Genomic DNA, 115,343 nt, shown 5'->3' with positions numbered 1-115,343 from the left:
AAGAATTTGGCAACCAACGTTTCACAACAACGAGGACCTTTCCACTCTTCCGTACTTCCGTAGTTATTCATATCTTTCTTGTGCGTACCGGCAATAAGGAAGTGAGAAACACCCCAGCTGCGGGTTTTTCCACCATCCTGCAAGATAGGAAGAATAACTTCATTAGGAGCCAAGTTATTAGGATTGCCGTCTACCGCTCCACCGTTGTCTGCCATAAATAAATGCTTATAAGGCTTACAAAGCGAGTATTGAGACTTCATCACTTTCTCTGCATAAGTTGCAGCTTCCGTCCACTTGGCAGTACCGGTATAAACTTCTGCATTCAAATACATACGCGCAAGGAGCAGCCATGCAGCCGCCTTATCCACGCGTCCGTAGGTGTTTGTCTTAGGCTCTTTCAAGTTAGGTTCAGCCTTTTTAATCAATTCATCTTCAATATAGGCAAACAACTCGGCGCGCTTCATCTGTTGAGGATAAACATCATATTCAACCGTTTCACTAAAAGGAACGTTGCCAAACAAGTCCATCAGATAGAAATAGTTGAGCGCACGCATAAAACGTACTTCCGCACGCATCACCTTTTCTTCATCGCTTGCCTCATCGGAAGTATTTTCCAAGAACCAGTTACAAAGAGTTATGTCAAAATTCAGTCTATAATAAGCTCCGGTAGTGATTTCATTGGAAGCTCCCCATGTGTAACTAATCAGAGAAGGCAGACCGGGGTCATTCCATCCGGCTACGATAGCCTCATCAGTCACCAATTCGTTGGCACACCAAGTCATGCGGTAAAATGCAGATGTACCTTCATCAATATCATCCACGTCACCATCACCATCGGCTCCCTTTTGTCCAGTCAGCCCCAAAGTGGCATAAACTTTATTAAAGACCGCATCTCTGTCAAAATCCATTTTCGTACTCGGGTCAATGGGAGTTACATCCAAATCATTGATACACGAGTGAAGTCCCAACGTCAATGCTAACGCAGCAACAGGTACTAATGATTTTAAATATTTGAAGTTCATAATTATCAGTTTTAAAGATTAAAAGTTAAGGCTTAAACCCAAGAGGGAAACTAAAGGACGAGGATAGATACTATTGTCTATACCACCATTAATTTCCGGATCCAGTCCTTTATAGTCTGTAATGGTAAATACGTTCTGTACGGTAGCGTATACACGTCCGGATATGTTTTTACCGAACAATTTGTCAAAGCTGTAGCCCAATGTAATGTTATCACACTTCAGGAAAGAAGCATTCTGTACATAGTAGTCGGACATATAATAATTACCGACACCCTGGAAATTGTTTGCCAACACCATTTTGGGACGATTGCTCAAGGCATCAAACGAGTATATCACAGTCGATTTACAATTGGAGTTGCCTGCTTCCACATCATTATAAACATAGTTATTGAAACTTGCACGTAGAGAAAAGTTAAAGTCCCAATTCTTATAAATCAGTTTGGAAGTCAATCCCATAAGCACATCTGCCGTCGGTTTCTTATAGAAGTAACGGTCTTTATCATTGATGATACCGTCACCATTACGGTCAACATATTCATTTTCCAACGGTTTTCCATCCTCGCCATACACCTGCTGGTATACGTAGAATGAGGAAGCCGCATGTCCCACAGCATGAGCTTGGATTGTATTACCCGTACCGGAAGAGATACCGCCGGTAGGAACATAATAACCTTCACTGTCACCGGAAGTCAGTTTGGTGATTTCATTCTTATTATAAGTGATGTTGTATCCCAATTCCCAACGCCAATCTCTTTCCTGAATCACTTTGGCATTTACGGAAAACTCAACACCACTGTTTTCCAAAGAACCGATATTAGAGAGCACTTTGTTCTTGAAGTTTGTACCTGCTGCCACATATACGCTGTTTATCAAGTCATCAGTCTTGCGGAAGTAGTAATCAACAGACCCGGTGAAACGTCCATTGAGGAAACCGAAGTCCACCCCTGCATTATAAGTAGTAGTCTCTTCCCATTTCAGGTCGGGATTGTAAGCGCCCGGACGGTAAGTGATACCGTTACCCACGATAGGATAATAAGCGTAGTCCTTATTCTGGATATAAGTAGCCAATGTAGGATAGTCGCTACCGATATTCTGCTGACCGGTAATACCATATCCCAAGCGGAGCTTCAAATCAGACAGCCACTCTACATCCTTCAAGAAGCCTTCTTCCTTCAGTTTCCAACCGAAAGCGAATGACGGGAACAAAGACCAACGGTTATCCTTGCTGAAACGTGAAGAGCCGTCGTAACGCACAGTAGCAGTAAACAAGTATTTATCCAGTAAAGTATAGTTGGCGCGACCAAAGAAAGAAACCAAGAAATTTTCCGTAGCCCACTCATTTACTGTAGGCGAGTAAGCCTTCCCTGCCATGCTTTCTCCTGTAGCTTTATCTACCACGGTAGTGGTGGAAGGATACAAGCCGGCATAATAACTATTGCCTTTGCGGTGGAAGTGCTGCCATTCATAACCGCCCATTACATCAAAATGATGCTTTTCATTAAAGTCTTTTGAATACTGAGCATACATATTCAAAGAAAGATTGTACTTATCCGTCTCATCAAAACCTGTATTACCATAGTAGTTGTTTTGAGCGGAATACGGACTCCAGCTCGTTTCTTGTTTACCGGTAGACAAATCCATACCTCCACTTACATGCAGACGCAGATCTTCCAGTCCGTGCACTTTGTAGTCCAATTCCAAATTACCGACCAACGCCTTAGATGTAGCACGGTCGTCCTTCTGGTTCAATGAAGCTACCGGATTGTAGGCAGCTTGCGAGTTCTTATAATAGTTCCACTCGCTGTCACCCAAAGTGTTTTTACCTTTATCATCAAATGCTGAAATATACCATTGAGAATAACCGCCGAAATACTTCTGGTGGATTTCATTGTCAGAATAAATAGGCTGGGTGGGGTCATAGGAAGCCGCAGTGCCGATTACACTTCCGTCAGCATAACGATTCTTGGCATACATACCTTTCAAGTTTGCATTCACCTTTAAATGGTCTTGCAAAAAAGAAGGAGCAATATTGACAGATGCCGTATAGCGCTCGAAGTTTGAAGTCTTGACAACACCATTCTGGTTGGTATAGCCGAAAGATACACGATAAGGCATATTCTTTAAACCACCCGAAATTGTAAGATTATGATCCGTACTTACTGCCATACGGTAGATTTCATCCTGCCAGTCCGTATTGGCGGTACCCAGCTTGCGGTAAGCATCATTGTCCTTACCTTCCCAGATTTCCTCTACAAAAGCACGAAATTCGTCACCGTCCATTACGTCAAGTGTCTTCTTTACGTTACTGAAAGAGACATTACCGTCATAAGAGACACGCGGTTTGGAACCTGCCTGACCTTTCTTAGTAGTAATGATAATAACACCGTTGGATGCGCGAGAACCGTAAATTGCCGTAGCAGAAGCATCTTTCAGTACCGTAAAACTCTCGATGTCGTTAGGATTCACCATAGACAAAGGGTTGGACAAACCTTTCACACCATTGTTATCCATAGCCAAACCGTCAATTACAATCAACGGATCATTTTCGGCAGAAAGAGAAGAACCGCCACGTACACGAATCGTAGCACTACCACCCGGAGTTCCACCATCGGATATGACGCTTACACCGGCAATCTTACCGGTCATCATATCTTGTGCATTCGTAGTCAAACCCTTGTTCAACTTATCCGGTTTAATGGCTGTTACAGAACCGGTAGCATCATTCTTTTTCACTGTACCGTAACCAATGACCACGACCTCGTTCAGCAGTTCCGCATCATCCTGCAGCGTTACTACCACCGATGAGGTTGCCGGAACTTCCTGCGTCTTATAGCCAATAAAAGACACGATCAATGTAGCTCCTCTAGGGACAGACAACGTGAAGTTACCATCCAAGTCTGTGATTGTACCGTTTGCGGTATTTCCTTTTTCTACGACATTAGCACCAATCACACCACCTAAGGCATCTTTCACATGCCCTCTCACTGTGATGTTCTGTGCATAAACGCCAACTGACAAGAATAACCCTAACAATAAGGGAAGAATCGTTCGATAGATTCTAAGATTAACTTGCTTCATGCATTTAAAAATTAAAGTTAACAATATTAATTATCTATATGTATATTCAAATAACGTTTCAGTATATTAACCTTATTACAGAACGTACTTCAAATACTTTATTATGATACAACAAATGTATGCCATATTATCGAGTAAAAAATAAAGATGTGATAAAAAGTGCAGCAAGAAGAGTGCAAACGATTGCATCACATTTTCGGTCTCCGACTGTGGGATTAGCGAACAAAAACAAAACGGCAACTGTTACAGGGAGCTGATGGAAAAACCAACAGCATAGTAGGAAAAGTTAGTATACACCATAGAAAATGCTACTCGGAACGATATAAAACTTCGTTTTCCAATTGGGGGCTCTACGGTTGCCAATTGCGGGCTGTCAGGCACACAGTTGGCAACCGTAGAGCCCCCAATTGGAAAACGAAGTTTTGCATGAGGCAAAAGCACAAAACAGATAAGAGAAAGAGACAAAAAGCACAAAGGACAGCTTGTTTATGCACAAGGCATAGAGCCCAATCAGTGCTTTGTGCCGGCAGATAATACGATTCTTCCTGTCCGCAAACCCTTTGCCTTCGCTTCAAAAACAATCTCACCTGATTGCTCACCGCTTTGCACAATCGCCGTCAGCTGTCCGCTGAAGGCAGGCATTTCAGGCAGATGGAAAAGGTCGAGACTGGTGGCATCGCCATTGGCAGCGGCGCGATAACGCCCCGCCCCTTTTACAGAGAAAGATACAAGACGATTGTCCGAAGGGCAAAGATTGCCATCCTTATCCACAATGCGGACGGTGATGTATGCCAAATCCTTACCGTTTGCAGCAAGCCGGGTACGGTCTGCCACCACTTCCAAATGATGAGGTTTGCCGGCAGTACGGATTACTTTTTCCTCTACCGACTTACCGGAAGCGTCATAGGCCACAACTTTCAGTTCTCCCGGTTCATAAGGAACGTCCATCCACATCAAGCGATAGCGACGTTGCAAAGCAAGCGAATCTTTACCCTGCAAGGCTTCACTCTCCTGTGCCGTCAATTTGCGTTGCTTTCCGTAACTCTTGCCATTAACAAACAGCTCGGCAGCAGGATAGCTGGTGTAGACAAAAACAGGCGTATTCTCTCCTTCCCTTCCCGGCCATGTCCAATGCGGAAGGATGTGCAACGTGTTTACCTTCTTGTTCCAAATGCTGCGATACAGGTAGTAACGGTCTTTTGGTATACTCGCCAAATCTATAATGCCGAATACGGAACTATGGCTGGGCCATGCATCCGTATCGTATGGAGAAGGCTCACCCAAATAGTCAAAGCCTGTCCAAACAAATTGTCCGATAGTCCAATTGTAGTCATCCGCCAAGGCAAAGTCCATATCGGGAACATTGGACCAGCTGCAGCACTCTACATCATAACCCGAACATTGATGGTCGTCATACTGCGCACCGGCACGCTTCTCCACCGGGAACTTATACACACCGCGTGAGCTGACAGTAGATGCCGTTTCCGAACCGAGAATGACGTTCTGCGGGAGTGCATTGTAAGCCTCTATATAACGATGAGCACGGTAATTAAGCCCGGGTACGTCTATCATAGCAGCAAAACCGTTTTCCAAAACACAGGATACCTGATCCATCCCGCACGTAACAAGACGTGTAGGGTCTTCCCGATGACAGATGTCCTGCAAGAAAGAAGCCACTTTATATCCTTCGGGACTGCATTGCGTAGGCACTTCATTGCCAATGCTCCACATTACCACACTTGCATTATTACGGTAATGACGCAACATATTCACCATATCCCGTTCCGCCCATTCATTGAAGTAGCGGTGGTAACCGTTTTCGCATTTGGCAATGTCCCATTCGTCAAAAGGCTCTATCATCATCATAAAGCCCATTTCATCACAAAGTTCCACTAACTCGGGAGCGGGCATATTGTGCGAAGTACGGACAGCGTCGCAACCCATATCTTTCAATAGCGTAAGTTGGTGGCGAAGGGCAGCCACATTAACGGCAGCACCCAGCGGACCTAAGTCATGATGATTGCAAACGCCCTGAAACTTCCGGTGTCTGCCATTCAGGAAGAAACCTTTATCCGCCACAATCTCTATGCTACGGATACCGAAACGGGTGGTATATTCATCCACTTGCTTACCGTCCGCATATATTTTAGAAAATGCCTTATATAAATAAGGTGTCTCCGGCGACCATAAGGCGGGAGTATCTATCAGGAAATTCTGTTCAAAGGGTTGGCCGTGGTTTATCTTACGGGTATTGTCTTTTACGGCAACCACCTTGCCGTCCGGCGAAATAATCTCCGTCACAATACGAATATTATCTTCTCCCGCATTGGCAACTTCGGTGCGCAGGTACACGGAAGCATATTCGGAAGATACATGCGGAGTGGTGAGTTGCGTTCCCCACACCGGAACATGTATACGTTCTGTTGTCACCACATGAACATTACGATACAGCCCCGCACCGGGATACCAACGGGAGGATTGCGGCTTATTCTCCAGACGGACAGCCAACACATTATTCTTACCGTCCGCATTAAGCAGTTCCGTAACGTCGCAGTGAAAAGAGTTGTAACCAAACGGCCAGAAACAGGCTTCTTTTCCATTGACATAGACGCGGGCTTCACTCATTGCCCCGTCAAACACCAAAGCTGTCTGTTTACCGGCAGGGACATCAAACTTTGTGCGATACCAGCCAATACCCACATAAGGAAGTCCTCCGGTACGCCCCGTCTTAACGGATGCCTTTTCCTCAAAATTCTGTGCAACGGCAACATTCTGCAAATCATGGTTGCGGTCGAAAGGTCCGAAAATGGCCCAATCATGCGGCACGGTAACCGTCTCCCACTTACTGTCGTCAAACTTCGGTTCTACAGCGTTCACTATATCCCCTTTAGTAAATCTCCAGTTCTTTTCAAGCAAATATTCCGAACGCTGAGCTACTGCCGGCAAAGAGAGAAGCAGACTCAGTAAAACAAGACTTATTAGTTTCTTCATGGAATCAGTATTTTAATATTTCTCACTCTTTGAAAGCATCCATTATTATTGTTGGTTTTCCGTCGTCCGTAAAAGCTCCCAGACGATATTGTCCGGGCTTACATTCCGGTTCCCAGTAAAAGACGCCTTTACAACGACCGTCAGTATTGTTGCGGCACTCTTCTATAATACGACTTAATTGTTCCTTACCTTCCTTTAGTACAGAGTCATTTGCCAAGTTACCCTGATCGTCGGCACATTCCATACCGGTTTCCACTACCATTACGTCACAATCATATCTCTTACTTACACTCTTGATATTAGCAATGCAGTCCGTTATGGTTTTGGCGGCTGTATATTCAGGATGCTCCATCCGGGTCCAATACGGATAAAGTGACATACCTATCATATCCCACTTACCGCCATTCTTTTTCAACTCGTCAAAAAACCAAGTATACAATTCATTATCGTAACCGTTATCCAAATGAACTATAACGATGGCATCTTCAAATACCTCCTTTACCGCATCATAACCGACATTGATGAATGCTGCCAGATTGGATGTATTCTTGTAATATTTGATTGCCGTAGAAGTGCTTCCGGAATCTTTCACATCACACTCCCTAATGTTATAGGAAGCACCGCTCAAAGCGGCATCCTCATCCCACAACATACCCGGACGTATCTCATTACCTACTTGTACCCATTTAGGGGTAATCCCCTTCAACTTCAACGCACTAAGTACATCACGAGTATGCTCGCCAACTGCCTTCTTCAAGTCTGTCAAATTCATGTTTTTCCAAGCTGCCGGCTTATGCTGTTGTCCGGGATCTGCCCACCAATCGCTATAATGGAAATCTATCATCACATCCATGCCAAGCTCTTTGGCACGTTGAGCTTTTATCAACATATCGGCTTTATTGCACCAATTATCGTGTTTCTGAGGGTTCACCCATACACGCAAACGCACGGCATTCAGTCCCAGTTCTTTCATCAGAGCGGTACATTCACGCTGCTCTCCGGACGCATTATAAAACTTATGCCCTTTAACTTCCAATTCCGTTATCCAACTGATATCCGCACCTTTAGCAAACACCTCGGAAGGTGAAGGCTCCGGAGTAGAGCCTGAAGATGACTTTGTTTCTCCTCCGCCACAGGCAAGGCAAAAAAAAGTAAATACTATTAAAGACACAAATGCACTTATGTTTCTCATAATTCAACTGATTAGATTATTTATCGCTGACAAATATAAAAAAATAGAACACAAAGCAAGAGCTGCAGGTTTACTTTAACTTTGTCAAATCGTATGCAATCGTTTGCACTGTTTCATAATCCAATAACATTCAACCTGTAAGAATGTATCGTATCAATCCATTATTTTTGCATACAAAATTGTTAAAGCCTGCTTGTTTTTCTTGTCAGGCATTTCTATTTCTGTTACCTTTGGCTGAAAAAGAAACAATACTAATGAATAAACCGCAGATAACCATCAAGGACATTGCCCGTGCCTTGAATGTCTCTCCTTCCACCGTGTCGAGAGCGCTCAAGGATAATCCGGACATCAGCCGGGAGACTCGTGACCTTATCCATGCTTACGCACGCGAACATAACTACAAGCCCAATGTGCTTGCCGTCAACCTTCGTTCGAGTCGCAGCAATACGATTGGTGTGATTGTGCCGCAGCTGGTACATCATTTCTTTTCATGTGTATTGAGCGGTATTGAGACTGCGGCAGCCGAAGCCGGTTACAATATAATCGTGGCGCAAAGCAACGAATCATACGGACAGGAAGTAAAGATAGTTCATTCTTTCCTTGCTGCCCGCGTCTGTGGTGTTATCGCCTCTCTTGCCAAGAATACGGAACAATACGATCATTATCAGGAATTATTAAATAACAATATTCCAATTGTCTTCTACGACCGTATCTGTACAGGGCTGAAAACGGAACGGGTGGTTGTCGACGACTACGCCGGTTCATTTGCCGCCGTAGAGTACATGATTCAGACCGGATGCAAGCGTATCTTCTTCTACGGAGCCGACCCTCATCTTGAAATCACCAAGAACCGGCGTAACGGTTATCTGGATGCCATGAAGAAGTACAAGATTCCCGTAGACGACAGCATGATTAAGCTATGTGACAATCGCGAACGGGCCATTGCCATAACACCTGATTTGTTGGAAAGCGACAACCGTCCCGACGGTTTCTTTGCAATCAATGATGAAACGGCATCAGGTATATTGTATGCCTGTAAGCTGGTCGGATTAAAAGTTCCGGACGAGGTTTCCATCTGCGGTTTTACAGACGGAGCCATCGCCCAAAGCACCGACCCGAAATTGACGACAGTGGAGCAACACGGAGAAGAGGTCGGCAAGAGCGCCTTCAGTATCCTTACCGACAAGTTGGAAGGAAATGAAGAGAAAAGCACCAACAAGATTGTACGAACCAATCTGGTAGTCAGAGGAACAACAAAATGAAATCACAATCAACCGAATTTATCTATAAACTAATATCATAAAAAACAAAAAGCAATGAAAGTAAAACCCGATTTAAGTTTCTGGAAACTGTGGAACATCAGCTTCGGTTTTTTTGGTGTACAGATTGCGTATGCCCTGCAAAGCGCGAACATAAGCCGTATATTCTCCACTTTAGGAGCTGACCCGCACAGTTTGAGTTATTTCTGGATATTACCACCGTTGGCAGGTATCATAGTGCAACCCATCGTTGGGGCTGCCAGCGACAAGACTTGGACACGATTCGGACGTCGTATCCCCTATTTATTCATAGGTTCGCTGATTGCAGTGCTCGTAATGTGCCTTCTGCCCAATGCGGGCAGCTTCGGTATGGCGGTAAGTACGGCCATGATTTTCGGCTTGGTATCACTGATGTTTTTGGATACCTCTATCAATATGGCTATGCAACCGTTCAAGATGATGGTGGGTGACATGGTGAATGAGAAACAGAAAGGACTCGCTTACTCCATCCAGAGTTTCCTATGTAATGCCGGCAGCTTGGTGGGGTATTTGTTCCCGTTTATATTTGCATGGATAGGTATCAGCAATACGGCACCGCAAGGAGTAATTCCCGATTCTGTAATCTATTCGTTCTACATCGGAGCGGCTATTTTGATATTCTGCGTTATTTATACGACAGTCAAAGTCAAGGAAATGCCGCCTGCCGAATATGCCGAATATCATGGCATCACGGAAGAGCAGGAACATGAGAAAATCAATATGCTGAAGTTGCTGGTTAAAGCGCCGAAAGCCTTTTGGACGGTAGGACTGGTACAGTTCTTCTGTTGGTTTGCTTTTATGTTTATGTGGACATACACCAACGGCAGTATAGCTGCAAATGTTTTTGACGCTCCCACTGTGGAACACACTGTAAACGGCATCAGCAAAATAGTTCTTGACACCAAAAGTCTGCAATATCAGGAAGCCGCCAACTGGGTAGGTGTATTGTTTGCCGTACAAGCCATCGGTTCAGTGCTTTGGGCAGTCTGCATTCCCATATTCAAAGACCGCCGCTTCATCTATGCACTAAGCCTTGTATTGGGTGGTATCGGCTTCATATCCACCTATTTTGTACATAGCCAATATGTACTGTTCATATCTTTCCTGCTGATAGGTTGTGCATGGGCTGCCATGTTGGCATTACCCTTCACCATTCTGACCAACGCTCTGTCCGGCGGGCATATGGGTACCTATCTCGGACTGTTTAACGGAACAATCTGTATCCCGCAAATCGTGGCCGCAGCATTAGGAGGAAGTATCTTGGCGCTGTTTACACCGGAAGGAATGCTCCCTCCGGAAATCAATATGCTGGTAATGGCAGGTGTGATGCTCATCATCGGAGCTGTTTGTGTATATCTGATAAAAGAAACTAAGGGAGAAAAAGCATAAAGACAACAAAAAAAGACTGCCATGAAGAAATACCTTAAAACTGACGAATGGAATATTATAGAAGATAGTTTTCAAGCCGACCATATGCGATGGTCCGAAAGCATATTCAGCCTTGGAAACGGCCGTTTCGGGCAACGGGGATATTTTGAAGAACCATACAGTAGCGACAGCTATCGGGGCGCATTCGTGGCAGGTATCACATTTCTGGATAAAACCCGTGTAGGCTGGTGGAAGAACGGGTTCCCGCGATTTTACACACGTATCCCCAATGCTCCGGACTGGAGCCGCATCAGCCTGCGCCTTATTGACGAAGAGCTGGACTTGGCCCAATGGGAGGTAGACAGTTTCAACAGACGCCTTGATATGAAGGCGGGTATCTCCTACCGGGATGTGGAAGTAACTTCTCCGCGAGGCCACCAGCTCCGCCTGCACGTGGAGCATATCACAGATATGGCACATCCCAATCTCTGCCTTATAAAGTACAGCGCTACATCTATCAACTATGCCGGTAAAATATCTCTTGTACCGACCTTTAACGGTGACATCGTGAACCAAGCCGACCATTCTGATGAAAAGATATGGAATATACTTCGTTCCGGCGCCACCAGTGATTGTGCCTATCTATGGACACAAACCAGACGGGAAGATGCGCAAATATGTTACGCCATGACCTATCAGTTCTTCAAGAACAACAAAGAGACATTCGCCAACCCGATACGGATAGAGAAAGAAAAGCAAACCGGTTTCAGCGTAGGCATAGAAGTGAAACCGGGAGATACCGTAACACTCATTAAATACACAGCTATTGCATCGTCTCTTTACTATGAACGGCAGGACTTGATAGAGGAATCCGTATCCGAGGCCCGTAAAGCCAAAAGTACGGGTTGGGATGTTTTGGTACAGGAGCACCGGGAAGCCTGGCAAGAGATATGGGATGAGGCTGATGTTACGATTGAAGGAGACCCTGAAGCCCAGCAAGGCATACGCTATAATATCTTCCAACTCTACCAGACCTACCGGGGAGATGACCCACGCCTGAATATCGGTCCTAAAGGCTTCACCGGAGAAAAGTATGGCGGAAATACTTACTGGAATACCGAATTGTGCTGTGTGCCTTTCTTCCTGCTTTCTACCCCGAAAAAGATTGCCGAGAACCTGCTGATGTACCGCTATAAGCAACTGCCCAAAGCCATTGAAAATGCACGTAAGTTAGGATTCGATAATGGCGCCGCCCTATTTCCGCAAGTCACCGGCAACGGAGAAGAATGCCATAGCGAATGGGAAATCACCTTTGAAGAGATTCATCGGAACAATATGATTGTCTATGCCATCCTGCAACATTCCACTCTTACCGGTACACTGGATTATATCGCTCATTACGGATTGGAAGTAATGATAGCCGTCAGCCGCTTCTGGAGCCAGCGGGTATCTTTCTCACAACCCAAACAAAAATATGTTATCTTGGGAGTTACCGGACCCAATGAATATGAAAACAACGTGGACAACAACTGGTATACCAACTACTCTTGTATGCGTTGCCTCAGAACCACTCTCAGCTTCCTCGAAATCATCGCACGACAATATCCTGACGAATATGCCCGCATACGCCGCATCACCCAACTGAATTATGCAGAAGAGAGTGAACGTTGGCGGGATATTATCGAACGGATATATCTGCCGGAAGACCCGGAACGCGGCATTTTCATCCAAAACGACGGCTATATGGATAAGGTTCTGCAAAGCACCGATGCCATTCCCGATGGCGAGCGCCCCATCAACCAGTACTGGTCGTGGGATCGTATCTTACGTTCCTGCTACATCAAACAGAGCGATGTTCTCCTTGGTCTATACCTCTATTATTTCAACTTTGACACGGAAACCATCCGCCGCAACTTCGAATTCTACGAACCAATGACGGTGCATGAGTCTTCCCTCTCTCCGCATATCCATTCTATTCTTGCCGCACGCATCGGAAAAGTAGAGAAAGCGTATCAGCTATTCTTACACGCCACCCGCCTCGACTTGGACGACTACAACAACGAAGGAGACGAGGGACTGCATATCACCAGTATGCCGGGTAGCTGGCTGGCCATTGTACGAGGGTTTGCAGGATTGCAGATTCAGAATGACACACTTAAGATAGCACCCGTCATACCGGAGAAATGGAATAGTTATTCGTTTAAAGTGAATTACTTAGGCAATACACTGCATATACAGATAAGCAAAGAGATAAAAATCAGCCTGACCGCCGGAAGCCAACTGAACATACAGGTATATCAAAACGTTTATGAATTAAGACAAGGGTTGGATTTGACCGTCAACCTCAAAGACTTGTCTTAATCGGAATAAATGAAGAAAATGTATCTGTTCGCCTTGGCGGTGACGTTCATCATTACGTCCTGCGGGCAAAAAGAGAGGGAAGAAACCACCCTCGTTCGACCTGTGAAAACCGCTACCGTACGTTCACAGTCAGTAATTCTCAAGGATTTCTCCGGCATGGTAGAAGCGGTGGAATATGTGAAACTGGCATTTCGTGTCAGCGGACAAATCATCAATCTTCCGGTAGTGGAAGGACAAAGAGTAAGGAAAGGACAATTGATTGCCGCCATCGACCCTCGGGATATTTCCCTGCAGTATGCCGCCGACAAGGCTGCCTACGAAACCGCTGCCGCACAGGTTGAGCGCAACAAGCGGCTACTGAGCCGCCAAGCCATATCCCTGCAGGAGTACGAAATCAGTGCAGCCAATTATCAGAAAGCTAAATCCGCCTACGAGTTATCCACCAACAATATGCGAGATACGAAACTGCTCGCCCCTTTCGACGGCTCTATCGAAAAACGTCTGGTAGAGAACTATCAGCGTGTAAATTCGGGAGAAGGGATTGTACGGCTGGTAAATACACAGAAACTCCGCATAAAATTCACCGTACCCGATGATTACCTGTACCTGCTTCGTGCCAAAGACGCCACGTTCAAGGTGGAGTTCGATACTTATAAGGGTACGATATTCAATGCCAAACTGGAAGAATATCTCGATATTTCAACAGACGGTACGGGCATCCCGGTTACCATCACCATCGAAGACCCTGCTTTTGACCGTGCCGTATATGATGTGAAGCCCGGATTTACCTGTAACATCCGTCTCGCCTCGGACATCGCTCCTTTTATAGAGGAAAAGCTGATGAATGTACCGCTAAGCGCCGTATTCGGTGACAGCGAGAACAAGAACACCTACGTATGGATAGTGAAAGATAACAGAGTAAGCCGCCGCGAAGTAACCGTATATTCACCGACCGGTGAAGCCAATATTCTCATCTCCAAAGGGCTAAAACCGGATGAAACTGTTGTTATCGCCGGAGTATACCAACTCGTAGAGGGGCAGAGAGTAAAAGAGGTAGAGTAACAGCCTGTCCCCTATCACTTTATAACTTTATCACTTTTTAGATATGAACTTAGCCAAATATTCATTAGACAATACAAAGATTGTCTATTTCTTCCTTGCTGTGTTGCTCATCGGCGGCATATTCTCATTCGGTCGTTTGGGAAAGAAAGAAGACGCCCCCTTTGTCATCAAGACGGCGGTCATTATGACACGCTATCCCGGAGCCGAACCCGCTGAAGTGGAACGACTCATTACCGAACCCATCTCCCGCGAAATACAGAGTATGAGCGGAGTATACAAGATAAAGTCGGAGTCCATGTACGGACTTTCCAAGATTACGTTCGAGCTGCAGCCTTCGCTCTCCGCAGCATCTATCCCGCAAAAATGGGATGAACTGCGTCGTAAGGTTCTCAACATACAACCCCAACTGCCCGCCGGAGCTTCCGTGCCAACGGTATCGGACGACTTCGGCGATGTATTCGGCATTTATTACGGACTGGTCGGAGACGACGGTTTCTCTTATGAAGAAATGCGCAACTGGGCGGAACGTATCAAAACTCAGGTCATCACTGCCGAAGGAGTTATGAAAGTAGCCCTGTTCGGCACACAAACGGAAGTAATCAATATCTTTATCTCCGTAAACAAGTTGGCAGGGATGGGTATCGACCCCAAACAACTGGCAAGCCTGCTGCAATCGCAGAACCAGATTATCAATACGGGTGAAATCGACGCGGGCGAACAACAGCTACGCATTGTCGCCAACGGCACTTATACCACCGTCAACGACATCTGTAACCAGCTAATCACCACTCCCGGCGGTCAGGTCAAGCTGGGTGACATAGCCATTGTCGAGAAGGGCTACATGGATCCGCCCGGCACTATCATGCACGTCAACGGAAAACGGGCTATCGGCATCGGTGTCTCCACCGACCCGCAGAAGGATGTGGTAAAAACCGGCGAACTGGTAGACAAGAAACTCGCCGAACTGCTGCCTCTCATTCCCGTGGGGCTGGAATTGGAAAGCCTTTATCCCGAAAACATCATAGCCAAAGAAGCAAACAATGGTTTCATTATCAACCTGATAGAATCCATTCTGATTGTAATTGTCATCATCATGCTGGTAATGGGGATGCGTGCCGGCGTGCTCATCGGTTCTTCACTGATATTCTCCATCGGCGGTACGCTGCTTATCATGTCATTTTTGGGAGTCGGATTAAACCGTACCTCGCTGGCAGGCTTCATCATCGCCATGGGAATGCTGGTGGACAACGCCATCGTAGTGACCGACAACGCGCAAATCGCCATAGCCCGCGGTGTAAACAGACGGAAAGCGCTGATAGACGGCGCCACCAAACCGCAATGGGGACTGCTTGGAGCAACGTTTATAGCCATCTGCTCCTTCCTGCCGCTTTATCTTGCACCGTCTTCCGTTGCCGAGATTGTGAAGCCGTTATTTATCGTCTTGGCTATCTCGTTAGGATTAAGCTGGGTACTGGCATTGACGCAAACCACCACTTTCGGTAACTTCATACTGAAAGCCCGAACCGGCAACTGCAACAAAGATCCTTACGACAAGCCTTTCTACCATAAGTTCGCATCTGTCCTCAGCCTGCTGATACGCAAAAAATCGTTGACGTTGGGAAGCATGGTCGTATTGTTCATCCTCTCCCTCGTTATCATGGGACTGATGCCGCAAAACTTCTTTCCCTCACTGGACAAGCCTTATTTCCGTGCCGACGTATTCTATCCCGACGGATACGGTATCCGCGATGTAGAGAAGGAAATGAAGAAAGTGGAAGCCCATCTGCTGGAACAGCCGGAAGTGAAACGGGTTTCCGTCACCTTCGGCAGTACCCCTCTACGCTACTATCTGGCATCCACTTCCGTCGGTCCGAAACCTAACTTCGCCAACCTTCTGGTAGAAGTGACAGACAGCAAATATACCAAGGAATATGAGGAGAATCTGGACAGCTATATGAAGGAGAATTACCCCAATGCCATCACCCGCACCACACTCTTCAAACTCTCGCCTGCCGTAGATGCCGCTATCGAGATAGGCTTTATCGGCAATAACACAGATACTTTAGTGGCACTAACCAACCGAGTTCTGGAGATGATGCACCGCGACAAAGACCTTATCAATATACGCAATTCATGGGGCAACAAGATTCCCATATGGAAACCCGTATACAGCCAGGAGCGTGCGCAACCGTTAGGCGTGTCCCGCCAAAGCATGGCGCAAAGCATACAAATCGGCACCAATGGAATGACATTGGGAGAATACCGGCAAGGCGACCAAGTACTCCCTATCCTGCTGAAAGATAATACAACCGACTCATTCCGCATTAACGACCTGCGTACACTGCCCGTATTCGGGACTACGCGTGAAACCACCACACTGGAACAAGTGGTCAGTGAGTTCGACTATCAGTATAAGTTCTCCAATGTAAAGGACTACAACCGCCAAATGGTTATGATGGCACAAGCCGACCCCCGCCGGGGAGTGAACGCCATTGCCGCCTTTAACCGTGTATGGGAACAGGTGCAGAACGAAATAGACGTCCCCGAAGGATATACCATGAAGTACTTCGGCGAACAGGAAAGCCAAACCGAATCCAATGCCGCACTGGCAGCCAATATGCCGCTGACGTTTTTCCTGATGTTCGTCACCCTGCTGTTCCTGTTCAAAACCTACCGCAAACCCATTGTCATATTGCTGATGTTGCCGCTCATCTTTATCGGCATCGTATTGGGACTACTGCTATTGGGCAAGACGTTCGACTTTTTCGCCATCTTGGGCTTACTGGGACTTATCGGAATGAATATCAAGAACGCCATTGTCCTCGTAGACCAGATTGATGCGGAAACGGCTGCCGGAAAAGCGCCACGCGAAGCGGTCATCAGCGCAACGACCACCCGAATCGTTCCCGTAGCCATGGCATCGGGCACCACCATTCTGGGTATGCTGCCGTTATTATTCGACGCCATGTTCGGCGGTATGGCAGCCACTATCATGGGCGGTCTGCTGGTAGCTTCGATACTCACCCTGTTTGTGTTGCCTGTGGCCTACTGTGCGATACAGGGGATAAAAGGATGAAAGAATTTACGATTTGACTATTTACGATTTACTATTTGAATGATGAGAAAAATTATACTTATATTATCAGTAATCGGTCTCGGCATAAGTGCCGTGGCACAGGAAACGCATCTCAGCCGCGAGGCTTATCGGGACAAGGTAGAAGCATACAGCCAATTACTGAAGCAGCAACGTCTGAAAGCCGCCGCAAGCACCGAAGCCCGCAAAATAGTACAGACAGGCTTCCTGCCCAAGATAGACATTACCGCCGAAGGAACTGCCAATTTAAGTCATCTGGATGATTGGAACAGTCCTGCGGGACAATACCGTCCCTATACCTACCAGGCATTGGCTACATTAGGGCAGCCCCTTTATACAGGCGGTTCACTCATTGCCCAAAAGAGAATAGCCAAAGCCGATGAGGAACTGGATAAACTTGACATAGAACTGACCCTTGACCAAATACACTACCAGAGCGATGCTGTTTATTGGAATGCCTCGGCCGCATTGGCGACACTCGAAGCTGCCGCTCGTTTTGTAGAGATTGTCAACCGACAATACAGCATCATTCAAGACAGGTTTAACGACGGCGCTATCAGTCGTACGGACTTATTAATGATTTCCACCCGCAAGAAAGAGGCCGAGTTGCAGTTCATCAAATCCCGTCAGAACTATACCCTTGCCTTACAGCAACTCAATATTCTGATGGGAGTAAAACCGGACGCCGCAGTAGACAGCCTTTGCGAAATCAGTGCCTACTGTCCACCCGTTGATTTACTGAGTCTCAACGAAGTATTAGGACGCCGTGCGGACTATGCCGGAACCAGTGTCAGTATTGCCAAGAGCGAAGCGCAACGCAAGGCCGCCCTCAGCCAGTACAATCCCCAACTCAGTATGTTTTTAGCTACCGGATGGGATACCGGTATCGCCTATATGGGACAAGACGTACCTCATACTCCCATTGCGGGGCTCAATCTCAACATCCCCATTTTCCGATGGGGTGCACGCTTCAAGGCCAACCGCCAACAAAAAGCATATATAGGTATTCAGAAATTACAGCAAAGCTATGTAGCCGATAATATTTTGGAAGAGTTGTCTGCCGCTACCACCAAACTGACGGAAACAGAACAGCAGGTAAAGACAGCCCAAGAGAATATGGCGCTTGCCGAAGAGAATCTCGACTTGGTTACATTCTCATACAATGAAGGCAGGGCAAGCATGGTCGATGTACTTTCCGCGCAACTTTCGTGGACGCAAGCGCAAACCAACCTTATCAACGCACACCTTGCCGCGAAAATGGCAGTAGTTGAATATAGAAAGGCTATCAGTGAATAAAGGCAAGCGTAAAAAAATAATGTGTTAAAACTTTGATTGGCAGAATGAGAAATCAATCAAAGTTTTAACACATTATTTTATATCATCAATCCCTTATCCGAGGAACGAAATCAGTACGCCCGCCGCCACCGCAGAGCCGATAACACCGGAAATATTACTGGACATACAGTAATTCAGCACATGATTCTTGGGATCATACTTAGTAGCAATTTCATTACATACACGACTTGCCATGGGCACAGCGCTCAACCCTGTTGCACCAATCAGCGGATTAATCTTCTTCTTGGAGAACAGATTGAATAGTTTCACAAAGAAGATACCGCCCGTAATAGACAAGGCAAATGCAAGGAAACCGCCGATAACGATACCGATAGTAGTCCAGTTAAGGAACGCCTCGCTCGTCATGGTAGCACCCACGCTCAATCCCAGGAAGATGGTTGCCGCATTCATAATGCTGTTGGCCGCTGCATCGAACAGGCGGCTGGTGTCGGAGCCTATTTCCTTAATCAGGTTACCGAACATCAACATACCAATCAAAGGCACCGCCGTAGGTACGAAAAGGGCTACAATGGTAGTAACGGCAATCGGGAAAATAATCTTCAATACACGCAGGTTCTTTATCTCGGTCTTTGAAGGATAGAGCTTCTCCTGCTCTTTCATGTTAATCATCAGTTCCTTCTTGCTGCAGAAGAGTTTCACGACCAATGGAATAATAACCGGAACCAACGCCATATACGAGTAGGCCGCAATAGCGATAGGGCCCAGCAAGTGCGGAGCAAGTTTAATGGTAGTAAAGATAGCCGTAGGACCGTCTGCACCACCGATAATGCCCAATGCACCGGCTTCCTGCGGTGTAAAACCTATCATAACCGCGCACAGCAGCACTGTAAAGATACCAAGCTGTGCAGCCGCACCGAATATGGAAAGGCGCAGATTGCGGAGCATAGGTCCGAAGTCCGTCAGCGCACCCACACCCATAAAGATAATAGGCGGCAGGAATCCGGTCTTTATCAGCATATAGTAGATGAAGTTCATCAGTCCGAGGTCGTGCGCAATCTCATGCAACGGCATCTCCCAAATGTTCTTCAGCACTCCGTTCACCATTACCATACCGTTTTCATCCGCCTGAATCACGCCCATCTCTCCGCCGGGGAAGTTGGCTATGAGCACACCGAAAGCGATGGGAACCAGCAACAGCGGTTCGTAATGCTTCTTGATGCCCAGATACAGCAAAATGAAGGCAATGGCATACATTACAAGGAACGACGGATCGGCAATGATATTGCTGAACGCCGTCATATCATAAAGTTTTGCAAATATATCTTCCATTATCCAATCTTCATTAATACATCATCTTCAGAAACAGAATCACCCGGGTTGACACAGATAGCGGTAACTGTTCCGCCAAAGTCGGCACGGATAGCATTATAAGTCTTCATCGCTTCGATGTAGCAAAGCAGGTCGCCTTCCTTCACCTTGTCTCCTACCTTGAGCGGAGTTTCCTGCGCATTCTTGGTCAGGAAGAACTTGCCTTCGAGCGGAGCCGCCACTTCCTGTCCTTCACCTACGGGGGCAGTGACTTTCTCGGTAGCGGAAGCCGGAAGATCTATGTCGCCATAGGCCACCGTCACGCGATAAGCCTGTCCGTCCACCTGTACGGTAAGCGTTTTGGGTTTGGCGTCATCCAAAGGAGATTTATCACGTTCGGCACGGCGTTTTTCCACGTCTTCCAAGAAATCCTCTTTAGCCTTGCCGCTCTTGTAAGCCTCGTATTGCGCCGGATGCATGGCATACTCAAAGAGTTCCTCATCATCCTCTCCAAGTTCCCACTTGTTTTCTTTCATCAGCTTGCGGTACTTATCAAGCGCATCGGGATAATTGTCCTGCGGGTTGCCGTTGAAGAATTTACGTCCCTCACGTTCCGCCTTTTCCACAATTTCGGGTGCAAGCTCACCCGGCAGCTTACCGGCTTTACCCAACAGCATATCCCAAATATCGTCGGCTATCATGCCCCAACGTTCCTTGCCTTTCTCCATAGCCATCACGTTCATCATGGAGAGGTTCTTTACATATTGGCTGAACGGCGTTACCAACGGCGGGTAACCTACACGCGGCCATACGTAAGCCACTTCGTTGAAGAGTTTAATCAGCAGTTCGTCTTGCTTCATAAACGGCAGGTTACGTTTAGCCTTATACTTGTTGATAGATTCCAGATTGGATTCCAAGTCCGCCATCAAGCTGCCCATCATGCCGCCCGGAAGTCCCGGACCAATCAGCAACGAGTTCATCAGACGGTTCTTCGGGCTGATGTACAGGCCGAGGAAATCATCCATAAATTCTTGTATCAGGGCGCGAACCTTCATATAGGCTTCCATATTGACCTCAGGCACTTGGAAACCGGCGTCTTTCAGCATGGCTTGCACACTAAGCAGGTCAGCATGTCCGGTACCCCATGACAACGGCTCCATACCTACGTCGATGTAGTCGCAGCCGGCTTCACATACTTCGAGAATGCTCGCCATATTGAAACCGGGACCTGCATGGCTGTGATATTGAATGGGAATTTCCGGATGGGCGGCTTTGATATTGGCCACAATCTTACCCAGAGATACCGGACGACCGATACCTGCCATATCCTTTATACAGATTTCGTCCGCACCCAGTTTGATAAGCTTCAATGCCATATCCGTATAATATTCCACTGTATGGATAGGTGAATGGGTGATGCAGAGAGAGCACTGCGAAATCATTCCCGCCTCGTGTGCATAAGTGATGGAAGGAGCGATGTTACGTATATCGTTCAGTCCGCAGAAAGTACGCGTAATGTCCGTACCCTGCGCTTTCTTTACTTTATAAAACAACTTGCGCACATCAGCAGGCACAGGGCTCATGCGCAAACCATTCAGCGCACGGTCCAACATATGTGTCTGGATGCCGGCTTCGTGGAAAGGCTTCGTCCACTCGCGCACAGCTTTATTGGGATTTTCACCAAACAAAAGATTTACCTGTTCAAAACCACCGCCATTCGTTTCTACACGGGCAAAACATCCCATCTCGATAATGGCAGGAGCTACCTTTACCAGTTGGTCTACACGGGGAACATATTTTCCGGCGCTTTGCCACATATCCCTGAATACCAAACTGAACTTAATTTCTTTTTTCATACTAAATTATTCCTGTGTGTGTTTATATAAGATTAGTTATTTCAAATTTTCTCTACTTTCGCTACCTTACCCTTGCCTTGTGTCACTACTGTAACAGCCGCACTGATAGCCGCCATGATATTGCCGGGAATAGCCGCAGGAGCATTTGCCGCCTGTTTGGCAGGAGCAACCTCTTCGGGAGCATATTTATTCACAAGAGCAATGAGACCCTTTCCTAAGTAGATAACAATCAATAGGATAGCAAACACTGTTGCCATACCTACCACCATTAGCAGAAGCGCTATGTTTAAGTTTTCCATATTATAATTTATTAGTTATTCTGTCCGATTTATAAAAAATCGTACGAAATTAGCGATAATTCATTAAAGGATAGTGCAATATAATTATAAATAATGCTAAAACAAAAGTTCCCATATTGCCCGGAAGGACAATATGGGAACTCATTTATCAATACTGTAACATTGGTACGGAATGCCGCCCGGATGTTATTAAAGATTATCCTAACGGATTTTCCGCTTCACCGCTCTCAATGTCATCACCGTTACCGCCATTGCCGGAAGCTGAAGTTTTGCCCCACTCTTCCCAGCAAATATTACTGTTTACCATACTACGAGTAACAATCTTATTATTAATGTCTCGTTCTACTTCGGGAATAAAACGGACGCGTACACCCACTATTTGAGAAGCGCTGACCTCCTTAGACGTTTTTACTCCGTTCTTATTGGCGGCAGCTGTATAATAAAAGGTACCGACTCCGTCTATTTTTACCGTACGTCCTTGTGCCATATAAAGAGAAAGTACATTTCCCAAATTCTTGATAATAGCATATGCGTCACCACGAGTTATGGTAGAAAGTAACGCCAATTGATCCGCCACCTGATTACTTGTAACGGCCTTACCCCATGTGATAGATTTTGGATACCACAAACCATTGATTTTTTGCTGAGTTCTTTTATAAAACATAACTGATAATATATTAAGTACATATATAAAATAATTGCAGGTGAACCGGTCATCACCGCTTTGACCGATCAGATTAAAGGCCGATCGAAGCCACATCTTTTTCAAGAAGTAATAAGAAAAAACTCTATCGCGAGGCCTCAACAATTAAGTATTTCGTTTTTCTCAAATTCGATGTTGCAAAGTTAAAGAGCACAAGAAAGAAAAACAAGAAAATCGACTCTACAGCAAATCTTACAAAACAACTAAAAATCAACCAATTGCAAATGACACATCTCTACAATACAACAAAACACAAACACCGGATATACTATCTTAATAATGACAGGCTTTGTCGTTATGCAAGGTCACCTCTGTCGTTATACAAGGCTGCCTCTGTCGGCATATGAGAGTACCACAGTCGTTATCTTTAATTCCTCCGACAAGAAGCATTTTTGACGGGACTTTTTTGCAATCTAACTAAATTTATTACAGTTCCGAGTATCTCGTCCGGATTACAACAAAACTTTACACATAGAGAAACAATAAAGCTGTAGAGAATTCTTGAGTAATTGTATAATAGAGTATTTTTAACAGTAAAAAAGAGACTACACGCATCAACACCCGCACACCACCGCATCCACCGTCTCCCCGTTTTTGAACAAAGATTCATCCGACTGTATCAACCGCTTTTTCAAGCGGAACTTCTGCTGGGAGACAGAAGCGGGAGAGACAGCCGTAAGCGTTGCTATCTGCGCATTCGTGAAGCGCAGACGCATCAGCAAGCAAAGCTGAAGGTCGGCAGGTGTAAGTTGAGAAAAACGGAAAGTGAGGCGGTCGGAAACGCCCATATACACTTTATCTGTCAGTTGTCGTAAATGTTCCCACTGAACTTCCGTAAGAAACTTGGGATGGCTGCGCAACCGCTCCACCACCTCATCACTATCTATCAAGGTGGCAGTGAGCGCTTGTACCTGCCCGTCCAATTCGCGGACGCGTTCACCCTCTTTCTCCAACAGCTCCAGCTCGCGAGGAACAGGATGGTCTTCATACTCCTTGAGGCGGGAGCGCAGAGCATTGTTCTCTTCGTGCAGTTGGCTGCCATGGGCCATAAGATTTACCAGCGAGTGCTGCACCTCCTCACGTTCGTCATCTTCCAGTGACATTTCCCGAAGACATTCTTCCAGTTCGGCACGCTCACGCTCATTGTTGAACAGGCGGTGTTCGTTCTCACTCAAGTCTACAAGATAACGCCGGTGCTTGCGATCATTCGTAAACTTTATATCCCGTATGGAGAGCCAAACGTTCAGACTCAACATCAATGTGGCGAATACTCCCCAAAGGGTGTGCTTCCACCCCGTAGCAGGCATCAGGCGCAGGGGTCTCCCTCCGGATTGCTCTTTCACCTGAGCGTATTCGCGATGCAGTTCGGAAAGCAAACGAACGGTACGGGCACTGTCGGCAGCACCGGACTGTACCAGAGAGTCGGCATGAACAAGAGTTTGTTCGTACTCCAGCATGTCTTTATTGGCAGGGGAAGAACAGGCTGCCACTCCCCACAGGAGAAATAACAGCAGAATAAAATTGAAAAAAGACTTCATGTGCAATCAGAACTCGCTCGTAAAGTGGAACTTTATATTCTTAAAGTCCATCTGCGCCATTTGCAAGACGTAACCGCTGTCTGCCAGGAATACATCCCTGCCTTCACGGTCTTTCGCCATATACTGGTACTTACGTTTCTTGAAAGATTCCAGTTCGGCGGGGTCGTCACTCTCAATCCAGCAAGCCTTGTAGAGGCTCAACGGCTCCCAACGGCACTTGGCGCTGTATTCATTTTCCAGACGGTATTGAATGACCTCAAACTGTAATTGTCCTACCGTACCGATAATCTTGCGTCCGTTGAACTGGTTGACAAACAACTGCGCCACACCTTCGTCCATCAATTGGTCGATACCCTTGGCAAGTTGTTTCTGCTTCATAGGGTCGGCATTTTCAATGTACTTGAACATCTCCGGCGAGAAACTCGGCAATCCTCTGAAGTGGAGCATCTCACCCTCGGTCAGCGTATCGCCAATCTTGAACGTGCCGTTATCCGGCAGGCCGATAATGTCTCCCGCCCATGCTTCGTCGATGGTAGTCTTACGTTGTGCCATAAACTGTGTGGGCGAAGAGAAGCGCATTGTTTTGCCATGACGCACATGCAGGTAAGGCGTATTACGGGTGAACTTACCGGAACATATCTTACAAAATGCGATACATGAACGGTGATTCGGGTCGATATTAGCGGTAATTTTGAAAACAAAGCCTGTGAATTTCGGCTCATCCGGTTCCACTTCACGTTCTTCCGCTTTTACAGGACGGGGGCTGGGAGCTATCTCTACAAAGCAGTCCAACAACTCCTGTACACCGAAATTATTCAAGGCAGAGCCAAAGAATACGGGAGCCAGTTCACCTTTCAGATATTCTTCTACTTGGAAATCGGGGTATACTCCGTCTATCAGTTCCAGTTCGCTACGCAGCTTGTCTGCCAGCGACGAACCAATCTGGTTATCCAGTTCTTCCGTATTTACATCTACTTCCACCTTCTCTGTCACCACTTGTTTGGAAGGTTGGTAAAGGTTCAGGTTATGTTCATAGATGTTATAAACCCCTTTGAAGCGGGCGCCACTCTCAATAGGCCATGTCAAAGGGCGGACATGGATAGAAAGCTCCTCTTCCAGCTCATCCAGCAAGTCGAACGGGTCTTTTGCCTCACGGTCCATCTTATTGATGAAGATAATCACCGGAGTGTTGCGCATACGGCAGACTTCCATCAGCTTGCGTGTCTGGGTTTCCACACCTTTCGCACCGTCCACCACAATGATAACGCTGTCTACCGCCGTCAATGTACGATAAGTATCTTCGGCAAAGTCCTGGTGACCCGGGGTATCGAGAATGTTGATTTTATAATCACGATAATCAAACTCCATTACAGAGGTGGTCACGGATATACCACGCTGTTTCTCAATATCCATCCAGTCCGACGTTGCCGTCTTCTTTATCTTGTTGCTTTTTACTGCACCCGCCACTTGAATCTGACCGCCAAAAAGTAGTAGTTTTTCAGTCAGCGATGTCTTACCGGCATCCGGATGCGCGATAATCGCAAAGGTTCGTCTTCTCTGTATTTCTTGATTTGCCATAACTAATTATTTTTCAGGCACGGATTACACGGATTTCACAGTTTTTTTAATGTGTCAGTATCTTACGCTTTATTTCTGCGCTTAAGCCAAAATTCAGCAATAAACCTACCTGCAAATTTGTACCTTTCAGATAGTTCACCAACTGCCATTCATGTTCCGGTCTTAGCGTAGAAACAGCTTTCAATTCTAAGATAATAGCGTCCTCAACTATCATATCCGTTCTATACGTACCTACTATTCTATTTTTATAATATACATTTAAATCTTTCTGACATTCACATTTCAGTCCTCTTTCTTTCAGCTCAAGGTAAAGTGCATTTTGATACACTTGTTCCAAAAATCCGAATCCCAACGTCTTATGAACCTCGCAAAATGCCGCAATAATCTTCGACGTCAGTTCTTCACACAACATTATTATTCCTCTCTGCGAAATCCGTGTAATCCGTGCCTAAAAATCCAGTCTCTCAATACAAATCTGTAAGCTCTCTTCCCAATGGGGAATCTCTATACCGAAAGTCTTTTTTATCTTCGTCTTATCCAATACCGAGTACTGAGGGCGCGGAGCTTTGGCAGGATACTCATTCGTATGTAACGGGCTGACTTTACATGAAGTGATACCCGCAATGCGGTGAATGGCTACCGTAAAATCATACCATGAACAAACACCTTCGTCACTGAAATGATAAATACCGGAAACAATGCCTTGATTGATTGCCTCAAAGATGGCACGAGCCAAGTCATTGGCGTAAGTCGGCGTACCAATCTGGTCGAAGACAACTCCCAACTTTTCACGTTCTTTGCCCAAGCGAATCATTGTCTTTACAAAATTATTGCCGTAAATAGAATATAACCATGCCGTGCGGATAACCATTGCACGACTACACTTCTCCATAACAGCTTGTTCGCCCGCCAGTTTTGTAGAACCATAAACGGAATTGGGACAAGGAGTCATTTCTTCTATATAAGGTATATGGGCGGTTCCATCGAACACATAGTCTGTGGAAACCTGTATCATGGCAGCACCACAAGCCTCAGCCGCAGCAGCCAGATAGCCGGGAGCTATATGGTTCAGTTTATCGCAAAGTTCCGGATTATCTTCCGCCTTGTCTACCGCCGTGTAGGCAGCACAGTTCACAATAACATCCACCTGATTGCCGGACACAAATGCGCGTATGGCTTGCTCATCGCATATATCCAATTCCTGCACATCCGTAAAGAAATAAGTGTGTTGCTGATTTTCAGCGGAGAGCACCCGCATCTCGTTGCCAAGCTGTCCGTTGGCACCGGTTACTAATATATTCATCTTGCTATCTACAATTTATTATCTACTACATATCACTCATATCTCATGCAAATATCCCGTCAGTCATTTTCCAGCTTCAACTCGCCTTTCTTGTCTTTGTCGTAATAGTTGGCAAGTAAGGAAAGGAAACTGCTGATAGCTTCTACCGCCTTGGCAGTACCCTGACTGATTTCCTTTTTCTGCAAACGCAACAACAATATGCCGTAAAGCGCTTCGAAACAAGTTTCCAATTCGGGTTCTTCTTCCTGTCCGCCCTTCTGTCGCAACTCTACAATAAAAGGAAGTGCCTTGAAATACGCTGCATTATAAAAAGGATACTTTGTGGAAGCCAGCAAATCGGCGTGCAGGTCCGTCAAGTTACGAATAACATTACGGTTAATCTGTAAATGCCCTTTCTCCGTCACACCCTCCGCACGCATCATATCTGCAAGATTTCCATACCATTCTTCCAAAGGCACATGCTCTTTCGCCGGATAGCGGGAAATGATATTACTACGGATAAGGTCGATATCGCACTTGTTCGCACGAATCAAATCTTCCACTTGCCACATATATATAAGGTATTCGGCAATATTCTTTTCTTTCAGTTGCTGTGAAATCTTCACGTTGAGATTTATGATTTATAATTAATACAGTGACTCACCCATCAGCGTAAACACCAGTCCAAGTGCAGATACCACCATGACAATACCGCCGATAATACGATTCAATATCCAAATACCGCGCAAGTTGAATTGCGTACGAACCTTATTGACGAAAAAGGTGATTCCAAACCACCAAGCCAACGCCCCCAAAGCAATGGCAAGATACCCCGTAACGGCCTCAAAGACCAACACGCCCTCGCTCACAAAAGCAAAACGTGCAAAAAGACCTACAAAAAGAAATATGATAAGCGGATTGGAAAGAGTGACAGCGAACGCTGTGATGAAGTTGTGAAAATAAGACCCCTTACTGGTAGATACCGGACGAATGGATTGTACCGGATTGCTGCGAAACGTATAAATACCGAATATCAACAGAAGGATGCTTCCAAACAATTGCAGATAGAATATATTCTTGTTGACATAATCAAATACGAAACTCATTCCGTAGCCTGTCAGCAAAGCATAGGCAATATCGCTCAGTGAAGCCCCTATGCCTGTTACAAAACCATACCAGCGTCCTTTATTTAGAGTACGCTGAATACACAATACCCCTACAGGGCCCAATGGTGCAGACACTATAACACCAATTATGAACCCTTTCCACAATATGTCAAATATGGTCTCTATCTGAATCATGCCTGCAAATATCGGACTTTTTTATGAGACAAGCGAATAGAGTTAACGTTTTTTCGACTGAAAAGGATTATATAAACATAATCTGCCATTATAAACCACGTTCGCTATAGAAAACTTGTATATTTTGCATCGGATTACACAAAAGACTTAAAAAACGTCCTACATACACACATATCAATCTATTATACAATAATTTACGCAAGATATATATTAAGCTATATCTTATAGATAAAAACAAAATATTCAAATACAAGATTAAATAAATCAACTTTTGATTGCATATACATATTATAATTATTACTTTTGTACCGATTAATAAACAGAACATCAAACAATAAAAACAAAAATGAAGAAACGCCACTTATTACCGGTATTCGCACTATGTGCAACCGCAATGTTTTCTTCTTGTGAGAAAGAAGTTTTCAACTCTCAGAAAGCCGAAAGTACAAAGGACTTGAATGTTCCCGCCGACTTTGACTGGAAAACTACCCAAAGCAAGACTTATACTGTCACTTCACCCGTAAATACGGCTGTAAGTTTCTACACCGATGAAAGCTGTACCGATGAGAAATTATTGGTCAAGAACTTTCCGCTGACTGCCAATGAGACAAAAGAAGTTTCATTGGATATTCCCACTTATCTGACTGATATCTATGTACAATATCCTACGGCAAATGGAATGAATACATTAAAAATCAGTACGGATGAGACAACGACACGGGGACACCGAGATATTGTTCTGCCCGAAGGAACGGAAGTATATACCGACGAACAGGCAATAACCCATCATTACTACCCCAGCGGAACCCGTATGGGAACCATCCTTTTCGAAGACCTCTATCCTGCAACAGGAGATTATGACTTCAACGATTTCGTCATCGGCTATAACATTGACGCATTCTACACAGTAGGTAAAAAAGGTTCTTATAATGACGGATTTATCATGAAGTTCCAGATACGCTCCATAGGAGGTGCATTATCCTATCGTCCTGCCATTCGCTTAAAAGGCTTCCCGATGAAGAACCTTAAGGGCGCGGATATAGATTATAGCGGAACAACCCACGAAGGCATTACTTTGGAACTATTAGAAAATCGCAGTGATGACCAAGATGTGATTTTTGTAATCAACGGTACAGAGAAACTTCGTCAAGGTGGTTTCTACAACACTAATCCCGATAAGATAAACAAGGATATGCCGGTAGTAAGCTGTAAAGTAGAGAAGAATAACTTTAAAGAGTCCAATATAGCCATGAGCTATATGTGGCTGGCAGTGGCTCTTCCTCAGTATTTCGACTTCTTCATTCAAAATCCCGACAACAACGAGATACACTTCAGAGGTTTCAATCCTACCGATATGAGTCCGCAGGATTCCAATACAGAGTTTAATTCTAAAAAGAATCTGGTTTGGGGCTTCGCCATTCCTGAACTAATGGCACATCCGGCTGAAGGCATTGATATTATTGACGCATACCCAAGCTTTAAAGGTTGGGTTAAAGGTGGAGGAAATGGTAACAAAGACTGGTACACCAAGAAACCGCATGACAAAGTAATTGATTTGAATTAACCGGACTTATTCATCCGATTTATCCAAAATCCTCATATATAAACATCAGCCGATTGAGTTTCCTTAATCGGCTGATGTTTTTTTATTTCCATTTCTTTCTCCCCACCAACGATTTTGTATATCTTTGCAACCAAATCGTAAACTCTTAAATAAAAGTATGATTCTTTTTTTCAGAACACCATCCAAGAGCGTGATTGCCGTAGAATGTGACCACGAACTTACCCAGGCAGACAGCGACAAACTCTGCTGGCTTTTTGGAGAAGCCACCCCCGAAAGTGAAGACAATCTGAAAGGACATTTCGTTGGCCCGCGCCGCGAAATGATTACTCCTTGGAGTACCAATGCCGTGGAAATCACCCAGAACATGGGACTGAGCGGAATTATCCGTATCGAAGAATATTTCCCGGTAAAGGATGAAAATGCAGAGCGTGACCCGATGCTGCAACGTATGTATAAAGGCTTGGACCAAAACGTATTTACGACCAACCGTCAACCGGAACCGATTATCCATATAGATGATTTGGAAGCATACAACGAAAAAGAAGGTCTGGCACTCTCCAAAGAAGAAATGGACTACCTTAAGAAAGTAGAGAAAGACTTGGGACGTCCGTTGACAGACTCCGAAGTATTCGGCTTTGCACAAATCAATTCCGAACACTGCCGTCACAAAATCTTCGGCGGTACATTTATCATCGACGGAGTAGAACAGGAGTCTTCCCTCTTCCAGATGATTAAGAAAACCACTCAGGAAAATCCGAACAAGATTATATCAGCTTATAAAGATAATGTTGCCTTTGCCGAGGGGCCGGTTATCGAACAGTTTGCTCCGGCAGACCACTCCAAACCCGACTTCTTCCAGATAAAGGACATCAAGAGTGTTATCTCCCTAAAAGCTGAAACCCACAACTTCCCCACTACCGTAGAACCTTTCAACGGCGCTTCCACCGGCACAGGCGGTGAAATCCGCGACCGTATGGGTGGTGGTAAAGGCTCATGGCCCATTGCCGGAACAGCCGTATATATGACTTCTTATCCCCGTACAGACGAGGACCGTTCTTGGGAGGAAATACTTCCGGTACGCGAGTGGTTGTACCAGACTCCCGAACAAATCCTGATTAAAGCATCCAACGGCGCCAGCGACTTCGGAAACAAGTTCGGTCAACCACTGATTTGCGGTTCCGTACTCACCTTTGAGCACAAAGAAAAAGATGAAGTTTACGGTTACGATAAAGTTATCATGCTTGCCGGCGGTGTAGGATATGGTACTCAACGCGACTGTCTGAAAGGCGCTCCCGAAGCCGGCAACAAGGTTGTCGTTATCGGTGGAGACAACTACCGCATCGGCTTAGGCGGCGGCTCCGTATCATCCGTAGATACGGGACGTTACAGCAGCGGCATCGAACTGAATGCCGTACAGCGTGCCAATGCAGAGATGCAAAAGCGCGCCTACAACGTAGTACGCGCACTTTGTGAAGAAGACACCAATCCCGTGGTTTCTATTCACGACCACGGTTCTGCCGGACACGTAAACTGTCTGTCCGAGTTAGTAGAAGAGTGCGGTGGAGTTATTGACATGAGCAAGCTGCCTATCGGTGACAAGACTTTGTCTGCCAAAGAAATCATAGCCAACGAGAGTCAGGAACGCATGGGATTGTTGATTCAGGAAGAGGCTATCGAGCATGTACGCAAAGTAGCCGAACGCGAGCGCGCCCCGATGTACGTAGTCGGTGAAACAACCGGTGACCACCGCTTCGCATTCCAGCAGGCTGACGGTATACGCCCGTTTGACCTTGCCGTAGAACAAATGTTCGGCTCTTCACCCAAAACCTATATGGTAGACAAAACCGTAGAACGTCATTATGAGATGCCGAAATACGAATTGTCACAACTGCATGAATATCTCATCAACGTACTCCAGCTGGAAGCCGTTGCCTGCAAAGACTGGTTGACAAACAAGGTAGACCGTTCCGTAACAGGCAAGATTGCCCGCCAACAATGTCAGGGCGAACTCCAGTTGCCGTTGAGCGACTGCGGTGTCGTAGCTTTGGATTATCGTGGTGAAAAAGGTATTGCAACTTCTTTGGGACACGCTCCGCAGGCTGCGCTTGCCGACCCGGCAGCCGGTTCCATTCTCTCCGTCAGCGAAGCATTGACCAACCTGATTTGGGCTCCGCTTGCCGAAGGTTTGGACAGCATATCTCTGTCTGCCAACTGGATGTGGCCGTGCCGTTCACAAGAAGGTGAAGACGCACGTCTCTATACAGCTGTCAAAGCATTGAGCGACTTCTGCTGCGCCCTGCAAATCAATGTTCCTACGGGTAAAGACTCTTTATCCATGACACAGAAATATCCCGACGGCAGTAAAGTTATCGCTCCGGGTACGGTTATCGTATCTGCCGGCGGTGAGGTTTCCGATGTGAAGAAAGTAGTATCTCCCGTACTCGTCAATGATGACAAGACTACCCTTTACCATATCGACTTCAGCTTCGACCAACTGAAACTGGGCGGTTCCGCTTTTGCGCAATCATTAGGCAAAATAGGTGACGAAGTGCCTTGTGTACAAGACGCCGAATACTTCCGTGATGCTTTCTTGGCTGTACAAGAATTAATCAACAAAGGACTGATTCTTGCCGGACACGATATTTCAGCCGGCGGTCTTATCACTACGCTGCTCGAAATGTGCTTTGCCAATGTAGAGGGCGGTATGGAAATCAATCTCGACAAGATGAAGGAGCAAGACCTCATCAAAATATTGTTCGCCGAGAATCCGGGTATTGTTATCCAGATTAGCAACAAGCACAAGGAAGAAGTCAAGAAGATATTGGAAGATGCCGGTGTTGGCTATATCAAAATCGGTAAGCCGACTGATGAACGCCACATCCTCGTAAGCAAGAACGATGCCACTTACCAATTCGGTGTAGATTATATGCGCGATGTCTGGTATTCTTCATCTTATCTGCTCGACCGCAAGCAGTCCATGAACGGATGCGCCAAGAAACGTTTCGAGAACTACAAGATGCAGCCGCTGGATTTGGTATTCCAACCCGAATTCAAGGGTAAACTTTCACAATACGGTCTTGACCCGGACCGCCGTACTTCTACCGGCGTTCGTGCAGCTATCATCCGTGAGAAAGGAACCAATGGCGAACGTGAAATGGCATACTCACTCTACCTTGCCGGCTTCGATGTGAAAGACGTAACCATGACCGACCTTATCAGCGGACGTGAAACACTGGAAGATGTAAATATGGTAGTTTATTGCGGCGGCTTCTCCAACTCCGACGTATTAGGTTCCGCCAAAGGTTGGGCAGGCGCTTTCCTCTTCAACCCGAAAGCAAAAGAAGCGCTTGACAAGTTCTATGCACGCGAAGACACGCTGTCTCTCGGCGTATGCAACGGCTGCCAGCTGATGATGGAATTGGGCCTCATCACTCCCGATCATGAAAAGAAGGGAAAGATGCTGCATAATGATTCTCACAAGTTCGAATCAACCTTCATTGGCCTGACCATCCCTACCAACCGCAGCGTAATGTTCGGCTCCTTGAGCGGCAGCAAGCTCGGCATCTGGGTGGCACACGGAGAAGGCAAGTTCTCATTGCCTTATGATGAGGACAAGTACAATGTAGTGGCAAAATACACCTATGACGAATATCCGGGCAACCCGAACGGTTCCGACTATTCCATCGCAGCCATAGCCAGCGCCAACGGACGCCATTTGGCTATCATGCCTCACTTGGAACGCTCCATCTTCCCGTGGCAGAACGGCTACTATCCCCAGGACCGTGTTCATAGCGACCAGGTTACTCCATGGATAGAAGCATTTGTCAACGCACGCAAGTGGGTGGAAGAAAAGACAAAAAATGACAAAGCGTAAAGCTATAATCCAATAATATGGTAGTGTGCCAAAGCTTCTGCATCAGCAAGAACTTTGGCACATTTCATTTGTTTTCCGATCATTTCCCCGTTCTCCCGCCACCCTCCCACTCCATTTCTCTTTTTTTTGCATATCTCAAACAAATTCACTACTTTTGTGTTAATATTAAGTCCCCCCAAACGTTTATCAAACTCCAAAATTGGCTAATATGAAAAAGCATTTCTTTTTCTTTATTTTCCTGTTATCATCTTTTTTGACCGTTGCTCAAACGTATAAGTACATCGGCGTAGAAGATGGTTTGAGCAACAGGCGGGTGTATGCTATTCAAAAAGGGCCTAAAGGCTATATGTGGTTCCTCACACATGACGGTATCGACCGTTATAATGGGAAAGAGTTCAAACAGTATAAGCTTATGGACGGCGAAGAGGAAATAAACTCCATGATGAGTCTTAGCTGGTTATATACCGATTCCAAAGGCAGATTATGGGAAATCGGCAAACAGGGACGTGTGTTTCGCTACGAAAACAAACACGACCGCTTTCAATTAGTATATAAGCTTCCTAAAAGTGAGACAAAAGGATTACATACTCCCGTCAGCTACGGATTCGTAGATAATAACAGTACAATATGGCTCTGTAACCAAAAGAATATCTATCTGTACAATAGTGAAACGGAAAAATGTACCACTATTAAAAATGAAATCAACGAAAGCATAACAGATATTGAACAAATAGATACCAACCATTATTTCATAGGTACAGATGTCGGCATACATTACGCCAAACTGAAAAACAATATACTTGCACTCAGTCCCTGCGAGAAACTGGATACATTAAAGCTGCAGATAAATGAACTTTTCTACCACAAGAAGAGCCGGAAAATCTTTATCGGTACTTTCCAAAGAGGTATATATGTATACGACCTTAACCTTCATAAAGCATTTCCTGTAAAATCCAGTCTGATAGATGTCAGCATCAACCGTATCCGCGCTTTTGGTGACAACGAGATATTAATTGCGACAGACGGCGCAGGTGTTCATAAGATGAACGTGGACACCCATTCTACCGAACCGTATATCGTAGCCGACTTCAATCGGTATAACGCCATGAACGGCAATACGATTTACGACATATACATCGACGAAGATGAACGTATATGGATGGCAAACTACCCTATCGGCATTACTGTGCGTAACAACCGATATAGCGATTATGAATGGATAAAACATTCAATAGGCAACAAACAATCCCTCATCAACGACCAAGTAAACGCTGTCATAGAAGACAGAGAAGGCGATTTATGGTTTGCCACCAACAATGGTATCAGTCTATACGAGCATCGCACCAAACAATGGCATTCATTCCTTAGCGTATTCGACAAAGAGCACACAAATCAAAGCCATACTTTTATTTCCTTGTGCGAAATCAGCCCCGGGGTTATTTGGGCAGGCGGCTACAGTTCAGGTATCTACCAAATAAACAAAAAGAGCTATTCGGTTGATTTCTTTACCCCCGCACTATTTGGCGGAACAGATATTCGTCCGGACAAATATATTCGTTCTATCACCAAAGACAGTGAAGGCTACATATGGTCCGGTGGATACTACAATCTCAAAAGAATAGACTTAAAAAATAAAAAGGTGAATTTCATCCCCGGACTGGATGCCATAACAGAGATAAAAGAGAAAGACAAAAAATATATGTGGATAGGTACAGCCAACGGGTTATATTTATTGGACAAGGAAACCGATAAACACCAGTACATCCCGATGCCGGTAGAATCTTCCTATATATACTCCTTATATCAGGATCCCACAGGGCTGCTATATATTGGTACCAACAACTCCGGTTTGCTTATTTATGACCCTGTCAACAAAAGCTTCCAGCACTATCACAAAGATAACTGCGCACTTATCTCCAATAACATCTACACAATCCTCTCAGAAGATAAGAATGACGTATTGCTCAGTACCGAATATGGTTTGAGTGCTTTTTATCCTAAGGAGAAGGTATTCCATAACTGGACTAAAGAACAGGGACTACAGTCCGATCACTTTAATGCCAACTCAGGAACATTGCGTAAGAATGGCAATGTCATTTTCGGAAGTACTGATGGTGCCATAGAGTTTCCTAAGAACATGGTATTACCACGCGAGTATAAAACACAAATGATATTCAGTGATTTGCGTGTATTCTACCAGACTGTATACCCAAAGGATGAGGGTTCTCCCCTTATTTTGGATATTGATGAAACAAAAACCTTGCAACTGAAATATAACCAAAACATATTCTCACTTCAGGTTTCCTCTATCAACTATGACTATCCTTCCCTTATCCTGTACTCTTGGAAGTTAGAAGGATTCTATGACGGTTGGAGCCGTCCGGGAGAAGAGAATATTATTCGTTTCACCAACTTGAGCCCCGGGCACTACATCCTGCGCGTTCGTGCCATATCCAACGAGGACCGACGCATCGTACTGGAAGAACGCTGCATGGATATTATTATCGAGCAACCCTTCTGGCTCAGTATATGGGCTTTATTATTTTATGCGTTCGTTCTCATCGCCCTTACAAGTATTACATTACGTATCATCGTGTTACGCAAGCAAAGAAAGATATCCGATGACAAGATTCGTTTCTTTGTCAATACGGCGCATGATATCCGCACCCCGCTAACACTTATCAAAGCTCCGCTGGAAGAACTTGCCGAACGCGAGACGTTGACTAAAGAGGGAGTTGACAATCTCGGTACGGCACTTCGTAATGTCAATGCGTTGTTACGTCTCACAACTAACCTCATCAACTTTGAACGGGCAGACACTTATTCAAACAGCTTCTACGTATCCGAATACGAACTGGGTGTCTACATGAATGAAACAGTCAATGTATTCCGTCCATATGCTTCCATCAAACATATCAACTTGACTTACGAAAGTAATTTCCGCTATCTGAACGTTTGGCTGGACAAGGATAAAATGGATTCTATTTTGAAAAACATCATATCCAACGCCTTAAAATATACTCCGGACGGTGGAAGTGTACATATCTATGCTTACGAGACAGAAGATACTTGGAATGTGGAGGTTAGCGATACAGGTATCGGTATTCCATTGGACGAGCAAAAGAAACTGTTTAAAATGCACTTCCGCGGCAGCAATGCTATCAACTCTAAAGTTACCGGAAGCGGAATAGGTCTGCTGTTGGTATGGAAACTCGTACATATACACAAAGGAAAGCTCAGTTTTAGCAGTACCGAAGGCAAAGGGTCTTGTATCAAAGTATCTTTTCCTAAAAGTAAAAAACGTTACCATAAAGCGATACAACATTCCTCTCCGGCAAAAGATGAAAAAGAACAAAACCAGCCGAAGGATAACGACATGGAACAGGTTGTTCCTTCAATAGAGAATACGCTGAATGTTCCTGCCGAAACCACAGCCACTCCTATAGAAGGTTACGAAGATGCCCAACAGCAAACCCTTAGTACAGACCAGCAGCAAAAGATATTGGTAGTAGAGGATAATGATGAACTGAGAGAATACCTGCGCCGTACTTTGGCCGAGAAGTATCAAGTACAGGTATGTTCCAACGGCAAATCGGCACTTTATATCATAAAAGAGTATTTCCCAGACTTGATTATATCGGACATTATGATGCCCGAAATGCGGGGTGACGAATTATGTCAAGTTGTAAAAAACGATATTGCCACTTCGCACATTCCCGTAATCCTGCTTACAGCTCTTAATACAGATAAAAACATCATAGACGGACTGCAAACCGGAGCGGACGAATACGTGGTAAAGCCTTTCAATATCGGAATTTTGCGCGCCACCATTGCCAATCTGCTGGCCAACCGCGCTTTACTACGCCACAGATATGCCAATCTGGAGTTAAATGACGACACCCACAATACGGAATGCCTCAACTGCTCTACGGATTTAGACTGGAAATTCATAGCCAGCATCAAGAAGCACGTAGAAGATAATATGGATAGCCCAACTTTCAATATTGATGTTCTTTGTAACTTACTCAATATGAGCCGTACCAGCTTCTACAATAAATTAAAGGCGCTGACCGACCAATCTCCGGGAGATTATGTCCGGCTAATTCGTCTGAAACATGCCATGAAGCTGTTGAAAGAGCAGAGGTATACAATCACCGAGGTGGCCGAAATGACCGGATTCAGTGATGCCAAATATTTCCGTGAAGTCTTTAAAAAGCACTTTAATGTAAGCCCGAGCCAATATGCAAAAGAGGAAGGAAACATTAATGAACCAAAACAATAAACTGATTACAGTATTACACATGATATGACAAATATATATATCGAAGCTTTTTCCATATTCTTCAAAATCGGGGCATTCACCATTGGCGGCGGCTATGCCATGGTCCCGTTAATAGAAGATGAAATTGTTACAAAGCGCCGGTGGATAGCCAAAGAAGATTTCATAGACCTGCTTGCCATATCCCAATCCGCACCGGGCATTCTTGCAGTCAACATATCCATTTTCATAGGCTACCGTTTACGAGGGATACGGGGAAGTATCATCACAGCTTTAGGGACGATACTGCCTTCGTTTCTTATTATCCTTGCCATAGCTTTATTTTTTCATAACTTTAAAGACAATGTTTACGTAGAACGTATTTTTAAAGGCATCCGTCCGGCTGTTGTGGCACTAATAGCCGCTCCAACTTTCAGTATGGCGAAATCTGCCAAAATCAACCGCTATACCATCTGGATTCCTGTTGTATCAGCACTGCTTATTTGGCTACTGGGCTTCTCCCCCATCTGGATTATCATAGCTGCCGGTGTGGGCGGATACGCATTTGGGAAGTGGCGGCAATTAACCTCTAATCATTAACCCCTAATCACAACATCTATGCTTTTTCTTCAATTATTCTATACTTTCTTTAAAATCGGCCTGTTTGGTTTTGGTGGTGGATACGCCATGCTTTCCATGATACAAGGTGAAGTAGTCACCCGTTATGGCTGGTTGACACCGCAGGAATTTACGGACATCGTAGCTATCAGCCAGATGACGCCCGGACCTATCGGTATCAATTCTGCAACCTATGTAGGCTATACCACGATAGCCGAGCACTATGGTACAAGCATGGGAATATTGGGCTCTTGCATTGCCACCTTTGCCGTAGTACTGCCTTCATTCATTTTGATGCTCACTATCAGCAAATTCTTTCTGAAATATCAGAAGCATCCTTCGGTAGAGGCTGTATTCAGTGGCCTTCGCCCGGCAGTAGTCGGACTTTTGGCATCGGCAGCACTGGTATTAATGAATGCGGAAAACTTTAGTTCCCCAAAAGAGGATAGCTACTCTTTCGTAATCAGTATCATCATTTTCTTGGTAGCTTTCATTGGAACAAGAAAGTACAAGGCCAATCCTATATTGATGATTATAGCGTGCGGAATAGCCGGACTGATACTCTATTAACAAAAGAAGGAATTCTAAACAACGGCTCAGTTTGAAAACTTGGGGGATTAACATTTTCTAATTCCCCTATATGCATACACATTACTCGCCAACGATAAGCGATGCGAAGATTCTGAACAGCCACACATACATACTTTGATGTACATCATAATTCATTTTGATATACGTCAAAACGGATTATGATATACATCAAAACAGGGAATATTCTTGGATTTCAGTTTGCACCTGTACCCCTTCCACCCTTCCGAACCTTCCTGTTTATACGGGGTAGCGGGTGAAACCCGCTTTTTACTCCCCTAATGACACATCTCAGCTCCCGTAACCACGGGCATTTGTCCTGCAAACCACAGGCATTTGAGGAGCTGAGGTGTGTGGTTTAAAGAGCTGAGATGCGTCATTGGAATTGTCGGAATGTGCAGCCTGTGATATGGGGTTCCACCCGCTACCCCGTATAAACAGGAGGTTTCGGAAGGGTGGAAGGTATTGGAACACAACTGCAAAAGGAAGCATATCTTATGTAAAATTGCTGTATCTTCTATAACTTTACCTTTTTGCCTACTGACTTAGACTCGTTATGCAAGCGGTCGAGTGCGGTTACCACATAACGGTATTTTGTCTTACCGTCCTCATAGGGCAGCTTATAGAAAGTATTACGTGTGACAGCCACAATATGCGAGGGATCGTCAATATCTACCTTTTCCTTCGACCCGAAACGATACACCACATACTGTACCGGACGGTTCATTTCGTCTTTAAACTTCGGCGCAGTCCAGAAAAGTATATAGCCGTCAGCTGTCCATACCGGTTTCACTTTGCGTACTTTGTCCGGTGCTTCATTATCCATAAAGTCAAATACAGGCGGCAGAGCAGGATATTTATGATACTCGGCAACCAACGCATCCCGATACTTGCCGGCATTTTCCACTACGGCACTGGCGGGCCATTGGCAGCTGCCGCCAATTGTCTGATAAGCCCGTTGCAAGGCCATCTTGCGGGGAAGCTGATTGATAGATGGATTCTTCGGGTCGGCATTCTGCACCGTATTCATTACAGACTGTCCGATAAACAAAGGACGGTTTTCCGTATGCTTTGCCCACCATTTCACTAAAGTTTCATAATCGGCTGCCGGATGTCCTATCTGCCAGTATATCTGCGGTATATTATAATCAACCCAACCTTTGCGCGCCCACAGAAGTACATCAGCATATAAATCATCATAATTCTGCAAACCATTCGTATTGCTACCCAGCGGATCGCTACTTTGGTTACGATAGATACCGAAAGGGCTCACTCCGAACTTCACCCAGGGTTTAAGCCCACGAATCGTTTCGTGTATCTTCTGAATCAGAATATTCACGTTACTGCGACGCCAGTCTGCCTTATTGCTGAAACCGCCGCCATAACGTGCAAAACTTGCATCATCCGGAAAGTCTTTTCCTTTGATAGGGTAAGGATAGAAATAATCGTCCATGTGGATAGCATCCACATCATAGCGCGACACGATATCGGTTATCACCTTACAGATATGGTTACGGCTTTCGGGCAATGCCGGGTCAAAATACAACTGATCGCCATAGGTTACAAACCATTCGGGATGCGAATTATAAACATGAATAGGAGAAAGTTCATTTTTCAGTGAGGTCTTTACCCGATAAGGATTAATCCAAGCATGGAACTCCATACCCCGTTTGTGGCATTCTTCAATCATAAACTGCATTGGGTCCCAGTACGGTTCCGGTGCTTTACCTTGTACGCCTGTCAAGAAACGGCTCCACGGTTCATATTGCGAAGCATACAGTGCATCAGCTTCAGGGCGCACCTGAAAGATAATGGCATTAATACCCGCACCTTGCAAAGAGTTCAACTGGTTTATCAATGTTTGCTTCAGTTTGCCGGTAGGTACACTGCGAAACTGTCCGTTCACCGCCTGTATCCATGCGGCGCGAAATTCACGTTTAGGATAGTTGACAGCTGAGGTTTGCTGTGCCTGTATGGTCCAAGTTTGAATGCACAGCAATAGTAGCAAGAGGAGATTTCTAAATTTCATTTTGTTCTTTTTAAATATTGCATGGCAAAGATAATGATTATCTTTGTACCCCAATTCATTTTCAACAGTCTATGACAAAAAATACATCTATCATCATAAAAGGAGCACGCGTCAACAATTTGAAGAACATTGATGTAGAGATACCCCGTAACAAACTGGTGGTTATTACCGGGCTATCCGGTTCCGGCAAATCCTCACTTGCATTCGATACACTCTATGCCGAAGGTCAACGCCGCTACGTGGAAAGCCTCAGCAGCTATGCCCGCCAGTTTTTAGGACGTATGAGCAAGCCCGAATGTGACTTTATCAAAGGGATTCCTCCCGCTATTGCCATTGAACAGAAAGTGAGCAGCCGCAATCCGCGCTCTACCGTAGGGACTTCTACTGAGATTTACGAATATCTGCGCCTACTCTATGCCCGAGTGGGACGGACATTCAGTCCCGTCAGCGGACAGGAAGTGAAGAAACACTCCACCGAAGATATTGTGAACTGTATGCTTCAGCAGCCTGTAGGAACACGCTATACCGTGCTCGCTCCTATATTGCTTCGTGAGGAACGTACCTTGCAGCAACAACTGGAGATAGACATGAAACAGGGCTTCAACCGCCTGGAAGTGAACGGAGAAATGGTACGCATTGACGAGTACCGGCCTAAAGATGGAGACACTGTATTCCTTTTGGTAGACCGTATGACGGCTTCCGGAGAGAAAGATGCCATCAGCCGTCTTACCGATTCCGCCGAGACTGCCATGTACGAGGCAGACGGAGCTTGCCTGTTGCGCTTCTACCAACCGGACGGCACTACCAGCCTATACCGTTTCAGTACCAAATTTGAAGCGGACGGTATCACGTTTGAAGAACCCAACGACCAGATGTTCTCGTTTAACTCCCCCATCGGAGCCTGCCCTGAATGTGAAGGTTTCGGACGTGTCATCGGCATTGACGAACATCTGGTTATCCCCAACCGCTCCCTCTCTGTATACGACGGTGCAGTAGTATGCTGGCGCGGAGAGAAAATGGGCGAATGGAAAGACATGGTAATACGTGGCGCGGAAAAGGCCGGCTTCCCTATTTTCACCCCTTACTATCAACTGACGGATGAGCAACGCCGAATGTTGTGGGAAGGCACTCGCTACTTCGAGGGCATCAATGCTTTCTTCAAAATGGTGCAAGAGAATCAATATAAAATACAGTATCGTGTAATGCTGGCACGTTATCGCGGTAAAACCCTTTGCCCCAAATGCCACGGTACGAGGCTGAAACCCGAAGCCGGTTATGTCCGGGTGGGCGGACGCAGCATTTCCGAATTGGTGGACCTGCCTATCACGGAACTGAAAGTATTCTTTGATAACCTGAAACTGGACAAACACGATACCGATGTTGCCCGCCGCATCCTTATAGAAATCAACAACCGCATCCGCTTCCTGCTGGATGTAGGCTTGGGATACCTCACGCTGAATCGTCTCAGCAACTCCCTTTCCGGCGGTGAAAGTCAGCGCATCAATTTGGCAACTTCTTTGGGAAGCAGCCTCGTGGGCAGTCTCTACATTTTGGACGAACCGAGTATCGGACTTCACAGCCGTGACACAGACAAACTGATACACGTCTTGCGCCAACTGCAACAGTTGGGTAATACCGTAGTAGTGGTGGAGCATGATGAAGAAATAATCCGTGCCGCCGACTACATCATCGACATCGGTCCTAAAGCCGGACGTTTGGGTGGCGAGGTTGTGTATTGCGGAGATATGAAAGACTTGCAAAAAGACAGCAATAGCTACACCGTACGCTATCTCTTGGGTGAGGAAACTATTCCTGTACCCAAAAGCCGTCGTCCGTGGAATCAGTATATTGAAATCACAAGTGCCCGCGAAAACAACCTGAAAGGTGTAGACGTACGCTTCCCGCTCAACGTAATGACCGTAATCACCGGCGTATCGGGCTCGGGTAAAAGTACACTGGTACGCGACATCTTCTTCCGTGCCCTCAAACGAGAGTTGGACGAATGCAGCGAACGCCCGGGCGAGTTTGCTTCTATCGGCGGAGACCTGCAGAACCTGCGTAATGTAGAATTTGTAGACCAAAACCCTATCGGCAAATCCTCACGTTCTAATCCCGTAACCTATATCAAGGCCTACGACGAAATCCGCAAACTATGGGCAGAACAACCTCTTGCCAAACAAATGGGCTATACCGCCGGACATTTCAGCTTCAACAGCGAAGGCGGCCGTTGTGAAGAGTGTAAAGGCGAAGGCACTATCACTGTAGAGATGCAGTTTATGGCCGACCTCGTACTGGAGTGCGAATCTTGCCACGGCAAGCGTTTCAAGGCAGATACACTGGAAGTGAAGTTCCACGACACCAGCATCTACGACGTACTGGAAATGACTGTCAACCAGGCAATCGAGTTCTTCACCCAACACGGGCAAAAGAAAATCGTGAAGCGTTTGCAACCGCTGCAAGACGTCGGGTTGGGATATATCAAACTCGGACAATCCTCCTCCACCCTCTCCGGCGGCGAGAACCAGCGTGTAAAACTTGCATACTACCTCAGTATGGAAAAAGCCGACCCGACGCTTTTCATTTTCGACGAACCCACTACAGGACTACACTTCCATGATATTCGAAAATTACTGGAAGCCTTCGACGCATTGATACGCCGCGGTCATTCCATTGTTATCATTGAGCACAATATGGATGTAGTGAAGTGCGCCGACCACGTTATTGACCTCGGTCCCGAAGGTGGAGACAAAGGAGGTTACATCGTGGCAACCGGTACCCCGGAAGAAGTAGCGGCTTGTACGGCAAGTTACACAGGGCAGTTCCTAAAGGAAAAGCTACAATAGACCTACAGCATAATTCCGTCAAAATCGTCCTGCGAGACAAAAAAAGGGATGCATCAAAATGAATTTAAACTATCATTCTGTCATTCAGAGGAGCTTGCGACGAAGAATCTTTTCTCTTATATGTCAGGAGAAGAGGTTCTTCACTTCGTTCTGAATGACAGAATGATAGTTTAAATTCATTTTGATGCATCCGCAATTATATTATGCAATTTTCTTTCTACCTCTCTTAGAAGTAGAAGCCAAATCCCACCTTCAGTCCGAACTCCGAACGATCCTTGTTTATATCCCAATAAACAGCCGGTTCGATAGTTACCGTACGTGACAGGAAGAACGCGTAACCGGCTTCCATACCAAAGCCAAAACGGGTTTTATCGCCACCATCCCAATTATAACGGTTCAGATTAACGTCAGCTCCCAAAAAGACACCAACTTTGTCAATATAGTAGCGTCCGCCCACACCCAAAGTATAGACGTCCACTCCACCGCCTTGCCATTTTGCACCGGCGTCTATCAGCAAAGCTACATTATCCATCAAAAACGCACCGCCTTTGGCTTCAATACCAAAATTGGCTTTATCCGTTTCTGTATTATAGGAGAAGTTAAGCCCGGTAACGGAAGGATTCACGAACCATTTTCCTTTTTCAAACTGTGCATGGGCAGCCACAGTGCCAATAAGCAAGCATACGAGTAATGCGAGTCTTTTCATCTTGTTTTCATTTTTGAGTGAATAATTATTTTCGTTCTATTCTATCTTCTTCACGACGTTTCCGCTGTAATTCCTCTTTTTTACGAAGCACCAGCCACAGCACAAGTACAATGACATACGAAGCAATTACGGTGACATACTTTTCCGTATTGCTGATTTCCGTATTACGCGGCAGAAAATATGCCGCAGTGGCAGAAACATAAATAAGCAGGGCTATGGTCAAGCCCGTAGATTTCTTGAATTTCTTCATCAGTTAAGAATTTTAGTATGTTTATTCTTCCATGCAACGAACCACACCAAAGCTATCACAACACCGGCAATTCCTATGCCGTAAGCTACCGGATGCGACAGGCCGAAACCTTCGGGCGCTATACAGATATAGGTTGTACAAACACAAGTCATGAAAAAGGCAGGTATCAATGTCAGAAAATATGGTTTCTTCTCACGTACCAGATAGACTGTTATAGCCCATAGAGTAAAGACAGACAAAGTCTGGTTGGCCCACGCAAAATAGCGCCATATCATATCGAAACCGTCTTTATCGCGCAAGCTATACAATAACAATCCGATAGCTGCCAAAAACATCGGCACGCATATATATAAACGACGGCGCATTGTTTTTTGTTCCATACCCAGAAAATCTGCAACGATAAGTCGTGCCGAACGGAAAGCAGTATCACCACTGGTGATAGGAGCCGCAATCACACCCAGTATAGCAAGTACCCCGCCGATTGTTCCCAACCAGTTTTTCGTAATAGCATCCACAATGACGGCGGCATTCGTCTCTTTCATTCCGTTTTCGTGGAAAAAGTAAGTGGCGGCGGCAGCCCAGATAAGTGCTACGATGCCTTCGGTAATCATAGCGCCGTAAAATACCGGACGACCATGGCGTTCACTCGTCATGCAACGTGCCATTAACGGACTTTGTGTGGCATGAAAGCCACTGATTGCCCCGCATGCAATACTGACAAACATAATAGGGAATATAGGCAGTGCGGAAGCATTAGGATGGGGATTCTGTAGCCCGTCCCATACTTCCGGCAGTGCCGGATGATTTACGTAGAGCATTACCAAAATACCTACTGCCATAAACAGCAATGCAATAGCAAATAACGGATATATCTTACCGATAATCTTATCTACCGGCAATAGGGTGGCAAGCACATAGTAAATAAAGACCACTACAATCCAGAAGGTAGTATCCAGCGTCTCCGGTGTCAGGCTGGCAAGCAGTCCGGCAGGACCTGCTACGAACACTGCTCCTACCAATATCATCAGGACAACAGTAAACCCACGCATTACTTGCTTGGTAGTCATCCCCAAATAACGGCCTATAATCTCCGGCAAACTCTCCCCACCGTGCCGCAACGAAAGCATTCCCGCAAAATAATCGTGCACAGCACCGGCAAAAATACTTCCTAACACAATCCACAAATAAGATGCCGTACCGAACTTGGCCCCCATAATAGCGCCGAAGATTGGTCCCAAACCTGCGATGTTCAAAAATTGTATCATGAAGATTTTCCACGTAGGCAGCGGGATATAATCCACTCCGTCGGCCTTTGTAAGAGCTGGTGTCTTACGGTCGTCCGGTCCGAATACGTGTTCAATAAAGCGTCCGTAGATGAAATAGCCTGCAACCAACGCCAGCAAGCAAAGTGTAAATGTAATCATGGCGTGCTAATGTTTAATATATATATGCTCAGTGTTAATGTATTTTATATATGCAAATGTAACAGTTTCCAACTAAACTACACAAATTTATCAAGCGATTTACTTATCTTCGCCGTGAAATATAACAGAAATAAAGAAGTAAATAGGAGTTTACTCCCAACCAAAATACCGTTATGAAGAAATTAAACCTTATCCTATTATATATTTTCTGCCTCCTCCCCCTTGCCTCCGCTCAACGTCCTCCCAAGCATGAGGTACGTGCCGCATGGGTTACTGCCGTTTACGGATTGGACTGGCCCCGCACCCGTGCCACCACCCCCGAAGGGATTCGCAAGCAGCAAGCCGAACTCGTGGAGATACTGGACAAACTGAAAGCAGCCAACTTCAATACAGTCCTCTTCCAAACCCGTACCCGCGGAGATGTATTATATAAATCCGCTATCGAGCCCTACAACTCCATTCTGACAGGAAAGATCGGAGGTAATCCGGGTTACGACCCGCTTGCCTTCGCCGTAGCAGAATGTCATAAACGCGGTATGGAATGCCACGCCTGGATGGTAACCATTCCTTTAGGTAATCGCAGGCATATCTCCGCTCTCGGCAAGGAGTCTGTCACCAAACGTAAACCGGCTATCTGTGTGCCCTATAAACGTGAATATTTCCTCAATCCCGGACATCCTCAAACCAAAGAATACCTGATGAGCCTTGTCCGTGAGGTCGTGGAACATTACGATGTAGACGGTGTACACTTCGATTACCTGCGCTATCCCGAACACGCCCTGCGCTTCTCCGACAGCTATACCTATAAAAAATACGGCAACGGACGAGACCTTGCACAATGGCGGCGGGATAATATCACGGAAATCGTCCGTTATCTCTATAAAGGCGTCAAAGCACTGAAGCCCTGGGTAAAGGTCAGCACCTGCCCCGTAGGCAAGTACCGCGATACATCCCGTTATCCGTCTCGCGGCTGGAATGCTTTCCACACCGTCTATCAGGATGTACAAGGCTGGTTGGGCGAAGGCATACAAGACCAAGTCTACCCGATGATGTATTTCCGTGGCAACGGCTTCTACCCTTTTGCACTCGACTGGCAGGAACAAAGTAACGGACGGCAGATTATTCCCGGACTGGGCATCTACTTCCTCGACCCCAATGAAGGCAACTGGACGGTAGACGAAGTAGAGCGGCAGATAAACTTCACCCGTACACATGGTCTGGCAGGCGAAGGTCACTACCGTGTGAAGTACCTCATGGACAATACGCAGGAACTTTATGACATTCTTGAAGAAAGCTACTACACCGCTCCCGCCCTGCAACCTGCCATGCCGTGGATAGACGATGTTCCGCCAACCGCCCCCACGCAACTCTGCGTCGAAAAACAATCCGAAGGATATTGGAAAATCAGTTGGCGCCCATCCACCGACAATGACAGACAAAACGCTCCGACCTATGTACTTTACGGCTCCAATACCTACCCCGTAGATACTGATAACCCGGAAAACATACTGGCGCAACGTATACAGGGAACAGAATACATATACGCCCCCATCCGTCCGTGGGCTACCCGAAAATACTTTGCCGTCACCGCCACAGACCGTTGCGGCAACGAAAGTCCCGCCTGCAAACAATAACCGGAGTCATATCCGAACATATGCCCTATAGCAACTTTTAGGCGTAACCGGCACTAACGGCAAATAACCGGAAACAATCCTGCCGCTTTCCGTTATCAGCGGCCAGTCCCGCATATCCTGTTCATGCCGCACACGCAACGCTTCATTGTCAGGAAAATATTCAATATTAAAATATCCCGTACGGCCGGAAAGCACAAAGTTATCATAAAACAAACGGGCCACCACTCCCATATTCATGCGCATATTTATCTCCACACAAGGGTGGACAACATATCCTTGCCCCTTCTCCTGCCTGCAAAGCATCATGTCAACTCCCAAATAGCCCGTATAGGTATTTCCATAGATTGCTGCCAATTCCGTACAAAGCGACCCACGCATAAGCACCAATTCTTTTAGAGGGAGATAGTGTGCAACCATCTCCTCTATCTGTCCGTCCGATGCTATCAGATTGCCCGTATATGCTCCATGCTCGTTGGTAGAAAACATGGAATACCCTGCAAAAAGCACCTCTCCCCGCCCGTCAGAGTAAAACTCAAGAGCAAAGTCTTTCACCTTATTATATATAGGTTCCGCCGTAAGGCAACCCTGTTCCTTCAAAATTCTTTCACACCAATTGGCCACAGGTTTTGTCAATCCATGCAGGCACCAGTTCAGCCCCTTTCCGCTACCGGACCAAGGAACTTTGAGCAAGCAAGTGTGCATTGCACTTACTATCCGCTCACAATCTGCGCTATTTTCTATAAGATAATGTTCACCACAGGTATATTCCGGATAACACCCCGTTATATGCCGTGTCATTGCTACGGCTTGCAAACGGGAAGAGAGCAGGCGATACTTCCCAAGAAGTCGGGAATCAGGCAGCCTGTCCTCACTTATGCCGCCTTTCAACAAATATTTTCGGATAGAAGGATTCCAACCCCAAGGTACAATCTCCGCCCCGGCATAATCGGGCAATTCGGGTTCTGTCGCCAATTGTACCTGTAACGGAAAAATCTCCCGCATCCGTTTCAGGAAGTCTGCATTATAAGCGGAAGGGGCCAATACCGCACTGTCCGAACCGGCATACCACATCGGCAGCAACGCCAAATCCCGCGCCATGCGCCGGGCAGAAGCCGGAGCTATATAGTTCTCTTCATTATTGGCAAGCGCCAAATCGGAATCGGGATTAAATAGATATAATTTCATTGATTATAGTTCATAATTATTCGGAACTGCAAACTTACAGAGAAAAAGAACAGCATACAAATATATAAAACTTAACTATGAACAAGATATTTTGCTATCTCTACTTTGCAATTCTATAAAAAAGGTGTATATTTGTCGCCCGATAAACCGAATTTAAAGCATGGAAGCATTTTACCGAACACACGCTTATCTGGTAGAGCATACAAATGCCCCCGTTCGCCGCGACCTCATGGATGAGATTGACTGGAACGACCGTCTTATCGGTATCAAAGGTACCCGAGGTGTAGGCAAGACCACATTCCTGTTGCAATATGCCAAAGAGAAATTCGGAACCGACCGCTCCTGTCTCTTTATCAACATGAACAATTTCTACTTCTCCGGCCACAGCATCGTAGACTTTGCCTACGAATTCCAACGCCGGGGCGGAAAAGTATTGTTGATAGACCAGGTATTCAAGCACCCGGACTGGAGCAAGGAACTGCGCTTATGCTACGACCGTTTCCCCAATCTGAAGATTGTCTTTACCGGTTCGTCTGTGATGCGCCTGAAAGAAGAAAATCTGGAACTGAGGGATATCGTAAAGAGCTATAACCTGCGCGGCTTCTCTTTCCGCGAATATCTGAACCTGCAAACAGGTATGAAGTTCCGTTCCTACTCATTGGAAGAAATCCTGAGCAACCACGAACAGATAGCCAAAGGCATCCTTTCGAAAGTACGCCCGTTGGATTACTTTCAAGACTATATGCACCACGGCTTCTACCCTTTCTTCCTTGAAAAGCGTAATTTCTCGGAAAATCTGTTGAAGACGATGAACATGATGGTAGAGGTGGATATTCTGCTAATCAAGCAAATAGAATTGAAATATCTGTCCAAGATAAAGAAATTGTTATATTTGCTGGCAGTAGACGGACCGAAAGCCCCCAACGTAAGCCAGCTTGCCAACGACATACAAACATCCCGTGCTACGGTGATGAACTACATCAAGTATCTGGCAGATGCGCGCCTTATCAATATGGTATATCCCAAAGGAGAAGAATTCCCCAAGAAACCGTCGAAGATAATGATGCACAACTCCAACCTGATGTATTCCATCTACCCCGTAAAGGTGGAAGAACAGGATGTACTGGAAACTTTCTTTGCAAATACAATGTGGAAAGACCACAAAGTGAACAAAGGAGATAAAAACATTTCGTTCATGGTAGACGAAGTGATGCCTTTCAAGATTTGTCAGGAAGGCATGAGGATTAAGAACAATCCGGGAGTGACATATGCATTGCACAAGGCAGAAATAGGCCGGGGCAATCAGATTCCTCTCTGGTTATTCGGTTTTCTATATTAATTGAGAGATTTTTTTACTTAATAAATTCAATTTAGTTATGACTAAACAGAAGAAATTCATTACTTGTGATGGTAACCAAGCTGCTGCACATATCTCGTATATGTTCTCTGAAGTAGCTGCTATCTATCCTATCACTCCCTCTTCTACGATGGCTGAATACGTAGACGAATGGGCTGCCGCAGGTCGCAAAAACATCTTCGGCGAAACAGTATTGGTACAGGAAATGCAATCCGAGGGTGGTGCTGCCGGTGCCGTTCACGGTTCTTTGCAAGCAGGTGCGCTGACTACCACGTACACCGCTTCACAAGGTTTGTTGCTGATGATACCGAATATGTACAAGATTGCCGGTGAATTCCTGCCTTGTGTGTTCCATGTGTCTGCACGTACTTTGGCAAGCCATGCGCTGTGTATCTTCGGTGACCATCAAGACGTTATGTCTGCACGTCAGACAGGTTTCGCCATGTTGGCCGAAGGCTCTGTACAGGAAGTTATGGACTTGGCCGGTGTTGCTCACTTGGCTACTATCAAGTCTCGCGTTCCGTTCATGAACTTCTTCGACGGTTTCCGTACTTCTCACGAAATCCAGAAGATTGAAATGTTGGAAAACGAAGACCTCGCTCCGCTTATCGACCAGGAAGCGTTGGCTGAATTCCGTGCACGCGCACTGAACCCGATGAATCCGGTTGCCCGTGGTATGGCTGAAAACCCCGACCACTTCTTCCAACACCGCGAATCATGCAACAACTACTACGAAGCAGTTCCTGCTATCGTTGAGGAATACATGAATGAAATCTCCAAAATCACAGGCCGCAAATACGGTTTGTTCGATTACTACGGTGCAGAAGATGCAGAACGCGTAATTATCGCTATGGGTTCTGTAACGGAAGCTGCCCGCGAAGCTATCGACCACCTCGTTGCCAATGGTGAAAAGGTTGGTTTGGTTGCTGTTCACTTGTATCGTCCGTTCTCTGCCAAGCACTTCCTTGCTGCCGTTCCTAAGACTGCCAAGAAGATTGCCGTACTTGACCGTACAAAAGAACCGGGTGCTAACGGTGAACCGTTGTATCTCGACGTAAAAGACTGCTTCTACGGTGCAGAAAATGCTCCGGTTATCGTAGGCGGCCGTTACGGTTTGGGTTCCAAGGACACTACTCCTGCACAAATCATTGCAGTTTACAAAAACTTGGCTATGCCGATGCCGAAGAACCACTTCACTATCGGTATTGTGGATGACGTTACTTTCACTTCTCTTCCTCAAGAAGAAGAAATCGCATTGGGCGGCGAAGGTATGTTCGAAGCTAAGTTCTACGGTTTGGGTGCTGACGGTACAGTAGGCGCTAACAAGAACTCTGTAAAGATTATCGGTGACAACACAGACAAGCACTGCCAGGCTTACTTCTCTTATGACTCTAAGAAGTCAGGCGGCTTCACTTGTTCTCACTTGCGTTTCGGTGATACCCCAATCCGTTCTACATATTTGGTAAACACTCCGAATTTTGTGGCTTGCCACGTTCAGGCTTACCTGCATATGTACGATGTAACTCGTGGTTTGCGTAAGAACGGTTCATTCTTGCTGAATACTATCTGGGAAGGTGAAGAACTGGCCAAGAACCTGCCAAACAAAGTTAAGAAATACTTCGCACAGAACAATATCTCTGTTTACTATATCAACGCAACTCAGATTGCACAGGAAATTGGTTTGGGCAACCGTACCAATACTATCCTCCAATCCGCATTCTTCCGTATCACAGGTGTAATTCCCGTAGAACAAGCTGTTGAACAGATGAAGAAATTCATCGTTAAGTCTTACGGCAAGAAGGGTGAAGACGTAGTGAACAAGAACTACGCTGCCGTAGACCGTGGTGGCGAATACAAGACTTTGTCCATCGACCCGGCTTGGGTTAACCTGCCTGATGATGCCAAAGCAGAAAATAACGACCCTGCATTCATCAACGAAGTGGTTCGTCCTATCAACGCACAAGATGGTGACTTGCTGAAAGTATCTGCATTCAAGGGTATCGAAGACGGTACTTGGGAACAAGGTACGGCTAAGTACGAAAAACGCGGTGTGGCAGCTTTCGTTCCTGAATGGAATCCTGAAAACTGTATCCAGTGTAACAAATGTGCTTACGTTTGTCCTCACGCTTCTATCCGTCCGTTCGTACTCGACGCTGAAGAGCAGAAGGGTGCTGAGTTCGCTCAACTGAAAGCTGTAGGTAAGGCATTCGACGGTATGACATTCCGTATCCAGGTTGACGTTCTCGACTGTCTGGGTTGCGGTAACTGTGCCGATGTTTGTCCGGGCAACCCGAAGAAGGGTGGCAAGGCTCTTACTATGAAGCATCTTGAAAGCCAATTGGCAGAAGCAGCTAACTGGACTTACTGTGCAGAAAACGTAAAGAGCAAACAACACTTGGTTGATATCAAGGCTAACGTTAAGAACTCTCAGTTCGCAACTCCGTTGTTTGAATTCTCCGGTGCTTGCTCCGGTTGTGGTGAGACTCCGTACGTAAAACTGATATCTCAGTTGTTCGGCGACCGTGAAATGGTTGCTAACGCTACGGGATGTTCTTCTATCTACTCCGGTTCTGTACCTTCTACTCCTTATACCAAGAACGAAAAAGGTCATGGTCCGGCTTGGGCTAACTCATTGTTCGAAGATTTCTGCGAATTCGGTCTGGGTATGGAGCTCGCTAACGAAAAGATGCGTGCACGTATCGTGAAGGCTATGGAAGAAGCAATCGCAGCAGAAAGTACTCCGGCTGAATACAAAGAAGTATTCCAAGCATGGATTGAAAATATGTACGATGCAGACAAGACAAAGGAACTGGCTGAAAAGATTATTCCTATGGTAGAAGCTGCCAAGGACAAATGTGACAACTGCAAGACTATCGCCAGCCTGTCTCAATATCTGGTAAAACGCAGCCAGTGGATTATCGGTGGTGACGGTGCTTCTTACGACATCGGTTACGGTGGTCTTGACCATGTAATCGCCAGCGGTAAGGACGTTAATATCCTCGTTTTGGATACTGAGGTTTACTCTAACACAGGCGGTCAGTCTTCTAAGGCTACTCCGGTAGGAGCTATCGCTAAGTTTGCCGCTGCCGGTAAGCGTGTACGCAAGAAAGACCTCGGTCTGATGGCTACTACTTACGGTTATGTATATGTTGCTCAAATCGCTATGGGAGCTGACCAAGCTCAGACTTTGAAAGCTATCCGCGAAGCAGAAGCATATCCCGGTCCGTCACTCATCATCGCTTATGCTCCGTGTATCAACCACGGTTTGAAGGCAGGTATGGGTAAGAGCCAAGCCGAAGAAGAAAAAGCCGTTAAGTGCGGTTACTGGCACTTGTGGCGTTACAACCCGGCTTTGGAAGCTGAAGGCAAGAATCCGTTCACGCTGGATAGCAAAGAACCGGATTGGTCAGGATTCCAAGATTTCTTGAAGGGTGAAGTTCGTTACGCATCTGTAATGAAACAATACCCGCAAGAAGCTGAAGAATTGTTCCAAGCAGCTGAAGAAAACGCTAAATGGCGTTACAACAGCTACAAGCGTCTGTCCAAAGAAAACTGGGGTGCAGAAGTTGCTGAATAATAGTTGATAAGTTATTTAAATAATAATCAGAGGGCTGTCCTGCATTGCGGTGACAGCCCTCTTTCTTATATTGTCCCTTTCCTTTTCAGGAACTCCGTCGGACTTTCACCAAACTGTTCCTTATAGCATTTTGTAAAATAAGAAGGTGACGAAAAGCCTACTTCATAGGCAATCTCAGCTATAGTCATATCAGAAGCGGCAAGCAAAGAGGCAGCCTTTTTCAAGCGCATTTGGCGCAGCAGTTCGTTAGGAGAATAGTTAGTCAGTGACTTTAATTTTCGATAAAGCTGCACACGGCTCATTCCCATATCACGTCCCAAGTCCTCAACATTCAGTTCCGGGTCTTTCATCTTTTCTCCGACCAGAGATTTGAAACGGGTAACAAAATCCTTGTCAAGTTCACTGATAGACTCTTTCTCTATAGACTGATTATCACCAAAGAATTGCTTCAACTGCCTGTGATTAGCGATAAGGTTCTTAATGCGCGAAAGCAGTAATTGCGAATTGAACGGTTTGGATATATAAGAATCAGCTCCTCCCTCATATCCCTGTATACGCTGTTCGTCGAGCGAGCAGGCTGTAAGCAGGATAACCGGGATGTGGCAAGTTTGTAACTCTCCCTTCAGCCGGCGACAGCATTCCATACCATCCATGCCGGGCATCATTACATCGGAAACAATCACATCGGGCACATATTTCATGGCAAGACGAATGCCCGTCATTCCATCCGCCGCATCCAGTACACGGTATTCCTTAGAAAGTAAAGCCTTCACGTAGTGACGTATATCGGCATTATCATCAATGACAAGCACTGTCGGACAATCATCCTCCACCACCTCTTCTCCTAACGGAATTTCCGCATCCACCAGCGTGGATGCAATCTCTTTCTCATCCGCAGGCAGAGTGAGTGTGGCAGGATGATACTGCGACACATCCTGCTTCGGGAAAGTAACGGTAAAAGTAGTCCCTTTCTCGTTGCTGTGTGCCATGATATTCCCGCCGTGCATTTCCACAAAAGCGCGTACCAAAGCAAGACCAATACCTGTACCCGCCTGATGACCGTCCACCTGATAGAAACGTTCAAAAATAGCCTCAACATCAGTAGTAGAAATATAACTGCCCGAATTGAATACCGACAAGCGGAAATGGCGGTCTTCCGCTTCGAGACGTACCACAATCTTTCCATTCTCCTGCGTGTATTTCACGGCATTGGAAAGGAGATTAAAGTATATACGTTCCATCTTCTCGGCGTCTGCCAGCATACGATAATCCACCCCGGAAACCGGTTCAAAACTAAAAGCAATATGCTTTTTAAGCAAAGCCATACGAAAAGAGTCATTCCATCCCCCAAAGCTGTTCAGCAAATCAAAAGGTTCAAGATGCAGTTCCATACGCCCGTTCTCAACTTTACGAAAATCAAGAATCTGATTGACAAGGCGCAAAAGAATATGTACGTTCTTCTTCATCAGTTCCAACAGCTGATGTGACTGTTCACTGATAGAACGGTCGGCAAGAAGCTGGTCAACGGGGTCGGCAATCAGAGTCAACGGTGTACGGAAGTCATGGGAAACATTGGTGAAGAACACCAATTTAGCGTGGGTGGCGGCTTTCAGTTCACGGGAGAGTTGCTCCAACTGGTCTTTCTGCATCTCCAGCTGATCCCTTTGTTGCTCCAATTGTTCCTTCCTGCGGGAAAGTTCACGGTTCAACCTGTTCTTTGTACGCAAAGAAAGATAAACAGCGACCAATAGCCCGACAACCAGCAAAAGAACTAACAGACTACCATACAAAATAACCTGTTGCGTGGCATAACGCGCCAGATATTGATTAATCTTCCCATTCAAGGTTTCAATCTTTTCATCGAGTGAACTGATATGGGCAGTCTGCATTTTCATAATAAGCGCATTATCACGGTCTACCACCGAAGTATTCAGGATTGTTTCTCGGGGAAAGTTCCTCTTATTCAGAATATCCATTGCTATCTGCATAACGCGGTCACCGCCTGTAGGATAAATAAATGTAGCATCCAACTCACCCGAAAGGACTTGCTCCACCCCGTAACCTTCACCGGGAATGGCATCTGTACCGACAAAACGCAGATTCTTTTCTCTGTTCCGGCGCATGGCGGCTGTATAAGCCCCGGCAGCCATACGGTCATTCTGGGCATAGACAACATCTATTTGCGGAAAACGTTCAAGTAGAGTATCCATTCTTACTTCCGCCTGAGAGCGTAGCCAAGCCCCGTCTTCCCTTGCCAGCAGACGAATGTCCGGGCAAGCGGATATGACACTCATAAACCCTTCATGGCGGTCTATCGCAGGAGTAGAACCCGACAGCCCCGTAATCTCCACCACCATGCCTTTCCCATGAAGCATATTAGCCACATACTTGCCTATTGCCTTACCTATTTCGTAATTATCCGCACCGACATAGGCTGTATACTTTTCAGAAAGGATTCTACGGTCCACTACAATAACAGGGATACCCCGGTCGTAGGCTTCTTCTACAACCGGGGTTATTGGTTCGGCTTCATTGGGAGCAACTATCAATAAGTCCACTCCCGCCTCTATAAAATGCCGGATATCCTTTACCTGTTTGGCATTATCATCTTTCACTGTACGTATCTCTACCTCCACGCCATCGTAGAAAAGAGCTTCACGCAACATCTCATTATTCATCTGGTGACGCCACTCGTCATCGCTACATTGCGACACTCCGATGTGGAAGCGTACTTCGTGTCGGGAACAAGAAGTCACCACACCGCCACATATTAACAGAACAAACAGTAACAGGTAAACATATCGTCTCATCTTCTTTCGCTGATTTTAAGTGATTGCAGATGAGCAAAGATAAGAAAAAAATCAGATTCTGTCTTTCAATATCTGCGGCAATTCCGGCATTGCTCCGCTCTGCGTGCATACATAAGCAGACACCTCTACTGCCAGTTTATGGGCCTCTTGTACCGGTTTGCCGCTGAGAATAGCCGATGTAAAGGCAGCCGTAAACGAATCGCCGGCACCTACTGTATCGGCAACGGGTACTCTCGGAGTTTCCTGAAAAGATACAACTCCCGGAGTAAACACATAGCTGCCGTTCGTACCGCAAGTCAGAATAAGCATTTTCAAATTGTACTTGGCAAGAAGAATCCAACACTTGTCCTGCAAGTCAATACCCGGATAACCGAATATACGACTGATTGTCACTAATTCCTCATCATTGATTTTTAAGACATTGCAACGTCGCATGGAATCACAAAGTATCTCTTTTGTATAAAACCCCTGACGCAGGTTGATATCGAATATCTTCAATTGTTCCGTACCGTCCGGCATGGTATCAAGAAAACGGTTTATCGTTATACGGCTGACCTCATTACGTTGTGCCAAAGAGCCGAAGCATACGGCACGTGTATTCAGGGCCAGACGTTTCAGTTCATCCGTAAAAGGTATATTATCCCATGCAACACCTTCTTTTATCTCATAGCAAGGTACACCCACCGCATCGAGCGTCACCTGCACCGTACCCGTAGGATAAGGCACACGTTCTATTTGCGTACGCAAACCTTTCCGTGCAAAAACTTCCAGTATTTCATCACCGTCGGCATCAGCACCTACCGCACTGACTACACGGCTGTCAAAGCCGAATTGCGATACATGATAGGCAAAGTTTGCCGGAGCGCCGCCGATTTTCTTTCCTTCGGGCAGGCAGTCCCAAAGCGCCTCACCCATTCCTACTACAATCTGATTCATGATATTTAATTTTACAGTTTTACATATTATTCTCTTCATTGCAAAGGGCGGAAAAGCAAAGCCGTATATCGAGCCATGCTCAGTCCTATACTTAGGGTATCTCAGTCGTATACTTAGGGTACCTCTGTATACGACTGAGGTACTCCCCTCTCACAACACCTTGCAGAGCCGCTCACAAAAGAGTCAGCGTTTCATTCTCACCATATAGAAAAATAAGTATAGAGCACCTACCGTCATCACCGCCACTGCACCGCTTTGACCGATGGCATCACTTGCCACCCCCATTGCAAGCGGAAATATCGTACCGCCGAACAACCCCATAATCATCAGCCCGCTGACTTCGTTCTTCTTCTGCGGCATTGCCAACAATGCCTGTGAGAAGATAATCGGGAAGATATTGGAATTTCCGAAACCTATCAGAGCGATACATACGTATATCAGTACCATGTCATGAAAAACAAACAGTCCTGCCATTGCCGCCAACATACACAACACGCTGATTCCAAAGAAAGTTCGTGCAGCCATTTTCTGCAAAATAAAGGCTCCGAGGAAGCAACCTGCCGTACGGAAGATAAAATAAAGGCTTGTGGCAAACCCTGCATCGGCAAGCGACATGCCCATACGCTCCATTAAAATCTTAGGTGCAGTAGTATTTGTGCCCACATCAATACCCACATGGCACATGATACCCAAGAAACAAAGCAATATAAACGGTTTCCCCAGCAAAGCAAGGCATTCACCGAAAGTAGAAGGACGTCCTTCTTCCTTTTCTTCACTAATGGATGTAGTACCCAGCCACAGAATAGCGATAACGGCTATCACCATATAAACAGGGAACAGTACTCTCCAGCCCATACCCAACGAAGGTATAGCCTGCGTAGCCCCCCACATGGCAATATATGGAGCAAGAAAAGAGGCGATTGCTTTTACGAACTGTCCGAAAGTCAAAGAACTTGCCAGCCGCTCTCCACTGACAACGTTAGAAAGCAAAGGATTAAGCGAAGTCTGCATCAGCGCGTTACCGATGCCTAACAGCGAAAATGAAATCAGCATCAACGCATATCCGTCTCCGAAAACCGGCAGCAACAACGATGCGAAAGTCACAGCCAAACTGAGAAGTACTGTTCTTTTGCGCCCGATGCGGTTCATCAGCATACCTGTAGGTACGGAGAAGATAAGAAACCAGAAGAACACAAGCGAAGGGAAGATATTTGCCTGGGAATCCGTCAGGTTTAAATCTGCCTTTACATAGTTGGAAGCAATGCCCACCAAATCGACAAACCCCATGGCAAAGAAGCAAAGCATGATGGGGAGCAACTTTGCAAGCGAATTATTATTGTTATTCATAAGATAGCGAATTTTAGTTATTAACTTTTAAAGGATTTACAGTCAAGTCATTCACTTTGCAACGTCCCTTATCTACAACAAAGGAAATGGTTGTATAAGGATTCTGCGGAAACACAAGATTGGTCATCGCAAAACGTCCGTTGCCCTCGAATGCCTCAACACTGCAACGGTCTATAAATAGACGCAGACGCTGCTTGGCTTCTGCCGGACAAGGAGCTATGGTCACTGCAGGAAAGTCCTTGTTGAAGTCCGTAAGTCCGCTTGCAGTGCGATCCATGCTGAATGTAGAGTTATCCAAGTCATAAGTCATTACAGTCTGTTCATTTTTATCATTGGACAAGGTAATATATACTTTACTTGCCGAACGGGGAATCAGTTCAAAATTAATTTCGCAGATACCGCTGTTCCCGGCAGGCAGCTTCCGGGAAATTTTCTTTGTTCCGGCAGAGAAAGCCCCGTATTTCAACGCTTTTCCTGCACGCAACGCAGCTACTTCCAGTGCAGGAGTTACCGCCAAATAAAGTTCGCCGTCACTGCCTTCGTACAATTCAACGTCACGCGGCAATGTATTGGCGCTGCGGAACTGTTTGGTAGGCACATTGTTGGCATATTGCCAGTTACTCATCCATGCAATCACGGTGTGCCGTTTTTCGGGCGTATTGCTCCAAGATACAGCGGCATAATGGTCTTTACCGTAATCCATCCACTTGGTTACTTCGGGTTTGGTGTCACAAGTAAAGTTTTTCCCGTCAAAGTCTCCGACAAAATACTGTGCCGCACTGCCGCCGAAAGGTCCACCGGGATTGATATTGCAAATCAGTACCCATTTTGTACGGTCTGTCCCGCGAACGGGCAACTCCATGAGGTCCGGACACTCCCATACGCCATCCTGTGCACCATATCCATGACCGAAGCTGCTCTCCTTCGTCCAGTTCTTCAAATCGGGAGAGGAATATATCCACATTTCCTTTTCCAGCGCAGCTGCCAGAATAAGAATCCATTTGCCACTCTTTTCGTGCCAGAACATATTCGGATCGCGGCATTCCTTATCGGCGGCAATGATAGGATTGTTTTCATAGACATGGAAAGTCATTCCGTTGTCCAGACTATATGCAAGGCTCTGCATCTGGCTGGCTCCCGCCGAAGTATAAATGGCAATCACAGCACCCTTTCCGAAACCTGCCGTATTATCCTTATCAACCACGCTGCTACCGCTGAACACAGTACCTAAGCCGTTGGGCTGTATAGCTACCGGATGATGCTGCCAGCTTATCAAGTCCTTGCTGGATGAATGTCCCCAGTTCATATTACCCCACATGGATCCGTATGGGTTCCATTGGTAGTAGAGGTGATATTCGCCGTCCTTGTAGAACATCCCGTTAGGATCGTTCATCCAGCCATAAAGGGGAGAATGGTGGTACAGAGGACGAAATTCCTCACGGTTGGCATCATCAAACGTATCGGAAAGTCTCAGTTCTTTCCAACAGGCATCCGCCATGGCATCACGTACATTGGCACGGCTGTTGCCGGTATGAATGTCGAAAGTTACCGTCTTGCCTTTATACTGTTCCAAAGCAAACGGAACAAGATAGTCGATACGGTTGACAGCCAGACGAACCTGGAAACTTTGATCTGTCTTATTATTCACCAATACATTGACGGTAGCTTCCGGGGCAGCTTCTTCCACCGGCAATAAAAGGTACTTTTGCGCTTCCTGCACCTGTACCAAACTGTGATTTGCACCCAGATAATGGATTTTCAGTCCGGCAGACTGCGCCGCACAAATACCGATATTCATTATTATAATAAGAAAAGTTGCAATAATCTTTCCCCAAAAAGGAAGAAGTGTTCTATGAGAATAATGCTTCATTTTCAAAATCAGGTATTAAATTTAATGTTTACTTTATGAACTCGCTCAATGCTCGGGAAAGCACATTGCAAAGAAACGGAATTAATGCGAAAGGGGCTAACACAAATGTTACAAATGCTGCTAAAATTGATACGAGGCTACCTCCTGAGCCGTTTCAATCCTATGTCATGAAACAAAATTTGCAGCATCCGTATCATTTTTTATAGCTCGTTTCAATACAAACCATTTACTTTGCGATATCAAAACATGATCGGGAAAGCTGTTTTGAGAATTTAGAATCTAACTGTTAACAATAAATTTATAATGTATGAGAAAACTTAGCATTATGATGTTCCTTCTCGGATTATGCGGTTTTGTCTATGCACAAAACATCCAAATAAAAGGAACAGTAAAGTATGCAACCGACGGAGAGCCTATCATCGGCGCCTCAATCGTTGAAGAAGGCAACAAGACCAACGGTACGATAACCGACTTCAACGGAAACTTTTCATTGAGTGTTATGTCCGGTGCAGAAATTACAGTATCTTATATCGGTTTTAAGTCACAAACCCTAAAAGCCAAAAACACTTTAGAAATTCTGTTGGAAGAAGACTCCGAAATGCTGCAAGAAGTGGTAGTTACGGGCTATACCACACAACGCAAAGCCGACCTCACCGGCTCTATTTCCGTAGTAAGTATGGACGAGATAGCCAAACAGAACGAAAACAATCCGATGAAAGCCCTGCAGGGCCGCGTGCCGGGCATGAACATTACAGCCGACGGTAATCCGAGCGGCAGCACAACTATTCGTATCCGCGGTATCGGAACACTGAACAACAATGACCCGCTTTACATCATCGACGGTGTACCAACCAAAGGCGGTATGCATGAACTGAACGGAAATGACATCGAATCCATCCAAGTATTGAAAGATGCCGCCTCCGCTTCCATTTACGGTTCGCGTGCAGCCAACGGAGTTATTATCGTCACTACCAAGAAAGGAAAAGAAGGACAGTTGAAAATCAACTTCGATGCTTCTGTCGCCGCCTCCATGTACACCAATAAAATGGAAGTACTGAATGCCGAGGAGTACGGTCGCGCCATGTGGCAAGCCTATGTTAACGAAGGACAAGATCCCAACACAAACGGTCTCGGCTATAAATACAACTGGGGTTACGATGCCAACGGATACCCGCAACTGAACGGTATAAGTATGTCCAAGTATCTGGATTCTGCCAATACAACCCCGGCAGCCGATACAGACTGGTTCGACGAAACCACCCGCACAGGTGTTATCCAACAGTACAATGTATCTGTAAGCAACGGTTCCGAGAAAGGTTCGTCTTTCTTCTCTTTGGGATATTACAAGAATCTGGGTATTATCAAGACCTCCGACTTCGAACGTATCTCCGCCCGCATGAACTCCGACTATAACCTTATCGGCAAGTTCCTGACCGTAGGGCAGCACTTCACCGTTAACCGTACGTCCGAAGTACAAGCTCCGGGCGGTTTCCTGCAAAATGTGCTCCAATTCAACCCGTCACTGCCCGTATATACCATTGACGGCAAATTTGCCGGTCCGGTAGGCGGTTATCCCGACCGTGAAAACCCGGTGGCACGTTTGGAGCGCAATGCCGACAACCGCTATACTTACTGGCGTATGTTCGGAGACGCCTACGTCAATCTGAATCCGGTGAAAGGCCTCAATCTGCGCTCTACTTTCGGTATCGATTACTCTCAAAAGCAACAACGGGTGTTTACTTATCCCGTCACCGAAGGTAACGTAGCCAACGACAAAAATGCGGTGGAGGCCAAACAAGAACACTGGACCAAATGGATGTGGAATGCTATTGCCACCTATAACTTGGAAATAAACAAACACCGCGGTGACGTTATGGCGGGTATCGAGTTGAACCGTGAAGACGATGTCCACTTCTCCGGTTACAAAGAGGACTTCTCTATTCTTACCCCCGACTTTATGTGGCCGGATGCCGGGGCAGGTACTGCACAAGCTTACGGTGCAGGCGAAGGGTATTCACTGGTTTCCTTTTTCGGCAAGCTGAACTATACGTACGATGAGAAGTATCTGCTCTCACTCACGGTCCGCCGCGACGGTTCATCCCGTTTCGGCAAGAATAACCGTTATGCCACTTTCCCCTCCGTTTCTGCCGGCTGGCGTATCAGCCAAGAGAACTTTATGAAAGGCATTGACTGGCTGGACGACTTGAAAATCCGCGCATCATGGGGCCAAACCGGTAATCAGGAAATCTCGAATACATCACGCTATACAATCTACGTTCCTAACTATGGAGTAACGGAATCCGGCGGACAAAGCTACGGAACTTCCTATGACATTGCCGGAACCAACGGCGGAAGCATCCTGCAATCCGGTTTCAAACGCAACCAAATCGGTAACGACGATATCAAATGGGAAACCACCACACAAACTAACATCGGTCTTGATTTTTCTTTATTCAGTCAAAGCCTGTACGGTTCATTCGACTGGTACTATAAGAAAACCACCGACATCTTGTTGGAAATGGCAGGCATCGCCGCTATGGGCGAAGGCAGCAAGCAATGGATTAATGCCGGAGAAATGGAAAATAAAGGATTCGAGTTGAATCTCGGCTACCGCAACACCACCCGATTCGGTCTAAAATATGATATAAGTGCCAATATATCCTCCTACCGCAATAAAATCACCGCATTGCCCGCCACCGTTGCCGCCAACGGCACATTCGGCGGAAACGGCGTGGAAAGTGTGATAGGTCACCCCAACGGCGCACAGGTAGGCTACGTAGCCGACGGCATTTTCAAGTCACAGGAAGAAATCGATAACCACGCCACCCAGGAAGGGGCCGGCTTGGGACGAATCCGTTGGCGCGACTTAGACCACAACGGAATCATCAACGAAAAAGACCAGCAATGGATTTACGATCCCACTCCCGCCTTCAGCTACGGTTTGAATATCTATCTTGAATACAAAGATTTCGACCTCACCATGTTCTGGCAAGGAGTGCAAGGAGTAGATGTTATCAGCGACCTGAAGAAAGAGACCGATTTGTGGAGCGGACTCAACATAGGCTTCCTGAACAAAGGGAAACGTGTTCTCGATGCATGGTCACCGACCAATCCCGGTTCTGACATCCCTGCACTGTCACGTAGCGACAATAATAACGAGAAACGGGTATCCACCTATTTTGTTGAAAATGGTTCATTCCTAAAATTACGCAACATACAACTGGGATACAACGTACCGAGAACATTCGCACAGAAAATGAAAATGGAACGCCTGCGCTTCTACCTGAGTGCACAAAATCTGTTTACAATCAAAAGCAAAAAGTTTACCGGAGTAGATCCGGAAAACGCCAACTACGGTTACCCCATTCCATTGAACCTGACTTTCGGTGTCAATGTCAGCTTTTAATCAGAACATAATAATGAAAACAATGAAAAATATAGCATATACAATTATCTTAGGGCTTGCATGGATATGCAGCGGTTGCACCGACTTTCTGGAGCAACAAACTCCGCAAGGAACCATGAACGACGAGCAACTGAAAGACCCCGCATACGTAGACAACCTGATTATCTCCGCTTATGCCGTATGGATTACTGCCGAAGATATCAACTCCTCTTTCTCTATGTGGAACTATGACGTCCGTTCGGATGATGCCTATAAAGGCGGAAACGGAACTGAAGACGGTGACGTATTTCATTCTCTGGAAATCTCGCAAGGAATCATGACTACCGCATGGAACATCAGTGATATGTGGCAACGTCTGTACAATTGCATCTCACGTGCCAACACGGCATTGCAGTTATTGAACCAGACAACTGAAGCCACCTATCCGCTAAAACAGCAACGCATTGCCGAAATGAAATTCTTGCGCGGACACGGACATTTCTTACTGAAGCAGTTGTACAAGAAAATAGTATTTGCCAACGATGAGAGCCTCTCGCCCGAAGAGTATAATAGCCTGTCAAACACAACGTATACCAACGATGAAGGCTGGCAGTTGATTGCAGATGATTTCCAGTTTGCCTACGACAATCTGCCTGACACGCAAACCGACAAAGGACGCCCCACCCGTGCGGCTGCGGCAGCCTATCTTGCCAAAACATATTTGTACAAAGCTTACCGCCAAGACAATGCCGATAACAACGAAGTGACAGAAATCAATGCGGACGACTTGAAGAAAGTAGTGCAGTACACAGAGAACTCAATTATGGCAGCAGGCGGTTATAATCTGGAATCGGATTTCCACAATAACTTCCGTCCCGAACCTCAATATGAAAACGGTGTAGAATCTTTGTGGGCCATGCAATATTCCATGAACGACGGAACAACCAACGGCAACTGTAACTGGTCCAACGGACTGATTGTTCCTAATATTCCCGGAGTAACCGACGGCGGCTGCGACTTTTACAAGCCGAGTCAGAATCTTGTAAACGCCTTCCAAACAGACGCCAACGGCCTACCTCTATTAGACACATTCAACAATGAGGATTACGACAAGAATACGGATTATGCCGACCCGCGCCTGTTCCTTACCATCGGCATACCGGGACTGCCTTATGCGTTCAATGCAAACTACATCATGGACGAATCTTCCACATGGAGCCGCAGCAACGGATTGTACGGTTATTATGTAACCCTCAAACAAAACGTAGATCCCGACGGAGATTATCTGATAAAAGGTTCTTGGTGGGGTACTCCCATGAATCACATCGTGCTGCGCTATGCTGATGTATTGCTGATGCGCGCCGAAGCCCTGATACAACTGAACGACGGACGCATTGACGAAGCCATCGACTTGATAAACCGCATACGTAACCGCGCCAAACAAAGTACCGCCATGATTAGCAACTATGAAATGGACTACGGAATACACATCAACATACAGCCCTACAACGGTACTTACACACAGGCAGAAGCTTTGAAGATGCTGAAATTTGAACGACGTGTAGAACTCGCCATGGAATGTGACCGTTTCTTCGACTTGGTACGCTGGGGAGAGGCCGCTGAAGTCCTGAGCAAATACTATGCAGGAGAAGCTGATAACTGCGCTATCTACTCCAGTGCTTCGTTTACTAAAAACAAGAATGAATATCTGCCGATACCGTTTGCACAAATGAGCGCCAGCAATGGCAACTACACACAAAACTGCGGTAATTGGTAATCAATTAATCTTATATAAGCAACACTATGAAATCAAAAATAAAAAGAATTAGTTTGCTACTTTGGAGCATAGCATTACTGGCTGCAATCTCCGGATGTAGTGACAACAACCTGTCAAATCTTCAACTGAACGGAGATACATGGATTACAACCTTTGAGCTGGACCGGTATGCCGGAGTGATAGACCGTACCAACAAAACCATAACGGTGGCACTTCCCGAAACATATAACACCGATGCCATGACCGTTACCGCCATCGAAGTGTCGGAAGGGGCCGATGCTTCGGTCAAGGCGGGTGATGTACTAAACTTCTCCTGTACACAAATGGTTAAGGTTACCAACGGAGACACCTACCTCGACTACACAGTCGTCATTAAGCATGATGAAGCCAAGATACTGTCATTCAAACTGAACGACACATATGCCGGAATCATCGATCAGGAAAATCATAACATCAGCGTACGCGTACCGAGCACGACAGATGTAACCGCCCTAATTCCAGCTATCACCACTTCGGAAGGAGCTACCGTTACTCCTGCATCCGGTCAGGCCATAGACTTTACAAATCCTGTAGACTTCATTGTCTCTTATAATACGGCATCTGCCGTCTATACGGTAACAGTTATACTTTCCGACGCTCCCGATGCCGTATATGTAGGACTTGCCACACAAATGGATGACTTGAACGCAGAAGAAAAAGCCGCGGCAACATGGATGCTGGGAAATATTCCCAATTCGCAATACATTTCCTTCGCCGATGTTCAGGCCGGCAGAGTGGATTTAAGCAAATGCAAACTGATGTGGTGGCATCTTCATATAGACGGCGGCATAGACAATATGGAGAAATTCGATAACGCCGCCCCGGCAGCCGTCAATGCATTGGTACAGATGAAAGAACTTTACAACAATGGCATGAACCTCCTGTTGACCCGCTATGCCACCTATTATGCAGCCAAACTGGGTGCGACCAAAGACGGAAACAATCCGAATAACTGTTGGGGACAAGTGGAAGAAAGCGGTGAAATAGCGGGAGGTGCTTGGAACTTCTTTATACAAGGACATACAGACCATCCTATTTACCAAGGTATCAGTCAAGACAACAAAGTGTACACATTTGATGCAGGCTACCGCACTACCAACAGTACAGCTCAATGGCACATAGGTACCGACTGGGGCGGTTATGCTGACAATGAAACATGGAGAACCCTTCATGGCGGCGTGGACTTGGGATATGGCGGTGACGGCGCCATCGTTGTATGGGAATATCCGGCAAACGCAACCAAAGGCGGTATCGTATGTATCGGTTCGGGATGCTATGACTGGTATGCTTACGGAGTGGATGTTTCGGGCGACCAATATCATGGTAACGTAGCCAAGCTGACGGAAAATGCAATTAATTATTTAACCGATAAATAAAGACTAATATATGAAGACAATGATAACATCACTTACTCTCACTGCAATGTTGTTCACTTCTTTCTGTAGTTGCAGCGATGACAACAATCCTGTCTTGACCCAAAAGGACTGGGACGGAACAGCGACCTATTTTGCCTCAACCGATGAAAACACATTCGGTACTTACTATAAACCCTATGTTGGTTATGTAGGCGATCCGATGCCTTTTTATGATCCGGTTGAGAAAGACTTTAAGATACTCTATCTGCAAGACTTCCGCCCCAACCAAGCCGGTACTTACCACCCCATCTGGGGAGTAAGTACTAAAGATGCAGCGTCTTATACATCTTTGGGAGAACTGATTCCATGCGGCGGCATCAACGAACAAGATGCTGCAATCGGTACGGGAAGCACCATATACAATCCGTCCGACAAACTGTATTACACATTCTATACAGGCAACAAATATCAACCGACTTCTTCCGACAACGGTCAGGTAGTAATGCTGGCAACTTCTCCCGACTTCAAGACTTGGACCAAGAGCCATACTTTCTATTTGAAAGGCGATGCTGACGGTTATAGCAAGAATGATTTCCGCGACCCGTTTGTCTTTGAAGGAGAAGACGGTAAATTCCATATGCTTGTATCCACCAAGAAGTCCAACCAGGGCGTATTGGCAGAATATACTTCTACCGACATGAAAAACTGGGAACACGCCGGCGTGTTCATGCAAATGCACTGGGATCGCTTTTACGAATGTCCCGATATATTCAAAATGGGCGATTGGTGGTATTTGGTTTATTCCGATATGTCCACTTACTCACGCAAAGTACAGTATTTCAAAGCAAAGACATTGGAGGCCCTAAAGCAGACAACCAATCCGCTCACCTTCCCCGATGAAAAAGAAGGCGTATTGGACTCCCGCGCTTTCTATGCAGGAAAAACAGCATCCGACGGCACCAACCGTTATATCTGGGGCTGGTGCCCTACTCGTGCCGGCAACGACAATACTGAGGTAGGCGCAGACAGTGAGCCCGAATGGGCGGGGAACTTGGTGGCACACAAAGTAATTCAACACCAAGACGGTACACTCTCTTTGGGTTTGGCAGAAAGCATCAGTGAGAAGTACACAGCCGAAGCGGACACTAAAGTAATGGAACAGGATGGAAACGTAACCCAAAACAATGGCAGCTATACGCTGGCTAACGAAGCCCATATACTTTTCAACCGCCTGAATGTACACAATAAAATCTCCTTTACCGTAAAAGCTGATGGGAATCAAGGCAAATTCGGTATCTCTTTCGTACGCGGCACAGACTCCAAAAAGTATTATACCGTTATTATCAACCCGGAAGATAACGGAAAGAAACGCAAGATAAACTTTGAAGAGGAAGGTGAAGAGGGCAAAGGTTTCATAGCCGGTATCGACAGCTATCTGTTCACCACTCCCTCCGACAATGTGTACAATGTTACCATCTGTACAGACAATTCCATTTGTGTAGTCTACATCAATGACAATGTGGCATACACTAACCGTATTTACGGAATACAAAAGAATTGCTGGTCTATCAATTCCTATCCGGAGAGCAATATTGAAGTCAGCAATTTAAAACTCAGTTATCAGAAATAAAACGACCTACTAATACCATAATAACCATGAAAACATATTTTTTAGCAATCGCTGCATTAGCTATGAGTTTTGCAGCATGCACAAATGAAGAGGAAGAGCAGATTTTCAGAAACGGAGAGAAAGGCACATTAGAAAGTCCGGTAGCTATTGATTTCTCTGCCGGCATCACTACCCGCGTAATAGGAAACGAATGGGAAACCGGAGATTTTATTGGTATCTCTGCAACGGACGGGGCCGATGCCAACTATACAAATGTAAAATATGAGGTGGCAGAAAGCGGTCCGTCCGCTACTTTCAATACTGCAAACGGAATAAACTCCATTTGCTATAAATCCGAGAATGCCATGTCCTTTAAGGCATACTATCCTTATGCAAAAGACAATGAAATGTCCGAAGGCAAAATCAAAAGAAACACAGCCCAAACTCAGGATAAAGTTGATTTTTTATGGGCAACCATAGAAAACAAGCCCTACTCGGCAGAACCGAAAGTAAACTTTACATTCCAACATAAAATGGCGCAAATCAACGTAAAGATTACATCCGGTGTCGGTGATGCCACAAACGGAAAGTCAGTTGTGATAAGCGGATTAAAGCATGACGGCGGTTTTGACACGCAGACCGGCATAGCCGCCCCGAATACAAATATAAATGCGGAAGACTGGACTATCGGAGAGATGAACAGCCAAGATTTTTCCTACACCGGACTTATCTACCCGCAAAATGCCCTCAGCATAACCTTGAAAGTGGGTGATGGGAATGACGACCTGAAAACAACCCTCAACTTAGGAAATATCGGGAAGTTCGACGCCGGATACAAATACACCATAACCGCAACGGTTGAAGATGGAAAAATCAATGCCCATATAACAATTAACGGCAATATAATTGAGGATTGGAAAGACGGCTCCATAGCCCCCATTGCTTTCATCGGTGATGCAGAAACGGCAGAGATGCTCGAAGGAGAAGGTAAAGCGGCTTACGACTGGTTGGTAAGTAACAGCCAGTATAAAGTAACCTATTTCTCCATTAATGGGAATGATGCCACTATAAATTTAGAACAATATAAAATGATATGGGCGCATTTCGATAAAGACAACAGTAGTATCACAAGTGAAGTCAATACCGCTATTGCGAATTATTATATCTCCGGTGGTTCTGTATTAGCTTCACGTGACGCAATGTATAGTCTTATTGGATGGGGAATTATCTCAGATTCTAACAAGACAAACTGGAATTTTGGAAATAGTACAGACGAAAGAAAACCCATTGACTAGGAAGGGACACAAGGATTTACAATTACCCAAACCAACCATAAACTATTTGATAATTTACCTGCAGATTATATCCTCATTCACCAAAGAGAATACCCTTGCATCAGAAAAATGAGAGGATGGGGCGAGAATTATACCGCTGATGATTTAGAAAACTGGGAAAAGACAGCCGGAGCTCAAAGATTAGCACGTGACGGTGGAAAAGAGAACTCTATTACTATTGCTGAAATATTCAAGACAACCGGTCATGGATGTGCTATCATCATTGGCGATCCGTCATTCGAGTGGTATGGCTCTACACCGGATAACTCTAATATCAATGCTCTGTATACATTTACAACAAATGCTATCAATTATTTGATTAACCAAGTTACTCAACAGCAATAATATTATCATATCATACTCCCTATCAGAAGCATTACGATAATCCTTTGGTAGGGAGTTATTTATCTCTCATCAGGGTTCTAGGCATTATTTACTTCCAACTTCACCTCTGCCGCACACGCATATCCCTCTTCATAAAGGTCCGTCAGCTTCTTCACATCCCTTTCGATTCGGTCCACCACTATTGGCTTTTGCGGACGTATAACGGTGATTTCCCCTGCATCTTCCAGTTGTTCCACCAATTCCAGCTGTTCGTTGTAAACACGGCTGCGCCGATTGATAGCTTCCCTTAAAAGAGGATATTTCTTATAGATAAACGGAGGAACTTTAGTTCCTTGAAGCTCCTTACGGTAACCCCTGTTACGTGTCAGTACTACAACATTGCGGGTATATCCGTCTTGGCGGGCACGCATCAAAGGAATGCTGTCCACAATACCGCCGTCCAGCATCGGAATATTATCCACATAGGTAATGGGACAGACAAAGGGCAAGCTACTCGAAGCACGGACTATGTCGATGACACGCTCCTTATTCTGTTTTTCTTCAAAATAATCGGCTTCTCCCGTCAGACAGTTAGTAGTTACCATGACAAAACGCTCCGGACTGCGGAAATAAGCATCATAATCGTATGGCAGGATATGTTCGGGAAACTCCCGGAACAAAAGGTCGAAATCCATGATATTGCGTTTCTTCAACAGATATTTCAGTCCGATATAATTATACTTCTCCAGCAGGTCTATATTACTGTACTTGGCACGTCCCCGCTGCCCCGACATATACGACAGTCCGTTGCACGCACCTGCACTGACGCCAATCGTATAAGGAAAGCGGATTCCCCTATCCATAAAGTTATCCAACACACCACAAGTAAAGACGCCACGCATACCGCCGCCCTCAAGAACCAGTCCACTTTGATTGTCTATACGCACTAATTTATCCATAAGTGTCAGAATTAACGCGCCAAAGATAGCTTTTGTTTACGATATTCTACCTATATTTGCAGCTACAACTATAAATTAATAACAATTTAATCATGATGAAAAAGCCTATATTAATTGCCGCTTTAGGACTGTTCAGCCTGAATATCATGGCACAAGACGCCCCGAAAGAAGAGGGATTCGTCTTTACTACCGTAAAAGAAAACCCTATTACCTCCGTTAAGAACCAGAACCGTTCCAGTACATGCTGGAGCTTCTCAAGCCTCGGTTTCTTGGAGAGCGAGTTACTGCGTATGGGTAAAGGAGAATACGACCTCTCCGAAATGTTCGTCGTACACCACACAATGGTAGACCGTGCACAGAACTACGTGCGCTATCACGGTGACAGTTCTTTCTCGCCGGGCGGTAGTTTCTATGACATCATGTTCTGCCTGAAGAACTACGGTCTTGTTCCGCAAGAAGCCATGCCGGGCATCATGTACGGCGATACACTGCCTGTACACAATGAGCTGGATGCCGTAGCGGGCGCCTACACAGATGCCATTGCCAAAGGCAAACTCAGCAAACTGTCTCCCGTATGGAAGAAAGGTTTGAGCGCTATCTACGACACTTACCTCGGCCAATGCCCCGAAAAGTTCACTTATAAGGGAAAGGAATATACTCCGAAGACTTTCGGCGAATCACTCGGTATCAACCCGGATGATTATGTATCATTGACTTCGTATACACACCACCCGTTCTACACCCAGTTCGCCATTGAGATTCAAGACAACTGGCGCAACGGACTTTCTTGGAATCTGCCGATAGAGGAACTGATGGCCGTTATGGACAATGCTGTTAAGAACGGTTACACCTTTGCATGGGGTAGCGACGTTAGCGAACAAGGTTTCACCCGCGACGGTATCGCCGTTATGCCGGATGCAGCCCGTGGCGCTGAACTGACCGGTTCGGACATGGCACGTTGGACAGGTCTTACCGCTGCCGACAAACGTAAAGAGCTGACCGGCAAACCACTGCCGGAAGTAAACGTGACTCAGGAAATGCGTCAGACAGCTTTCGACAACTGGGAGACAACCGACGACCACGGAATGGTTATCTACGGTATTGCCAAAGACCAGAACGGAAAAGAATATTTCATGGTAAAGAACTCTTGGGGATTAAGCGGCAAGTATAAAGGCATTTGGTATGCTTCCAAGGCTTTTGTTGCTTACAAAACCATGAATATCCTCGTTCATAAGGACGCACTTCCCAAAGATATTGCCAAGAAACTGGGTATTAAGTAACAATAACCCGAAACTCATATAAGAAAAGAAAGCCGCAAAAATCGCTTTCCTATTTCTTTCAGGCACGATTTATACAGAAATTTACGGTTCTGCTTAAACTTGTCCGTAATTATCCTGTATAAGCCGTGCCTGATTTATTTTTAAAGCCGGCTATATGCCCGTTCAGGTGCAAATAGAATCTCAGCAAACCAAACATGGAACAACAGATATTCGCTCATGTCACGCAATTTTCATCTTGCGCAGCCTTGCTTATGGCAACTTTGTTGTGGATGCAGCGTAATGGAAACCATTCACGCACCTATTTGGCAATCGTCTATCTGGTTTGCGGCATAGACTTTTTCGTACGTACTCTTCACCTTTACGGTGGAGAACCTTTCATACCCGAAGTACTTCATCCCTTTCACCTATGGATGGCTTTGATAGAACTTCCGCTGTTTTTATCCTATCTGATTGAGATTGCAGAACCCGGTTTGCTTACCCGCCGGAGGATGATAGCGCTATATTCGCCCGGACTGATATGGGGAATATGCCTGCTGCTTCCCGGACTTCATTTTCGGGTACTGCACACTTCCGGAGACATCCTCTGCCATCTTGCCGAAACAAACGTATGGCTACGTATCGCATTCCTTCTGCTAATGTTCCCTTACAGTCTCCTGCTTTACCGGATATCCTGCAAGCAGAAACGAAACAACACGGACAAGAGACTGATATGGATTTATACCGCCGGACTTACACTATCCTTACTGTTCTTTACGGCGTCTTCCGTTGTCGACTCTTTGTCCGCAGCCAACCTATATTTGCTGTACGCATTGGCCGCTTGTGTTTACATCGGCTATTACGAAATATTCATGCGTATCCACATACCTTATGACAATCTTGAAGAGTTTTATGACGAACGTAATTTCAAGGGCAAAGAACAAGATAACAGCCTCAAGGAAAATTCTTCTAACGACGAGCTTTGGAAGAGACTGACAACTCTGGTGGACGAAGGACAGCTATGGCGTAATCCCAACCTCAAACAAAGCGACTTAGTATCTCTTTTGGGTACGGAATCCCAAACACTATCATACTTGTTTAAAGACAAAGGCTATACTAAGGGCTACTGCGAGTACATCAACCGCAGGAGAATTGAGAATTTCATAGAGATAATGCGGCAGTACCCGCAGAAAAACATACAAGATGTATTCTTCGATGTGGGTTATCGTTCGCGCATGACCGCCCACCGTAACTTTAAAGAGTATGCGGGAACCTCGCCAACCGAATATTTAGCAAACCTTTTAGAAGATATATAAGCCATGTCAATCTACGAAAAACTCGCCAATCTGATACTCAACTTCACCGCCTGCACTTTCTTGGTATCTCTTATATTCTTATGGCTGCGACGCAGGCAAGGCGACCGGGCAAGGTACTTTCTGATTTTCACCTGCCTTTACGGGACACTAAGTTTCTTCGTTCCCATAACCCTCTCCTACACCGCAGCCCCTATGCCTGTCTCCGTCCTATGCGCATACAATCTCATAGGAGGGCTTTTTTATCTTATCCTCTTCCATTTATACCCCATAGAGGTTATCAGCCCCGGTTGGCTTACCCCCAAAAGAACCGTTATGCTATTCATGCCCTGGGTTTTGTTGGTAGTTGCTTGGATTGCCCTTCCGATGACAATTCGCGAGTTGCACTCTTTCGGAGAAATCATTCAATATATCGGAGAGCCCAATGTCTGGTTCCGGGTATTGATACTCCTTACAATACTGCCCTACAATATCATGATATTTGTAGTTCCCCACAACTGGATGAGAAGCAGCGTCAGCAATCGTTGGATTTATTTTTATTCTACCGTTATCATCTGCATCGGTATAGTCTACGACATATTTACGCTCACCGGACTTATCATTGTCCTTCCTGTACATCTGACTCTCTTCCTTATATTCTGTATTCTCATCGTCTACCAAGAACTGTTTATCCGCATCCCGGTTCCGGCAGGAAATCAGCCAAGAGCGGTGGCAACCATCCCTGAGTGGACTCCCGTACTAAATATATTCTCTCAAAAACAAAAAGGCACGAAGAACCATCCGGTATGGATTGAACTGAACAAGATAATGACAAATGATGCCCTTTGGCGTGACCCCAACCTCACACAAGACAGTCTCTCTGCAAAATTATGCATCAGCCGCAGCTCTCTTGCCACAGTAATCCGGGAGTCCGGTTTCTCGGGTTACAAAGAATACCTGAATCGTTGCCGCATAGAAGACGCATTGAAAATAATAAACAGTGACAGAACCGTGAGCATATACCAAGCATTCTTTACAGTGGGGTATCGTTCACGAAGAACAGCCAAGCAATATTTCCAAGAATACGTGGGCTGCACCCCTGCCGAATACATGAATTGGTTGGAAAAAAGCAGGAACGAAGTATAGTGTATCACTTATTTAGCAGTTCTAACACCGTTAAAAGCGGAATGTCACAGTTTTGTCCCCAAAATAAATCCGGATGATACACACATATCTGAAATGAAATAATAACTTTGTGATATAGCGATTGTCACAATATAAGAGCGTTTAACCTACCCGTTTTATCCGCCTTTTCATTTCTTCAACCGCACTACCCAAGGCAGAGAGTCCTAATCTTTTTTGCAAAATATTTAGTACAATATATAGTCATTCGTCCCCTTCTTCTCCCCTGTTTTCTCTTACTTGCAGGGACAGTTTGCGCTATTGTTATATTGAATAACTTTTGTAAATACCATAATAATATGAACAAAACAAACAAACTCTCTCCCGGCTTATTTTTTAAGCGTCAACTATTGTGGTTCGCCTGTCTTTCACTTCTGATACCGACTGCCTGCGACAAGGCGGATGAAGACGGAGACATACCCGAACAAACCTCTGCCGTAACCATCAGTCTGAACACCGATGCCGTAACCGGCAAGCCGCTGCGCGACGTACATCTTTACTGTTTTGACAAGACAGACAAACTTGTACAACACAACTATTATGAAAAAGCGGAAAGCCTGACCCAAAATCCCATTCTCCTGAAAGAGGGATACTACACCATCATTACCCTATTCAATACCGAATCGGGACTGATTCCGTCCAAGCGCGCCTTGTCTCGAACGGAAATGAAGGTTACACGCGCCGATGAGCTTCCCGATATTTCCCTGTCCGGCTTCATCGATTGGTTGCCGACCGTATCGGAATCCTACTCCGACCTGCTGACGGGTATGATTCAAAGCCAACTGACCCAAGGTCCAAGCCCTATAACTATGGAGATAAAGAACGGATTGGCAGGCATCGGAGTTGCCGATGTGACACTCCAAATGACCTTCCCCTCACCGCTGCTGCCCGACTTTGTGATGCAAAATTCACGCGCCACAGGCACGGAGGTAGGATTGCGTACCGTTATCGAAGCCTATAAATCGGGCACGGAGGAGCGTGTACTACGCAAAGAGACCTTCGTCACCAAGGTGAACGAGGAAGGGCTGTACACTGCAAAAATCACACTCCTGCCGGGCGACTACGACCTGCGCCTTTGGGGAGACTATGCAGCCGATGCCAATACAGACAACCACTATATCACCACCAACCTGAAAATGGTAAAGGTACAACCTAAAGAGAAGTACACCGCAAATACCGACACCCGCGACGCTTTCTCACAGACCGCATCGGTCACTGTAGCTGCAGAGAGCCTCAACAAGCAGATAACCATGCACCGCCCGCTGGCGAAATACCGCCTTGTGACAACCGACGTGGCAGCCTATGAAGAGATGCGCCGGGCACAACAGTTTCCGCCGCTCGAAGAATTAAGCGTCACGGTAGTATACGGCGGTTTCATGCCTTGCGCATACAATATTGTAGAGAGCAAACCCAACGACTCCCAAACAGGCTATCAGTACGCTTCCACCCTCTCCGGGCAAAGCGACAAAGAAGCGACCGTAGGCAAGGACTTCATCTTTGTCGACGACAAGCAATCGTCGGTAGTGGTGAGCGTGTTGTTCAAAGACAAAAACGGCAAGATTGTCAGCAGCGCAAGCGACATCCATATCAACTATCGTGCCGGATACCTCACTACGGTACGGGGCGATTTTCTCACAGCCGGCACCGGCGGCGGTGTTGTGATAGACACCGAGTGGGAAGGCAACTATGAAGTAGAATTCTAAAAACAGAACAGACAATGAACAAGATACTGTATTATATAATGTGTGCGGTTCTGCTATTGGCAGGTTGCACCGAAGAGACAGACGCCCTGCTGCCACAGAGCACCGGGAAAGTTACCGTTTCCATGACTGCCGATACGCAGTATGCCAACGAATCCGCTCCGATGGCAACTACCCGCGCCACAACGATAAGCCGCTATGTAATGGAAGTATACACCGATGAGGGCTGCACCATTCCCGCCCCCGTATTTGCGGACAACGGGAACCACAAAGAGCAGACAAGCGCCGACTTTGTACTGACACTGGATAAGAACCAATCCTACCACTGTCTGCTTTGGGCAGATGCCGGCGACGGAGTCTATACCGTCACCGACCTGAAAGCCGTAACGCTGGCAGATGCCACAAAAGAGGCTTCCGAAGCCTATTACGCCAAAGCCGCCTTAGAGCATAAAGATGCCCAGACCGTTACGCTCAAACGTGCGGTAACGTTGGTGAAGCTTAAAGACAAGAACGGAGTAGATGCAGGCAAAACGCTCAACCTGAAATACAGCCAACCTTCACAGTTGAACCTGCAGACAGGAGCAATAACCCAAGAGACACAAGTAAGTCGCAATGTCACCACCCAACAGACTGCCGCAGGCGAAGTGATAACGGAGTTCTATATGCCGGCATCACAGGCCAAAACCTCCTTTTCGCTAACGTTCAACTACGACGGCGAAGGCGAAGAGGTGGTAGCCGACATCCCTTTGCAGGCAAACTATACAACGGGAGTGACGGGAGAATACAAAAAACAATTACCACCCGACTTTATGACTTTCACTATCGACCTGACAAATTGTTCTGATAAGCTCTACATTCTTCCGTTTGAAAACGGTATCACCGGTAATTACACGCTGACAATAAATTGGGGTGACGGCAAGGAAGAAACCATTGCTCCGGAAACGACCCTTCCAACGAGCGGTGTCAGCCATACTTTCGCCGAGAATAAAGAATATACCATTACCATTACCTCCTCGCAAGGAGATGTTTCAAAAGTGCAGATGCCTGCCTTTATGCCGGGATATTATCATAACACTACGAAATACAACAGCAAAAAATTAAAGGCTATGAACACTCCGATGCTTAACACCGGAGAGACCTCTTTCTCGAATTGTTTCTACGGTTGCCAGTTTCTGACTACAATTTCCGCCACACTCTTTAATAAGAATCCTCAAGTGACCGCTTTCACAAGCTGTTTCAGCAACTGTCTATCCTTGCAAGATATTCCGGAGCAACTATTCGCAATGAATGAAAAAGCAACAACGTTCACCAACTGTTTCTCTTCTTGCGGTTCCATCACAACCATTCCCGCCACGCTGTTTGCTGCCAATACACAGGCCGTTTATTTCAGCGGCTGTTTCTCCTATTGTACCGCTCTGACCAAAGTGCCCGACGCACTGTTTGCTACCAATACACAGGTCACCGATTTCAGTAAGTGTTTCACCTATTGTTCGGATCTCACTACCATCCCCGCCAAGTTGTTTGAGAAAAACACATTGGTCACCGATTTCGACAAGTGTTTCGAAGGGTGCAGTGCACTGACGGAGATTCCCAACCTACTGTTTGCAACAAATAAATCGGCTACCGGTTTCAGTAAGTGTTTCAGCGGTTGTAAAGAAGCAAAGCTCAATCCTAATATTTTCTGTAACGAAGCAACGGAGAAAACAACACGTTTTCTGAACATGACGATAGATTTCACCTATTGCTTTAAAAGTTGCGCTTACAGTCTCAACACCAGCAGTGCTGCCGGAACCGCCCCGGCACTATGGGAGTATACGTATGGCAGTGGAACTATAACAAAGACAGACTGTTTTGAAAGCGTCTACACCGTTAGCAATTCCAGCGCCATACCTAATGAATGGAAATAAGTTACAACCTTATAAACGACATAAGATTATGAAACAAAATATAGTAACGATACTGATAAGTCTGGCAATCTTGCTTGCCGGATGCAGCAAAGACGAAATCGCGGGCACAACCGTCCCGAACAAGCAAACAGCGACGTTTACCGTCACTACCGATGCCACCACCCGCGCGGAAGTCACCGACCTCACCCGCTACATAATGGAAGTGTACGAGGGTGCAACGGCAACGGGAACTCCCGCCGAACACATTGAGCAGAATAACGGTACATTCAGCATCACTCTTAAGGGAAATACCGCCCACACCATACTTTTCTGGGCAGACTATGGCACACCCGATGCCAACACCGCCAACGAGTACAATGCTGCCGACCTGAAAGCGGTGAAGTTACAAGGAACAACCTCCTTCCGCGCCGCCACCAAAGCGGCATGGAGCGGAATGTTAGCATTTACTTCCGGTGATAGCACCCCCAAAAGCAAGACCGTGACGCTGACCTACTCCGTAGCTCAAATCAACTTCAAGCAAAGCGCACAGCCTGATTTCATAGAAGACAACAACACGCTTGCCGTCTCCTTCAAGCAAAGCTACTCGCTGAACGTTGCCGACCGCAAGGTTGCCGACATAGCCTCAACCCCGACTCTTACCGAGATAGCCATCACCTCCAAGACTGCAAAAGAACTGGGTACCTGCTACGTCATTGCCCGCGGTGACAACTCTGAAGAAAAGACGCTCATGGAGATTGAAACGACATTCGGCAAAGGTTCGGGAGACGCTGCCGAAGCGGCAAAACCCTTATCTAATGTTCCTATGCGCGCCGGCTTCCGCACCAACATCACCGGTGCGTACAGTGACGTGTGCAGTTCCACAGTAACAATGGATTGTGACGAAACGTGGGAAACACCGGACTATGAAAAAACGAACTATAAAAACAGATGAATATGAAATATACAGTTTTAACGGTACTGGCAAGCCTGATAGTTTTGCTTACCGGATGCAGCAACGACGAAATAGGCATGGGAGATTATAACCGGCAGTCCACTTGCGTCAGTGTCAGCACCGATGCGTCAACGCATACCCGCACCAATCCCGCCGAAATCACCCGCTACGCAATGGAAGTGTACAAAGACGAGAACTGTACCACCGCAGCCAACGTTTTTGGCCACGGCGATGCCGCCACCTACAAGGCGCAGAGCGACAACGGCGAGTTCTACATGACACTCGACAAGGAACAAAGCTACTACTGCCTTTTCTGGGCTGACAACGGCGAATACACCATCGACGACCTGAAAGCCGTAACATCAGGCACTGACAAGCAGGTTACCGAAGCCTATCACGGCAAAAGCAGTATCTCCGGAACAGAGAAAGAAGTGAGCGTAACACTGAAACGCGCAGTAGCGAAGCTCACTTTGGAAGAGAGTGGAGCCTTAGCTGCCGGAACACTGAAGGTGGCATACGCACATAAGACTCAATTCAATGTAGCCACCGCCAAGACAATAGGTACGGAGACCGCCCAAAGCAAGGAAATGACCGTCAGCGAAACCGGCGGGGGCGCTATCGGCGGAACCGTCCTGCTACTGGCGGATGCCGGCGAGGCAACCCTGCACAACTTCGAGTTTACCTACACAACGGCGGGTGGCAGCGCCCGGCCCGCATTTACGGTATCCAACGTCCCCCTGCGCGCCAACTATATCACCGGCATCAAAGGACACTTCTCCGGCAATACCGCCTATTCGTTCGAGGTAACTTGCGAGGACACATGGAACACACCTGATAATAAGTTCCCACAACCTACGGATAAAATGACCTTCGTCATAGACCTGACGAATACCAACTACTCCACCTCATTCACCCTTCCCTTCTATCCGGGTTTGGAAACCGGCGACTATATACTGACCGTGGATTGGGGCGACAACAGCGAACTGATGACCATCGCTCCGCACACCACACTCGACTTAGACCTACTTACACACGCCTATACCGACAGACAGGAGTACACCATCACCATCGCATCCTCACAAGACGATGCCACAAAGGTTCAGATGCCCCGGTTTAGGACTACATCCAATGAAAACAGCAATGAAAAATTAAAAGCTATGACAAGCCCGATACTGAATACGGGAATGACAAGTTTCAGCAGTTGTTTCCAATACTGTACCTCATTGACAACAATTCCTGAAAATCTGTTTGAGAAGAATACAGGAGTTACCAGTTTCAGTTACTGTTTCCTAAGCTGTACTTCACTGACGGCAATTCCCGAAAAGCTGTTCGCTACGAATACAGAAGCCACCAATTTCAGTTACTGTTTTGAAAACTGTATTTCACTGACGGCGATTCCCGAAACGTTGTTCGCTACGAACACAGAAGCGACCAATTTCAGTTACTGTTTCAAATCCTGTATTTCACTGACGACGATTCCCCAAAAACTGTTTGCTGCGAATACAGAAGCGACCGATTTCAGTTTCTGTTTCAATAACTGTAGCGGACTGACAATGATTCCCGCAACACTGTTTGCCGCCAATACGAAAGCTACTGATTTCAGTAGTTGTTTCCAATACTGTACTTCACTGACGGCAATTCCCGAAACGCTGTTTGCAACGAACACAGAAGCCACCAATTTCAGTTACTGTTTCTCTCAGTGCAAAACTCTGACAGAGATTCCCGCAACACTGTTTGCAGCGAACACAAAAGCTACCGATTTCAAAAGTTGTTTCGTGAATTGCAATCAGCTGACGACGATTCCCGGGACACTGTTCGAGAAGAATACAGAAGTCACCTATTTCAATGAATGTTTCTCTCAGTGCAGCAAGTTGACAACAATTCCCGAAAAACTGTTCACAGCCAGTACGAAAGCTACCGATTTCAATAAATGTTTCTATCAGTGCAAAGTTCTGACCACAATCCCGGGCACACTGTTCGCAACGAATACGCAAGCCGCCGATTTCAGTAAATGCTTCTCTTACTGCAATGAACTGACGGAGATTCCCGCAGGTCTGTTCAAGAAGAATACGGAAGCCACCAATTTCAGTGAATGTTTCTATGAATGCACCAAAGCCAAGCTAAATGCCAACATCTTCTGTGACGAAACGACAGAGAAGGCCACACGCTTTCAAGGTGTCGGCAAGATAGATTTCACTTCCTGTTTTAAAGACTGCGCTACATACTCTGTAACCGGTTTCGATGCAGGAACCGCCCCTGCACTATGGACATACACATATGGCAGCGAACCGAATACAAGCAGCTGCTTCTACGGGATAGGAGCTGTGGGCAACAAGGGAGATATAGCGGATTCTTGGAAAGGCTCGCCGAATTAATTGTCGTCACTTGTCACTAAATCTCCGTATCCCTCTATTCATGGGAAATACAGAGAGTGACGACAATACTATAAGAGTGACGACCAATAATTGGTCGTCACTCTTTATACCTCTGTGTAAAAACCCTATCATTAGCTTCGCTCAAAACATCTTTTGATTTTTACACTAAGGTATAGTCTGTCATTCAGAGGAGCTTGCGACGAAGAATCTCCTCCCTTATGTATGCAGAAAAGAGATTCTTCACTTCGTTCAGAATGACAAAATGATAGGACTTTTATGTCTTGACACATTTAGTATTTCTTCGTCCCGCAGCCGGCAACCGTAGAGCCCGCAGTTGGCAACCGGACGGCCCGCAATTGGCAACCGGACAGCCCCCAAATGGAAAACGAGGTTTTGCATCGTTCCGAGTAACATTTTACATCACACAAAAACGGAAAAAGAACCGTCCTCATCCTATTTTCCTTATGTCATACGCTATCTGCGACACTGTCAAACGTTTTGCGTTTTTGCTCAAAATCTTCTCGGATGTGCATTTTTTACTTTGTTTTCTTGTCAAACCCAACTCTTTGCGTAAATTTGCACGCTGATAGTTAACCGGATAATTTCAGTAGCAGGACTCTACTACTCCTATTCCCGGCACTGACATATAGAAATACTAATACTAATTATTAATAGCATGAGTTTGAAAATTGTTGTATTGGCAAAACAAGTTCCCGACACACGTAACGTTGGGAAAGATGCCATGAAAGCCGACGGAACCATTAACCGCGCGGCACTCCCTGCCATCTTCAACCCCGAAGACCTGAATGCCCTTGAGCAAGCTCTCCGATTGAAAGATGAACATCCGGGCTCCACCGTAACCATCCTGACTATGGGACCGGGACGCGCAGCCGAAGTTATTCGTGAAGGACTTTACCGTGGCGCCGACAACGGCTATCTGCTGACTGACCGCGCTTTTGCCGGAGCTGATACACTGGCCACCTCCTACGCCCTTGCCACCGCCATCAAGAAGATTGGCGATTACGACATCATCATCGGCGGTCGCCAAGCCATCGACGGTGATACGGCTCAAGTAGGCCCGCAGGTAGCGGAAAAGTTGGGATTGACGCAGGTGACTTATGCAGAAGAGATTCTGAATGTGGACAAAGCCGCCAAAAAGATTACCGTAAAACGTCATATCGACGGTGGTGTGGAAACGGTAGAAGGCCCGTTGCCCATCGTTATCACCGTCAACGGAAGCGCCGCTCCCTGCCGTCCGCGTAATGCCAAACTGGTACAGAAATACAAACGCGCCCTCGGCGCACAGGAGAAAGCCGCCATTGAAAAAGAAGGCGCAGAACTGCCGTATGCAGCCCTTTATGAGAAGTATCCTTATCTGAACATCACCGAATGGAGTGTGGCCGACGTGAACGGCGACCTCGTACAATGCGGTCTGAGCGGTTCGCCTACAAAGGTGAAAACCATTCAGAACATTTCATTCCAAGCCAAAGAAAGCAAGACACTGACAGGCAGCGACCAGGATGTAGAAGATTTGATTGTTGAACTGTTAGCTAACCACACGATAGGATAAGATTATGAATAATGTATTTGTATATTTAGAGATAGAAGGCACTACGGTTGCCGATGTCAGTCTCGAACTCCTGACCAAAGGTCGTAAACTGGCTAATCAGTTGGGCTGCCAGCTGGAAGCTGTTGCCGCCGGAAACAATTTGGCAGGCATTGAAAAGCAAGTATTGCCCTTCGGCGTTGACAAACTGCATGTATTCGACGCCCCGGGCTTGTTCCCATACACTTCCCTTCCCCACTCTTCCGTCCTCATCAACCTGTTCAAAGAAGAACAACCGCAAATCTGCCTGATGGGTGCAACCGTTATCGGCCGTGACCTCGGTCCGCGCGTGTCTTCCGCACTGACCAGCGGACTGACCGCCGACTGTACTTCACTGGAAATCGGCAACCATGAGGATAAGAAAGAAGGCAAGACCTACGAAAATCTGTTATACCAAATCCGTCCCGCATTCGGCGGCAACATCGTAGCAACGATTGTGAACCCCGAACACCGTCCGCAAATGGCGACCGTACGCGAGGGCGTGATGAAGAAAGAGATTCTGGATGCCAACTACAAGGGTGAAGTTATCCGTCACGACGTTGCCAAGTACGTTCCCGAAACGGACTATGTAGTGAAGGTTATCGACCGCCACGTAGAAAAAGCCAAACACAATCTGAAAGGCGCTCCCATCGTCATAGCCGGCGGTTACGGCATGGGCAGCCGCGAGAACTTCGATATGCTGTTTGAACTGGCTAAGGAACTCCACGCCGAAGTAGGCGCCAGCCGCGCCGCCGTCGATGCAGGCTATGCCGACCATGACCGCCAGATTGGTCAGACCGGTGTTACCGTCCGCCCGAAACTCTACATTGCTTGCGGCATCAGCGGACAAATCCAACACATTGCCGGTATGCAGGAGAGCGGTATTATCATCTCCGTCAATAACGACGAAAATGCTCCTATCAACACAATTGCAGACTATGTTATCAATGGTACGGTAGAAGAAGTTATTCCGAAGATGATTAAGTATTACAAACAGAATAGTAAGTAAGGAAATTATGGCTAATTTTTATACAGATATTCCGGAACTCAAGTTCCACTTGAACAATCCGATGATGGAACGTATCTGCGAACTGAAAGAACGCGGCTACGAAGATAAAGACAAGTTCGATTATGCTCCGCAGGACTATGCGGACGCCATCGACTCATACGACAAGGTACTCGAAATCACCGGTGAAATTACGGGTGAGATTATCGCGCCCAATGCCGAAGGCGTGGACGAAGAAGGTCCTCATTGCGCCAACGGCCGTGTGGAATATGCCAGCGGTACCAAACAGAACCTCGACGCTATGGTGAAAGCCGGCTTGAACGGTATGACCATGCCGCGTCGTTTCGGCGGACTGAACTTCCCTATTACCCCGTACACCATGTGCGCGGAAATCGTAGCTGCCGCCGATGCCGGTTTCGGCAACATCTGGTCTTTGCAAGACTGTATTGAAACTCTTTACGAGTTCGGCAATGAAGACCAGCACAGCCGTTTCATCCCCCGCATCTGCGCCGGCGAAACCATGTCAATGGACTTGACCGAACCGGATGCAGGCTCTGACTTGCAATCGGTAATGCTGAAAGCTACTTACGACGAAGCAAACAACTGCTGGCGTCTGAACGGCGTGAAGCGTTTCATCACTAACGGCGATGCCGACCTGCACCTCGTACTGGCACGTTCGGAAGAGGGAACAAAAGACGGCCGCGGCCTGTCCATGTTCATCTACGACAAGCGTGACGGCGGCGTAAACGTTCGCCGCATCGAAAACAAGCTGGGTATTCACGGTTCTCCTACTTGCGAGCTGGTCTACAAGAATGCGAAGTGCGAGCTTTGCGGCGACCGCAAACTCGGTTTGATTAAATATGTAATGGCACTGATGAACGGCGCCCGTCTGGGTATCGCCGCCCAGTCCGTAGGTTTGTCACAAGCCGCCTATAACGAAGGTCTGGCTTATGCCAAAGACCGCAAACAGTTCGGCAAAGCCATCATCGAGTTCCCCGCCGTATACGATATGCTGGCTATCATGAAAGCCAAATTGGATGCAGGCCGCGCCTTGTTGTACCAAACTTCACGCTACGTAGACATCTACAAGGCATTGGACGACATCGCCCGCGAACGCAAACTGACTCCGGAAGAGCGTCAGGAACAAAAGAAATATGCCAAATTGGCCGATTCTTTCACTCCGCTGGCCAAAGGTATGAACTCCGAATATGCCAACCAGAACGCTTACGACAGCATCCAGATTCACGGCGGTTCCGGTTTCATGCTGGAATATGCTTGCCAGCGCATTTATCGTGACGCACGTATCACCAGCATCTACGAAGGTACTACGCAGTTGCAGACGGTAGCCGCTATCCGCTACGTCACCAACGGTTCTTATGCCGCCACCTTGCGCGACTATGAACTGATTCCGTGCAGCGAAGAAATGCAACCGTTGTTGAATCGCGTAAAAGAAATGACAAACAAGTTCGAGGCTTGCACCAATGCCGTTAAGGAAAGCGGCGACCAAGAGTTGCTTGATTTCGTGGCCCGCCGCCTTTACGAAATGGCTGCCGTATGCGTAATGTCCCACTTGCTGATTCAGGATGCTGCAAAAGCTCCCGAATTGTTCGCCAAATCGGCACTGGTGTACGTAAACTATGCTGAATCGGAAATAGAGAAGCACTTCAACTTCATCCGCAAGTTCAAGGCTGAAGAGTTGGAAGGTTATCGCAAGTAAAAGTCTTAAAACTTTGATTGACATTTCATCCTGTCATTCAGAGGAACTTGTGACGCACTCTCTTCTTCGTCACAAGCTCCTCTGAATGACAGGATGAAATGTCAATCGGAGTTTTAAAGTCAGTCCAAGCCTCCCAACAGTCTCAGCTTATTGTGCAGCGAATAAATCTCCTGCTGCATACTTTCCATACGCTCCAGCAAATGATGAATGGCATCAATACCTTCGATATTGATAGACAAGTCGTAATACATACGGCTGTAACGCTCTACATCCGGCAATTGGGAAAATTGCAAACAGCGTTCGCCACCTTCCGTCAAAATATCTATCAGACCGCCTTCCTGCAACATCTCAATGAACGAGGGCTCTATGTGGCACTTGTCACAATACTCACTGATTATAATTAATTCGTTCTGCATAACTCGTTCTCCTTTTTAGTTCATACTTTGAATTTTACGGAACAGTTCTTTCTGCTGCTCCGTCAGATTCGTCGGCAACTTTACGGAATAAGTCACAATCAAATCACCGAACCGGCCTTCCTTCTTGTATACCGGAAAACCTTTCCCTTTTAGACGGACTTTTGTCCCGTTCTGCGTTTCGGGCTTTACTTTCAGCTTCACCTGACCGTCCAATGTATCTACCAACTTCTCGCCACCCAGAAGCGCCGTATAAAGGTCAATATCCACATCTACATACAGTTCGTCGCCCAAGCGTTTGAATACGGGGTCCTCAGCAATCACAAAAGTAATGTACAAGTCGCCTGCAGGTCCGCCGTTGATGCCCTCGCCGCCATAGCCTTTCAGCTTAATGACTTGGCCGTTTGCCACACCGGCAGGAATGGTGATACGGACATTCTTACCGTTCACCGTCAATATCTGCTTATGGGTTTGGGCTGCATCCCGAAGCGACAGGTTCAAATCGGCATGGAAATCCTGCCCGCGAAAACCTGTATTCGCTCCGCCTCCGCCACGTGTGCGGTGTCCGAACATCTGTTCAAAGAAATCGGAGAAGCCGTCTGCATCCTGACCGCCGAAGCCACCGAAACCTCCCGTCCCGGCTTGCTGTTGCGCCCGCTTCTGCGCTTCAAATTCATCGGCGTGCTTCCAGTGCTCGCCATATTCATCATATTTCTTTCTTTTCTCAGGATCACTAAGCACCTCGTTGGCTTCGTTGATAGCCTGAAACTTATCTTTGGCAGTAGCGTCATTAGGATTCAAGTCGGGATGATATTTGCGCGCCAACTTACGGAACGCTTTCTTGATATCATCCTGAGATGCCGTTTTGTCTACTCCAAGGACTTGATAATAATCAATATAAGCCATAGTTTATAAGTTTTGTATTCTAAAATGGATAGAACAAACAGCACACCAACTTTGTTTTTCGGGAACTAAAATGTGTAAACGAAATTAAAAATCTTATTTTTAAATACCAATCGAAAGGTTACCAAATACAAATCCCGAAATTGTCGCCATAATGATAACAAGAACCACATATACAATGGTCTTCTTTGTGCCCATAACACCCCGGATAACCAACATATTAGGCAACGACAGCGACGGTCCCGCCAACAGCAACGCAAGCGCAGGACCTTTACCCATGCCGGAAGCAAGTAACCCCTGAATAATAGGAACTTCAGTTAGTGTTGCGAAATACATAAACGCTCCTGTAAAACTTGCGAAGAAGTTGGAAAGTAGAGAATTTCCACCAACCGCCCACTCTATCCACTCGTTAGGAATAACTCCGGCGATAGCAGTGCTGTCGTGCGTAGAGCCCAGCAAGAAACCTGCAGTAACGACACCGATTGCCAATAAGGGCAGTATTTGCTTGGCAAACCCCCATGACGAAAAAGCCCAGTCCCGATTCTCTTCATCTCCCTTGTCGAAAAGCAGAATGACGGAAAGCAACGTTATGCCTACAACCATCGGTACTAGCGGTACTAATTTAGCATTGGAAACGAAAGCTCCGGCAAGAAAAGCGGAGGCAATTGTCAGCACTGCTCCGACACATACCCACAATACTCGCAATCTCAATATTTTGACGAGTGACCAACAGAGCATCAATGCGAAAATTCCCGCAATATACCATTTATAGGAGAAAATGAAATACCATAATCCCCTGTCGGAAGCGGCAGGTGCACCCCAGTTCGCAAAAACAAGAATCAGTACCAACGTAAAGAAATGAAAAGTAGTCTGCCACATCGGACGCTTTTCCGGTGGCGGCACAATATTCATCTGTTCCTCTTGTTTGGCTTTCTCCTCCTTACGGAAAATGAATGCCATTGCAAGCCCTATCACTACAGAAAAGCCGATAGCTCCCACCATGCGAGCAATGCCCATCTCAATACCCAAAATACGGGCCGTCAAGATAATGGATAAAATACTGATGGCAGGACCTGAATAAAGAAAAGCGATGGCAGGACCTAAGCCCGCACCCCGTTTGTAAATACTTGTAAATAAGGGTAAAATCGTGCAGGAGCAAACAGCCAATATACCTCCCGAAATAGCGGCGATCGTATAGGATAGCCACTTCTTGGCATTTGCCCCGAAATATTTGAGCACTGAACCCTGACTGACGAACACAGCAATCACCCCTGCTATGAAGAATGCAGGAAGCAGACATAGCACTACGTGTTCCTGAGCATACCATTTTGCAAGATCGAGAGTCGCATCAATGGCCGTCATAAAACGCTCGTTGCCAAACGGCATGAAGAAGACTGCCGCAAAAACTATGATAATCCAAAAGAGTATTTTCAGTTCCTTTTTCGCATCCATAGCCACATTTTATATACCGAGTATTTGCTTTACCTCTGTTTCAGACGGAACGTGTCCCTTGATTTTAACCTCTCCATCCACCATAACGGCCGGAGTAGCCATAATGCCGGAATTGAGTATTTCTACAATATCCTCTACTTTTGTGAGTTTTACATCAAGATGGTTCTCACAGATTACTTTCTCTATTGTCTGATAGGTTGTCTTACATTTGGCACAACCCGCTCCCAAAACTTTAATTTCCATGTTTCTATCTTTTTTATAAATATATAATTATACAATAATACACGCCGATAATCGAGAACACGCCCCCGACAATCCTATTCAACCATTTTTGTATAGTCTGCATTTTACCATAAAAACCGCCGATATGCTGTATGCTGAATGCCAATATCCAAGCCACCGCCAAAACGGGCAGCGCAGTAGCTATGGCGAAAAGGACAGGTAACAGATAACCTGCAGTAACCGTTGCCGACATCGGAATCAACATCCCGAAATAAAAAACTCCGCTGGTGGGACAAAACGCCATTGCAAATAGCATTCCGAGCAGAAGCGCTCCCCATCCTCCTTTACGAGCCAGACCTTCGCCATCTCCCTTGAAACCGAAAGAAGGCAATTTCAATTTGCTGCCGAACAATATAAACAAGCCTATAAGAAGCAAGGCAGGACCAAGTATGCGCTCTCCATATTTACCTATGAACCTCTGAATACCGAAAAGATTGGAACCTTCTTTGAGTACCAGTATCAATACAATCCCCAGCAAAGTGTAAGCTATGACACGACCGAATGTATATAATAAACCATTGCGGAAAATCCGGCGGCGGTTTTCAATGTCTTTGCCAATAAATCCGATAGCGGCTATATTCGTAGCCAACGGACAGGGTGAAACCGCTGTGAGCAGCCCCAAAAGAAAAGCCGTAAGTGCAGGGGTTGTACTGCTTTCCAATAATGCCTGTAACCACTCCATAAGACTTTATTCCAATAAGGTACGGACTTTCTCAATCACTCCGCTCTTGAAAGTATCAGGAGCCGTTCTGGCATTGGCAAAAGCATATTCCGTCAGATTCTCATACGTTTCTTTACCATCTCTCCACTTGCTGACGAAAAGCGACGACCATGCAACCTCGTATTTATTGGCAACAGTCTCGTTCTCAGGCTTGGATATGTCGATTGTTTTAAAAACGACTGTTCCGTTTTTCAGTTCATCGGCAAATTGTGTCTCTATCGCTTCTTTGGCATTCTTTTCTATCGCCATGCAAGTGGCACACCGCCGTTTACCATGAAAATACAGCACTTCCACACAGTTTTCCTGTTCCTGCAACTGTATTTGCTCTACATCCGCAGAGCGGTTCTTCCCCGCTCCATTATTGCCGCAAGCTGTCAATCCGCAGCAAATAACCAACACTAAAATCAGTCTGTTCATACGCATTTGTTTGTATTGATAATTATCCATGTTTGTATTTCGTAAAACTACGAACATTAAAGAGAAAAAAATTGCCGCTATTCGCAACAACTTTCCTTTTTACAGACACACTGCCCAAAAAGTTTAGACAAAAGCATAGAGGCTATTTTCCAATTCTCCCGATTGATACAATACTTTACTTTCGGTGTCTCTATCTCTCCTTGTATCAGTCCTGCATCTTTCAACTCCTTCAAATGTTGTGAAACCGTCGCTTTCGCAATAGGGAGTTCCTCGTGGATATCTCCGAAAAAACAACAGTCCTGTTTGGCCAAAAAGTCAAGAATAGCCACCCTTGCCGGATGCCCTATCGCTTTTGCAAAGCGAGCAATTTGCTCTTGTTCTAATGTGTATTTCTTGGTTTCCATCATCTTCTCAATTATATGTTCGCAAAACTACGAACAATATTTTGTACCACAAAACATTGCAGCAATTTTCTTTATGAAAAGCATATACTCCAACATAAAAAAACCGCGATGCCTTTATGTAAGACATCGCGGTCAATCTATATGATTAAGAAATCAAGGAAAAACGATATTACATCATTCCGCCCATACCGCCCATTCCGGGAGCACCCATCGGCATTTCGGGCTTATCTTCTTTCTTTTCTACAATTACACACTCAGTAGTCAGGAACATACCTGCAATAGAAGCGGCATTTTCAAGAGCTACACGAGTTACTTTTGCAGGGTCTACCACACCGGCAGCGTGCAGATTTTCGTAAACATCGGTACGTGCATTATAACCGAAGTCAGCCTTACCTTCACGAACTTTCTGTACCACAACTGCACCTTCTTTACCGGCGTTGGCAACAATCTGGCGCAAAGGTTCTTCGATGGCACGCTTGATGATGTCGATACCTGTAGTTTCGTCAGCATTGTCTCCTTGCAGACCTTCCAAAGCATCCAGTGCACGAATGTAGGCTACACCACCACCTGCAACGATACCTTCTTCGATAGCCGCACGAGTAGCGCGGAGCGCATCATCTACACGGTCTTTCTTCTCTTTCATTTCTACCTCGGAAGCCGCACCCACGTACAGAACAGCTACACCACCCGACAACTTAGCCAGACGTTCCTGCAATTTTTCTTTGTCATAGTCGGACTTAGTAGAAGCAATCTGAGCTTTAATCTGTTCGCAACGTTCTTTGATATTTTCTTTTGCGCCGGCACCGTTTACGATAGTTGTATTGTCCTTAGAAACAGTTACCTTGTCGGCAGTACCCAACATTTCGATAGTAGCTTGTTCCAGCTTCAAGCCTTTTTCTTCGCTGATTACAACGCCACCGGTCAATACGGCAATGTCTTCCAGCATTTCCTTGCGGCGGTCACCGAAGCCCGGAGCTTTCACAGCACATATCTTCAACTGAGAACGCAGACGGTTAACAACCAATGTAGTCAGCGCTTCGCTATCCACGTCTTCTGCAATTACCAACAGAGGACGACCGGTCTGTACAGCCGGTTCGAGGATAGGCAAGAAATCTTTCAAGTTAGAAATCTTCTTATCGTAAATCAGGATGTACGGTTTTTCCATTTCGCATTCCATCTTTTCAGTATTGGTAACGAAATAAGCTGAAAGATAGCCACGGTCGAACTGCATACCTTCCACTACGCCGATAGTAGTATCTGTACCCTTAGCCTCTTCGATAGTGATAACGCCATCTTTAGAAACCTTACGCATAGCGTCTGCAATCAATTTACCGATAACCGGGTCATTGTTGGCAGATACAGAAGCAACTTGTTCAATCTTATCGTAATTGTCACCAACTTTCTCAGACTGGCTCTTGATAGATTCTACCACTTTGGCAACAGCCTTGTCGATACCGCGCTTAATATCCATAGGGCTTGCACCGGCAGTTACATTCTTCAAGCCTTCGGCTACAATGGCCTGAGCCAATACGGTAGCAGTAGTTGTACCGTCACCTGCATCGTCACCTGTCTTAGAAGCAACTTCCTTAACCAGTTGTGCACCGGTATTTTGATAAGCATCAGCCAATTCCACTTCTTTGGCAACCGTTACACCGTCCTTTGTAATGTGGGGAGCGCCGAATTTCTTTTCGATGATAACATTACGTCCTTTCGGGCCGAGAGTTACTTTTACTGCATTTGCCAGTGTATCGATACCTTTTTTTAATTGGTCGCGGGCATCGATATTGAATAATATTTCTTTTGCCATAATTCTATTTACTATTTTAACGATTTACTATTTACAAATTAATTATCCCAATACAGCGAGTACGTCGCTCTGACGCATAATGAGGTATTTGGTTCCTTCAACTTCCAGTTCTGTACCGGCATATTTTCCATACAATACTGTGTCACCAACCTTCAACACCATTTCTTCGTCTTTTGTTCCGTTGCCAACTGCTATAACTTCACCCTTTAAAGGTTTTTCTTTTGCCGTATCAGGAATAATGATACCGCCAATTGTCTTTTCTTCTGCAGGTGCAGGGAGTATCAGCACTCTGTCTGCTAATGGTTTAATGTTCATAGTCTCTTTGTTTTTATATGTTATACATTTATTATAATAGTAATTTTTGCTTTATGTAAGCGAAAAAGAACTTACGAAAACTGTGCCAAAAGGCAAAGCTGTTCGTTTGGCAGATTCAAACTGACAAAATGGCAAGGAATAAAACGGATAATGCTATATTTGCAGCCTCAGAAGAATGATTCCATATCGCATCATCTGTTTATACAAAACGCATCATCCGTTAACCCTCAACAGATGATGCGTTTATACTTAACAGATGATATGTTTCGCTCTAATCTTTATCCGCAGTGGAAATATCTCTCAACCAATTTCAACATTGCTTCCTGATTATTCTGAACCTCACTGCGCAAGGTCTTATCCTCATAAGAACGCAACTTACTGATAATTCCGTCAATCATGGCGGGGCTGAAAACATTGTACTTCTCAAAAGCGGCACGCTGTTTCTCCAAACAGTCTGCAGAAGCTGTACAGCTATCAGGCAATTGGGCCAGTTGTTTCAGTTTATCCTCGTTTTCTTTCTTGTGAATATTTACATTCACATAAGTCTTGTCTGCAATTTCCAAAGCATTTGATATTTCAAATCCATGACGGCAAGCCACTGCCAAACCTGCAATCAGCTGGTACAAATCGGCTGAGCCGTCCGGAGAGCGCATCTCCACCGTTTGCTTTTGAGTTGTGTCGTAGTTGCTCGGCGCTTCCAATGGATTAGCGAGCATACACATATCGGTCTTGGCCGACCATCCCAACGGAACGCGTACCAGTACGGAACGGTTGCGGTCGCCCCAACAAATATTGGTAGGAGCTTCCTGATGGGGCACAAGACGGAAATAAGAGGTAGGATTCGTATTGCCGAATGCGGTAATGGAAGGGGCCAATTCCATCATCCCCGCAATAGCCTTGCGGGCTGTTTCGGAAAGTACGCCGTCTTTCAACATCTGATTTTTTCCATCCTTCATGATACGCATATGAATGTGTAACCCGGAACCGGCTTTTCCCGCCGTTATTTTCGGAGCAAAAGTAAGGTCGAATCCATAGTGATGAGCAAGGTTACGGATAATCCATTTAGCAATCATCAATTGATCGGCTGCCTGATCGGCACGTACCGGCAAGAATTCAATTTCATTCTGTTCATATATTTTGCCGTCAAGAGTGAAATTACCCACTTCGGAGTGCCCGTATTTAATTTGTCCGCCGGCTTGTGCAATATATGACATACATTCGGTACGGAACTCGTTGAACTTGGCATAAGGAGCAGACTCGTGGTAACCACGCTGGTCGGTAGCCGGAAACATCCCACTATCTTCCGAAATAACATAATATTCCAACTCGCCCATAGCCTGAAACTCCATGCCTGTTACTTCCGTAAATGCCCGGCAAGCCTTGCGCAAAGTATGTTCCGGCGAACTTTCCAACGGTTCACCGTCTTTATTGAAGAAAGAGCAAAGCATGGAAAGTGTAGGCAAATCGGCAAACGGGTCTTCAAAAGCCGTACAAAAACGGGGCACTACATATAAATCGCTGCTGCCCGCTTCAATAAAAGGAAACAAACTGGAACCGTCCACACGCTCTCCACACGTAAGAATGGCATCGAGATATGCTGCGTCATTAATAACAAAGTTCAGGGTTTTCAGTCGTCCGTCAGCTGCCGGATACATGAAATTCACCATAAGGATTTCATTTTCCTTTATATAAGATACGATGTCGGCCTTTGTAAATTCGGAAGCCGGCTTTTGAAGTTTAGCCACCAACGGATTGGCATGCATTGAGAAATCTTGATTCATGATTTTGGTTGTTTTTAATTTATGATATGGTTAACAAAATCCGTTTGCACTGAAATTTTGAGACATTAATCTACAAATATACAAAAAGGCAGCTAACCGCAATGGGATTAGCTGCCTTTATTTATTCTCAATATGGGTAAATACTACAAAAAGGTAATACGTCTCAGCAAAACTATAAGTTAATATCATAACCCATACGATATTAACATCATAAATACCATGATATTAACTTGCCACATCGCACTTGGTTAACATCATCAGTACAATCAAGTTAACTTCCTATAAGGCTTATCAATGAAGTATCACTCCAATAAGTTCTCAATGGAATAATTTTCCCAAAAAGTCTTGGTAGAGTGCACCAGCGAACTCCCCATATAAAGCAAAAACAACACCGCTATGACAATCATCAAAAAGCTGACGAGGGCATTGTGCTTTTCTTGTTTAAATTGAACGGAAACCATACAAACCTCCTATTTTATTGTCACTGCAAAGGTAAATGCCAAAGATTACATTTCTGCGACACCTCCTTTACAAATATATAAAAAAAGGAGCACATTTGTGCTCCTTTTTAATAGTATTTCAGTTTTTATTAATTCAGTTCGCTTACCAACTCTTCGGGAGTAACCAACTTCTGTTCGCCGGTTTCCATATTCTTCAAGGTTACCTTACCTTCATTCATCTCATTCTCTCCAACCAAAGCAACAAACGGAATCATCTTGGAATTGGCATAACTCATCTGTTTCTTCATCTTACTGGAATCGGGGAAGATTTCAGCACGAATACCTGCTGCACGTACTTGAGCAAGTACATTCATAGAGAAAGCAGCTTCTTTCTCACCGAAATTGATAAACAGAAGTTGTGTACCGTTCACCGCTTCTTTCGGATAAAGTTCAAGTTGGTTCAATACATCGAATATACGGTCTGCACCGAACGAAATACCTACTCCCGAAACACCTGCCATACCGAATACACCGGTCAGATTGTCATAACGGCCACCACCGGTGATACTGCCTATTTGTACATCCAGTGCCTTTACCTCAAAGATAGCGCCGGTATAGTAATTCAAGCCGCGGGCCAAAGTCAGGTCAAGTTCAATCTCATTCTTCAGACCGAGAGTTGAAAGAGTCTTCAAGATAAATTCACTTTCTTCCACACCTTTCAATCCCGTTTCACTGGCAGACAATACTTGTTTCAGAGTAGCAAGTTTCTCTTCATTGCTGCCGCTCAACAAGATAATAGGCTGCAATTTGGCAATAGCCTCATCGCTGATACCTTTCTCCTTCAATTCGGCATTGACATTGTCCAACCCTATCTTGTCCAACTTATCAATAGCTACTGTAATATCCACTATCTTGTCGGCCTCACCGATAATCTCGGCAATACCGCTCAAAATCTTTCGGTTGTTGATTTTAATACAGACACGAATGCCGAAACGTGTAAATACAGTATCGACAATCTGCATCAACTCTACCTCATTCAGCAAAGAATCACTGCCCACAACATCGGCATCACATTGGTAGAACTCGCGATAGCGTCCCTTCTGCGGACGGTCGGCACGCCAAACAGGCTGAATCTGATAGCGCTTGAACGGGAAAGTTATTTCATCCCTGTGCATTACGACATAACGGGCGAAAGGCACGGTAAGGTCATAGCGCAAACCTTTTTCACAAAACTTGCTTGCAAGCTTCGCGGCATTGCGGCTCAACAGTTCTTCGTCCGTCAGACAAGAAAAATAATCACCGGAATTCTGTATCTTGAACAACAGTTTATCGCCCTCTTCACCATACTTTCCCATCAAAGTGGAAAGCATTTCCATAGAAGGAGTTTCTATCTGCTGGAAACCATAAAGATGATAAACATCACGAATCGTATTGAATATATAGTTACGCTTCGCCATTTCTACAGGCGAAAAGTCACGGGTCCCTTTTGGAATACTTGGTTTTGCTGCCATAATCGTATCAATCATTTATAAAATAAGACGGCAAAGTTACGGTATTTTATTGATTAAGAAAAAAAATAAATGTTCTTATTCTCTACGTCCCAAGAATATCATAATGTAGTAAATGAGTGTTGCCAATGAACCAAGTGCAGCTACTACATAAGTATAAGCCGCCGAACGAAGCGCATCTTCCGCCTGAGCATGATTGTAAGAGTTCGTAATACCGGAACTGCTTAACCATACCAATGCACGTTTACTCGCGTTGATTTCTACCGGCAGAGTGATAAAGCTGAATAAGGTAGTCATAGCAAAAAGAATGATACCTGCCAACAGCAATTGCGGGAAAGTATTCAACATCAGGATACCTGCCAGCAATATCCATGTCATAATATTGGAAGCAAACGATACGACAGGCACCAACTTACTACGCATCGTCAGCGGAGCATAGGCACGCGCATGCTGCACAGCGTGTCCGCACTCATGGGCTGCAACGGCTGCCGCCATAATACTGTTGCTGCTATACACACCCTCACTCAGGTTCACTGTCTTATTGGCGGGATTGTAATGGTCTGTCAAATGTCCCGGAGTATGCGTAACGGTGACATCATAGATTCCGTTATCGTGCAGCATCTTCAATGCTACATCAGCTCCTGTCATTCCGTTGCCAGTGGGTATTTTAGAATATTTCTTGAATTTACTTTGCAGATTCATCTGTACCAGCCAGCTGATTACAGCTATACCGATAAATATAATCCATTGCATTCCTATCATTCCTGTTGTCATAATCTTCTTTCTTTTAAAAATAAGTGAATAATGTGTCGTTTTCTATTTCTATAACAAATAGTCTGCCAAAAATAAAGGGAAACTGCGAGCAATCTCACAGTTTCCCTTATATTTTAGGAAGAATTAGCTAAAATCTATTATTCTTCTGTATAACGTTCAATGGTTTGTTCGCGGTCAGGACCTACAGATACAATCTTCACAGGCACACCGAGTTGTTCTTCCAAGAAAGCCAGATATGCATTGAATTCTTCGGGGAATTCATCCTCGCTCTGCATCTTTGTCATATCGGTCTGCCAACCGGGCAATTCCACATATACCGGTTCAACACCTTCTATATCGAACGGGAAGTAATCAATTTCTTCACCATTTACTTTATATGCCACACAAGCTTTAATCGTTTCAAAAGAATCGAGCACGTCACTCTTCATCATAATCAGTTTGGTAACACCGTCCACCATGATGGCATATTTCAAAGCTACCAAGTCAATCCAGCCGCAACGACGCTTACGCCCGGTTACCGAACCGAACTCGTGTCCCAATGTACAAATCTGGTCACCTGTCTTGTCGAACAGTTCTGTCGGGAACGGACCTGCACCTACACGCGTGCAATACGCTTTGAAGATACCGTACACTTCACCAATCTTATTAGGAGCGATACCCAAACCCGTGCAAGCGCCCGCGCAAATGGTATTGGAAGAAGTGACGAACGGATAGGAACCGAAGTCAACATCCAACATCGTACCTTGCGCACCCTCGCACAGAACAGATTTACCATCTGACAATAGTCCGTTTATTTCGTGTTCGCTATCTACAAACTTGAATTGCTTCAAGTATTCAATACCCTCAAGCCACGCTTTTTCCAACTCTGCCAAATCATATTGATAATCCAAACTTTTCAGAATTTGTTCGTGGCGGGCTTTAGCGGCAGCATATTTCTTATCAAAATCATGCAGAATATCACCTACACGTACACCGTTACGGCTCACCTTATCCGTATAAGTCGGACCGATACCCTTACCGGTGGTTCCCACTTTGGCATCTCCCTTTGCTGCCTCGTAGGCGGCGTCCAAAATGCGGTGCGTAGGCAGGATGAGATGTGCTTTCTTGGAAATATGCAAGCGTTCCTTCAAATTGTGACCGGATGCCTCCAATGCTTCAGCCTCGGCTTTGAACAGTGCCGGGTCAAGTACTACACCGTTACCGATGATATTTACTTTGTCACCTTGAAAAATTCCCGAAGGAATGGAACGGAGCACATACTTCTGACCTTCAAACTCCAATGTATGACCGGCGTTCGGGCCACCTTGAAAACGTGCCACCACATCGTATCTCGGAGTTAATACATCAACGACTTTGCCTTTGCCTTCGTCGCCCCATTGTAATCCTAATAGAATGTCTACTTTCATTTCTCTTTCTTATGGTTATTATTTTTCTTCTTCCTTTTGTTTGCGCGGTCGCACTTACTGCACAGCCCGTACATATACAGCGAATAATGTGTCAGGTTGAAACGGCTCAGTTTTGTATTCTCAATAGCTTGCTGCAATTCTTCATTTTGAAATTCGACAACCTTACCGCACTGCGTACAGATTTGGTGGTGATGTGTATCACGGTTATAGCTTTTTTCGTATTGAGAAGAATTCCCGAACTGATGTTTGATAACCAAACGGGCGTTGATAAGTAATATAATTGTATTGTAAAGTGTCGCACGGCTGACCCTGAAGTTCTCCTGATCCGCCATTAGCGAATAAAGCGTGTCAATATCGAAATGGCCGTCTATGGAATAAATAGTGTCGAGTATGGCATAGCGTTCGGGAGTCTTGCGATGCCCGTTCGTATTGAGATATTCCGTGAATATCTGCCTAACCGTATCTTTCACGTTCTGACTTTCCATTTAAAGGCGCAGTTTTTTAACAGCCAACAAAGTTAAGCCTTTTTTGCGGAAAGCAAACAAAAAAAGAAAAATTAATAATGAGAATGATAAAGTAGGGAAAGAAAGGATAAGGTGAATACATTATCACCCTATCACATTCCCACTTCTTCCCTTATCAGGGTATAAAGAAGATGTTCCGCTTCCGAAGAAGAATCTTTCATATCCTCTACTCTCCGGCAAACCTGAAACGCATTTTCTTCACTATGTTGCATAAAACGACGGATAGCAGTCAGGGCAGCATTCCGCACATGATAAGAACCGGACAAGAAAGCTGAAATAGCTTGGTCAAGGAACTCATTCTCCACGCGCTCGTTCATATCGCCTTTTTTCATCAGCAGGCGGGCAATGGTAAGGAAGCCGCAAACCTGCGTATATTCATCCTCAGCCGCAATCCAATGGAAAGACTTGGCAGGGGCATACGGAAGATACTGAAAAAGGTTCATACAAGTAAGTTCCGCAATCTCGATATTCCGGATATTCTCCACCCATATATCCGCAATTTCAGGCAAGAAACTGTCGACCGGCTGGAGTAATCCCGCCAGTATCTTACATTCGCGAATATCTTCTTTCCAAAGAGTCTGTGCCAAGGCATGGTCTTTCTCGTAAGCGTCGGCAATGCTCTTGATACGGGGTAGTTCCACACCGAAATTGAGTTTGTAGACTAAACCTTTCTCACGCATACTTTGAGACACAGCTCCATTCATGGAGAGGCGAAGCTGTGTTTTTATTTCTTTGAGTTGTTCTGTTAGTTCCATAAATGAGGGGATTAGAGAAATGAAGAATGATGAATGAAGAATGAAGAATTACCTTGCGGCATATTCGTATATGTGCAGCTTAATTCTTCATTCTTCATTTCTCATTCTTCTTCTTTGAATTAATTATTTATAGAAGGCAATGCCGAGTAATCCTTGCTATAACGCAACATCTGTTCTGCATAGCCTTCATCATAAGTCACAGTTACATCAGTGATATTACCGTCCGCATCCGTCACAGCCTCATACTTCGGGTTGATAAAACCTTTGTACGGAGCCAGATTCAATTTCTTATAGCGCTCCAGAACTTCCGCATGTAGTTCAGGGTCTACCTTTACAGCATAAGTTTCTACCAACTTATGAGCTGCGTCATAGTCACCCGTAGATTTAATACGTTGTATTTCGGCAAGCAACTCACCAAATAATTCACGCACCTTTTCGTAATTGTTGATTACAACATAAGTCTTTCCATCCTTCTTCGCCAGTTCCACCACTTTATCGGCAGCACCCTTTTCATATACCCAACGGGCTATAAGCTGACGGTTGCGCATATGGGCCTCTTCCACATTATTACCCGGTTCGATGCGTACAAGCTGTGTCATCAAGCCGTTCATCAGATAAGTATAAAATTGAGCCTTGTAAGCATCTGCACTCGGAATCAATCCCAATTCCACCAACTTCGGATCAGCCACATAGTAAAGCCCGAATAAGTCGGCACGCGCTTCTTCGATAGTAGAACCGTAAGCTTTCAGTGCATCAGGATCTACACCCGGCAACAGCTTGCCGGAGCCATGCCCTAAGCATTCGTGCAGGTCGGTATGCAAATTATCGGTGATATCGGCGTATTTATCTATCAATTGCAACTCGGCATCACTATAAACAAACTCTTCATTGAATCCGTTACCATGAGCCGCTTTGTTATAAGCATCCGTTATATTACCAATTGTAACGGACTTGGAACCATGATGGCTACGAATCCAATTTGCATTGGGCAGGTTGATGCCGATAGCCGTTGCAGGATACAGGTCGCCCGCCAGAATAGCGGCGGTGATAACTTTAGCGGAGACACCTTTCACTTGTTCTTTCTTGAACTGTTTCTCTACCGGTGAATGGTCTTCAAACCATTGTGCGTTGCTACTGATAATCTCCGTACGGCGGGTAGCTTCCAAATCTTTGAAGTTCACCAAAGACTCCCAACTTGCCTTCATACCCAGCGGGTCACCATAGCTTTCGGTAAACCCGTTTACAAAATCAATGCGGGAGTCCAAGTCTTTCACCCACAAAATGGCATAATCATCAAAGGTTTTCAAATCACCGGTATCGTAAAACTCTATCAGTTTGGTTATAACCGCCTTCTGTTCCGGATTTTCGGCCACTCCTTCCGCTTTCTTCAACCAATATACTATCTTTTCAAGAGCCTGGCCGTACAAGCCCCCTACTTTCCATACTTTTTCCTGAATCTTGCCGTTCTCCTTCACCAGACGACTGTTCAGCCCATAAGATACCGGTGTTTCATCTTTAGGATTTTTCATTGCATTATAAAAATCCTCGGCTTCCTTCTGTGTCACCCCGTCATAATAATTACAAGCTGAGGTCAGCACTAAATCCTCACCGGCAGCTTGATTGACACGCTTCGGCATTACTTTGGGGTCAAAGATAACGGGAGCAACTTCTTCATAAAGTTGTTCTACCGTTTGTCCTTCCGCAAGCGGAAGTGTAGAAGCGTCTACACTCAAAAGAGCTTGTTTGAAGAATTCGGGAGTAAAGCCCGGCACGAACTTCTCGCTGCCATAATGATGATGGATGCCGTTAGAAAACCACACTCTCTTCAGATACACCTCCATAGCCTTGAAATCCGCCACGGTTTTGTCACCGCTATAACCTGTATAGACAGCTTCCAGCATCCGGCGGATTCTGAGGTTGTACTTCCCGTTTTGGTCGAACAAGATGTCACGTCCCTGCAAAGCGGCTTCTGTGAGATAATAAACTAATTCTTTCTGTTTGAGAGACAAGTTCTCAAATTCCGGTACGCGGTAGCGTAAAATCTGTAAGTCTGCAAATTGTTCCACTGTATAATCAAATTTTTCTGCCTCGGCAGTCGTTTTCTGTGCTCCGCCACACGCTGTAAGCAAAGACACAGCGGCTACTACGGAAATTAGTTGTTTTTTCATGTGTGTCGGGAAGAGATAGTTAGTATTTAAAAAGACAAAAGGAAGTATTCCGGAGCGAACCTCTCAGAATATTTCCTTTTATAAATTCAGTTCCACTGCATTATTTGCTTTTCACTGCATGTTGTTTACGATAACCGTTAGGAGTTTCTCCTACATTTTTATAAAAAGCAGCATAAAAAGACTGACGGTTTGCGAAACCAACCATCGTGCTGATTTCTTCTACATTTTTGTCAGCATACCTTTTATCTGTCAATAAATGCAAAGCATCTTTCACTCTGTATTCATTCAACAAGCAAGAATAATTCATTCCAAAGCGAGAGTTTACAACTGCCGACAAATAGCGGGTATTGGTCTGCAACTCTTTTGCCAAATCTTTAGCTGAATAATTGGGGTCTCTGTACTTCTTCTGTACAACGATAATATTCAATATCCGGTCATACAGTTCGTCTGCCAGTTCCGGGCGTATCAAGGAACGGTAGGCAGCCTTTTTCTCTTTCTTTTCGCGCAGGTTATAAGGACGCTTCTTTGTAGCTTCCTCCTGTGCTTTTTTTTCTAAGTCACTCATTGAACTAACTGGTTAGGGTTGTTTAAAGATAGAAATCCAAAGGAGTTTCCTTTAGATTACACAAAAGTCTAACATTTTTTTTTAATACGCAACTTTTCCCATACATATTTTTGATATATAAACAATGAAAAAGATTGAAAAGAAGCGGAGTACACTTAATAATAAGATTATTTAACTTTGACTTTTAATCGTCAACTTATTCAATTGAGTAACACTTACTTTTGCATTTTATGCAATAATTAATGTAACTTTGTCCTCTCAAAAAACACCGGTTACGCTTATGCTACAAACGCTGAAAACATACTTCGGTTACGACAGTTTCCGCCCTCTGCAAGAAGAAATTATCCGCCACATCCTGGACGGAAACGATGCACTTGTACTAATGCCTACCGGTGGTGGGAAATCCATATGTTACCAACTTCCCGCCCTGTTGCGCGAAGGCACTGCAATAGTGGTTTCACCTCTTATCTCACTGATGAAGGACCAAGTGGAAGCCCTGTGCGCCAATGGCATCAGCGCCGGTGCGCTGAACAGCAGCAATGACGAAACGGAGAATGCCGCCCTGCGTCGTGCCTGCATGGAAGGCAGGCTGAAATTACTATATATCTCTCCTGAAAAGCTGTTGACAGAAGCCAACTACCTTCTGCGGGATATGCACATCTCACTTTTTGCTATTGACGAAGCACATTGTATTTCACAATGGGGACACGATTTCCGCCCGGAATATGCACAAATGGGAATTCTCCACCAACTGTTTCCGCAAGTGCCCGTCATCGCCCTGACTGCCACTGCCGACAAGATTACGCGCGAGGACATTATCAAGCAACTTCATCTGAATCATCCCCGGATATTCATCTCCTCTTTCGACCGCCCTAACCTGAGCCTCACCGTGAAACGAGGCTATCAGCAGAAAGAAAAGTCCAAGGCAATTCTTGATTTTATAGCCCGTCACCCCGGAGAAAGCGGCATTATATATTGCATGAGCCGAAGCAAGACGGAGTCCGTTGCACAAATGCTCCAAAAACAGGGCATTCGCACTGCCGTATATCATGCCGGACTCTCCCCTGCCCGCAGAGACGAAGCACAAGATGACTTCATCAACGACCGCGTACAAGTGGTATGTGCCACTATTGCTTTCGGTATGGGTATAGACAAAAGTAACGTACGCTGGGTTATTCATTATAATTTACCAAAAAGCATCGAAAGTTTCTACCAAGAGGTAGGGCGCGCAGGAAGAGACGGGCTGCCAAGTGACACCTTATTATTTTACTCATTGGCCGACTTGATTTTGCTCACTAAATTTGCAACCGATAGCGGACAGCAAAGCATTAATCTGGAGAAGCTTCAACGAATGCAGCAATATGCCGAATCCGATATCTGCCGACGACGTATATTATTAAGTTATTTTGGAGAGACAGCAGACCATGATTGCGGCAATTGTGACGTCTGTAAGAATCCGCCGGAGCGTTTTGACGGAACTGTCATTGTACAAAAAGCCCTAAGCGCCATTGCCCGCACCGAGCAACAAATCGGCACAGGTGTTTTGGTTGACATTTTAAGGGGGAATATGTCCGCCGAAGTTGTGGGTAAAGGCTATCAACAACTGAAAACATTCGCAGCAGGACGTGAAATTCCCGCTCGCGACTGGCATGATTACTTATTACAAATGCTGCAACTCGGCTACTTTGAGATTGCCTACAATGACAACAATCATCTGAAAATAACTTCTGCAGGAAGTGATGTCCTTTTTGGCAGAGCCACTGCCCGATTAGTAGTAATACGCCGGGAAGAAGCGAACGAAACCAAGCGAGGCAGAAAGCGCAAAACACCCGCTCCCGACAAAGAACTGCCTTTGGGACTTCCCAACACGGAGAACGAAGCCCTCTTTGAAGCCCTGCGTGAATTGAGAAAACGCCTTGCCGACGAAGAAGCCTTGCCTGCATACATCGTCCTGTCCGACAAAGTACTCCACCTGCTCAGCACCTCACGCCCCACCACTATTGAGGAGTTCGGAAACATCAGCGGTATCGGAGAATACAAGAAAAAGAAATACGGAAAAGAATTTGTCGGTCTAATACGCAAGTTCTGTGACTCCTGACCACTATTTTCTCGTTTGTTGCAGTAAGTCACGCAAATCGGCTTGCGGTACTCCCAACGATATAGCCTTCTCAAAATCACGTTTGGCCAAATCCTTTTTCTTTTGGGCAAGATAAATTTCGCCACGCATCAGGTATATTTCCGGTTGCGAGCTATCCAATCTTATCGCCTCTTCCAAGTCAACCAGCGCCATATCCATATGATTCAAGTCTTTCTCTACCCCGGCACGGGCCACATAGAGCATGGCATATTGGGAAGAAGACAATTGTGAATTTCCTCTTTTGGCTGCAATCATATTGTTCAGTACACTCAGTGCCTCTTCGTATTTCCCCTCTTTCTGTTCTAAAGTCGCCAAACCAAGACGACCGTTATAGCTGACCGGATTCACTTTCAGCAAGCGTTCATAATCCGCCTTTGCCATTTTATACTCACGCTGCTGCATATAAATATAAGCACGCATCAGCAAAGCCTCCTCATTGTTCTTCTCCAAATCCAGTACCAGCGAATAATCAGCCTGCGCCAGATTATTACGTCCCAGTTCCATATAAACAGCCGCACGGTTCAGCAGGATAGGGACTGCACGCGGAGCGATATTCAGGGCAAAGCTATAAGACTCCAAAGCCTGCTCGTACTGCCTTTGCCGACGCTGTATCGTGCCGAGATTGGAGAACAGAAGAGCATTGTGAGGATTTGCCGGTTCCAGCTTCAAAGCCTGGCGGATATACTCTTCCGCTTGCGGCAAACTATCCTGCTCCGTATAAGTTATGGCACGGTCGCAAAGTTCCTGATAGGTTTGCGAGAACGCAGGCATACCACCTGCCAATAAACACACAATGAAGGAAATTAGCTTCTTTGTACTTGTTATGTTATATTTATTCGGCTTTCTCATACTCGTTATACTATATTTATTCAGTTTCCTTTGTTTTTGTTATGCTATATTTATTCAGTTCCTTTGTACTTGTTATGCTATATTTATAAGGTAAGTAAATAAACAAGTGTTGAGATTTAGTTTATATCAAGACTATCTGTCATTCAGAGCGTAGCGAAGAATCTCTTCCCTACATATATGCCAAGAAGAGAGTAGATTCTTCGCTACGCTCTGAATGACAGATAGTCTTGACTAATTTTCACCATTTACCTAAACCGGTTTCAAACGTTAGTACAAAAAATACCAACGATTGGTACGAGGAATACCAAGTGTTGGTACGAACAATACCCGCCGCTAAAACGGGAGTTTTCCCCCGGCATTACTCCAAAGGATAGGTATCAAAAGCAAACAATTCCGTTGAGAGGTACCTCTCCCCTGTATCAGGCAACAAGGCAACTATCATTTTGTTTGCAAATTCGGGACGCTTTGCCAGTAAACGGGCTGCATAAACAGCCGCACCGGAAGATATTCCCGCCAGCAGTCCCTCAGTAGATGCCAGCTCGCGTCCGGCACGAATGGCTTCATCATCCGGCACAGGAATCACCTCATCCACTACCGAAGCGTCATAAAGAGCCGGAATAAAGTTTGCCCCGATGCCCTGTATGCGGTGCGGAGCATCCTCTCCCCCCTCAAGCACAGGAGACGACGCAGGCTCGACAGCCACGATATAAACATTTGGATTATGCTTCTTCAGAGCGCGGGCTACACCGCAAATCGTACCGCCCGTACCCACTCCCGCCACAAACACGTCCACCTGTCCGTCCGTGTCCGTCCAGATTTCCTCGCCCGTAGTCAGTTCGTGTATCCGGGCATTGGAAGGATTCTCAAACTGTTGCAGAATTACGGCGCCGGGTATCTTATCTCTCAACTCCTGCGCCTTGGCGATAGAACCCGCCATACCCGCCAGCCCGTCCGTCAGCACGATTTCCGCTCCGAGGGCTTTCAACAGGTTACGGCGTTCGATGCTCATTGTTTCGGGCATGGTCAGTATCAGATGATAGCCTTTGATGGTAGCCACCATTGCCAGTCCCACCCCCGTATTGCCGCTGGTAGGTTCTATAATAGTGGCGCCGGGCTTCAACGCTCCGCGCGCTTCGGCATCTTCAATCATTGCCAGTCCTACGCGGTCTTTTACACTGCCTGCCGGGTTGAACGACTCCAGTTTGGCAACTATATCCTGTTGCAGTCCGTACTTTCCACTGTATCCTGCCAACTTCATCAACGGTGTGCCGCCGATAAGTTCCGTCAAGTTCTTTGCTATTTTTGCCATAATCATTACTTATAAAACGAGGAGATACATCAAAAGTAAAATCATTATCACAGATAAATGTATCATACTTTTGAGGCATCTCCTCGCAAAGGTAGGAAAAAAACGTTTCGCCCTTTCTTTCCTTAATAAAGATTAGTGTTTGATGTAGTCCACAATCCACGCACCTACCTCTTTCGTGCCGTATTTGCCGCTGCCTTCCACCTGAATTTCCGGGGTACGGACGTTGGCGTCGAGAGAAGCGTCTACCGCCTTGCGGATAAGCGCGCCTTCTTCTTTCAGGCCGAAGTACTCAAACAGCATGGCTACGGAAAGAATCTGCGCCAGCGGGTTGGCTATGTTCAAGCCCTTAGCCTGCGGCCATGATCCGTGAATAGGCTCGAATACCGGGGTGCTTTCGCCGGTGGAAGCCGAAGGGAGCAAGCCCATGGAACCGCTGATGCAGGAGCCTTCATCGGTCAGGATATCGCCGAAGGTGTTCTCCGTCACCATCACATCGAAGAACTTCGGTTCTTGAATCATACGCATGGCGGCGTTGTCCACATACATATAGTCGGTGGTGACTTCCGGATAGTCCGGAGCCATTTCCTGCGCAATCTGCCTCCACAGGCGCGAAGAAGCAAGCACATTCGCCTTGTCTACGACCGTAAGGTGCTTGTTGCGCTTCATGGCATACTCAAAGCCTACTTTCAGGATGCGTTCAATCTCCGGGCGGGTGTACATATTGGTGTCGTAAGCCTTGTCGTTGTCCTGATACTTCTCGCCGAAGTACATGCCGCCTGTCAGTTCGCGGATGCAGAGGAAATCGGCTCCGTCCACCAATTCGGCACGAAGCGGAGACTTGTGCAAGAGGCACTTAAAGGTTTGCACGGGACGGATGTTGGCAAACAATCCTAACTTCTTGCGCATAGCCAGCAACCCTTGTTCCGGGCGCACCTTTGCGGTGGGGTCATTGTCGAATTTCGGGTCGCCTACTGCCGAGAACAACACTGCATCGGCATTTTTGCAAGCCTGATAGGTAGCTTCGGGAAACGGGTCTCCCACTTTGTCGATAGCGTCCGCACCGCAGACAGCATATTCATAGTTCACCTTGTGACCGAACTTCTCACAAACGGCGGTCATTACGTCCACACCTACTGCGGATATTTCGGGGCCGATACCGTCACCGGCCAATACTGCAATTTTAAAGTCCATTGTTTTCTTTATTAAGTATTCCTTTATTTTGTTCTTTTATCTCTTTCAGACAGCCGCTTAGCTCATCTTTTCATATTCGGCTTCTATTATATTCAGCATCTTCACCGTGGCCTTGATGGCAGCTTCCGTCTGGTCGGCATCCAGTCCGCGGGTGCGGAACACCTTGTCTTCAAACGTCCATGTAATTACCGTCTGCACAAAAGCATCGGTACGTCCGCCGGGGGGGATAGTCACTGCGTAATTCGTCAGCATCGGGAATTTGCGTCCCAAAGTCACCTTGTATATCTTGCGCAGCGCACGCACAAAGGCATCGTACTGACCGTCACCGCTGGAACTCTCCTCATACTCTTTGCCGTTGATTTCTATTTTCAACGTAGCCATTGGCTTCAGTCCGTAGGCAAGGTTCACGATGTAGCTTTTCAGGTTTACCCGCTCGTCCATAACTCCGTGCTTCAAGACGTCGGAAACGATGTACGGCAAATCTTCCTGCGTCACCAGTTCCTTTTTATCACCCAGTTCGATGATGCGTTCGGTAACCTTGCGCATGGAATCCTCGTCCAAGTCCAGCCCCAAGTCTTCCAGATTCTTGCGGATATTCGCCTTGCCGCTGTTCTTGCCCAAGGCATACTCCCGCTTGCGGCCGAAACGTTCGGGCAAGAGGTCGTTGCAGTATAAGTTACTCTTATTATCCCCGTCGGCATGCACGCCCGCCACTTGCGTAAACACGTTTTCGCCCACAATCGGCTTGTTGGCAGGGATAACGATGCCCGAATAGGACTCTACCACACGGCTCACATCATTGAGGCGGCTCTCGTCGATATTGGTGATAGCGCTGAAATGGTCTTTCAAGATGGCCTGCACACTGGCAAGAGGGGCATTCCCGGCACGCTCGCCCAAACCGTTAATGGTGGTGTGCAAACCCTTACAGCCACTCAACACGGCTGCCAGCACGTTGCTCACCGCGAGGTCGTAATCATTGTGCGCATGGAAGTCGAAATGCGCGTGCGGATAGCGTTTCACCATTTTCCGCATGAACTCAATGACTTGCAACGGGTTCAGCACGCCCAATGTGTCGGGCAGCATATACCGCTTTATGTTGGTCTGAATCAATGCGTCCATTAGCTGAAAGACGTATTCGGGCGAATCTTTCATACCGTTGCTCCAGTCTTCCAGATAGATGTTCACTTCCATGTCCTGCACATTCGCGTAGTTCACCACTGCCAGAATATCCTCGATATGCTCTTCGGGCGACTTCTTCAACTGGCAGGAGCAATGCTTCAAGGAGCCTTTGCACAACAGGTTGATGACGCGGCAACCGGTAGCGTGTATCCAGTCTACCGACGTATGCCCGTCTACGAAGCCGAGCACTTCCACCCTCGGCAACATATTACGGCGGGCCGCCCAGTCGCATATCATTTTCACCGCATCAAACTCTCCTTCGGATACCCGCGCGGAAGCGACTTCCACCCTATCCACTTTCAAGTCTTCAAGCAACAAACGGGCTATCATCAGCTTCTCATGGGGCACGAAAGAGACTCCGCTGGTCTGTTCGCCGTCGCGGAGCGTGGTGTCCATGATTTCTATCTTCGGATGATTATGCTTCATGTTTCTTCTCCCAGGATTCTATCTTGTCTTTATTCTCTACGAGGAAATCTATATCGTCCAAACCGTTCATCAGGCAATGTTTCTTATAGGCGTTGATTTCAAAATGCTCGCTCTTGCCTGTCGCTTTGTTGGTGATGGTCTGTCCGGGCAGGTTTACTTCCACTTCCGTCTTCGGGTCGGCAAAAACCGAATCGAAAAGTTCCTTCAGAAACGGTTCGCTCACCACTACGGGAAGCACGAAATTGTTCAGTTCGTTATTCTTATGGATATCCGCAAAAAAGCTGCTTACCACCACACGGAAACCATAATCGGCAATGGCCCAAGCTGCGTGTTCACGGCTGCTTCCCGAGCCGAAGTTCTTTCCGGCTACAAGGATTTGTCCGCCGTAAGTAGGGTCATTCAGTACGAAAGATTCTATTTTGTTGCCTTGCTTGTCATACCGCCAATCGCGAAACAAGTTCTCACCGAAACCTTCTTTGGTAGTGGCTTTCAGGAAACGCGCAGGAATTATCTGGTCGGTATCTACATTCTCCAACGGAAGAGGTACGCAAGTGCTGTTGATGATATTGAATTTCTGTTTCATTGTTTCTTCATTCTTCGTTCTTCATTCTTCATTTAATAAACTCCCTCGGGTCTGTAATCACCCCTGTCACCGCCGCCGCAGCAGCCACCAGCGGACTGGCAAGCAAAGTGCGTGCACCCGGTCCCTGCCGTCCTTCAAAATTACGGTTACTGGTAGACACCGCATACTTTCCGGCAGGCACTTTATCATCATTCATCGCCAAGCAAGCCGAACATCCCGGCTGACGGATAGCGAATCCCGCCTCTTCCAGCACCTTGTCCAAACCTTCCTCACGTATCTGCGCATCTACCATCCACGAACCGGGAACCAACCATGCCACTACATCCGCAGCTTTCTTTCGGCCTTTCACGATAGAGGCAAATGCACGGAAGTCCTCGATACGGCCGTTGGTACAAGCACCCAGGAACACATAATCTATCTTTTTACCCAGCAATGGCTCACCCGGCCGGAAACCCATATAGTCCATAGACTTCATAAAAGACGCTTTGGCAGCTTCGCCCATACCCTCGGTAACGGGGATATGCTGCGTGATGCCCATACCCATGCCCGGATTGGTTCCGTAGGTAACCATCGGCTCAATATCAGCGGCATCAAAACGCACTTCCTTGTCGAATACGGCATCTGCATCGCTTTTCAACGTTTTCCAGTATGCCAGCGCCTTATCCCACTCTTCACCTTTCGGGGCATACTCACGTCCTTTGATATACTCGAAAGTAGTTTCATCCGGGGCAACCATACCGCCGCGCGCACCCATTTCTATACTGAGGTTGCACAGAGTGAGGCGTCCTTCCATGGACAGACTGCACACTGCCTCTCCGGCATACTCTACAAAGTAACCCGTAGCGCCGCTGGTAGTCATTTTGGACATCATATAGAGCGCCAAATCTTTGGCTGTCACTCCCTTACCCAATCTGCCGTCTACCGTAATGCGCATCGTTTTGGGACGGGTTTGAAGAATACATTGCGAAGCCATCACCATCTCTACTTCGCTCGTACCGATACCGAAAGCCACCGCACCCATTGCGCCATGGGTAGAAGTATGCGAGTCACCGCATACAATTGTCATTCCCGGCAAGGTCAGTCCGCGTTCCGGGCCTACCACATGGATAATACCGTTCTTCTTGTCCATCATGCCGAAGTGCTCCAGACCGAAGTCTTCCGCATTCTTGGCAAGCGTATCCACCTGTGTCTTCGAAACAGGGTCCTCAATAGGCTTGTCCTGATCGTGCGTCGGCGTATTATGGTCGGGCATACAAAATATCTTTTCCGGACGGAAACACTTAATTCCCCTTGCACGCAATCCGGCAAAAGCCTGCGGGCTGGTTACTTCATGGCAATAAAGCCTGTCTATGTAAAGTTGTGTAGGGCCGTCTTCAACCTTCTGCACAACGTGGGCATCCCAAATTTTATCAAATAATGTATTCATCAGAAACGAGTTGTAATTTACAATTTATGATTTATGAATTTATAAGGTATGGTTTATAATATTACATCTTGAATTTATTGATGCAGTCTATATACGCTTCCACCGATGCGGCTATAATATCCGTATTGGCGCCGAAGCCGTAGTAGATACAGTTATCATATTCCACCTGCATATGTACCTTACCCATATCATCACTTCCTTTGCTAATGGCCTGAATGGTAAACTCCTTCAGCGTCATATGGCGGTCTATAATCTTCTTCAAAGCCTTGATTGCAGCATCTACCGGACCATTCCCGCTGGCAGCCGCTTCAAACTTTTCACCCGAAATGTTCAGCCCCAGGCTGGCAACGGAACGGACACCTACACCGCTTGTCACCTGCAAGTATTCCAGTTTGATACGATGATTCTGCGAACGGTTCGCACCTGCCAGTACCAGAATATCATCATCGTTAATGTCTTTCTTCTTGTCAGCAAGTTTCAGGAACTCCTCGTAAATCTTATCCAGTTTCTGTTGGTCCAAAGATACGCCTAATACCTGCAAACGGTTCTTCAAAGCAGCACGTCCGCTGCGGGCAGTCAGTACGATAGAATTATCATCAATACCCACATCATGCGGGTCAATAATCTCGTAAGTCTGCACATTCTTCAATACACCGTCCTGATGAATGCCCGACGAATGGGCAAAAGCATTGCGACCTACAATTGCCTTGTTAGGCTGCACCGGCATATTCATCAAACTGGACACCATTCGGCTGGTAGGATAAATCTTCTGTGTATTGATATTGGTTTCAATGTCAATATCCTTATGGCATTTGATAATCATCGCCACCTCTTCGAGCGAAGTATTTCCGGCACGTTCACCGATACCATTGATTGTAACTTCCACCTGACGGGCTCCATTCAGCACGCCTGCCATTGTGTTGGCGGTAGCCATACCCAAATCATTGTGGCAATGGGTGGAAATGATAGCATTATGAATGCCGTCCACATGTTCCATCAGATACTTTATCTTCGCCCCATACTCGGCAGGAAGGCAGTACCCGGTGGTATCGGGAATATTAACTACCGTAGCGCCCGCCTTGATAACAGCTTCCACTACACGGGCCAAATATTCGTTATCCGTACGTCCGGCATCTTCGGCATAGAATTCAACATCCTCTACATAACGACGGGCATACTTTACAGCTGCTACCGCACGCTCAATAATCTCCTCACGATTGGAGTTGAATTTGTATTTGATATGCGAATCGGAAGTACCGATACCCGTATGAATACGCTTATGTTTGGCAAACTGCAAGGCTTCCGCTGCAACATCAATATCTTTCTGTACGGCACGTGTCAAAGCGCAAATCGTAGGCCACGTCACAGCTTTAGAAATTTCAATCACCGAATTAAAGTCACCCGGACTTGAAATAGGGAATCCCGCTTCAATTACATCCACACCCAGTGCTTCCAGTTGTCTGGCCACCTGAATCTTTTCCACAGTATTCAACTGGCATCCCGGAACCTGCTCACCATCGCGGAGCGTTGTGTCGAAAATAAATAATTTATCACTCATCGCTTTATAATATTTATAAATTCATATTCCATAAAAAAAGCCTTTCGCACCAGGAAGTGAAAAAGGCTTTAGTATATTGTTATATCTTACATATATTTATGCACAGCACTCACTTCCACTAAACTTTGCCAGTAGAATAATAATACCACACAGTAGAATATATGTAAAGTTCTGAATCATCTTATCTTTTTTGTTTTAACACTGCAAAGGTATAGATTATTTCGTATCACACAAACAAATTCGTAACTTTTTTATTCGAAATAATATCATTTTATAAGATACAGCTTATTAATCACTCTAATATATAACAAAAAAGGCATACCTTTACAGTATGCCTTTCCTTATGATTCAGTCTAATACAAGTTCTGAATTACTTCTTTTCGCAAGGTTTGTCACACTTGGCGCTATCGCAAGCGGCTTTCGGACAAGCTGCAGAATCAGCCTGACAGCAAGCCTTTACAGAATCACATACTTGTTCTGTTTGTGCAGCGCAGCAAGAATCAGCTCCAGTTGAGTTTGCATCAGCCTTTTTGTTACCACATGATGCTACAGCGAAAGAAAATGCCACTGCCACAGCAGCGAATAAAACTTTAGTTTTCATACTTCAATTTGCTTTAAATATTAATTAAAAAATCAATTCAGCAGCAAATATACGAAAAATTGCAATATCTTCCAAAACGAATAAAGCCCCCGTATCTGATGATACGGAGGCTTCTTCTAAAACGGCGACTACCTACTCTCCCACTGTTACGCAGTACCATCGGCGTGACCGGGCTTAACTTCTCTGTTCGGAATGGGAAGAGGTGGAACCCCGGTGCTA

Annotated in this window: 80 protein-coding genes, 1 rRNA gene and 1 pseudogene (1 of these 82 running past the window's edge); 31 read left to right on the top strand and 51 right to left on the bottom strand. The window is 45.9% G+C overall.

Features of this window, described 5'->3' with window-relative positions:
- From KG118_RS05785 to KG118_RS05770, 4 genes are all read right to left on the bottom strand, one after another.
- Positions 1-1,022 carry the 5' portion of a RagB/SusD family nutrient uptake outer membrane protein gene (locus tag KG118_RS05785; protein WP_117711323.1) on the bottom strand. 580 nt of this gene lie to the left of the window's left edge, so only the first 1,022 of its 1,602 coding nucleotides appear in the window; its start codon is at positions 1,020-1,022; the stop codon falls past the left edge of the window.
- An 18-nt stretch (positions 1,023-1,040) separates the two neighbouring features.
- Positions 1,041-4,100, bottom strand: a complete 3,060-nt coding sequence (locus KG118_RS05780) for a SusC/RagA family TonB-linked outer membrane protein (RefSeq protein ID WP_117711322.1) — start codon at positions 4,098-4,100, stop codon at positions 1,041-1,043.
- Between the two features lie 510 nt (positions 4,101-4,610).
- Positions 4,611-7,091: a glycoside hydrolase family 2 TIM barrel-domain containing protein gene (locus KG118_RS05775; protein ID WP_117711320.1), complete on the bottom strand. Its 2,481-nt coding sequence runs from the start codon at positions 7,089-7,091 to the stop codon at positions 4,611-4,613.
- Between the two features lie 22 nt (positions 7,092-7,113).
- Entirely contained in the window at positions 7,114-8,283 is a 1,170-nt protein-coding gene (locus tag KG118_RS05770) for a glycoside hydrolase family 53 protein (protein ID WP_117711319.1), read from the bottom strand.
- Between the two features lie 254 nt (positions 8,284-8,537).
- On the opposite strand from KG118_RS05770, the gene KG118_RS05765 reads away from it, so the two are divergent.
- Genes KG118_RS05765 through KG118_RS05740 form a run of 6 tightly spaced genes read left to right on the top strand, consistent with a single transcriptional unit; the run spans position 8,538 to position 18,762 of the window.
- Positions 8,538-9,545, top strand: a complete 1,008-nt coding sequence (locus KG118_RS05765; RefSeq protein WP_117711318.1) for a LacI family DNA-binding transcriptional regulator — start codon at positions 8,538-8,540, stop codon at positions 9,543-9,545.
- Between the two features lie 54 nt (positions 9,546-9,599).
- On the top strand, positions 9,600-10,970 hold the full coding sequence (locus tag KG118_RS05760; protein ID WP_117711317.1) for an SLC45 family MFS transporter: 1,371 nt from the start codon (positions 9,600-9,602) through the stop codon (positions 10,968-10,970).
- A gap of 21 nt (positions 10,971-10,991) precedes the next feature.
- On the top strand, positions 10,992-13,310 hold the full coding sequence (locus tag KG118_RS05755; RefSeq protein WP_117711316.1) for a family 65 glycosyl hydrolase domain-containing protein: 2,319 nt from the start codon (positions 10,992-10,994) through the stop codon (positions 13,308-13,310).
- Positions 13,311-13,319: 9 nt separating this feature from the next.
- Entirely contained in the window at positions 13,320-14,372 is a 1,053-nt protein-coding gene (locus KG118_RS05750) for an efflux RND transporter periplasmic adaptor subunit (protein ID WP_117711315.1), read from the top strand.
- Between the two features lie 43 nt (positions 14,373-14,415).
- On the top strand, positions 14,416-17,448 hold the full coding sequence (locus KG118_RS05745; RefSeq protein ID WP_117711314.1) for an efflux RND transporter permease subunit: 3,033 nt from the start codon (positions 14,416-14,418) through the stop codon (positions 17,446-17,448).
- Positions 17,449-17,487: 39 nt separating this feature from the next.
- A complete protein-coding gene (locus KG118_RS05740) occupies positions 17,488-18,762 on the top strand; it encodes a TolC family protein (protein ID WP_213388380.1) in 1,275 nt (424 codons plus the stop codon).
- 93 nt (positions 18,763-18,855) lie between these two features.
- Here the strand turns inward: KG118_RS05740 and KG118_RS05735 are convergent, their stop codons facing one another.
- The 10 genes from KG118_RS05735 to KG118_RS05690 form a co-directional block, all read right to left on the bottom strand.
- Positions 18,856-20,091, bottom strand: a complete 1,236-nt coding sequence (locus KG118_RS05735) for a sodium ion-translocating decarboxylase subunit beta (RefSeq protein ID WP_117711312.1) — start codon at positions 20,089-20,091, stop codon at positions 18,856-18,858.
- Entirely contained in the window at positions 20,091-21,926 is a 1,836-nt protein-coding gene (locus tag KG118_RS05730; protein WP_009122427.1) for a biotin/lipoyl-containing protein, read from the bottom strand. The genes KG118_RS05735 and KG118_RS05730 overlap by 1 nt, the downstream gene beginning before the upstream one ends.
- Before the next feature lie 41 nt (positions 21,927-21,967).
- On the bottom strand, positions 21,968-22,225 hold the full coding sequence (locus KG118_RS05725; RefSeq protein ID WP_117711311.1) for an OadG family protein: 258 nt from the start codon (positions 22,223-22,225) through the stop codon (positions 21,968-21,970).
- Between the two features lie 196 nt (positions 22,226-22,421).
- A complete protein-coding gene (locus tag KG118_RS05720) occupies positions 22,422-22,889 on the bottom strand; it encodes an HU family DNA-binding protein (RefSeq protein WP_117711460.1) in 468 nt (155 codons plus the stop codon).
- A gap of 593 nt (positions 22,890-23,482) precedes the next feature.
- Complete coding sequence (locus tag KG118_RS05715; protein ID WP_117711310.1) at positions 23,483-24,466, bottom strand: helix-turn-helix transcriptional regulator; 984 nt, start codon at positions 24,464-24,466, stop codon at positions 23,483-23,485.
- A gap of 6 nt (positions 24,467-24,472) precedes the next feature.
- Positions 24,473-26,044, bottom strand: coding sequence for a peptide chain release factor 3 (locus KG118_RS05710; protein ID WP_117711309.1), 1,572 nt, complete (start codon positions 26,042-26,044; stop codon positions 24,473-24,475).
- 46 nt (positions 26,045-26,090) lie between these two features.
- Positions 26,091-26,456 (bottom strand): GxxExxY protein, encoded by a 366-nt coding sequence (locus KG118_RS05705; RefSeq protein ID WP_199598760.1) that lies wholly within the window; start codon positions 26,454-26,456, stop codon positions 26,091-26,093.
- Between the two features lie 36 nt (positions 26,457-26,492).
- Positions 26,493-27,347, bottom strand: coding sequence for a dTDP-4-dehydrorhamnose reductase (gene rfbD, locus KG118_RS05700; protein ID WP_117711307.1), 855 nt, complete (start codon positions 27,345-27,347; stop codon positions 26,493-26,495).
- 59 nt (positions 27,348-27,406) lie between these two features.
- Positions 27,407-27,952, bottom strand: a complete 546-nt coding sequence (locus KG118_RS05695; RefSeq protein WP_117711306.1) for a DUF4924 family protein — start codon at positions 27,950-27,952, stop codon at positions 27,407-27,409.
- Positions 27,953-27,973: 21 nt separating this feature from the next.
- Positions 27,974-28,627 carry a LysE family translocator gene (locus KG118_RS05690; RefSeq protein WP_009122436.1) on the bottom strand — a complete coding sequence of 218 codons (654 nt, stop codon included), beginning with the start codon at positions 28,625-28,627 and terminating at the stop codon, positions 27,974-27,976.
- A 346-nt stretch (positions 28,628-28,973) separates the two neighbouring features.
- Here KG118_RS05690 and KG118_RS05685 point away from each other — a divergent pair, with 346 nt between their 5' ends.
- From KG118_RS05685 to KG118_RS05665, 5 genes are all read left to right on the top strand, one after another.
- On the top strand, positions 28,974-30,191 hold the full coding sequence (locus tag KG118_RS05685; protein ID WP_117711305.1) for an LruC domain-containing protein: 1,218 nt from the start codon (positions 28,974-28,976) through the stop codon (positions 30,189-30,191).
- A gap of 157 nt (positions 30,192-30,348) precedes the next feature.
- A complete protein-coding gene (gene purL / locus KG118_RS05680; protein WP_117711304.1) occupies positions 30,349-34,065 on the top strand; it encodes a phosphoribosylformylglycinamidine synthase in 3,717 nt (1,238 codons plus the stop codon).
- 208 nt (positions 34,066-34,273) lie between these two features.
- Positions 34,274-38,347, top strand: coding sequence for a hybrid sensor histidine kinase/response regulator transcription factor (locus tag KG118_RS05675; protein WP_213388378.1), 4,074 nt, complete (start codon positions 34,274-34,276; stop codon positions 38,345-38,347).
- A gap of 24 nt (positions 38,348-38,371) precedes the next feature.
- Positions 38,372-38,923: a chromate transporter gene (locus KG118_RS05670; RefSeq protein ID WP_117711302.1), complete on the top strand. Its 552-nt coding sequence runs from the start codon at positions 38,372-38,374 to the stop codon at positions 38,921-38,923.
- Positions 38,924-38,941: 18 nt separating this feature from the next.
- The gene (locus KG118_RS05665; protein WP_117711301.1) at positions 38,942-39,511 is read left to right on the top strand and encodes a chromate transporter; all 570 of its coding nucleotides are present in this window, start codon (positions 38,942-38,944) and stop codon (positions 39,509-39,511) included.
- Between the two features lie 535 nt (positions 39,512-40,046).
- On the opposite strand, the gene KG118_RS05660 is transcribed toward KG118_RS05665, so the two are convergent.
- Positions 40,047-41,558: a glycoside hydrolase family 10 protein gene (locus KG118_RS05660; protein ID WP_117711300.1), complete on the bottom strand. Its 1,512-nt coding sequence runs from the start codon at positions 41,556-41,558 to the stop codon at positions 40,047-40,049.
- Between the two features lie 71 nt (positions 41,559-41,629).
- Here KG118_RS05660 and uvrA point away from each other — a divergent pair, with 71 nt between their 5' ends.
- The gene (gene uvrA, locus KG118_RS05655) at positions 41,630-44,401 is read left to right on the top strand and encodes an excinuclease ABC subunit UvrA (RefSeq protein ID WP_117711299.1); all 2,772 of its coding nucleotides are present in this window, start codon (positions 41,630-41,632) and stop codon (positions 44,399-44,401) included.
- A gap of 226 nt (positions 44,402-44,627) precedes the next feature.
- On the opposite strand, the gene KG118_RS05650 is transcribed toward uvrA, so the two are convergent.
- Genes KG118_RS05650 through KG118_RS05640 form a run of 3 tightly spaced genes read right to left on the bottom strand, consistent with a single transcriptional unit; the run spans position 44,628 to position 46,781 of the window.
- On the bottom strand, positions 44,628-45,107 hold the full coding sequence (locus tag KG118_RS05650) for a porin family protein (RefSeq protein WP_117711298.1): 480 nt from the start codon (positions 45,105-45,107) through the stop codon (positions 44,628-44,630).
- Positions 45,108-45,132: 25 nt separating this feature from the next.
- On the bottom strand, positions 45,133-45,357 hold the full coding sequence (locus KG118_RS05645) for a hypothetical protein (protein WP_117711297.1): 225 nt from the start codon (positions 45,355-45,357) through the stop codon (positions 45,133-45,135).
- Positions 45,357-46,781 (bottom strand): carbon starvation CstA family protein, encoded by a 1,425-nt coding sequence (locus KG118_RS05640; RefSeq protein ID WP_117711296.1) that lies wholly within the window; start codon positions 46,779-46,781, stop codon positions 45,357-45,359. The genes KG118_RS05645 and KG118_RS05640 overlap by 1 nt, the downstream gene beginning before the upstream one ends.
- Before the next feature lie 173 nt (positions 46,782-46,954).
- On the opposite strand from KG118_RS05640, the gene KG118_RS05635 reads away from it, so the two are divergent.
- Positions 46,955-48,415 carry a glycoside hydrolase family 10 protein gene (locus KG118_RS05635; protein WP_117711295.1) on the top strand — a complete coding sequence of 487 codons (1,461 nt, stop codon included), beginning with the start codon at positions 46,955-46,957 and terminating at the stop codon, positions 48,413-48,415.
- Between the two features lie 6 nt (positions 48,416-48,421).
- Here the strand turns inward: KG118_RS05635 and KG118_RS05630 are convergent, their stop codons facing one another.
- A complete protein-coding gene (locus tag KG118_RS05630) occupies positions 48,422-49,600 on the bottom strand; it encodes a hypothetical protein (protein WP_117711294.1) in 1,179 nt (392 codons plus the stop codon).
- A gap of 160 nt (positions 49,601-49,760) precedes the next feature.
- Between KG118_RS05630 and KG118_RS05625 the strand changes: the two genes are divergently transcribed.
- Both KG118_RS05625 and nifJ read left to right on the top strand, forming a co-directional pair.
- The gene (locus KG118_RS05625; RefSeq protein ID WP_117711293.1) at positions 49,761-50,939 is read left to right on the top strand and encodes an ATP-binding protein; all 1,179 of its coding nucleotides are present in this window, start codon (positions 49,761-49,763) and stop codon (positions 50,937-50,939) included.
- Between the two features lie 37 nt (positions 50,940-50,976).
- The gene (gene nifJ / locus KG118_RS05620) at positions 50,977-54,534 is read left to right on the top strand and encodes a pyruvate:ferredoxin (flavodoxin) oxidoreductase (protein WP_117711292.1); all 3,558 of its coding nucleotides are present in this window, start codon (positions 50,977-50,979) and stop codon (positions 54,532-54,534) included.
- Between the two features lie 65 nt (positions 54,535-54,599).
- Here nifJ and KG118_RS05615 read toward each other — a convergent pair whose 3' ends face one another.
- The 4 genes from KG118_RS05615 to KG118_RS05600 form a co-directional block, all read right to left on the bottom strand.
- Entirely contained in the window at positions 54,600-57,344 is a 2,745-nt protein-coding gene (locus tag KG118_RS05615; protein ID WP_117711291.1) for a substrate-binding domain-containing protein, read from the bottom strand.
- Between the two features lie 51 nt (positions 57,345-57,395).
- Positions 57,396-58,280: a carbohydrate kinase family protein gene (locus tag KG118_RS05610; protein WP_117711459.1), complete on the bottom strand. Its 885-nt coding sequence runs from the start codon at positions 58,278-58,280 to the stop codon at positions 57,396-57,398.
- A 183-nt stretch (positions 58,281-58,463) separates the two neighbouring features.
- A complete protein-coding gene (locus tag KG118_RS05605; protein WP_117711290.1) occupies positions 58,464-59,627 on the bottom strand; it encodes an MFS transporter in 1,164 nt (387 codons plus the stop codon).
- 13 nt (positions 59,628-59,640) lie between these two features.
- Positions 59,641-61,497, bottom strand: a complete 1,857-nt coding sequence (locus tag KG118_RS05600; RefSeq protein WP_117711289.1) for a DUF4980 domain-containing protein — start codon at positions 61,495-61,497, stop codon at positions 59,641-59,643.
- A 325-nt stretch (positions 61,498-61,822) separates the two neighbouring features.
- Between KG118_RS05600 and KG118_RS05595 the strand changes: the two genes are divergently transcribed.
- From KG118_RS05595 to KG118_RS05575, 5 genes and pseudogenes are all read left to right on the top strand, one after another.
- Positions 61,823-64,903 carry a SusC/RagA family TonB-linked outer membrane protein gene (locus tag KG118_RS05595; RefSeq protein ID WP_117711288.1) on the top strand — a complete coding sequence of 1,027 codons (3,081 nt, stop codon included), beginning with the start codon at positions 61,823-61,825 and terminating at the stop codon, positions 64,901-64,903.
- A gap of 22 nt (positions 64,904-64,925) precedes the next feature.
- On the top strand, positions 64,926-66,659 hold the full coding sequence (locus KG118_RS05590) for a RagB/SusD family nutrient uptake outer membrane protein (RefSeq protein ID WP_117711458.1): 1,734 nt from the start codon (positions 64,926-64,928) through the stop codon (positions 66,657-66,659).
- Between the two features lie 26 nt (positions 66,660-66,685).
- The gene (locus tag KG118_RS05585; protein WP_117711287.1) at positions 66,686-68,074 is read left to right on the top strand and encodes a DUF4960 domain-containing protein; all 1,389 of its coding nucleotides are present in this window, start codon (positions 66,686-66,688) and stop codon (positions 68,072-68,074) included.
- Positions 68,075-68,084: 10 nt separating this feature from the next.
- Positions 68,085-69,683 carry a glycoside hydrolase family 32 protein gene (locus tag KG118_RS05580; protein ID WP_117711286.1) on the top strand — a complete coding sequence of 533 codons (1,599 nt, stop codon included), beginning with the start codon at positions 68,085-68,087 and terminating at the stop codon, positions 69,681-69,683.
- A 26-nt stretch (positions 69,684-69,709) separates the two neighbouring features.
- Positions 69,710-71,341, top strand: a pseudogene (locus KG118_RS05575) (fimbrillin family protein).
- A gap of 77 nt (positions 71,342-71,418) precedes the next feature.
- On the opposite strand, the gene KG118_RS05565 reads toward KG118_RS05575, so the two are convergent.
- Positions 71,419-72,279 carry a patatin-like phospholipase family protein gene (locus KG118_RS05565; protein ID WP_117711284.1) on the bottom strand — a complete coding sequence of 287 codons (861 nt, stop codon included), beginning with the start codon at positions 72,277-72,279 and terminating at the stop codon, positions 71,419-71,421.
- A 95-nt stretch (positions 72,280-72,374) separates the two neighbouring features.
- Between KG118_RS05565 and KG118_RS05560 the strand changes: the two genes are divergently transcribed.
- The 10 genes from KG118_RS05560 (at position 72,375) to KG118_RS05515 (ending at position 87,230) form a co-directional block, all read left to right on the top strand.
- A complete protein-coding gene (locus KG118_RS05560; RefSeq protein ID WP_117711457.1) occupies positions 72,375-73,559 on the top strand; it encodes a C1 family peptidase in 1,185 nt (394 codons plus the stop codon).
- 194 nt (positions 73,560-73,753) lie between these two features.
- Complete coding sequence (locus KG118_RS05555; protein ID WP_117711283.1) at positions 73,754-74,851, top strand: helix-turn-helix domain-containing protein; 1,098 nt, start codon at positions 73,754-73,756, stop codon at positions 74,849-74,851.
- A 3-nt stretch (positions 74,852-74,854) separates the two neighbouring features.
- A complete protein-coding gene (locus KG118_RS05550; RefSeq protein ID WP_117711282.1) occupies positions 74,855-75,973 on the top strand; it encodes a helix-turn-helix transcriptional regulator in 1,119 nt (372 codons plus the stop codon).
- 335 nt (positions 75,974-76,308) lie between these two features.
- A complete protein-coding gene (locus KG118_RS05545) occupies positions 76,309-77,712 on the top strand; it encodes a DUF6562 domain-containing protein (RefSeq protein WP_117711281.1) in 1,404 nt (467 codons plus the stop codon).
- Positions 77,713-77,726: 14 nt separating this feature from the next.
- Positions 77,727-79,616, top strand: coding sequence for a leucine-rich repeat domain-containing protein (locus KG118_RS05540; protein ID WP_117711280.1), 1,890 nt, complete (start codon positions 77,727-77,729; stop codon positions 79,614-79,616).
- Positions 79,617-79,644: 28 nt separating this feature from the next.
- Positions 79,645-80,547 (top strand): hypothetical protein, encoded by a 903-nt coding sequence (locus KG118_RS05535; RefSeq protein ID WP_147331365.1) that lies wholly within the window; start codon positions 79,645-79,647, stop codon positions 80,545-80,547.
- A gap of 2 nt (positions 80,548-80,549) precedes the next feature.
- Positions 80,550-82,922, top strand: a complete 2,373-nt coding sequence (locus KG118_RS05530) for a leucine-rich repeat domain-containing protein (protein ID WP_147331364.1) — start codon at positions 80,550-80,552, stop codon at positions 82,920-82,922.
- A 676-nt stretch (positions 82,923-83,598) separates the two neighbouring features.
- Positions 83,599-84,492 carry an electron transfer flavoprotein subunit beta/FixA family protein gene (locus KG118_RS05525; RefSeq protein WP_117711277.1) on the top strand — a complete coding sequence of 298 codons (894 nt, stop codon included), beginning with the start codon at positions 83,599-83,601 and terminating at the stop codon, positions 84,490-84,492.
- A 4-nt stretch (positions 84,493-84,496) separates the two neighbouring features.
- Entirely contained in the window at positions 84,497-85,516 is a 1,020-nt protein-coding gene (locus tag KG118_RS05520; RefSeq protein ID WP_022217746.1) for an electron transfer flavoprotein subunit alpha/FixB family protein, read from the top strand.
- Between the two features lie 7 nt (positions 85,517-85,523).
- Entirely contained in the window at positions 85,524-87,230 is a 1,707-nt protein-coding gene (locus tag KG118_RS05515; protein WP_117711276.1) for an acyl-CoA dehydrogenase family protein, read from the top strand.
- Positions 87,231-87,349: 119 nt separating this feature from the next.
- On the opposite strand, the gene KG118_RS05510 is transcribed toward KG118_RS05515, so the two are convergent.
- The 18 genes from KG118_RS05510 to KG118_RS05425 all read right to left on the bottom strand — a co-directional run bounded on the left by KG118_RS05510 (position 87,350) and on the right by KG118_RS05425 (position 103,865).
- Complete coding sequence (locus tag KG118_RS05510) at positions 87,350-87,646, bottom strand: chaperone modulator CbpM (protein WP_009121266.1); 297 nt, start codon at positions 87,644-87,646, stop codon at positions 87,350-87,352.
- A gap of 15 nt (positions 87,647-87,661) precedes the next feature.
- Positions 87,662-88,549, bottom strand: a complete 888-nt coding sequence (locus tag KG118_RS05505) for a DnaJ C-terminal domain-containing protein (RefSeq protein WP_117711275.1) — start codon at positions 88,547-88,549, stop codon at positions 87,662-87,664.
- 99 nt (positions 88,550-88,648) lie between these two features.
- On the bottom strand, positions 88,649-89,998 hold the full coding sequence (locus tag KG118_RS05500) for a permease (RefSeq protein WP_117711274.1): 1,350 nt from the start codon (positions 89,996-89,998) through the stop codon (positions 88,649-88,651).
- A 9-nt stretch (positions 89,999-90,007) separates the two neighbouring features.
- Complete coding sequence (locus tag KG118_RS05495) at positions 90,008-90,241, bottom strand: thioredoxin family protein (protein WP_117711273.1); 234 nt, start codon at positions 90,239-90,241, stop codon at positions 90,008-90,010.
- A 13-nt stretch (positions 90,242-90,254) separates the two neighbouring features.
- Entirely contained in the window at positions 90,255-90,962 is a 708-nt protein-coding gene (locus KG118_RS05490; protein ID WP_117711272.1) for an aromatic aminobenezylarsenical efflux permease ArsG family transporter, read from the bottom strand.
- 6 nt (positions 90,963-90,968) lie between these two features.
- Positions 90,969-91,418 carry a nitrophenyl compound nitroreductase subunit ArsF family protein gene (locus KG118_RS05485; protein ID WP_117711456.1) on the bottom strand — a complete coding sequence of 150 codons (450 nt, stop codon included), beginning with the start codon at positions 91,416-91,418 and terminating at the stop codon, positions 90,969-90,971.
- A gap of 77 nt (positions 91,419-91,495) precedes the next feature.
- On the bottom strand, positions 91,496-91,822 hold the full coding sequence (locus tag KG118_RS05480; protein ID WP_117711455.1) for an ArsR/SmtB family transcription factor: 327 nt from the start codon (positions 91,820-91,822) through the stop codon (positions 91,496-91,498).
- Between the two features lie 169 nt (positions 91,823-91,991).
- Positions 91,992-93,629, bottom strand: a complete 1,638-nt coding sequence (gene groL, locus KG118_RS05475) for a chaperonin GroEL (RefSeq protein ID WP_004290133.1) — start codon at positions 93,627-93,629, stop codon at positions 91,992-91,994.
- 42 nt (positions 93,630-93,671) lie between these two features.
- On the bottom strand, positions 93,672-93,944 hold the full coding sequence (locus KG118_RS05470) for a co-chaperone GroES (protein WP_004290132.1): 273 nt from the start codon (positions 93,942-93,944) through the stop codon (positions 93,672-93,674).
- Between the two features lie 278 nt (positions 93,945-94,222).
- Entirely contained in the window at positions 94,223-95,725 is a 1,503-nt protein-coding gene (locus KG118_RS05465) for a glutamine synthetase family protein (protein WP_117711271.1), read from the bottom strand.
- Positions 95,726-96,027: 302 nt separating this feature from the next.
- Complete coding sequence (locus KG118_RS05460; RefSeq protein ID WP_018669324.1) at positions 96,028-96,186, bottom strand: hypothetical protein; 159 nt, start codon at positions 96,184-96,186, stop codon at positions 96,028-96,030.
- Positions 96,187-96,314: 128 nt separating this feature from the next.
- Positions 96,315-97,676, bottom strand: a complete 1,362-nt coding sequence (gene hisS / locus KG118_RS05455) for a histidine--tRNA ligase (RefSeq protein WP_117711454.1) — start codon at positions 97,674-97,676, stop codon at positions 96,315-96,317.
- Between the two features lie 75 nt (positions 97,677-97,751).
- Positions 97,752-98,447: a zinc metallopeptidase gene (locus KG118_RS05450; RefSeq protein ID WP_117711270.1), complete on the bottom strand. Its 696-nt coding sequence runs from the start codon at positions 98,445-98,447 to the stop codon at positions 97,752-97,754.
- A 137-nt stretch (positions 98,448-98,584) separates the two neighbouring features.
- Positions 98,585-99,853 carry an adenylosuccinate synthase gene (locus KG118_RS05445; protein WP_117711269.1) on the bottom strand — a complete coding sequence of 423 codons (1,269 nt, stop codon included), beginning with the start codon at positions 99,851-99,853 and terminating at the stop codon, positions 98,585-98,587.
- Positions 99,850-100,338: a Fur family transcriptional regulator gene (locus tag KG118_RS05440; protein WP_117711268.1), complete on the bottom strand. Its 489-nt coding sequence runs from the start codon at positions 100,336-100,338 to the stop codon at positions 99,850-99,852. Before KG118_RS05440 ends, KG118_RS05445 begins: the two co-directional genes overlap by 4 nt.
- Before the next feature lie 131 nt (positions 100,339-100,469).
- On the bottom strand, positions 100,470-101,132 hold the full coding sequence (locus KG118_RS05435) for a DNA alkylation repair protein (protein ID WP_117711267.1): 663 nt from the start codon (positions 101,130-101,132) through the stop codon (positions 100,470-100,472).
- A gap of 119 nt (positions 101,133-101,251) precedes the next feature.
- The gene (locus KG118_RS05430) at positions 101,252-103,300 is read right to left on the bottom strand and encodes a dipeptidyl-peptidase 3 family protein (RefSeq protein WP_117711266.1); all 2,049 of its coding nucleotides are present in this window, start codon (positions 103,298-103,300) and stop codon (positions 101,252-101,254) included.
- Positions 103,301-103,400: 100 nt separating this feature from the next.
- On the bottom strand, positions 103,401-103,865 hold the full coding sequence (locus KG118_RS05425; RefSeq protein ID WP_117711265.1) for a helix-turn-helix domain-containing protein: 465 nt from the start codon (positions 103,863-103,865) through the stop codon (positions 103,401-103,403).
- A 280-nt stretch (positions 103,866-104,145) separates the two neighbouring features.
- On the opposite strand from KG118_RS05425, the gene recQ reads away from it, so the two are divergent.
- A complete protein-coding gene (gene recQ / locus KG118_RS05420) occupies positions 104,146-105,963 on the top strand; it encodes a DNA helicase RecQ (protein ID WP_117711264.1) in 1,818 nt (605 codons plus the stop codon).
- 3 nt (positions 105,964-105,966) lie between these two features.
- Here recQ and KG118_RS05415 read toward each other — a convergent pair whose 3' ends face one another.
- From KG118_RS05415 to rrf, 9 genes are all read right to left on the bottom strand, one after another.
- The gene (locus tag KG118_RS05415) at positions 105,967-106,851 is read right to left on the bottom strand and encodes a tetratricopeptide repeat protein (RefSeq protein WP_117711263.1); all 885 of its coding nucleotides are present in this window, start codon (positions 106,849-106,851) and stop codon (positions 105,967-105,969) included.
- A gap of 358 nt (positions 106,852-107,209) precedes the next feature.
- Positions 107,210-108,160 carry a cysteine synthase A gene (gene cysK, locus KG118_RS05410; protein WP_117711453.1) on the bottom strand — a complete coding sequence of 317 codons (951 nt, stop codon included), beginning with the start codon at positions 108,158-108,160 and terminating at the stop codon, positions 107,210-107,212.
- Between the two features lie 132 nt (positions 108,161-108,292).
- Complete coding sequence (gene leuB, locus KG118_RS05405; protein ID WP_117711262.1) at positions 108,293-109,351, bottom strand: 3-isopropylmalate dehydrogenase; 1,059 nt, start codon at positions 109,349-109,351, stop codon at positions 108,293-108,295.
- A gap of 57 nt (positions 109,352-109,408) precedes the next feature.
- Positions 109,409-110,956 (bottom strand): alpha-isopropylmalate synthase regulatory domain-containing protein, encoded by a 1,548-nt coding sequence (locus KG118_RS05400; protein ID WP_117711261.1) that lies wholly within the window; start codon positions 110,954-110,956, stop codon positions 109,409-109,411.
- A complete protein-coding gene (leuD, locus tag KG118_RS05395) occupies positions 110,946-111,539 on the bottom strand; it encodes a 3-isopropylmalate dehydratase small subunit (protein ID WP_117711260.1) in 594 nt (197 codons plus the stop codon). Before leuD ends, KG118_RS05400 begins: the two co-directional genes overlap by 11 nt.
- Positions 111,540-111,567: 28 nt before the next feature.
- Positions 111,568-112,965 (bottom strand): 3-isopropylmalate dehydratase large subunit, encoded by a 1,398-nt coding sequence (gene leuC / locus KG118_RS05390; protein WP_117711259.1) that lies wholly within the window; start codon positions 112,963-112,965, stop codon positions 111,568-111,570.
- Positions 112,966-113,026: 61 nt separating this feature from the next.
- The gene (locus tag KG118_RS05385) at positions 113,027-114,523 is read right to left on the bottom strand and encodes a 2-isopropylmalate synthase (protein ID WP_117711258.1); all 1,497 of its coding nucleotides are present in this window, start codon (positions 114,521-114,523) and stop codon (positions 113,027-113,029) included.
- A 370-nt stretch (positions 114,524-114,893) separates the two neighbouring features.
- The gene (locus KG118_RS05380; protein ID WP_117711257.1) at positions 114,894-115,124 is read right to left on the bottom strand and encodes a hypothetical protein; all 231 of its coding nucleotides are present in this window, start codon (positions 115,122-115,124) and stop codon (positions 114,894-114,896) included.
- 119 nt (positions 115,125-115,243) lie between these two features.
- A 5S ribosomal RNA gene (gene rrf, locus KG118_RS05375) occupies positions 115,244-115,343 on the bottom strand; the annotation flags it as partial.

This window comes from Bacteroides propionicigenes (assembly GCF_018390535.1).
GTDB classification, from domain to species: Bacteria; Bacteroidota; Bacteroidia; order Bacteroidales; family Bacteroidaceae; genus Bacteroides; species Bacteroides propionicigenes.
Note: the sequence above shows the minus strand (reverse complement) of the source record. Positions and strands in the feature narration are given on the sequence as shown.

Coding starts and splice junctions, on each gene's coding strand:
- KG118_RS05780 (WP_117711322.1), bottom strand. CDS start 4,100: ATGAAGCAAGTTAATCTTAGAATCTATCGAACGATTCTTCCCTTATTG.
- KG118_RS05775 (WP_117711320.1), bottom strand. CDS start 7,091: ATGAAGAAACTAATAAGTCTTGTTTTACTGAGTCTGCTTCTCTCTTTG.
- KG118_RS05770 (WP_117711319.1), bottom strand. CDS start 8,283: ATGAGAAACATAAGTGCATTTGTGTCTTTAATAGTATTTACTTTTTTT.
- KG118_RS05765 (WP_117711318.1), top strand. CDS start 8,538: ATGAATAAACCGCAGATAACCATCAAGGACATTGCCCGTGCCTTGAAT.
- KG118_RS05760 (WP_117711317.1), top strand. CDS start 9,600: ATGAAAGTAAAACCCGATTTAAGTTTCTGGAAACTGTGGAACATCAGC.
- KG118_RS05755 (WP_117711316.1), top strand. CDS start 10,992: ATGAAGAAATACCTTAAAACTGACGAATGGAATATTATAGAAGATAGT.
- KG118_RS05750 (WP_117711315.1), top strand. CDS start 13,320: ATGAAGAAAATGTATCTGTTCGCCTTGGCGGTGACGTTCATCATTACG.
- KG118_RS05745 (WP_117711314.1), top strand. CDS start 14,416: ATGAACTTAGCCAAATATTCATTAGACAATACAAAGATTGTCTATTTC.
- KG118_RS05740 (WP_213388380.1), top strand. CDS start 17,488: ATGATGAGAAAAATTATACTTATATTATCAGTAATCGGTCTCGGCATA.
- KG118_RS05735 (WP_117711312.1), bottom strand. CDS start 20,091: ATGGAAGATATATTTGCAAAACTTTATGATATGACGGCGTTCAGCAAT.
- KG118_RS05730 (WP_009122427.1), bottom strand. CDS start 21,926: ATGAAAAAAGAAATTAAGTTCAGTTTGGTATTCAGGGATATGTGGCAA.
- KG118_RS05725 (WP_117711311.1), bottom strand. CDS start 22,225: ATGGAAAACTTAAACATAGCGCTTCTGCTAATGGTGGTAGGTATGGCA.
- KG118_RS05720 (WP_117711460.1), bottom strand. CDS start 22,889: ATGTTTTATAAAAGAACTCAGCAAAAAATCAATGGTTTGTGGTATCCA.
- KG118_RS05715 (WP_117711310.1), bottom strand. CDS start 24,466: ATGAAGTCTTTTTTCAATTTTATTCTGCTGTTATTTCTCCTGTGGGGA.
- KG118_RS05710 (WP_117711309.1), bottom strand. CDS start 26,044: ATGGCAAATCAAGAAATACAGAGAAGACGAACCTTTGCGATTATCGCG.
- KG118_RS05705 (WP_199598760.1), bottom strand. CDS start 26,456: ATGTTGTGTGAAGAACTGACGTCGAAGATTATTGCGGCATTTTGCGAG.
- rfbD (WP_117711307.1), bottom strand. CDS start 27,347: ATGAATATATTAGTAACCGGTGCCAACGGACAGCTTGGCAACGAGATG.
- KG118_RS05690 (WP_009122436.1), bottom strand. CDS start 28,627: ATGATTCAGATAGAGACCATATTTGACATATTGTGGAAAGGGTTCATA.
- KG118_RS05685 (WP_117711305.1), top strand. CDS start 28,974: ATGAAGAAACGCCACTTATTACCGGTATTCGCACTATGTGCAACCGCA.
- purL (WP_117711304.1), top strand. CDS start 30,349: ATGATTCTTTTTTTCAGAACACCATCCAAGAGCGTGATTGCCGTAGAA.
- KG118_RS05675 (WP_213388378.1), top strand. CDS start 34,274: ATGAAAAAGCATTTCTTTTTCTTTATTTTCCTGTTATCATCTTTTTTG.
- KG118_RS05670 (WP_117711302.1), top strand. CDS start 38,372: ATGACAAATATATATATCGAAGCTTTTTCCATATTCTTCAAAATCGGG.
- KG118_RS05665 (WP_117711301.1), top strand. CDS start 38,942: ATGCTTTTTCTTCAATTATTCTATACTTTCTTTAAAATCGGCCTGTTT.
- KG118_RS05660 (WP_117711300.1), bottom strand. CDS start 41,558: ATGAAATTTAGAAATCTCCTCTTGCTACTATTGCTGTGCATTCAAACT.
- uvrA (WP_117711299.1), top strand. CDS start 41,630: ATGACAAAAAATACATCTATCATCATAAAAGGAGCACGCGTCAACAAT.
- KG118_RS05650 (WP_117711298.1), bottom strand. CDS start 45,107: ATGAAAAGACTCGCATTACTCGTATGCTTGCTTATTGGCACTGTGGCT.
- KG118_RS05645 (WP_117711297.1), bottom strand. CDS start 45,357: ATGAAGAAATTCAAGAAATCTACGGGCTTGACCATAGCCCTGCTTATT.
- KG118_RS05640 (WP_117711296.1), bottom strand. CDS start 46,781: ATGATTACATTTACACTTTGCTTGCTGGCGTTGGTTGCAGGCTATTTC.
- KG118_RS05635 (WP_117711295.1), top strand. CDS start 46,955: ATGAAGAAATTAAACCTTATCCTATTATATATTTTCTGCCTCCTCCCC.
- KG118_RS05630 (WP_117711294.1), bottom strand. CDS start 49,600: ATGAAATTATATCTATTTAATCCCGATTCCGATTTGGCGCTTGCCAAT.
- KG118_RS05625 (WP_117711293.1), top strand. CDS start 49,761: ATGGAAGCATTTTACCGAACACACGCTTATCTGGTAGAGCATACAAAT.
- nifJ (WP_117711292.1), top strand. CDS start 50,977: ATGACTAAACAGAAGAAATTCATTACTTGTGATGGTAACCAAGCTGCT.
- KG118_RS05615 (WP_117711291.1), bottom strand. CDS start 57,344: ATGAGACGATATGTTTACCTGTTACTGTTTGTTCTGTTAATATGTGGC.
- KG118_RS05610 (WP_117711459.1), bottom strand. CDS start 58,280: ATGAATCAGATTGTAGTAGGAATGGGTGAGGCGCTTTGGGACTGCCTG.
- KG118_RS05605 (WP_117711290.1), bottom strand. CDS start 59,627: ATGAATAACAATAATAATTCGCTTGCAAAGTTGCTCCCCATCATGCTT.
- KG118_RS05600 (WP_117711289.1), bottom strand. CDS start 61,497: ATGAAGCATTATTCTCATAGAACACTTCTTCCTTTTTGGGGAAAGATT.
- KG118_RS05595 (WP_117711288.1), top strand. CDS start 61,823: ATGATGTTCCTTCTCGGATTATGCGGTTTTGTCTATGCACAAAACATC.
- KG118_RS05590 (WP_117711458.1), top strand. CDS start 64,926: ATGAAAAATATAGCATATACAATTATCTTAGGGCTTGCATGGATATGC.
- KG118_RS05585 (WP_117711287.1), top strand. CDS start 66,686: ATGAAATCAAAAATAAAAAGAATTAGTTTGCTACTTTGGAGCATAGCA.
- KG118_RS05580 (WP_117711286.1), top strand. CDS start 68,085: ATGAAGACAATGATAACATCACTTACTCTCACTGCAATGTTGTTCACT.
- KG118_RS05565 (WP_117711284.1), bottom strand. CDS start 72,279: ATGGATAAATTAGTGCGTATAGACAATCAAAGTGGACTGGTTCTTGAG.
- KG118_RS05560 (WP_117711457.1), top strand. CDS start 72,375: ATGAAAAAGCCTATATTAATTGCCGCTTTAGGACTGTTCAGCCTGAAT.
- KG118_RS05555 (WP_117711283.1), top strand. CDS start 73,754: ATGGAACAACAGATATTCGCTCATGTCACGCAATTTTCATCTTGCGCA.
- KG118_RS05550 (WP_117711282.1), top strand. CDS start 74,855: ATGTCAATCTACGAAAAACTCGCCAATCTGATACTCAACTTCACCGCC.
- KG118_RS05545 (WP_117711281.1), top strand. CDS start 76,309: ATGAACAAAACAAACAAACTCTCTCCCGGCTTATTTTTTAAGCGTCAA.
- KG118_RS05540 (WP_117711280.1), top strand. CDS start 77,727: ATGAACAAGATACTGTATTATATAATGTGTGCGGTTCTGCTATTGGCA.
- KG118_RS05535 (WP_147331365.1), top strand. CDS start 79,645: ATGAAACAAAATATAGTAACGATACTGATAAGTCTGGCAATCTTGCTT.
- KG118_RS05530 (WP_147331364.1), top strand. CDS start 80,550: ATGAAATATACAGTTTTAACGGTACTGGCAAGCCTGATAGTTTTGCTT.
- KG118_RS05525 (WP_117711277.1), top strand. CDS start 83,599: ATGAGTTTGAAAATTGTTGTATTGGCAAAACAAGTTCCCGACACACGT.
- KG118_RS05520 (WP_022217746.1), top strand. CDS start 84,497: ATGAATAATGTATTTGTATATTTAGAGATAGAAGGCACTACGGTTGCC.
- KG118_RS05515 (WP_117711276.1), top strand. CDS start 85,524: ATGGCTAATTTTTATACAGATATTCCGGAACTCAAGTTCCACTTGAAC.
- KG118_RS05510 (WP_009121266.1), bottom strand. CDS start 87,646: ATGCAGAACGAATTAATTATAATCAGTGAGTATTGTGACAAGTGCCAC.
- KG118_RS05505 (WP_117711275.1), bottom strand. CDS start 88,549: ATGGCTTATATTGATTATTATCAAGTCCTTGGAGTAGACAAAACGGCA.
- KG118_RS05500 (WP_117711274.1), bottom strand. CDS start 89,998: ATGGATGCGAAAAAGGAACTGAAAATACTCTTTTGGATTATCATAGTT.
- KG118_RS05495 (WP_117711273.1), bottom strand. CDS start 90,241: ATGGAAATTAAAGTTTTGGGAGCGGGTTGTGCCAAATGTAAGACAACC.
- KG118_RS05490 (WP_117711272.1), bottom strand. CDS start 90,962: ATGGAGTGGTTACAGGCATTATTGGAAAGCAGTACAACCCCTGCACTT.
- KG118_RS05485 (WP_117711456.1), bottom strand. CDS start 91,418: ATGAACAGACTGATTTTAGTGTTGGTTATTTGCTGCGGATTGACAGCT.
- KG118_RS05480 (WP_117711455.1), bottom strand. CDS start 91,822: ATGGAAACCAAGAAATACACATTAGAACAAGAGCAAATTGCTCGCTTT.
- groL (WP_004290133.1), bottom strand. CDS start 93,629: ATGGCAAAAGAAATATTATTCAATATCGATGCCCGCGACCAATTAAAA.
- KG118_RS05470 (WP_004290132.1), bottom strand. CDS start 93,944: ATGAACATTAAACCATTAGCAGACAGAGTGCTGATACTCCCTGCACCT.
- KG118_RS05465 (WP_117711271.1), bottom strand. CDS start 95,725: ATGAATCAAGATTTCTCAATGCATGCCAATCCGTTGGTGGCTAAACTT.
- KG118_RS05460 (WP_018669324.1), bottom strand. CDS start 96,186: ATGGTTTCCGTTCAATTTAAACAAGAAAAGCACAATGCCCTCGTCAGC.
- hisS (WP_117711454.1), bottom strand. CDS start 97,676: ATGGCAGCAAAACCAAGTATTCCAAAAGGGACCCGTGACTTTTCGCCT.
- KG118_RS05450 (WP_117711270.1), bottom strand. CDS start 98,447: ATGACAACAGGAATGATAGGAATGCAATGGATTATATTTATCGGTATA.
- KG118_RS05445 (WP_117711269.1), bottom strand. CDS start 99,853: ATGAAAGTAGACATTCTATTAGGATTACAATGGGGCGACGAAGGCAAA.
- KG118_RS05440 (WP_117711268.1), bottom strand. CDS start 100,338: ATGGAAAGTCAGAACGTGAAAGATACGGTTAGGCAGATATTCACGGAA.
- KG118_RS05435 (WP_117711267.1), bottom strand. CDS start 101,132: ATGGAACTAACAGAACAACTCAAAGAAATAAAAACACAGCTTCGCCTC.
- KG118_RS05430 (WP_117711266.1), bottom strand. CDS start 103,300: ATGAAAAAACAACTAATTTCCGTAGTAGCCGCTGTGTCTTTGCTTACA.
- KG118_RS05425 (WP_117711265.1), bottom strand. CDS start 103,865: ATGAGTGACTTAGAAAAAAAAGCACAGGAGGAAGCTACAAAGAAGCGT.
- recQ (WP_117711264.1), top strand. CDS start 104,146: ATGCTACAAACGCTGAAAACATACTTCGGTTACGACAGTTTCCGCCCT.
- KG118_RS05415 (WP_117711263.1), bottom strand. CDS start 106,851: ATGAGAAAGCCGAATAAATATAACATAACAAGTACAAAGAAGCTAATT.
- cysK (WP_117711453.1), bottom strand. CDS start 108,160: ATGGCAAAAATAGCAAAGAACTTGACGGAACTTATCGGCGGCACACCG.
- leuB (WP_117711262.1), bottom strand. CDS start 109,351: ATGGACTTTAAAATTGCAGTATTGGCCGGTGACGGTATCGGCCCCGAA.
- KG118_RS05400 (WP_117711261.1), bottom strand. CDS start 110,956: ATGAAGCATAATCATCCGAAGATAGAAATCATGGACACCACGCTCCGC.
- leuD (WP_117711260.1), bottom strand. CDS start 111,539: ATGAAACAGAAATTCAATATCATCAACAGCACTTGCGTACCTCTTCCG.
- leuC (WP_117711259.1), bottom strand. CDS start 112,965: ATGAATACATTATTTGATAAAATTTGGGATGCCCACGTTGTGCAGAAG.
- KG118_RS05385 (WP_117711258.1), bottom strand. CDS start 114,523: ATGAGTGATAAATTATTTATTTTCGACACAACGCTCCGCGATGGTGAG.
- KG118_RS05380 (WP_117711257.1), bottom strand. CDS start 115,124: ATGAAAACTAAAGTTTTATTCGCTGCTGTGGCAGTGGCATTTTCTTTC.